This window comes from Burkholderia sp. IDO3 (assembly GCF_003366075.1).
In the GTDB taxonomy this organism is placed as follows: Bacteria; Pseudomonadota; Gammaproteobacteria; order Burkholderiales; family Burkholderiaceae; genus Burkholderia; species Burkholderia anthina.
On record NZ_CP028963.1, the window covers coordinates 1 to 114,582 of the forward strand.

101 protein-coding genes, 1 tRNA gene and 3 rRNA genes (1 of these 105 only partly in view) are annotated in these 114,582 nt (G+C 64.3%); 55 read left to right on the top strand and 50 right to left on the bottom strand.

Features of this window, described 5'->3' with window-relative positions; translation table 11 throughout:
- The 9 genes from dnaA to vsr all read left to right on the top strand — a co-directional run bounded on the left by dnaA (position 1) and on the right by vsr (position 16,545).
- Complete coding sequence (dnaA, locus tag DCN14_RS14430; RefSeq protein WP_115531410.1) at positions 1-1,578, top strand: chromosomal replication initiator protein DnaA; 1,578 nt, start codon at positions 1-3, stop codon at positions 1,576-1,578.
- 169 nt (positions 1,579-1,747) lie between these two features.
- Positions 1,748-2,854 carry a DNA polymerase III subunit beta gene (gene dnaN / locus DCN14_RS14435; RefSeq protein WP_006750113.1) on the top strand — a complete coding sequence of 369 codons (1,107 nt, stop codon included), beginning with the start codon at positions 1,748-1,750 and terminating at the stop codon, positions 2,852-2,854.
- Between the two features lie 190 nt (positions 2,855-3,044).
- Positions 3,045-5,519, top strand: a complete 2,475-nt coding sequence (gyrB, locus tag DCN14_RS14440; RefSeq protein ID WP_096508985.1) for a DNA topoisomerase (ATP-hydrolyzing) subunit B — start codon at positions 3,045-3,047, stop codon at positions 5,517-5,519.
- A 502-nt stretch (positions 5,520-6,021) separates the two neighbouring features.
- Positions 6,022-8,730, top strand: coding sequence for a sigma-70 family RNA polymerase sigma factor (locus DCN14_RS14445; protein ID WP_096508984.1), 2,709 nt, complete (start codon positions 6,022-6,024; stop codon positions 8,728-8,730).
- A 35-nt stretch (positions 8,731-8,765) separates the two neighbouring features.
- Complete coding sequence (locus DCN14_RS14450; protein WP_096508983.1) at positions 8,766-10,217, top strand: ATP-binding protein; 1,452 nt, start codon at positions 8,766-8,768, stop codon at positions 10,215-10,217.
- Positions 10,218-10,243: 26 nt separating this feature from the next.
- Positions 10,244-13,117: a Z1 domain-containing protein gene (locus DCN14_RS14455; RefSeq protein WP_096508982.1), complete on the top strand. Its 2,874-nt coding sequence runs from the start codon at positions 10,244-10,246 to the stop codon at positions 13,115-13,117.
- Entirely contained in the window at positions 13,101-14,105 is a 1,005-nt protein-coding gene (locus DCN14_RS14460) for a PD-(D/E)XK motif protein (RefSeq protein ID WP_096508981.1), read from the top strand. Before DCN14_RS14455 ends, DCN14_RS14460 begins: the two co-directional genes overlap by 17 nt.
- Positions 14,106-15,881, top strand: coding sequence for an AIPR family protein (locus DCN14_RS14465; protein WP_096508980.1), 1,776 nt, complete (start codon positions 14,106-14,108; stop codon positions 15,879-15,881).
- 163 nt (positions 15,882-16,044) lie between these two features.
- Positions 16,045-16,545: a DNA mismatch endonuclease Vsr gene (vsr, locus tag DCN14_RS14470; protein ID WP_096508979.1), complete on the top strand. Its 501-nt coding sequence runs from the start codon at positions 16,045-16,047 to the stop codon at positions 16,543-16,545.
- On the opposite strand, the gene DCN14_RS14475 is transcribed toward vsr, so the two are convergent.
- Complete coding sequence (locus DCN14_RS14475) at positions 16,506-18,071, bottom strand: DNA cytosine methyltransferase (RefSeq protein ID WP_096508978.1); 1,566 nt, start codon at positions 18,069-18,071, stop codon at positions 16,506-16,508. The genes vsr and DCN14_RS14475 overlap by 40 nt on opposite strands.
- Before the next feature lie 306 nt (positions 18,072-18,377).
- Between DCN14_RS14475 and DCN14_RS14480 the strand changes: the two genes are divergently transcribed.
- The gene (locus tag DCN14_RS14480) at positions 18,378-18,710 is read left to right on the top strand and encodes a hypothetical protein (protein ID WP_096508977.1); all 333 of its coding nucleotides are present in this window, start codon (positions 18,378-18,380) and stop codon (positions 18,708-18,710) included.
- Between the two features lie 243 nt (positions 18,711-18,953).
- Here the strand turns inward: DCN14_RS14480 and rrf are convergent.
- The 5 genes from rrf to DCN14_RS14505 all read right to left on the bottom strand — a co-directional run bounded on the left by rrf (position 18,954) and on the right by DCN14_RS14505 (position 26,190).
- Positions 18,954-19,066, bottom strand: a 5S ribosomal RNA gene (gene rrf / locus DCN14_RS14485).
- 151 nt (positions 19,067-19,217) lie between these two features.
- Positions 19,218-22,099, bottom strand: a 23S ribosomal RNA gene (locus tag DCN14_RS14490).
- Positions 22,100-22,478: 379 nt separating this feature from the next.
- Positions 22,479-24,011: ribosomal RNA gene (locus DCN14_RS14495) — 16S ribosomal RNA — on the bottom strand.
- Together the 16S, 23S and 5S rRNA genes form the textbook arrangement of a ribosomal RNA operon.
- 560 nt (positions 24,012-24,571) lie before the next feature.
- Positions 24,572-25,105: a cytochrome b gene (locus tag DCN14_RS14500; RefSeq protein ID WP_096506785.1), complete on the bottom strand. Its 534-nt coding sequence runs from the start codon at positions 25,103-25,105 to the stop codon at positions 24,572-24,574.
- The gene (locus tag DCN14_RS14505) at positions 25,102-26,190 is read right to left on the bottom strand and encodes a catalase family peroxidase (protein WP_096506784.1); all 1,089 of its coding nucleotides are present in this window, start codon (positions 26,188-26,190) and stop codon (positions 25,102-25,104) included. The genes DCN14_RS14500 and DCN14_RS14505 overlap by 4 nt, the downstream gene beginning before the upstream one ends.
- Before the next feature lie 157 nt (positions 26,191-26,347).
- On the opposite strand from DCN14_RS14505, the gene DCN14_RS14510 reads away from it, so the two are divergent.
- Both DCN14_RS14510 and DCN14_RS14515 read left to right on the top strand, forming a co-directional pair.
- On the top strand, positions 26,348-26,866 hold the full coding sequence (locus DCN14_RS14510; protein ID WP_096506783.1) for a sigma-70 family RNA polymerase sigma factor: 519 nt from the start codon (positions 26,348-26,350) through the stop codon (positions 26,864-26,866).
- Entirely contained in the window at positions 26,863-27,624 is a 762-nt protein-coding gene (locus DCN14_RS14515; protein ID WP_096506782.1) for an anti-sigma factor, read from the top strand. The genes DCN14_RS14510 and DCN14_RS14515 overlap by 4 nt, the downstream gene beginning before the upstream one ends.
- Before the next feature lie 472 nt (positions 27,625-28,096).
- Here the strand turns inward: DCN14_RS14515 and DCN14_RS14520 are convergent, their stop codons facing one another.
- Genes DCN14_RS14520 through DCN14_RS14525 form a run of 3 tightly spaced genes read right to left on the bottom strand, consistent with a single transcriptional unit; the run spans position 28,097 to position 28,920 of the window.
- A complete protein-coding gene (locus tag DCN14_RS14520; protein ID WP_096506781.1) occupies positions 28,097-28,387 on the bottom strand; it encodes a hypothetical protein in 291 nt (96 codons plus the stop codon).
- Between the two features lie 16 nt (positions 28,388-28,403).
- The gene (locus DCN14_RS37980; RefSeq protein ID WP_162826213.1) at positions 28,404-28,562 is read right to left on the bottom strand and encodes a hypothetical protein; all 159 of its coding nucleotides are present in this window, start codon (positions 28,560-28,562) and stop codon (positions 28,404-28,406) included.
- Positions 28,563-28,614: 52 nt separating this feature from the next.
- Positions 28,615-28,920, bottom strand: a complete 306-nt coding sequence (locus DCN14_RS14525) for a hypothetical protein (RefSeq protein ID WP_239008083.1) — start codon at positions 28,918-28,920, stop codon at positions 28,615-28,617.
- A gap of 585 nt (positions 28,921-29,505) precedes the next feature.
- Between DCN14_RS14525 and DCN14_RS14530 the strand changes: the two genes are divergently transcribed.
- A tRNA-Val gene (locus DCN14_RS14530) sits at positions 29,506-29,582 on the top strand.
- Between the two features lie 457 nt (positions 29,583-30,039).
- Here DCN14_RS14530 and DCN14_RS14535 read toward each other — a convergent pair.
- On the bottom strand, positions 30,040-30,921 hold the full coding sequence (locus tag DCN14_RS14535; protein ID WP_096506780.1) for a sigma-70 family RNA polymerase sigma factor: 882 nt from the start codon (positions 30,919-30,921) through the stop codon (positions 30,040-30,042).
- Entirely contained in the window at positions 30,921-31,394 is a 474-nt protein-coding gene (locus tag DCN14_RS14540; protein WP_096506779.1) for a carboxymuconolactone decarboxylase family protein, read from the bottom strand. The genes DCN14_RS14535 and DCN14_RS14540 overlap by 1 nt, the downstream gene beginning before the upstream one ends.
- A 550-nt stretch (positions 31,395-31,944) precedes the next feature.
- On the opposite strand from DCN14_RS14540, the gene egtB reads away from it, so the two are divergent.
- The 4 genes from egtB to DCN14_RS14560 all read left to right on the top strand — a co-directional run bounded on the left by egtB (position 31,945) and on the right by DCN14_RS14560 (position 34,925).
- Complete coding sequence (gene egtB / locus DCN14_RS14545; RefSeq protein WP_096506778.1) at positions 31,945-33,165, top strand: ergothioneine biosynthesis protein EgtB; 1,221 nt, start codon at positions 31,945-31,947, stop codon at positions 33,163-33,165.
- On the top strand, positions 33,149-34,162 hold the full coding sequence (gene egtD / locus DCN14_RS14550) for an L-histidine N(alpha)-methyltransferase (RefSeq protein WP_096506777.1): 1,014 nt from the start codon (positions 33,149-33,151) through the stop codon (positions 34,160-34,162). The genes egtB and egtD overlap by 17 nt, the downstream gene beginning before the upstream one ends.
- Before the next feature lie 219 nt (positions 34,163-34,381).
- Complete coding sequence (locus DCN14_RS14555; protein ID WP_096506776.1) at positions 34,382-34,630, top strand: hypothetical protein; 249 nt, start codon at positions 34,382-34,384, stop codon at positions 34,628-34,630.
- 37 nt (positions 34,631-34,667) lie between these two features.
- Complete coding sequence (locus tag DCN14_RS14560; protein ID WP_096506775.1) at positions 34,668-34,925, top strand: hypothetical protein; 258 nt, start codon at positions 34,668-34,670, stop codon at positions 34,923-34,925.
- Positions 34,926-35,027: 102 nt separating this feature from the next.
- On the opposite strand, the gene DCN14_RS14565 is transcribed toward DCN14_RS14560, so the two are convergent.
- From DCN14_RS14565 to DCN14_RS14645, 17 genes are all read right to left on the bottom strand, one after another.
- On the bottom strand, positions 35,028-38,063 hold the full coding sequence (locus DCN14_RS14565; RefSeq protein WP_096506774.1) for a DEAD/DEAH box helicase family protein: 3,036 nt from the start codon (positions 38,061-38,063) through the stop codon (positions 35,028-35,030).
- Positions 38,063-40,081 carry a site-specific DNA-methyltransferase gene (locus DCN14_RS14570; protein ID WP_096506773.1) on the bottom strand — a complete coding sequence of 673 codons (2,019 nt, stop codon included), beginning with the start codon at positions 40,079-40,081 and terminating at the stop codon, positions 38,063-38,065. The genes DCN14_RS14565 and DCN14_RS14570 overlap by 1 nt, the downstream gene beginning before the upstream one ends.
- Before the next feature lie 337 nt (positions 40,082-40,418).
- Positions 40,419-41,549, bottom strand: coding sequence for a porin (locus DCN14_RS14575; protein WP_096506772.1), 1,131 nt, complete (start codon positions 41,547-41,549; stop codon positions 40,419-40,421).
- Between the two features lie 281 nt (positions 41,550-41,830).
- Entirely contained in the window at positions 41,831-42,508 is a 678-nt protein-coding gene (locus tag DCN14_RS14580) for a response regulator (RefSeq protein WP_096506771.1), read from the bottom strand.
- 15 nt (positions 42,509-42,523) lie between these two features.
- Entirely contained in the window at positions 42,524-43,891 is a 1,368-nt protein-coding gene (locus DCN14_RS14585; RefSeq protein ID WP_096506770.1) for a sensor histidine kinase, read from the bottom strand.
- Positions 43,892-43,964: 73 nt separating this feature from the next.
- Positions 43,965-44,813 carry an ABC transporter permease gene (locus tag DCN14_RS14590; RefSeq protein WP_162826214.1) on the bottom strand — a complete coding sequence of 283 codons (849 nt, stop codon included), beginning with the start codon at positions 44,811-44,813 and terminating at the stop codon, positions 43,965-43,967.
- Between the two features lie 59 nt (positions 44,814-44,872).
- Entirely contained in the window at positions 44,873-45,670 is a 798-nt protein-coding gene (locus DCN14_RS14595) for an ABC transporter ATP-binding protein (protein ID WP_096506768.1), read from the bottom strand.
- A gap of 121 nt (positions 45,671-45,791) precedes the next feature.
- Complete coding sequence (locus DCN14_RS14600; protein ID WP_096506795.1) at positions 45,792-46,796, bottom strand: ABC transporter substrate-binding protein; 1,005 nt, start codon at positions 46,794-46,796, stop codon at positions 45,792-45,794.
- A gap of 142 nt (positions 46,797-46,938) precedes the next feature.
- Positions 46,939-47,721: a flagellar biosynthetic protein FliR gene (gene fliR, locus DCN14_RS14605; protein ID WP_096506767.1), complete on the bottom strand. Its 783-nt coding sequence runs from the start codon at positions 47,719-47,721 to the stop codon at positions 46,939-46,941.
- A gap of 28 nt (positions 47,722-47,749) precedes the next feature.
- Positions 47,750-48,022 (bottom strand): flagellar biosynthesis protein FliQ, encoded by a 273-nt coding sequence (gene fliQ / locus DCN14_RS14610; RefSeq protein WP_006750427.1) that lies wholly within the window; start codon positions 48,020-48,022, stop codon positions 47,750-47,752.
- A gap of 19 nt (positions 48,023-48,041) precedes the next feature.
- Positions 48,042-48,803, bottom strand: coding sequence for a flagellar type III secretion system pore protein FliP (gene fliP / locus DCN14_RS14615; RefSeq protein WP_096506794.1), 762 nt, complete (start codon positions 48,801-48,803; stop codon positions 48,042-48,044).
- Between the two features lie 36 nt (positions 48,804-48,839).
- Positions 48,840-49,406 carry a flagellar biosynthetic protein FliO gene (fliO, locus tag DCN14_RS14620; protein ID WP_096506766.1) on the bottom strand — a complete coding sequence of 189 codons (567 nt, stop codon included), beginning with the start codon at positions 49,404-49,406 and terminating at the stop codon, positions 48,840-48,842.
- Positions 49,403-49,873, bottom strand: coding sequence for a flagellar motor switch protein FliN (gene fliN, locus DCN14_RS14625; RefSeq protein ID WP_096506765.1), 471 nt, complete (start codon positions 49,871-49,873; stop codon positions 49,403-49,405). Before fliN ends, fliO begins: the two co-directional genes overlap by 4 nt.
- Positions 49,866-50,864: a flagellar motor switch protein FliM gene (fliM, locus tag DCN14_RS14630; RefSeq protein WP_096506764.1), complete on the bottom strand. Its 999-nt coding sequence runs from the start codon at positions 50,862-50,864 to the stop codon at positions 49,866-49,868. The genes fliN and fliM overlap by 8 nt, the downstream gene beginning before the upstream one ends.
- Before the next feature lie 22 nt (positions 50,865-50,886).
- The gene (gene fliL / locus DCN14_RS14635) at positions 50,887-51,423 is read right to left on the bottom strand and encodes a flagellar basal body-associated protein FliL (protein WP_096506763.1); all 537 of its coding nucleotides are present in this window, start codon (positions 51,421-51,423) and stop codon (positions 50,887-50,889) included.
- Positions 51,424-51,627: 204 nt separating this feature from the next.
- Positions 51,628-52,350 (bottom strand): LrgB family protein, encoded by a 723-nt coding sequence (locus DCN14_RS14640; protein WP_096506762.1) that lies wholly within the window; start codon positions 52,348-52,350, stop codon positions 51,628-51,630.
- Between the two features lie 13 nt (positions 52,351-52,363).
- Positions 52,364-52,840, bottom strand: coding sequence for a CidA/LrgA family protein (locus DCN14_RS14645; protein ID WP_096506761.1), 477 nt, complete (start codon positions 52,838-52,840; stop codon positions 52,364-52,366).
- A 141-nt stretch (positions 52,841-52,981) separates the two neighbouring features.
- On the opposite strand from DCN14_RS14645, the gene DCN14_RS14650 reads away from it, so the two are divergent.
- On the top strand, positions 52,982-53,908 hold the full coding sequence (locus DCN14_RS14650) for a LysR family transcriptional regulator (RefSeq protein WP_096506760.1): 927 nt from the start codon (positions 52,982-52,984) through the stop codon (positions 53,906-53,908).
- Positions 53,909-53,931: 23 nt separating this feature from the next.
- On the opposite strand, the gene DCN14_RS14655 is transcribed toward DCN14_RS14650, so the two are convergent.
- The 4 genes from DCN14_RS14655 to DCN14_RS14670 all read right to left on the bottom strand — a co-directional run bounded on the left by DCN14_RS14655 (position 53,932) and on the right by DCN14_RS14670 (position 56,904).
- Entirely contained in the window at positions 53,932-54,318 is a 387-nt protein-coding gene (locus DCN14_RS14655; protein WP_096506759.1) for a type II toxin-antitoxin system VapC family toxin, read from the bottom strand.
- Entirely contained in the window at positions 54,315-54,563 is a 249-nt protein-coding gene (locus DCN14_RS14660; RefSeq protein WP_096506758.1) for a type II toxin-antitoxin system prevent-host-death family antitoxin, read from the bottom strand. The genes DCN14_RS14655 and DCN14_RS14660 overlap by 4 nt, the downstream gene beginning before the upstream one ends.
- A gap of 110 nt (positions 54,564-54,673) precedes the next feature.
- Positions 54,674-56,236, bottom strand: a complete 1,563-nt coding sequence (locus DCN14_RS14665) for a DHA2 family efflux MFS transporter permease subunit (RefSeq protein WP_096506757.1) — start codon at positions 56,234-56,236, stop codon at positions 54,674-54,676.
- 179 nt (positions 56,237-56,415) lie between these two features.
- Entirely contained in the window at positions 56,416-56,904 is a 489-nt protein-coding gene (locus DCN14_RS14670) for a MarR family transcriptional regulator (RefSeq protein WP_096506756.1), read from the bottom strand.
- A gap of 176 nt (positions 56,905-57,080) precedes the next feature.
- Here DCN14_RS14670 and DCN14_RS14675 point away from each other — a divergent pair, with 176 nt between their 5' ends.
- Together DCN14_RS14675 and DCN14_RS14680 are read left to right on the top strand one after the other, a co-directional pair.
- Entirely contained in the window at positions 57,081-57,365 is a 285-nt protein-coding gene (locus tag DCN14_RS14675; protein ID WP_172441924.1) for a multidrug ABC transporter ATPase, read from the top strand.
- Between the two features lie 280 nt (positions 57,366-57,645).
- Complete coding sequence (locus DCN14_RS14680) at positions 57,646-59,205, top strand: efflux transporter outer membrane subunit (protein WP_096506754.1); 1,560 nt, start codon at positions 57,646-57,648, stop codon at positions 59,203-59,205.
- A gap of 30 nt (positions 59,206-59,235) precedes the next feature.
- On the opposite strand, the gene DCN14_RS14685 is transcribed toward DCN14_RS14680, so the two are convergent.
- From DCN14_RS14685 to gspG, 8 genes are all read right to left on the bottom strand, one after another.
- Complete coding sequence (locus DCN14_RS14685; protein ID WP_096506753.1) at positions 59,236-60,024, bottom strand: type II secretion system protein N; 789 nt, start codon at positions 60,022-60,024, stop codon at positions 59,236-59,238.
- Positions 60,025-60,055: 31 nt separating this feature from the next.
- Entirely contained in the window at positions 60,056-60,562 is a 507-nt protein-coding gene (locus DCN14_RS14690; RefSeq protein ID WP_096506793.1) for a type II secretion system protein M, read from the bottom strand.
- Positions 60,559-61,932: a type II secretion system protein GspL gene (gene gspL, locus DCN14_RS14695; RefSeq protein WP_096506752.1), complete on the bottom strand. Its 1,374-nt coding sequence runs from the start codon at positions 61,930-61,932 to the stop codon at positions 60,559-60,561. The genes DCN14_RS14690 and gspL overlap by 4 nt, the downstream gene beginning before the upstream one ends.
- A 24-nt stretch (positions 61,933-61,956) precedes the next feature.
- Positions 61,957-63,081, bottom strand: a complete 1,125-nt coding sequence (gspK, locus tag DCN14_RS14700; protein WP_096506792.1) for a type II secretion system minor pseudopilin GspK — start codon at positions 63,079-63,081, stop codon at positions 61,957-61,959.
- A gap of 2 nt (positions 63,082-63,083) precedes the next feature.
- The gene (locus DCN14_RS14705; protein WP_096506751.1) at positions 63,084-63,788 is read right to left on the bottom strand and encodes a prepilin-type N-terminal cleavage/methylation domain-containing protein; all 705 of its coding nucleotides are present in this window, start codon (positions 63,786-63,788) and stop codon (positions 63,084-63,086) included.
- Complete coding sequence (gene gspI / locus DCN14_RS14710) at positions 63,766-64,119, bottom strand: type II secretion system minor pseudopilin GspI (RefSeq protein WP_239008082.1); 354 nt, start codon at positions 64,117-64,119, stop codon at positions 63,766-63,768. The genes DCN14_RS14705 and gspI overlap by 23 nt, the downstream gene beginning before the upstream one ends.
- A gap of 104 nt (positions 64,120-64,223) precedes the next feature.
- A complete protein-coding gene (locus DCN14_RS14715) occupies positions 64,224-64,691 on the bottom strand; it encodes a GspH/FimT family pseudopilin (RefSeq protein WP_240327368.1) in 468 nt (155 codons plus the stop codon).
- Positions 64,692-64,816: 125 nt separating this feature from the next.
- Positions 64,817-65,269 carry a type II secretion system major pseudopilin GspG gene (gspG, locus tag DCN14_RS14720; RefSeq protein WP_096506748.1) on the bottom strand — a complete coding sequence of 151 codons (453 nt, stop codon included), beginning with the start codon at positions 65,267-65,269 and terminating at the stop codon, positions 64,817-64,819.
- A 178-nt stretch (positions 65,270-65,447) separates the two neighbouring features.
- Here gspG and DCN14_RS14725 point away from each other — a divergent pair, with 178 nt between their 5' ends.
- Positions 65,448-65,858 carry a type II secretion system protein N gene (locus DCN14_RS14725; protein ID WP_096506747.1) on the top strand — a complete coding sequence of 137 codons (411 nt, stop codon included), beginning with the start codon at positions 65,448-65,450 and terminating at the stop codon, positions 65,856-65,858.
- 22 nt (positions 65,859-65,880) lie between these two features.
- On the opposite strand, the gene gspF is transcribed toward DCN14_RS14725, so the two are convergent.
- The 3 genes from gspF to gspD are packed head-to-tail and all read right to left on the bottom strand — an operon-like array spanning position 65,881 to position 70,947.
- Positions 65,881-67,098, bottom strand: a complete 1,218-nt coding sequence (gene gspF / locus DCN14_RS14730; RefSeq protein WP_096506746.1) for a type II secretion system inner membrane protein GspF — start codon at positions 67,096-67,098, stop codon at positions 65,881-65,883.
- Positions 67,099-67,102: 4 nt separating this feature from the next.
- Positions 67,103-68,602 (bottom strand): type II secretion system ATPase GspE, encoded by a 1,500-nt coding sequence (gene gspE / locus DCN14_RS14735; protein ID WP_096506745.1) that lies wholly within the window; start codon positions 68,600-68,602, stop codon positions 67,103-67,105.
- Entirely contained in the window at positions 68,599-70,947 is a 2,349-nt protein-coding gene (gene gspD, locus DCN14_RS14740) for a type II secretion system secretin GspD (protein ID WP_096506744.1), read from the bottom strand. The genes gspE and gspD overlap by 4 nt, the downstream gene beginning before the upstream one ends.
- A 385-nt stretch (positions 70,948-71,332) precedes the next feature.
- Between gspD and DCN14_RS14745 the strand changes: the two genes are divergently transcribed.
- Positions 71,333-71,782: a lytic transglycosylase domain-containing protein gene (locus DCN14_RS14745; protein ID WP_096506743.1), complete on the top strand. Its 450-nt coding sequence runs from the start codon at positions 71,333-71,335 to the stop codon at positions 71,780-71,782.
- A gap of 161 nt (positions 71,783-71,943) precedes the next feature.
- On the top strand, positions 71,944-73,257 hold the full coding sequence (locus DCN14_RS14750; RefSeq protein WP_096506742.1) for a GTP-binding protein: 1,314 nt from the start codon (positions 71,944-71,946) through the stop codon (positions 73,255-73,257).
- Positions 73,258-73,389: 132 nt separating this feature from the next.
- Here DCN14_RS14750 and DCN14_RS14755 read toward each other — a convergent pair whose 3' ends face one another.
- Positions 73,390-73,668: an HU family DNA-binding protein gene (locus DCN14_RS14755; protein ID WP_006401505.1), complete on the bottom strand. Its 279-nt coding sequence runs from the start codon at positions 73,666-73,668 to the stop codon at positions 73,390-73,392.
- A gap of 388 nt (positions 73,669-74,056) precedes the next feature.
- Here DCN14_RS14755 and mnmC point away from each other — a divergent pair, with 388 nt between their 5' ends.
- The 7 genes from mnmC to DCN14_RS14800 all read left to right on the top strand — a co-directional run bounded on the left by mnmC (position 74,057) and on the right by DCN14_RS14800 (position 82,958).
- A complete protein-coding gene (gene mnmC / locus DCN14_RS14760) occupies positions 74,057-76,027 on the top strand; it encodes a bifunctional tRNA (5-methylaminomethyl-2-thiouridine)(34)-methyltransferase MnmD/FAD-dependent 5-carboxymethylaminomethyl-2-thiouridine(34) oxidoreductase MnmC (protein ID WP_096506741.1) in 1,971 nt (656 codons plus the stop codon).
- Between the two features lie 695 nt (positions 76,028-76,722).
- The gene (locus DCN14_RS14775) at positions 76,723-77,937 is read left to right on the top strand and encodes a cation:proton antiporter (RefSeq protein ID WP_096506739.1); all 1,215 of its coding nucleotides are present in this window, start codon (positions 76,723-76,725) and stop codon (positions 77,935-77,937) included.
- Positions 77,938-77,951: 14 nt separating this feature from the next.
- Positions 77,952-79,067 carry a YbdK family carboxylate-amine ligase gene (locus DCN14_RS14780; RefSeq protein ID WP_096506738.1) on the top strand — a complete coding sequence of 372 codons (1,116 nt, stop codon included), beginning with the start codon at positions 77,952-77,954 and terminating at the stop codon, positions 79,065-79,067.
- A 505-nt stretch (positions 79,068-79,572) separates the two neighbouring features.
- Positions 79,573-80,211: a MarR family winged helix-turn-helix transcriptional regulator gene (locus DCN14_RS14785; RefSeq protein WP_096506737.1), complete on the top strand. Its 639-nt coding sequence runs from the start codon at positions 79,573-79,575 to the stop codon at positions 80,209-80,211.
- Positions 80,212-80,239: 28 nt separating this feature from the next.
- Complete coding sequence (locus DCN14_RS14790) at positions 80,240-80,950, top strand: glutamine amidotransferase (RefSeq protein WP_096506791.1); 711 nt, start codon at positions 80,240-80,242, stop codon at positions 80,948-80,950.
- 194 nt (positions 80,951-81,144) lie between these two features.
- Positions 81,145-82,257, top strand: a complete 1,113-nt coding sequence (locus DCN14_RS14795) for an NADH:flavin oxidoreductase/NADH oxidase (protein WP_096506736.1) — start codon at positions 81,145-81,147, stop codon at positions 82,255-82,257.
- A gap of 179 nt (positions 82,258-82,436) precedes the next feature.
- A complete protein-coding gene (locus DCN14_RS14800; RefSeq protein ID WP_096506735.1) occupies positions 82,437-82,958 on the top strand; it encodes an SET domain-containing protein-lysine N-methyltransferase in 522 nt (173 codons plus the stop codon).
- 112 nt (positions 82,959-83,070) lie between these two features.
- Here DCN14_RS14800 and DCN14_RS14805 read toward each other — a convergent pair whose 3' ends face one another.
- Together DCN14_RS14805 and DCN14_RS14810 are read right to left on the bottom strand one after the other, a co-directional pair.
- On the bottom strand, positions 83,071-84,555 hold the full coding sequence (locus DCN14_RS14805; RefSeq protein WP_096506734.1) for a sensor histidine kinase: 1,485 nt from the start codon (positions 84,553-84,555) through the stop codon (positions 83,071-83,073).
- Between the two features lie 115 nt (positions 84,556-84,670).
- On the bottom strand, positions 84,671-85,363 hold the full coding sequence (locus tag DCN14_RS14810; RefSeq protein ID WP_006401494.1) for a response regulator transcription factor: 693 nt from the start codon (positions 85,361-85,363) through the stop codon (positions 84,671-84,673).
- A gap of 122 nt (positions 85,364-85,485) precedes the next feature.
- Between DCN14_RS14810 and DCN14_RS14815 the strand changes: the two genes are divergently transcribed.
- Positions 85,486-85,716, top strand: coding sequence for a DUF3717 domain-containing protein (locus DCN14_RS14815; RefSeq protein ID WP_069746363.1), 231 nt, complete (start codon positions 85,486-85,488; stop codon positions 85,714-85,716).
- A 92-nt stretch (positions 85,717-85,808) separates the two neighbouring features.
- On the opposite strand, the gene DCN14_RS14820 is transcribed toward DCN14_RS14815, so the two are convergent.
- Entirely contained in the window at positions 85,809-86,117 is a 309-nt protein-coding gene (locus tag DCN14_RS14820; RefSeq protein WP_096506733.1) for a 4a-hydroxytetrahydrobiopterin dehydratase, read from the bottom strand.
- Between the two features lie 119 nt (positions 86,118-86,236).
- The gene (phhA, locus tag DCN14_RS14825; protein WP_096506732.1) at positions 86,237-87,163 is read right to left on the bottom strand and encodes a phenylalanine 4-monooxygenase; all 927 of its coding nucleotides are present in this window, start codon (positions 87,161-87,163) and stop codon (positions 86,237-86,239) included.
- 106 nt (positions 87,164-87,269) lie between these two features.
- Here phhA and DCN14_RS14830 point away from each other — a divergent pair, with 106 nt between their 5' ends.
- Positions 87,270-87,755: an Lrp/AsnC family transcriptional regulator gene (locus DCN14_RS14830; RefSeq protein ID WP_006408082.1), complete on the top strand. Its 486-nt coding sequence runs from the start codon at positions 87,270-87,272 to the stop codon at positions 87,753-87,755.
- Positions 87,756-87,797: 42 nt separating this feature from the next.
- Here the strand turns inward: DCN14_RS14830 and DCN14_RS14835 are convergent, their stop codons facing one another.
- Together DCN14_RS14835 and DCN14_RS14840 are read right to left on the bottom strand one after the other, a co-directional pair.
- Positions 87,798-88,331: a class IV adenylate cyclase gene (locus tag DCN14_RS14835; RefSeq protein WP_096506731.1), complete on the bottom strand. Its 534-nt coding sequence runs from the start codon at positions 88,329-88,331 to the stop codon at positions 87,798-87,800.
- Between the two features lie 174 nt (positions 88,332-88,505).
- Positions 88,506-89,405, bottom strand: coding sequence for a LysR family transcriptional regulator (locus tag DCN14_RS14840; protein ID WP_096506730.1), 900 nt, complete (start codon positions 89,403-89,405; stop codon positions 88,506-88,508).
- A 350-nt stretch (positions 89,406-89,755) separates the two neighbouring features.
- On the opposite strand from DCN14_RS14840, the gene DCN14_RS14845 reads away from it, so the two are divergent.
- The 23 genes from DCN14_RS14845 to atpG all read left to right on the top strand — a co-directional run.
- On the top strand, positions 89,756-91,444 hold the full coding sequence (locus DCN14_RS14845; protein ID WP_096506729.1) for a GMC family oxidoreductase N-terminal domain-containing protein: 1,689 nt from the start codon (positions 89,756-89,758) through the stop codon (positions 91,442-91,444).
- A 469-nt stretch (positions 91,445-91,913) separates the two neighbouring features.
- Entirely contained in the window at positions 91,914-92,693 is a 780-nt protein-coding gene (locus DCN14_RS14850) for an ABC transporter ATP-binding protein (protein WP_096506728.1), read from the top strand.
- Positions 92,690-93,445: an ABC transporter ATP-binding protein gene (locus DCN14_RS14855; protein WP_096506727.1), complete on the top strand. Its 756-nt coding sequence runs from the start codon at positions 92,690-92,692 to the stop codon at positions 93,443-93,445. The genes DCN14_RS14850 and DCN14_RS14855 overlap by 4 nt, the downstream gene beginning before the upstream one ends.
- 77 nt (positions 93,446-93,522) lie before the next feature.
- A complete protein-coding gene (locus DCN14_RS14860) occupies positions 93,523-94,722 on the top strand; it encodes an ABC transporter substrate-binding protein (protein WP_096506726.1) in 1,200 nt (399 codons plus the stop codon).
- A gap of 111 nt (positions 94,723-94,833) precedes the next feature.
- On the top strand, positions 94,834-95,718 hold the full coding sequence (locus DCN14_RS14865; protein ID WP_096506725.1) for a branched-chain amino acid ABC transporter permease: 885 nt from the start codon (positions 94,834-94,836) through the stop codon (positions 95,716-95,718).
- A complete protein-coding gene (locus tag DCN14_RS14870) occupies positions 95,718-96,692 on the top strand; it encodes a branched-chain amino acid ABC transporter permease (protein WP_162826215.1) in 975 nt (324 codons plus the stop codon). Before DCN14_RS14865 ends, DCN14_RS14870 begins: the two co-directional genes overlap by 1 nt.
- A 1,119-nt stretch (positions 96,693-97,811) precedes the next feature.
- Complete coding sequence (locus DCN14_RS14880; RefSeq protein ID WP_096506722.1) at positions 97,812-98,969, top strand: ABC transporter substrate-binding protein; 1,158 nt, start codon at positions 97,812-97,814, stop codon at positions 98,967-98,969.
- 198 nt (positions 98,970-99,167) lie between these two features.
- The gene (locus DCN14_RS14885) at positions 99,168-100,223 is read left to right on the top strand and encodes a branched-chain amino acid ABC transporter permease (protein WP_096506721.1); all 1,056 of its coding nucleotides are present in this window, start codon (positions 99,168-99,170) and stop codon (positions 100,221-100,223) included.
- A gap of 4 nt (positions 100,224-100,227) precedes the next feature.
- Positions 100,228-102,012 (top strand): branched-chain amino acid ABC transporter ATP-binding protein/permease, encoded by a 1,785-nt coding sequence (locus DCN14_RS14890; RefSeq protein WP_096506720.1) that lies wholly within the window; start codon positions 100,228-100,230, stop codon positions 102,010-102,012.
- Positions 102,012-102,767 carry an ABC transporter ATP-binding protein gene (locus DCN14_RS14895; RefSeq protein WP_096506790.1) on the top strand — a complete coding sequence of 252 codons (756 nt, stop codon included), beginning with the start codon at positions 102,012-102,014 and terminating at the stop codon, positions 102,765-102,767. The genes DCN14_RS14890 and DCN14_RS14895 overlap by 1 nt, the downstream gene beginning before the upstream one ends.
- 551 nt (positions 102,768-103,318) lie before the next feature.
- Complete coding sequence (mnmG, locus tag DCN14_RS14900) at positions 103,319-105,289, top strand: tRNA uridine-5-carboxymethylaminomethyl(34) synthesis enzyme MnmG (protein ID WP_096506719.1); 1,971 nt, start codon at positions 103,319-103,321, stop codon at positions 105,287-105,289.
- The gene (gene rsmG, locus DCN14_RS14905) at positions 105,286-105,972 is read left to right on the top strand and encodes a 16S rRNA (guanine(527)-N(7))-methyltransferase RsmG (protein ID WP_096506718.1); all 687 of its coding nucleotides are present in this window, start codon (positions 105,286-105,288) and stop codon (positions 105,970-105,972) included. Before mnmG ends, rsmG begins: the two co-directional genes overlap by 4 nt.
- A gap of 50 nt (positions 105,973-106,022) precedes the next feature.
- Positions 106,023-106,802 (top strand): ParA family protein, encoded by a 780-nt coding sequence (locus DCN14_RS14910; RefSeq protein ID WP_096506717.1) that lies wholly within the window; start codon positions 106,023-106,025, stop codon positions 106,800-106,802.
- 31 nt (positions 106,803-106,833) lie between these two features.
- The gene (locus tag DCN14_RS14915) at positions 106,834-107,727 is read left to right on the top strand and encodes a ParB/RepB/Spo0J family partition protein (protein ID WP_096506789.1); all 894 of its coding nucleotides are present in this window, start codon (positions 106,834-106,836) and stop codon (positions 107,725-107,727) included.
- A gap of 13 nt (positions 107,728-107,740) precedes the next feature.
- Positions 107,741-108,871, top strand: a complete 1,131-nt coding sequence (locus tag DCN14_RS14920) for an SLC13 family permease (RefSeq protein ID WP_096506716.1) — start codon at positions 107,741-107,743, stop codon at positions 108,869-108,871.
- Between the two features lie 118 nt (positions 108,872-108,989).
- A complete protein-coding gene (locus tag DCN14_RS37985; protein ID WP_162826216.1) occupies positions 108,990-109,283 on the top strand; it encodes a hypothetical protein in 294 nt (97 codons plus the stop codon).
- 148 nt (positions 109,284-109,431) lie between these two features.
- A complete protein-coding gene (locus DCN14_RS14925) occupies positions 109,432-109,968 on the top strand; it encodes an ATP synthase subunit I (RefSeq protein ID WP_096506715.1) in 537 nt (178 codons plus the stop codon).
- A 111-nt stretch (positions 109,969-110,079) separates the two neighbouring features.
- Entirely contained in the window at positions 110,080-110,931 is an 852-nt protein-coding gene (gene atpB / locus DCN14_RS14930) for a F0F1 ATP synthase subunit A (RefSeq protein WP_096506714.1), read from the top strand.
- 77 nt (positions 110,932-111,008) lie between these two features.
- Positions 111,009-111,278, top strand: coding sequence for a F0F1 ATP synthase subunit C (gene atpE, locus DCN14_RS14935; RefSeq protein ID WP_025990054.1), 270 nt, complete (start codon positions 111,009-111,011; stop codon positions 111,276-111,278).
- Positions 111,279-111,406: 128 nt separating this feature from the next.
- Positions 111,407-111,877, top strand: a complete 471-nt coding sequence (locus DCN14_RS14940) for a F0F1 ATP synthase subunit B (RefSeq protein ID WP_096506713.1) — start codon at positions 111,407-111,409, stop codon at positions 111,875-111,877.
- A 2-nt stretch (positions 111,878-111,879) separates the two neighbouring features.
- Positions 111,880-112,419, top strand: coding sequence for a F0F1 ATP synthase subunit delta (locus DCN14_RS14945; protein ID WP_096506712.1), 540 nt, complete (start codon positions 111,880-111,882; stop codon positions 112,417-112,419).
- Positions 112,420-112,467: 48 nt separating this feature from the next.
- The gene (atpA, locus tag DCN14_RS14950) at positions 112,468-114,009 is read left to right on the top strand and encodes a F0F1 ATP synthase subunit alpha (RefSeq protein ID WP_096506711.1); all 1,542 of its coding nucleotides are present in this window, start codon (positions 112,468-112,470) and stop codon (positions 114,007-114,009) included.
- Positions 114,010-114,078: 69 nt separating this feature from the next.
- Positions 114,079-114,582 carry the 5' portion of a F0F1 ATP synthase subunit gamma gene (gene atpG / locus DCN14_RS14955; RefSeq protein WP_096506710.1) on the top strand. Its footprint extends 372 nt past the window's final position, so 504 of the gene's 876 nt are visible here — the first part of the coding sequence; it begins with the start codon at positions 114,079-114,081; its stop codon lies off the right edge, out of view.

Genomic DNA, 114,582 nt, shown 5'->3' on the forward strand with positions numbered 1-114,582 from the left:
ATGAACGATTTCTGGCAACACTGTTCCGCACTGCTGGAGCGCGAGCTAACGCCCCAGCAGTACGTGACGTGGATCAAACCCTTGGCCCCGGTGGCCTTCGATGCGTCGGCGAACACGCTGTCCATCGCCGCGCCGAACCGCTTCAAGCTGGACTGGGTCAAGAGCCAGTTTTCGGGCCGCATCTCCGATCTGGCCCGGGATTTCTGGAATGCGCCGGTCGACGTCCAGTTCGTCCTCGATCCGAAGGCCGGCCTGCGCAGCGCCGCCGCAGGCGCCGCGCCGGCTGCCCCGCGCGCGCCGCTCGCACCGAGCGGCCCCGCCGCCACCGTGGCCGCGATCGCCGCCAACCTGAGCGCGAATGCCGCCGCCGCGCCCAGCGCGCCGGCCGACGTGCCGATGACGCCGTCGGCGGCCGCGGCACATCACCTGAACGCCGACGACGCCGACATCGACCTGCCGAGCCTGCCCGCGCACGAAGCGGCCGCCGGCCGCCGGACCTGGCGTCCGGGCCCCGGTGCCGCGCCCGCTAATGGCGGCGAAGCCGATTCGATGTACGAACGTTCGAAGCTGAACCCCGTGCTCACGTTCGACAACTTCGTGACCGGCAAGGCCAACCAGCTCGCGCGCGCCGCCGCGATCCAGGTCGCGGACAACCCCGGCATTTCGTACAACCCGCTGTTCCTGTACGGCGGCGTCGGCCTCGGCAAGACCCACCTGATCCACGCGATCGGCAACCAGCTGCTGCTCGACAAGGCCGGCGCGCGGATCCGCTACATCCACGCCGAGCAATATGTGTCCGACGTGGTGAAGGCGTACCAGCGCAAGGCGTTCGACGACTTCAAGCGCTACTACCACTCGCTCGACCTGCTGCTGATCGACGATATCCAGTTCTTCTCCGGCAAATCGCGCACGCAAGAGGAATTCTTCTACGCGTTCGAGGCGCTGGTCGCGAACAAGGCGCAGGTGATCATCACCAGCGATACCTATCCGAAGGAGATCTCGGGCATCGACGATCGCCTGATCTCGCGCTTCGACTCGGGCCTCACCGTCGCGATCGAGCCGCCCGAGCTCGAGATGCGCGTCGCGATCCTGATGCGCAAGGCGCAGTCGGAATACGTGAACCTGTCGGAGGACGTCGCGTTCTTCGTCGCGAAGCACCTGCGCTCCAACGTGCGCGAGCTCGAAGGCGCGCTGCGCAAGATCCTCGCGTATTCGAAGTTCCACGGCCGCGAGATCTCGATCGAGCTGACCAAGGAAGCGCTGAAGGATCTGCTGACCGTGCAGAACCGGCAGATTTCGGTCGAGAACATCCAGAAGACCGTCGCCGACTTCTACAACATCAAGGTCGCCGACATGTATTCGAAGAAGCGTCCCGCGAACATCGCGCGGCCGCGGCAGATTGCGATGTACCTCGCGAAGGAGCTCACGCAGAAGAGCCTGCCGGAAATCGGCGAGCTGTTCGGCGGGCGCGATCACACCACCGTGCTGCATGCCGTGCGCAAGATCGCCGACGAGCGCAGCAAGGACGCGCAGCTCAACCACGAGCTGCACGTGCTGGAACAAACGCTGAAGGGTTGAGCGCGCGGGCGCGCTTGATAATTCGGCCTCCGCCCCAATTTAAGGGGGGCGGTTCGGTTTTGAGGCACAATACTGGTTTGACCGCCCCGGTGGTGGCGGGCCAAGAGCCCGGCCGGCGGGGCGCTGCGAGGCTGCTGCGCTGCAGGCCGTTACTCAACGAAGGAACTCTATGCAACTGGTCAAGACCGAACGAGACACACTCCTCAGGCCGCTGCAAACGGTCAGCGGCATCGTCGAACGCCGCCATACGTTGCCGATCCTTGCCAACCTGCTGATCACCAAGAACGGCCCGGACGTTTCATTCCTGTCGACCGACCTGGAGCTGCAGATCACCACGCGCGCCGATTTCGGCGTGGGCGGCGACCAGGTGGCCACCACCGTCGCGGCCCGCAAGCTGCTCGACATCCTGCGCGCGATGCCTGACGGCCAGGTCACGCTGTCGCTCGCCGACAAGCGCCTCACCGTTCAGTCCGGCAAGAGCCGCTTCGCACTGCAAACCCTGGCGGCCGACGAGTTCCCGACCGTCGCGCAGGCCAAGGATTTCGGCGCCACCCTGACCGTCCCGCAGAAGTCGTTCCGCCAGTTGCTCGGCATGGTGCACTTCGCGATGGCGCAGCAGGACATCCGCTACTACCTGAACGGCATGCTGCTCGTCGTCGACGGCGACCAGCTGATGGCCGTGGCCACCGACGGCCACCGCCTCGCGTTCTCGTCGATGAAGCTCGAAGGCGGCACGTTCGGCCGCCAGGAAGTGATCGTCCCGCGCAAGACGATTCTCGAGCTGCAGCGCCTGCTCGAAGATATCGACGACACCGTCACCATCGACATCGCGCAAACCCAGGCCAAGTTCACGTTCGGCCAGGTCGAGCTCGTGTCGAAGCTGGTCGAGGGCAAGTTCCCCGACTTCCAGCGCGTGATTCCGAAGGCGCACAAGAACACGTTCGAGATCGGCCGTGAAGAGCTGCAGCGTTCGCTGCAACGTGCGGCCATCCTGACCTCGGACAAGTTCAAGGGCGTGCGCTGCATCATCGCGCCGGGCCAGCTGAAGATCATGTCGACCAACGCCGATCAGGAAGAGGCGCAGGAAGAACTCGAAATCGCTTATCAGGGCGACACCGTCGACATCGGCTTCAACGTCACGTATCTGCTCGACGTGCTCGCGAACCTGAAGGTCGACACCGTGCAGGTGAGCCTTGGCGACGCCAGCTCGAGCGCGCTGATCACGGTGCCCGAGAACGAAGAGTTCAAGTATGTCGTGATGCCGATGCGCATCTGACGCGTTCGACATCGCGACACACACCAGGGGGCGGCAAGCCCCTTTGGCGTTTTTATGGCGAACCGACAACCCGTCCCTTTGGTGCCTTTTGGCGCCCCGGGCGGGCCAGGAAACTGGAGCGGCCCGGCGATTTCTCGCTGAAACGCACCGCGCCGCCACTTGAGTGGCCTCGCAGAACCGGAAGATATCCATGAGTGAACAGCACAATCCGCAACCCGATAACAGCAGCTACGGCGCCTCGTCGATCCAGATCCTCGAAGGTCTGGAAGCGGTGCGCAAGCGCCCCGGGATGTACATCGGCGACACATCGGACGGCACCGGTCTGCACCACCTCGTGTTCGAGGTGCTCGACAACTCGATCGACGAAGCGCTGGCCGGGTACTGCAACGACATCCACGTGACGATTCACGCCGACAATTCGATTTCCGTGACCGACAACGGCCGCGGGATTCCGACCGACGTGAAGATGAACGACAAGCATGAGCCGAAGCGCAGTGCTGCGGAAATCGTGATGACGGAGCTGCATGCTGGGGGGAAGTTCGACCAGAACAGCTATAAGGTTTCCGGTGGTCTGCACGGCGTGGGGGTTTCGTGCGTGAACGCGCTGTCGAGCTGGCTGCGCCTCACGGTGCGCCGTGATGGCAAGAAGCGGTTCATGGAGTTCCATCGTGGCGTCGCGCAGGATCGCGTGCTCGAGACGGTGGATGGCGTGGAAGTGTCGCCGATGCTCGTGACCGGCGATACCGAGAACCGCGGCACCGAAGTGCACTTCATGGCGGATCCGACGATTTTCGGGACGGTCGAGTATCACTACGACATCCTCGCGAAGCGGATGCGTGAGCTTTCGTTCCTGAACAACGGCGTGCGAATTCGCCTCACCGATCTGCGTTCGGGCAAGGAAGACGATTTCGCGTTCGCCGGCGGTGTGAAGGGCTTCGTCGAGTTCATCAACAAGACGAAGACCAACCTGCACCCGACGGTGTTCTTCGCCAACGGCGAGAAGGATGGCGTGGGCGTGGAAGTCGCGATGCAGTGGAACGACAGCTACAACGAAAACGTGCTGTGCTTCACGAACAACATTCCGCAGCGCGACGGCGGCACCCACCTCACCGGCCTGCGGGCCGCGATGACGCGCGTCATCAACAAGTACATCACCGACAACGAAATCGCGAAGAAGGCGAAGGTCGAGACGACCGGCGACGACATGCGCGAAGGGCTGTCGTGCGTGCTCTCCGTGAAGGTGCCGGAGCCGAAGTTCAGCTCGCAGACGAAGGACAAGCTGGTTTCTTCCGAGGTTCGTGCGCCGGTTGAGGAAGTTGTGGCGAAGGCGCTGGAAGAATTCCTTTTGGAAACGCCGATCGACGCGAAGATCATTTGCGGGAAGATCGTTGAGGCTGCTCGGGCGCGTGATGCCGCGCGGAAGGCGCGTGAGATGACGCGTCGGAAGGGTGTGCTCGATGGCGTTGGTCTGCCGGGCAAGCTCGCGGACTGCCAGGAGAAGGATCCGGCGAAGTGCGAAATCTACATCGTCGAGGGTGACTCGGCAGGTGGGTCAGCGAAGCAAGGGCGTGATCGCAAGTTCCAGGCGATCCTGCCGCTGCGCGGCAAGGTGCTGAACGTCGAGAAGGCACGCTACGACAAGCTGCTGTCGTCGGAACAGATCGTCACGCTCGTGACCGCGCTTGGGTGTGGGATCGGCAAAGAGGATTACAACCTCGAGAAGCTCCGCTATCACCGCATCATCATCATGACCGACGCGGACGTCGACGGTGCGCACATCCGGACGCTGCTGCTCACGTTCCTCTATCGCCAGATGCCGGACATGATCGAGCGCGGGTACGTGTATATCGCGCAACCGCCGCTTTACAAGATCAAAGCGGGTAAGGACGAGCGGTATCTGAAGGATGATGTGGAGCTGAACGCGCACATGCTGCGGTTGGCGCTGCAAGGGTCGGAGCTGGTGCCGGGTGAGAATGCGGCGGCGATTTCCGGCGATGCGCTTGGCGAGCTGGCGCGGTCGTATCTGCTGTCGCAGAGCGTGATCGAGCGGCTGAGCCGGTTGTATGACCCTGCTGCGCTGGAAGCCGTTATGGACGGGGTGGTGATCGACCTCTCCACCGCGGCTTCGACCGAGGCTTCGGCGAAGGCGCTGCATGCTGCGTTGCATGACGAAGCGCTGAAGAACGAAGTGCGGGTGGTGCCTGCGTATGACGCGGTTCGCGAACAGCGGTCGCTGCATGTCGAGCGGACGCATCACGGCAATGTGCGGGTTTCGGTCATCGACCAGGAATTCCAGCACACGGCGGATTATCAGCAGCTCGTGACCACCGCGAATACGTTCAAGGGGCTTATCGGGGAAGGTGCGGTCATCAAGCGCGGTGAGCGCAGCATGGCTGTGGCGGACTTCAAGAGCGCGATGAAGTGGCTGCTGGCGGATGCCGAGCGGAACGTGTCGAAGCAGCGCTATAAGGGGCTCGGTGAGATGAACCCCGGGCAGCTGTGGGAAACGACAATGGATCCGACCGTGCGGCGACTGCTGCGCGTGCAGATCGAAGACGCGATTGCTGCGGATGGGATCTTTACTACCCTCATGGGGGATGATGTCGAGCCGCGGCGGGCGTTTATCGAGTCGAATGCGTTGCGGGCGGGGAATATTGATGTTTGATGCAATCGGAAGCGACGCATCGCGACAGATAGAGAAACTGACAAATGGCGCTGTAATTCGTAAGCACGAACCACGCCACTGGTTTCAAGCCTAGCCAGCCAAACCCTTGTAGCTTCGAAAGGAGCTGCAAGGGTTTTTTTATTAGCGCTCTTGTCGTATATGCCGCTAAGGTGTCGTATTCAAAAAAGCTCAAGAGACTCAATTTCCTGCAATTGCAATCAATACGATAGATCATGATGTCACAGAGTGTCTGACGACCATCAGGAACCGCGCTCGTGACCGACACTTCGACAAGCAATTCTTTTGCTTCGCTTACAATGTCGAATTTGGGGGCTGGGCTCGAAAGTGACCGACGTACCAAAGTCGAATCTATGTTCCAGCAGCAGGCCGTCGCAGTAAGCATGATCTCAGATCGTCAGAGAGCGATGAACGAACAAAGCTTGGGGAATTCGCACGGAAAATCGCTCCGATCGCGTGCGCACATATTGGAGCGGAGCGGGTCATGACCAAGCCCGCACAGGACGCCGTACGGCCAATTGGTCGGTTGTTCAAGATTGCCGTATCGGCAGGCATCGAATCGGCCGTGAAATTGCACATCGGTCGAGGCGACAACCTTGAGTGTCGTGACGAGAAAGGCCTCACTCCGCTAATGATCGCCGCGTCGCGCAACCGGGCAGGTGTTTGCAGATTGCTTATCGCCGCCGGTGCCGATGTATTTGCAACCGACCACGCTGGCCGGAATGCACTTGCTATCGCTAGAGAATTTGATGCCTCATCCGCCGCTGAGATCATAGCTGCGACTCTCGACCACTTAGCGTCCAAGGAGAATCAGGCGGCAAAGGTTTCAACTACCGTAGACGACATCGAACCGTCAGCAATCGCCCTTCGAAACTTGACCACTGGTCACGATCCGGAGCCTCACGCGAATGCGGAAGGTGTGGCTACTGGCTCGTCGCCTGAACAGAAACACCACAAATACACTGACAACACGGAAAGTTCAGCTGCAGAGCACTTTGAAGACACCTCACTACAGAGCAATGTAGTCCCAGAGGAGCAGAGCAAAACGCCGAATCCGAGGGCGGAGGATCACCCACCAGCCATCGAACTGACGTTCGGGGATTGGGAAGCCGTTGTAATGACAGAGCCCCCTCAGGAAGATATCAAGGTGGTCACGGCAGAGGCTGAACGACAGCGGCATATCGACAGTCATATGCCAATCGATCACAGCGCTGGCTGGGATGACTTCGAGGCCTTTTTGCCGGAGCTTGCGAGTCCGCAACCTCGGGTCGGCGACCACGAATTTCGTCAATCGTTACGAAAGCTGCTGCTGCGAGCGCTGCGCGAGGGTAGCGTACCTCGAGTGGCCATCGAGGACGCATTATTCATGCGAGAGGACGGCGAAGATCATAGCCACCGCGTCCAAGCAACGCTCGAACTTATCCTTGACGATCTTGGCGCAGATATTGACGAACGCCTCGAATTCTCATCGGAAATCCCTTGCGATAATTTTGAAGTCTTTGTCGACCCCGTGGAAACCGCCGCCGAAGAAGCCGAAGTCGACGGTGTCATCCTGCATTTCGAGGAATTACTGTCTGATGGCAATGATCCGCTTCGCATGTACTATCGCGCGATTGCCAAGCATTCGCTTCTAACAGCCGAGCAAGAAATCGAACTCGCTCGAAAGATGGAAGAGGCTGCCTCCAATTCTCTCGACGCCTTGGCAATCTGGCCGCTTGGCCTGAAGCATTTTTTCAGCGAGATCAGTAAAGCAAATACAAGCGTATCCAGTCTGTCATCCATCGTAGTGTTGGCAAGCAGCAATACTGATGACACCGATTCAAACGCCGATAGCGATGGAAGCTTCGATATCGAATCAGATTTCGACATCGACCAAGGCGACGACGGCGCGCTAACGAGTATTGAAGGAACAACACCTGTTATCGACGACGTACTTGAAGTCTTCTCCAATATCCGGGCGCTCGTTACGGAATCCCCGCACAGAGAGGCTGCCGAGGTAATTCGGTCCGAACTCGGGCGGCTACGATTCAGGCGCCCCTTCCTGATCGGCCTAGACAAAGTGGCGCTGGTCGACTGTCACCCTTCTGCCTCTGCCTATCGAAGTTCCATCGCACAGCTAGTCCACTGTCGCAACCAAATGGCACAAGCCAACGTACGCTTGGTCATGGACTTGGCTCGTCGCAGGCGACATTCCGGGCTCTCGTTAGAAGATCTCATCCAAGAAGGAAACCTTGGCCTGCTCAAGGCAATTGACCGCTTTGATTGGCGCCGAGGATTCCGATTTTCGACAATGGCGACGTGGTGGATCAAGCAACAGCTCGGTCGCGGAATATGCGACACCGCCCTAACAATCCGACTTCCGGTACACGTCCACGAAAAAGTGTCTCGTAGTAGTTGGGAAATCGAAAGGCAAGAGCGCATGCACGGAAAATCTGCCTCGTTGGCCGAAAAAGCGGCCATCTGCAACATGCCACTCGATAAGTACGAGCTGGTTGCGCGCGCACTTTCCGATCCATTGTCGATTGTCGACGCGAAACAGGAAGGCTGGTTCAAGTCCGAAGATATCGATGAACCGTTTACCAGTCTTGCTGCATCCGAAGAGGCACGATTGGTTGATAACTTGTTAGCAAAACTGAAACCGAATGAGGCCGAGGTGCTACGCTTGCGCTTCGGTATTCAAGTCAATGAGCATAGAACTCTCGAGCAGGTCGGGGAGATCTTCGGAGTGACACGCGAGCGTATTCGTCAGATCGAAGCGAAGGCGATGCGCAAGCTTTTGTCCGCCCCCTACTACGATCCGATCGCGAAGGCTCTCGGTCGAGCATCACTACGGCATCAGACGGCACCTTCCGAAGAGGACCTCCCGATCGGAGACGATACCACCCGAAAAAGCACGACATCAGCTCATTCAAGCCTATCTGAAACACAAAAGAGCAGCGATGTATCGTGTCCAGTCGCTGCGACATCCGCACCGATCTCCAATTCAGTCCCCGACACACCACCTAAATCTCTGCGGAGACTGATCGATCTGGCTCACGAGCTTGGCGTATCAGTTTCACGAGATCCGTCCGGATCAGGTACGGATTTCGTATTCGGTGAGATCGAACAACAGAACACCAAGGCCCGCAAGCTAATCCGGGATTTGCTTGGAATGGGCTACACCTGGCAACCTGGGAAAGGCTATCGACAATGACCAGCATACGACACGCGCCGCCACGAGCAGGCGCGATGCTTGAAGCCTTGCGGGGCATGGGATATTCCACCGGCGCTGCAATTGCAGACATCGTCGACAACAGCGTTGCTGCAGGAGCTACCTGCGTGGACATCGAGTTCTTGTGGAACGGTACCGCCAGTCGCGTGGCCATACTCGATGACGGTCGCGGAATGGACGACGCTGAACTTGAGAGCGCAATGACACTTGGGGACAAAAGTCCTCTCGACTCGCGAGATCCTGACGACCTCGGGCGGTTTGGTATGGGACTCAAGACAGCTTCTTTCTCACAGTGCCGCAGGCTGACCGTCGCAAGTGTAAAGAATGGCTCCCACACTTGTCTTAGGTGGGACCTCGATGAACTCGCACTAAAACCCGAAATCGGATGGGCCCTGCTCGAAGGGCCTGCTCCAGGATCCGATGCTTTCATTGCGAAAATACTCGATCGTTCTCACGGTTGCCTAGTCCTCTGGGAGACGATGGACCGGATCGTAACGAAGGCGTTTTCGCCGGATCACTTTCTTGATCTGCTTGACGAAGTCGAGCAGCACTTGGCCATGGTCTTTCACCGACTCATCGAGGGAGTACGCCCAAAGCTACGACTGACGATCAACTCACGCCCAGTCATCGCTTGGGATCCGTTCATGTCCGGGCATCCTGCAAAGCCATGGGAATCGCCAGTCGCAAAAATGCAGACAGACGCGGGCGTGATCACTGTGCAATGCCACGTACTGCCTCACAAGGATAGGCTCGGGCCCGACGAGTTCGAACGCGACGGCGGCCCCGCAGGCTGGAGCGCGCAGCAGGGATTCTATGTGTATAGAAACGAACGACTTCTTGCTGCTGGAGGCTGGCTAGGACTCGGGCAGGGCCGAGCTTGGAATCGAGAGGAAGCCTATCGTTTGGCGCGCATACGACTGGATATACCCAATACTGCTGACGCAGCTTGGAAGATTGATATCCGAAAATCAACAGCGCGGCCACCTGTGTCGTTGCGACCTTGGCTCACCAAGCTCGCAGAGGATACGCGAGAAAGAGCACGACGCGTTTTTGCCTTCCGGGCGGCCCCGCAAACTCGTTCTGGTTCTCCATCGATCGACCTTGCCTGGAGAGCCGAGCACACCAAGGCCGGCGTGAAATACCGCATCGATGAGAAGCACCCCGCGGTCGCTGCCGTACTTGACACATGTGACGAGAATTTGGAACTCGTGCGAGCAATGCTTCGTGTAATCGAAGAGACAGTACCTGTACAACGCATCTGGCTCGACACGGCCGAGGCGAAAGACACCCCTCGCAGCGGCTTTTCCGGTGAACCCAGCACAGAGGTGCTAAGTGTCTTGTCCGTTTTATTCAGAGACATGGTCCTCCGAAAGAACATGAGTGAGGAGCTCGCTCGAGCGGCTCTGGCTACTACCGAACCGTTCCAGGAATACGCATCTCTAGTCGCGACCTTGCAACTTCAAACCTGAAAGAACGTGCCGACAACGAGGAAATGATGAGCACTTCCGAATCCATTCAGACAAAGATAATTTCGATCGCTCAGATCCTGCTGCGCGACGCGCCGGAAGAAACAACGCGATCGCCCAGCGCAATTTCCGAAAACGTGCGAATAGCGTCCACGATGATGAAGGCTTCGCCCAGCGACTATGACGAAGGAGCTGCGGTCGCCGAACTCATCCGCCGGTTCAGCCACTGGGTACCCAACGACTCGGCGTTGACCGATCCGACCGGTCACGAGGACTGGTTCCAGCCATCAATGAAGAAAGACTGGCGTTATTGGCAGCGCCTGCAGCGTTACCTGGAGCGCTCCCTTGCGGTGAATGTCGTCGAGGCACTCGACCGCTCAACTGACGGAATCATGGCGCAACTCGAAGATCCCAAGCGAGACGCACCATGGGATCGCCGAGGGTTGGTCGTGGGTCATGTTCAATCCGGCAAGACCAGTAGCTATTCGGCTCTCATCTGCAAGGCAGCGGATGCAGGTTACAAAATCATCGTTGTCCTCGCCGGCATGCACAACAACCTGCGATCCCAAACCCAGATGCGTCTTGAGGAAGCGTTCTTAGGGTATGAGACTGCGCCGAATCGCGACCCAGGTAACCCCATCGGCGTCTTCTTTGAAGACCGGGATCCGAATATTCATCCAAATTGCGCCACTTCGCGCGATGAGAAGGGGGACTTTAACGGGGCAGCAGCAAAGAAATTTTCCGTCTCCCCGGAACAGCGACCTTGGCTATTCGTTGTCAAGAAGAACAAATCGGTGCTTGAGAAATTGCTCAAATGGATGCGTAGCAACCATGTCGCAAATGCGACCGACCCGAAAACTGGGCGACGAGTTTCGACGAATCTCCCATTGCTCGTAATCGACGACGAAGCTGATAACGCTTCTATCGATACGGGGGAGCAAGAGTTCGACGAGAACGGTACTCCTGATCCAGAGCATGAACCGAAAGCGATCAATAGCCTCATCCGGCAGATACTTGATACTTTCGCGAAATCCGCATACGTCGGATATACGGCTACGCCGTTCGCCAACGTATTCATCCACCGCCGAGGTAAAACGAACGACGAAGGCGAGGATCTCTTTCCTCGCTCGTTCATTCGCAACCTAGCTGCGCCATCGAATTACGTGGGGCCTACCCGCGTCTTCGGCATAACTGGCCCTGATGGCATGCGAACTGGAGGACTTCCATTGGTACATGAGTTCGATGACCATACGAATATCGAAGGTGGTGGATGGATGCCTAGAAAACACAATAAAGACCATATACCAATGCATGGTGGCGAGGACACCTTGCCACCATCACTGCGCGAGGCGATCTACTCATTCCTGCTCGCATGCGCGGCTCGCGCGTGTCGCGGCCAGAAGACGAAGCATTGTTCGATGCTGGTCCACGTTACACGACTCACACTCGTGCAAAATCAGGTACGACGGCAGATTGATGAATTTGTAAAACGAATCTCACAGCGCCTGGCACGCAAAGTCGATGCTGACGAACTTCTTGCCGAGCTTCATGATCTCTGGGAATCCGACTTCGTTTCGACCCATGACACGATCCAAGAAGCACTGACGGATGGTGATCGGCCAGCGGCACTACCCTCGTGGGATGAAATCGCCTCAGCTCTTCCTGATGCCGCTACCGATATTGTCGTTAAAACGATTAATGGCTCTGTCAAGGATGCACTTGACTATGTCGAAAAGGAAACCACCGGCTTAAAGGTAATTGCCATTGGAGGGGACAAACTCGCGCGCGGTCTGACGCTGGAAGGTCTCACGACCAGCTACTTCGTTCGAACCACGAAAATGTACGATACGCTCATGCAGATGGGCCGCTGGTTCGGATACCGGCCGGGCTATCTCGATCTTTGCCGACTATATACAACCAGTGATCTGATTCAGAGCTTTGGCCTGATCGCCGATGCGGCCGAGGAGCTGCGTCAGGAATTTGACGCAATGGTAGCCGTGGGCGCCACTCCGGACAAATATGGCCTCAAGGTAGCATCACACCCCAGCCTGTTAGTGACGTCGCCGATGAAAATGAGAACTGCGCAGACAGTGCGGCTCTCGTATAGTGGGTCTCTCACGCAAACCATCGCGTTCCCAGGAAGCACGGAATCGCTTCAGGGCAACCTCGATGCAGCCGACCGCCTTATCGCGAGTATGGGATCCCCCACTGCATCGAAGCTAGAGCAAGAGCGTCCAGACAAGCTTGATGATTGGCCGAATTCCTTGTTATGGAGAAACGTCTCCTCTGACAAGATCAAGGCATTCCTACGGGCCTATTCGGCGGCGCCTGGCATTGAGCGTGCGAATGGAGCAGTAATGGCGGAATTTGTCGACGAGATGAATAAGAAGTGCGAGCTGGATCTCTGGACGGTAGCGCTCGTTGCTGAGGGTAAAGACAACGAAGGGGTTGGGCCGTCTCACACCTTTGCTAAACGCTTTACAGTGACCGCCATGCCGACTCGCTCGAAAAAAAAGGGGAATGCCAAAGGTTATTCGATTGGCGTTCTGACCGAATCGCACGATGAAGGAATCGACGTTGGAATTGATGAGTGGAACGCTGCTCTCGACGCTACCATCGATGCTTGGAAGAGAGATGGAAGCAAGGGGCGACCCGAACCGTTGCGCCCGAGTGGACGCTCGCTACGTGACCTCCGAGCTGCCGATCGACATGGTGCAAACCATCGCGGGCTGCTGCTGCTTTACCCGCTTTCACCGGTCAACCGCGACAGGCAGAACATAAATGGATGGGACAAACCAATCATCGGATTTGCGGCGAGCTTCCCCTCAAGTGACCAGGAGGTGTCGGTCGAATACAAGGTCGACCACTTGCTGTGGGAGGAGCAATATGGCTCCGCCGAGTAATCAGCTTACGCTCGCATGGAGTTCACTAGCGGTATCTGACGACACTACCGACGGTTGGCGCAGCATCGAGATATCACCACCTGGGACCGCATTGGTTCGAGCAGGTCGTCGCTTCCCGATTGGAACGGAGGCGATCCTTGTGCAGTTTTCCACTTCCTCACTCCCGGTGACTGTCAAGCTGCCGGAAGGCGGTGGCTTCCTCGTCGAACGCACGTCGTTTATCGACGGTGTCACCTGGATTGCTTTGACGCGGCGTGAGGCCGCCAGCCCAGAGTTGTTTGCAGCCATGGCAAGCGATATAGCAACGGCCCTTTCTGCTTGTCCAGCTTCCGACGAAGCCAAGTCACTCGCGACGCTTCTTGGTCGGGTGCGTGCGTGGCAGGAATTCATGCGCAGAGGTGGTGAACCTCTGTGCGCCGAAGCCGAACTTGGCCTCTTTGGCGAACTTTCGCTATTACGCACGATGTTTGATGAGGGCATCGACCCTAGCGTCGCTTGCGAGGCATGGCGCGGCCCGCTTGGTGGTCTGCGTGATTTCGAGCTCGGCACTGGCGCTGTCGAAGTCAAAAGCACGCTGTCGTCAATAGGGTTTCACGCACGTGTGGGGAGCCTTGAGCAACTGGACGATACCGAGCGCCAACCACTGTTCGTCGCAGCCATAAGGCTTCGCCAGACGCAAAGTGGTCGAACTTTGCCAGAGGCAGTAGAGATGGCGCGCGACATCATTGCGGGAGATTCCGTTGCCGAACGGTTGCTGTCGGAGCGGATCATCGCATCCGGTTACCGCGACGAGCACGCCGACAGCTACGTGCGTAAATTCGAAGTTGCAGAAACTCGAGTCCTGCTCGTTGGACCAGGATTTCCGCGCTTGACACCACATTTAATGCCTGACGGCGTGGTGCGCGCTTCATATGAAATCGACATCGACAAAGCGACCGCAGAAGTGTTTGACTTACACCGCGCGCTTGTAGAAATGAAGGGAATCTAAATGGAACTTATCGACTTCTTGCACGAGACACAGTCTGAAGTGCGTGCTCAAATCGAGGGCGACCAGCCATTTCCGGAGAGCGCCTTCACCGAAATCGTGATGCAGCACATGGCCGACATCGGAATGACTGACGAGCCGCAACCGACGCACTTTTCCCGAAAGGTTGGCAACGCGAATGTGCGTCTGAGCGGCTACTCGATTTCCGACGAACAGGAACAGCTCGATCTGTTCGTGAGTCTTTATGAGGGAGTCGATGAACTCACGTCTGTCCCGGACTCGGAAACCAAGACGGCTGTAGAGCAATGCCTCCGATTCCTCCAGCTTTGCGCTGAAGGTAAGCTCGCCAGTAAGCTTGATCAATCCGACGAGATTCGTATTCTGGCCGAGTTGATTCGAGGCCTTTATGATGAGCTGGAGCAGATCCGTATCTACGTCCTGACAGATCGAGTCGCGAAAACTTTGCAGTTCAAGCCTCGAGAAATCGGCGGCAAAACCGTGCATCTAGAAGTCATGGATATTGCACGGTTGCATCGTCACTGGTCCGAAGGCAAACCGCGCGATGAATTGATCGTCGACTTCAACGACGTTTGCGGCAGTCCACTACCATGCGTCTTCGTACCCGGAAACGGCGAGGACTACGATTATGCATTGACCGCTGTACCCGGAGAAGCACTGCGTCTCCTCTATGAAAAGTATGGAGCACGACTTCTTGAGGCCAACGTACGTTCATTCCTCAGCGTAAAGGCAAAAGGTGTCAATGCCGGCATTCAGAATACGCTGAGGACAACACCGAGTCGGTTCATGGCATACAACAATGGGATTGTGGTTGTTGCCGACGAAATGAGAGTTGGCGACGCGGGCGGCGGCGCCGCGGGCATTGCCTGGCTCAAAGGCCTCCAAGTAGTCAACGGCGGTCAGACTACCGCCTCGATCTATTTTGCCAAACGCAAGTACCCTGACACGGATCTTTCCCGTGTGCGAGTCCCGGCAAAGATCATCGTCATGAAAACGCAAGACGCCGTGAAAGAGGAAGCACTGGTCGCGGACATCTCTCGATTCGCGAACAGTCAGAACGCAGTAAAGCAATCCGACCTGTCTGCAAACAAGCCATTCCATGTCCAGGTCGAACGCCTGTCGCTGAGCGTTTATTGCCCTGACGGACGCAGTCGATGGTTCTATGAACGCGCTGCAGGCAGTTACAGCACCATGCTAGTTCGCGAGGGAACAACTGCCGCAAAACTGCGGGATCTCAAAGAGACAATGCCGCCGGCACGGCGCATTACGAAAACCGATTTGGCCAAATACCTCAACGCATGGGAAAAGCGACCGGACATCGTAAGCCGCGGCTCACAGAAGAACTTCGAACAGTTCATGGCCAGTTTGTCTGGGTCAGAAGGGTCCGAAACACCTTTGCCGGATGTACCCGAATACAAACAAATGATTGCAAAGGCGAAGCTGTTCAGGGACACGCAGAAGATGATGCGATCGATGTTTCCTGCATTTCAGGCCAATATTGCAGCTTATACGTTCTCGTTATTGGCCGATCGACTCGGCGACCGCATTGATCTTGATCGCGTTTGGGCGGCACAGGGGGGGTCGAAGCAGTTGATGGATCAGATCGCTCGCTGGGCGCGCGAGGTTGACGAGGTTCTGAACCGGACGGCGAGTGGCAAAATGGTTTCGGAGTGGGCAAAAAGACCTGAGTGCAAAGATGCTGTTTTCTCCGCGACCTACTCGACGCCCGACGAGTCGATTCCGGAACTCAAGCGAAGTTAATCGGTAATTCATGCTAGGCCTGAACAGCGGGACGAGAGAGTCCTGCTGGCCGAAGCAAAATAATGGCCGAACAGGCTGTGAGGCTAATGTTCCAGAAAATCGCCCGAATAGCGCATCAGTCGACAAAGGCTTCTTCGATATGCGCCACTCAAGGAGCAATCGCATGATCGACGTTGTCGATCCGACGAAACGCAGTCAGATGATGTCGGGGATACGAGCGAGAAACACCAAGCCTGAGCTGGTGGTTCGTCAAATGCTGCATGCCGCCGGTTTCCGTTACCGACTTCATCGAAGAGATTTGCCAGGCACCCCCGATCTTGTGCTCCCCAAACATCGTACAGCGATCATGGTTCATGGCTGCTTCTGGCACGTTCACGAGGGATGCAGATTTGCCACCACCCCTGCCTCGAACAGCGAATTCTGGCGCGAGAAGCTCACAAGGAATCGAGAGAGAGATCGTCGACAGCTTGAGGCCTTGCAGGCCCTCGGATGGCGCGTACTGGTTGTTTGGGAATGTTCAACGAGAACTGGTGAACTCCGAGATCATCTTCAACAGGAATTGATCCGATGGCTTAACAGTAACGAGGAGTTCGGAGAACTTCCCGTTGCTCCAACTGATCCCCTTCAAGGCTCGGCAAAGAGATCCCGTGCCAGCCGCTGCTGAACGGCAGCTCGCTTGGGCAGTTGCAAGAAGCTTGCGACTGATTCGCCCAGTTGCTTCGCCAGAAACGGCGGTACCGCATTGCCGACCTGGTGATACTGCTGCGTGCGGGTTCCTTCGAAAAAATAATTGTCCGGGAACGTCTGAAGGCGCGCCGCCTCGCGGACGGTAAGACTGCGACACTGCGACGGATCGTGGTGAATGTAGTAGTGCCCGTCTTTGGAAATATGCGACACGATCGTGGTTGATGGCGCACCGGAAATCTGCACTCTGAATCGATCGTCAAACGGCACATTCTCATCATCCACGTTACGATGATTCGGCAACAGTCCGGGAGGAAACATGTTCAGTTTGGGAGAGTACAGATATTCCTTTGCATAACACGAAGCAAACAGGTATCGATGCAAGTCGGAAACCATGTGGCCACGTGACTCGTGCTGGCAAACACCACCGATGCGGCCATCATGTATCCATGAAGCAAGGTTATCCGCAAGCCCCCGCGGTGCCCGCATGTCCCGTGGGATGAATCGCCCACCAACGCTGCTGAGGCGTTGAGCTTGATTTGCCGCGTCCGTCATCAGACTTTCGATATTTGTACGGACAGGCGATCTCCAGCCTTTGAGACCGGACTTTGCAGTCTTGAGCGCGCGAAGCCAAGCTTCAGCAGAGTCTGCCTCCTTCGAGAGTTTGCTGCGCAACCTAGGGAGACCAGCGAGTGTATCGCGCACACTCACACGATCCTGACGACGGTCGAGCAAGTTGTGAGTCTGACCTGCCCGATCGGCGCGAACACCCAGCAGAATCACGCGATGGCGCATCTGAGGAACGCCAAAATCCTCGGCCCTGATGATGTATTCCTCGGGAGCCAGTCCGCCCGGACGCGACGCAGTCACGAATGAACGAATATCGTAATGAACTCCAGGAGCCGGCTCGGAAAGATCGTCGTAAATACGTTCAAAGATGCGTTGACCATTGTGCGTGGACGTGAGCATTCCTTTCACGTTTTCCATTACGAAAACTGCCGGCTGAAAGTCGCGAATGATCCGCAGATACTCTCTGTAAAGGAAGTGCTTGGGATCGCTTTCGAACTCCGGATCAACGTTGCGACGGCGCGATCTGCCCGCGAGCGAATATGCCTGACAAGGCGGACCACCTATGAGTACCCAGTCGTCGTGTCCATTGATCGCTCTTCTAATAAGCGAGTCAATCTCCGCCTCCGGGGTCACGCCCAGTTCGATACAGTGTGCTTCTTGCGTAGCTAACTCCAGTGCATGCGCAACAGCTCGATCGTTGAAGAGGGTCGCTCGATCGATGTCGCCTCGAACATAGTCGTAGTACACATCCGGAATTTCTTCGCGCGCCAAAGCACGGTACAACGCCCGTAGCATCAGGGTCTGATGAGCTACGGCGTCTTTTTCGATCGATACTTGAATGTCGAACACGCGATTCCCGTCGGCATCACGCACGGCGGAAAAGCCCTCACCCAGACCTCCTGGGCCGGCGAACAGGTCTACAACGGGAATGGTCATTTTGCTTGCTAAAAGTGAATCCTGAAACGTGCCGAAACTTTACCAGGTACGGGTCGAACAGTCTCCTGTTTGTTGGCGCTTGGCGCCAGTCAGGAGAATACGAACAGACGCTCGTCAACACAGAACCATTGTCTGACAACCCCGTCCCATCCGGCTCTATGCCGTTCGGCTATTCCGAGCGCCCCCTACGGTTTCGAAGCATAAGATCCAGTAGACTCAATACGTAGCACCGCAAAAAGCGCGGGCCGCATGGGCTGCCACCCATACGACCCGCTGACCACAACCAACTCATTACCGGAGTCGGAAATGGCTAACGCCTATAGTAAGTCACGTCCCAAGAAGCTCAAACAGTATCCCGAGGTTGAGCTGACCCTCGGCAACAAGCCTGACCTTCCTCAGGATGGCCAACCGTACATGCCATGGATGCGCGCGATCGACGCACATTTCGAGATGTTCGAACTCAAGCCCGGTGATCGCGTCTATCTTCGGTTCAACTTTGATTCCCGAAGGGTCATCATCACGCCCGACTACAACGCGCTGAACTGGCGAGAGCAGCCCTATGGTGCTGCTGCCCAAGAAGAGGAAAAGGATCAGGAATACGCGGCGCAGGCCCCTTTGCGCCGCTCTGTTGCCTGGTGATGGCTCGGCGTGAAGGACTTCGGCACGCGCCTTGATGCAAATGATCCGCAGCGGCGCTGCAAGCAACTTCAACAATCGTCACAACAGACGAAAAGTTGCGCTCCGCTCTCTCGGCATTCGACGGTATCGCAAGCATCAGCGCATGCAGCACGACAAGCATCCATGCCGAGTACTCCACCTGCATTTCCGTCGCGCCAATGCAAAAACCCCCGCCTGTTCGGGCGGGGGTTCTCGGCTTAGGGAGCCTGACGATTACCTACTTTCACACGGGTATCCGCACTATCATCGGCGTAGAGTCGTTTCACGGTCCTGTTCGGGATGGGAAGGGGTGGGACCGACTCGCTATGGTCATCAGGCAAAGAGGGTTGCCGCGCTGCTTCGCAACGCGACCAATCCTGGAAGAAGCAGTAATCTTGGTTGTGTGTATCACACACGAGCATCCAACCTGTCGCCTGGATCCTGCTCAGTGCCTTCGCACCGCGCCGATCTACAAGGCAGACTTGTTATAGGATCAAGCCTTACGGGCAATTAGTATCAGTTAGCTGAACGCATTACTGCGCTTACACACCTGACCTATCAACGTCCTGGTCTCGAACGACCCTTCAAGGGGATCTAGTCCCCAGGGATATCTCATCTTAAGGCGAGTTTCCCGCTTAGATGCTTTCAGCGGTTATCTCTTCCGAACATAGCTACCCGGCGATGCCACTGGCGTGACAACCGGTACACCAGAGGTTCGTCCACTCCGGTCCTCTCGTACTAGGAGCAGCCCCCTTCAAATATCCAACGCCCACGGCAGATAGGGACCAAACTGTCTCACGACGTTTTAAACCCAGCTCACGTACCTCTTTAAATGGCGAACAGCCATACCCTTGGGACCGGCTACAGCCCCAGGATGAGATGAGCCGACATCGAGGTGCCAAACACCGCCGTCGATATGAACTCTTGGGCGGTATCAGCCTGTTATCCCCAGAGTACCTTTTATCCGTTGAGCGATGGCCCTTCCATACAGAACCACCGGATCACTATGACCTGCTTTCGCACCTGCTCGACTTGTCGGTCTCGCAGTTAAGCACGCTTATGCCATTGCACTATCAGCACGATTTCCGACCGTACCTAGCGTACCTTCGTACTCCTCCGTTACGCTTTGGGAGGAGACCGCCCCAGTCAAACTGCCTACCATGCACTGTCCCCGACCCGGATCACGGGCCAAGGTTAGAACCTCAAACAAACCAGGGTGGTATTTCAAGGACGGCTCCACCGAAACTAGCGTTCCGGTTTCATAGCCTCCCACCTATCCTACACAGATCGGTTCAAAGTCCAATGCAAAGCTACAGTAAAGGTTCATGGGGTCTTTCCGTCTAGCCGCGGGTAGATTGCATCATCACAAACACTTCAACTTCGCTGAGTCTCGGGAGGAGACAGTGTGGCCATCGTTACGCCATTCGTGCAGGTCGGAACTTACCCGACAAGGAATTTCGCTACCTTAGGACCGTTATAGTTACGGCCGCCGTTTACCGGGACTTCAATCAAGAGCTTGCACCCCATCATTTAATCTTCCGGCACCGGGCAGGCGTCACACCCTATACGTCCACTTTCGTGTTTGCAGAGTGCTGTGTTTTTATTAAACAGTCGCAGCCACCAGTTTATTGCAACCCCTTCACCCTCTGCGCGCAGGCGCATCAAGCTACAAGGGCGTACCTTATCCCGAAGTTACGGTACCAATTTGCCGAGTTCCTTCTCCCGAGTTCTCTCAAGCGCCTTAGAATACTCATCTCGCCCACCTGTGTCGGTTTGCGGTACGGTCATCGTTAGACTGAAGCTTAGAGGCTTTTCTTGGAACCACTTCCAATTGCTTCGCTCCCTAAGGAGCTCGCGCCACACCCTTGAATCCTGCGCCCGGATTTGCCTAAGCGCCTTCTCCAATGCAGCGACCGGGACTTCCAACACCCGGACAACCTTCCGCGATCCGTCCCCCCATCGCATCTAACAATGGTGCAGGAATATTGACCTGCTTCCCATCAGCTACGCATTTCTGCCTCGCCTTAGGGGCCGACTCACCCTACGCCGATGAACGTTGCGTAGGAAACCTTGGGCTTACGGCGAGGGGGCCTTTCACCCCCTTTATCGCTACTCATGTCAGCATTCGCACTTCTGATACCTCCAGCATCCCTTCCGAGACACCTTCGCAGGCTTACAGAACGCTCTCCTACCATGCGAGACTAGCTCGCATCCGCAGCTTCGGTATATAGCTTAGCCCCGTTACATCTTCCGCGCAGGACGACTCGATCAGTGAGCTATTACGCTTTCTTTAAAGGGTGGCTGCTTCTAAGCCAACCTCCTGACTGTTTTAGCCTTCCCACTTCGTTTCCCACTTAGCTATATTTGGGGACCTTAGCTGGCGGTCTGGGTTGTTTCCCTCTTGACACCGGACGTTAGCACCCGATGTCTGTCTCCCGTGATTGCACTCTTCGGTATTCGGAGTTTGCTATGGCGGGGTAATCTGCAATAGACCCCCCAACCATGACAGTGCTCTACCCCCGAAGGTGAGACACGAGGCACTACCTAAATAGTTTTCGGAGAGAACCAGCTATTTCCAAGTTTGTTTAGCCTTTCACCCCTATCCACAGCTCATCCCCTAACTTTTCAACGTTAGTGGGTTCGGACCTCCAGTACGTGTTACCGCACCTTCATCCTGGCCATGGATAGATCACTTGGTTTCGGGTCTACGCCCAGCAACTGAACGCCCTATTCGGACTCGCTTTCGCTACGCCTGCCCTATACGGTTAAGCTTGCTACTGAACGTAAGTCGCTGACCCATTATACAAAAGGTACGCCGTCACCCCTTGCGAGGCTCCGACTGTTTGTATGCATGCGGTTTCAGGATCTATTTCACTCCCCTCCCGGGGTTCTTTTCGCCTTTCCCTCACGGTACTGGTTCACTATCGGTCGATCACGAGTATTTAGCCTTGGAGGATGGTCCCCCCATCTTCAGACAGGATTTCACGTGTCCCGCCCTACTTGTCGCACACCTAGTTCTTTCATACTGCTTTCGCCTACAGGGCTATCACCTGCTATGGCCGCACTTTCCAGAGCGTTCGGCTAACAATACAAATAAAGAGTGCAAGGCTCATCCCATTTCGCTCGCCACTACTTTGGGAATCTCGGTTGATTTCTTTTCCTGCGGTTACTTAGATGTTTCAGTTCACCGCGTTCGCTTCGCATAGCCTATGTATTCAGCTATGGATACTCCAAAAGGAGTGGGTTTCCCCATTCGGACATCTACGGATCAAAGCTCGTTTGCCAGCTCCCCGTAGCTTTTCGCAGGCTACCGCGTCCTTCATCGCCTGTGATCGCCAAGGCATCCACCACATGCACTTGTTCGCTTGACCCTATAACGAGTCTGTCTCGTTACAGGTTGAGTTCTCGCGTTGTGCCGTATTCCAATTGAGCCGAACATTAAGTTCGAATCATCTTGAGATACATCGATACAATCACAACCCGGATAGTTTCCACGTCCATCTCATGACGCTTCCGCTATCCAAATTACTTGCTTCTTCCAGATTGTTAAAGAACGACAGCCGATACTTTCGTACCGCTCTGACTGGCTCAATCGCCAATGAGAAAAACTCGAACCAAACTTCATTCGAATGTTTGTCATTGAAGATTATTGAAAGCGGCCGGCATCATAACCGGTTTAACCGCAGACAGCTAGTCTGTCTTTATCAACAGCCGATAAGCGTGAGCGCTCAACTTAGCGAGAAGCTCTGGAAAGGAGGTGATCCAGCCGCACCTTCCGATACGGCTACCTTGTTACGACTTCACCCCAGTCATGAATCCTACCGTGGTGACCGTCCTCCTTGCGGTTAGACTAGCCACTTCTGGTAAAACCCACTCCCATGGTGTGACGGGCGGTGTGTACAAGACCCGGGAACGTATTCACCGCGGCATGCTGATCCGCGATTACTAGCGATTCCAGCTTCATGCACTCGAGTTGCAGAGTGCAATCCGGACTACGATCGGTTTTCTGGGATTAGCTCCCCCTCGCGGGTTGGCAACCCTCTGTTCCGACCATTGTATGACGTGTGAAGCCCTACCCATAAGGGCCATGAGGACTTGACGTCATCCCCACCTTCCTCCGGTTTGTCACCGGCAGTCTCCTTAGAGTGCTCTTGCGTAGCAACTAAGGACAAGGGTTGCGCTCGTTGCGGGACTTAACCCAACATCTCACGACACGAGCTGACGACAGCCATGCAGCACCTGTGCGCCGGTTCTCTTTCGAGCACTCCCGCCTCTCAGCAGGATTCCGACCATGTCAAGGGTAGGTAAGGTTTTTCGCGTTGCATCGAATTAATCCACATCATCCACCGCTTGTGCGGGTCCCCGTCAATTCCTTTGAGTTTTAATCTTGCGACCGTACTCCCCAGGCGGTCAACTTCACGCGTTAGCTACGTTACTAAGGAAATGAATCCCCAACAACTAGTTGACATCGTTTAGGGCGTGGACTACCAGGGTATCTAATCCTGTTTGCTCCCCACGCTTTCGTGCATGAGCGTCAGTATTGGCCCAGGGGGCTGCCTTCGCCATCGGTATTCCTCCACATCTCTACGCATTTCACTGCTACACGTGGAATTCTACCCCCCTCTGCCATACTCTAGCCTGCCAGTCACCAATGCAGTTCCCAGGTTGAGCCCGGGGATTTCACATCGGTCTTAGCAAACCGCCTGCGCACGCTTTACGCCCAGTAATTCCGATTAACGCTTGCACCCTACGTATTACCGCGGCTGCTGGCACGTAGTTAGCCGGTGCTTATTCTTCCGGTACCGTCATCCCCCGACCGTATTAGGGCCAAGGATTTCTTTCCGGACAAAAGTGCTTTACAACCCGAAGGCCTTCTTCACACACGCGGCATTGCTGGATCAGGCTTTCGCCCATTGTCCAAAATTCCCCACTGCTGCCTCCCGTAGGAGTCTGGGCCGTGTCTCAGTCCCAGTGTGGCTGGTCGTCCTCTCAGACCAGCTACTGATCGTCGCCTTGGTAGGCCTTTACCCCACCAACTAGCTAATCAGCCATCGGCCAACCCTATAGCGCGAGGCCCGAAGGTCCCCCGCTTTCATCCAAAGATCGTATGCGGTATTAATCCGGCTTTCGCCGGGCTATCCCCCACTACAGGACATGTTCCGATGTATTACTCACCCGTTCGCCACTCGCCACCAGGTGCAAGCACCCGTGCTGCCGTTCGACTTGCATGTGTAAGGCATGCCGCCAGCGTTCAATCTGAGCCAGGATCAAACTCTTCAGTTCAAACCTGTTACTGTTTTCGGTTCTTTCGAACCGGTCGCTCACTCAAAGCTGACAGGAATATGAATTGCTTCATAAACCTGACTTACTTTAGTGTGAGACTCTTGATACTTTCGCTATCTGATCCGAGGATCAGTTCGCGTCCATCAAGCGCCCACACTTATCGGCTGTTAATTTTTAAAGAGCGTGACTGCGAGAAATCTTTCTTTCTCGGCAGCGCTGCGTTTTCAGCAGCAGAGAAGCGAGATTATGAACCGCTTTTTTCAGATCGTCAACAACATTTTTAACTGCTTCGTCGCGACGGCTGGGGGTTCCACTCCGTGTGCGCTAAGGCTCGACAGCAACCTCGACCGCACCGCTTCCCTTCCTTCTTCCCCCGCGCTGTGTTTCCGTTAGCGCGAAAGAGGCGTGATTCTAAGCACCCACCCTCATCTCCGCAAGCCCCTTTGTGAAAATATTTTGACAAGGGGTGCAGGGAGCTCAGCTGAGCCGCCCCTAGTAATAGAAGCGATACGGCAGAAGCGCCCTCGGTAGTCCGCGAGCAGCTCCGCCGCATCCAGCGCTCACCGCCCCACCATCGCCCTCACCACACCATCCCGCCGGATCAACCCGTGATATAGCGCAGCAGCAAAGTGCGCGAGGAACGTCACGAAGAACAGGTAGGCCAGCACCCGATGCGTGACCCGAAGCCAGGCAAACGTCACCGGATCAGCCGAAACCAGCGCCGGCAACTGCACGCCGCCACCCAAGGTCACCGGATACCCGCCCGCCGACAGCATCGCCCATCCGATCAGCGGCATCGCGAGCATCAGCGCATACAAGAGGAGATGCGACCCATGCGCGGCGGCCTTCTGCCACCCCGGCAGATCCGCGGGCAACGCCGGCGGCTTCGACACGAACCGCACCACGATCCGCACACACACCAGCACCAGCACGGCGATCCCCAACGGCTTATGTAAAGCCACCAGGAAATCGTGTCGCTCGGAAACCGACGCCACCATCCCCACCCCGATAAATAGCATCGCGACGATCATCGCGGCCATCACCCAATGCAGCAGCCTCGCCGGCAAGCTAAACGTCGTAGAAGCTCTCATCATCGTCCCTCCGCACTCAATCGCGCCGCGCCAGCCACGCCGGCCTCTTCACTCGTCCTGCGCAGATACGAATCCGCATACGCCGCCGACCGCGCCGCCAGCAACGGATCCCCCGACACCTGAATCCCCTGCGGCAGCACCGTCGGGTCGTAATTCACGTCGCGGCATGGACCACTGTCCTGCGGCTCCACGCGATCGAGCACGAGCGTCCCCGCATCGATCGTCGTCCGCTGCGCGGGCCAGGTCTTCGTCGCGTCGTCCACCGGGTCGCCAGGCTCGGCCAAAGTGACGAGCAGCTTCCACTTCTGCGCACCGTCCCCGATGCGCCGCGTCAGGTCCTGCTGCAACACGTTCGGATCGGCGGCCGTCGCGACGTCCCCGGCACCGGCCGTCTGCTCCGGCACGACACGCCATCTCACCGCCTGGCGCTTGCCCGCCGCGTCGACGAAGTAAAACGCGTTCAGCCCGTAATAGCTTTCGGTGACGTAGCTCGCGCTCGGCTTCGCACCCTTCACCCATTTGAGGAAGGCGGCCGTCTCCGGGTGCGCGCCGAAAAATGCCTTCACCTTTGCCGGATCGGGCTTGCCCGTCGCCGGATCCGGCCGGGTCGCAAGCAGCTGCGCGTAGAACGCCTTCGGCGTCGCCACCGGAAACACCGGCATCGCGTTCATCCCGGTCCGCCACTGCTGGCCATCGGGCGCGGTGAGCTTCAGCGCCAGGCTGCGAATCGGCACGCTGCTGTCGGGCGCATAGGGATTGCCGCCCGGCAGCGCGAAGCGGCCGACTACCGGCGTGCGCACCGCCTTGAAGAACGGCGCGACCGAATACGCGCTCGCGGCGCCGCTGCCTTCGAAGTAACCGGTCACGCACACGCCCTTCGCGTGATTGCGCCGAAAGCCCGGATGCACGCCGCCGGCCGTCTGCAGCGCGTCGACGAGCCGGTGCGGGGTCAGACGCGCCGGCGCGAGCCAGCCGCCGACGTACCCGAACGCGACGGCCACGCCGGCCACCGCGCCGCCGATCACGGCCCAGCGCCACCACTCGCGGCCAGGCTCGCGCGGCGGCGAAGAAGAGGATGATTGCTTCATGGATGCACTCCCGATCGTCAGATCATTGTCGAACGGGCGTAGGACGCCAGCCGCGCCGCTTTATTCCATGAAGAAATTTTTCGTATGCTGACGGAATAAACGGTGCCGACCGGCGTCCTACGCGGCATCTCCACGCTTATCGGCTCGTGCCCCGGCCATGCCCTCAAACGCCCTCGACGACGACGCATTGCGCGAACTCATCCCCAGGCTGCGGCGCTTCGCGCTCTGGCTGGCGCGCGACGTCCATGCGGCCGACGATCTCGTCCAGTCGACGCTCGAGCGCGCGCTGTCGCGCTGGACGAGCCGCCGTGACGACGCGTCGCTGCGCAGCTGGCTCTTCACGATCCTGTACCGGCAGTTTCTCGACGGCAAACGCAGCGCGAAACGCTACGCGTGGCTGCTCGGCAGCATCCGCACCGACGACGAGCCGCAATGGCCATCCGCCGAACGCGAAGCGGCCGCGCGCGCGACGCTCGAAGCGTTCGGCCACCTGTCCGAAGAGCAGCGCAGCCTGCTGCTGCTGGTCGCGGTCGAGGGCTTCACGTATCAGGAAGTCGCCGACCTGCTCGACGTGCCGATCGGCACGGTGATGTCGCGGCTCTCCCGCGCACGCCAAGCGCTGCGCCGGCTCAGCGACGGCGAGCTTCCCGCTCCTTCCCTTCGATTGATGAAATGAACGCCCTCCGCCCAGACGAACACGATCTCCAGGCCTATGTCGACGGCCAGCTCGACGACGATGCGCGCGCCGCGGTCGAGCGATATCTCGCGCTGCATCCGGAGAGCGCGGAACAGGTGAAGCAATGGCAGCAGGATGCGCAGCGGTTGCGGGCCGCGCTGGAAAGCGTGCGGATGCCTGGTGCGAATCCTGCGCTCGATCCGGGCGCAATTCGGGCGCGGCGTGCGGAGCGCACGCGGATGCGGTTCGCGATGGCGGCTTCGTTCGTGCTCTGCATCGGGCTCGGGACGTTCGGCGGGTGGCAGGCGCGCGGATGGAATGCGGCGCCGCCCATCGCGCCGATGAGCGATGCGGTCGAGGCTTACCGGATGATGGTGGTCGATCAGACCGCAAAGGTGGATTACCGTCCGACGGGTGCGGGAGACTTGCAGGGCTGGCTCACCAGGCGCGTCGGCGCGTCGGCGAAGCTGCCGGATTTGAGCACGGCGGGGTTCAGGCCGGTCGGCGGACGGTTGTTTACGACGGACAGTGGCGCCACGGCCGCGATGGTGCTCTATGAGGACGATGCCGGGCGGACGCTGAGCTTCTATCTTCGGCCGGCGGAATCGGAACACCGGCTGTTACCGGCGGGGCAACGCGTGGACGGGACGTTGCTGGCGCGGTATGGGTCCGTGAACGGGATTAACTTCGCGGTGGTCGGGCCGGCGGATAGTCTTGGGGAGAAGGCGGTTGTGCGGGCGCTTGATGCGCAGACGTAAGTGGTACGATCCGCGGCCGCGCCGAACGGCCGCCTGAATGCGTCGTTGTACGGGCTGCTGGTCATCGGCCCGCTCCGCTCACCATTCGAGCACACAGCGTTTCGAGTGAGTTCGCCTGCGGGATATCCACATTTCGAACGTTACTGCGGTCGATGGTCCGTCCGATGATCGTCCCTCCGCTTCAAAACGCTCAAAGTACCGCCATATGGGCCTCACGGCCCGATGAAATCATCCGTCCGCAGAGCACTCACGTTTTTGTTGCACAGCATTTTGATTGGTTCCGCTGCGGGATTATCAACAACCTTCTCAACATGACGCGTGGCGCGAATAACTGAACGCGTCGAGTCTGCGTGTATCGCGAAATACGCAACGCACACGAACCACGAGTGTGCCGCAGCGTTTTCGATCGGGTTTGCGGTGGTTGTCCGCACCCATTGCAGTGCGTTCGCGATCTGCCAGCCCGGCTTCCGCGTCAGCGCTTCGGCGGCTCCGTCCGCCCTGCTACCAGCAAATGCCCGTGCTGCTCGCAGAAACACTCGTCATGCCAGCCGTAATGCGGATCGGCACATACCGAATGCCGCACATGCGCAGACAACGTAAGCGCGTGCAAATGAAGATCGTCACGTAGCGCTGCGAATACCCCTCCTTTCGTCGGCCAGTCCGCGCGGACAGGCTGCTCCGACAGCGCATTGCCGAGCTTCAGCTCCTCGCGAACGATAGCGTCGAGGTCAGCGCACAACGGCGCGGGTTGCATGAAGGTCATGATCGCTTCCCCTGGTTCACGCGGGTACGTCGTTGTTCATCACGCCGCTTCGCTTCAATACGTCTCGAAGACACACCGGACATACCCGCTCGCCGGCATCCCACAGCTTCACGAACGTGGCGCGCTCGTCGATCTGGAATGTCAACTCGACGAGGTCGATTTCAGGCCCGAACACCTTGCACGGGATCGTAGCGAAACGCCGCGACGCCCCATGAGCACGGTTCGAGTCACGCCTCTGTGGGATGCCCGCTCACCACCGTCAATCCCGAAGACTTCACGATCGACCGGACGATCTTCGACTCTGTGATGCTCGCATCGAGGAAGCGAATCGTATCGAACAGGATCGCGACGCGCGTCAGCCGCCCTTCAGCCATGTCGACCAGGCATTCGCCTGTGTGGCCACCGAAGGTGATCTGCTGCGAGACGCGATAACGCACCGTGCCGTTCTTCGACATCTGCACGGGCGAACACAGGCGCGCTCCGTTAGCGCAAACCGCACCGCTTTGCCAGTCAACCCGGATCGCCAATCTCATGTCGGCTGCTCGTTGCATCGTGAATGCCGGCGATTCTACAGACCAAGTCGTTCACTGATTGACCGCAGGCCTCACAGCCTGCCGATTCGGTTGTCCGTCCGTCGCACGCAGTGCATGTTCTGCCGGGATCACAGTCGACGGACTGTGCTTATCCCAAGGTGTTTACAGAGTTCGTATATATACGTAGTGATAGTTAACAAGCCTGCCGCCTCACTGTGGATAACCTCCCTAACGCCCTGAATTTTCAGCGCGAAACGGAATGCATAACCACGTTCGATGCACACGCAAAACTCTGTGGAGCACAGAACAACTTTTCGTCGATTCACGGCCGCGCCGACATATCCTCAATCGTTCCACTGTGAATTCAGAGGCTTTCCGGACGGTTATCCAGAGGAGAATGTGGATAACCTCACAGCGCATCGACACGTTTTGCTGTGACGCGAAGACGTGAAGCCAACGTCCCTGCCAGTGCCACGCGACATCCACGCAACATCGATAGCCAGCCCCCGCACGCATCCGATTCAAAAAATTTTCACGAAGGGGGTTGTGCTCCTCAAAAACCCTCTCTATAATTCGCGGCTTCTTAGGCTCGTAGCTCAGTTGGTTAGAGCACCACCTTGACATGGTGGGGGTCGTTGGTTCGAATCCAATCGAGCCTACCAACGAACAAAATGAAGGGGTCCGGCAGCGCGAATTGCCTACAGGCAATCCGGCTCGCCAAACATACAAACGCCACGCGGCAACATCGCGTGGCGTTTTTCTTTTTGCGGCCGAAACAACGCATGCAGCCCCGATGCGTTGCACATTCTCCGAACGGCATCGCACTTCATCCGATCATCCCGCGCGCACTTCGACGGCCACCGCACGCCGGGCAGAATCGTCTGCGAATCGTCCACGAGAACAAGCGGCACACGTTGCGCACGTCTCGAATGCAATCCATCAAAACGACAAACGCGCGACCGAGAAAGCACACGATCATGTCCGAGGTTACGACCATCGCAACGCCCGTGCTCGGCTACGCAATGCTTGTGATTCGCAACATCGTGGTCGCGATGGGGTAACGAAGCCGCAGAAAGGAGGGCGGCGATGCCGTTTCAGGCATCCGCCGTACCGCGACCCTCAATGCAGGTGTTTCAACTTGTCAGGATTGCGTACGACATAGATCGCGACGATCTTCCCTTCGTCGATCTCGAGCGCCGTGGTCTGCAGTTCGCCGTCGGCTTCCAGCGTGACGAACCCCGGCAACCCGTTGATGAACCCGGCCCGTACGAGCTTCGACGCCTGCGTGGCGAACAGCTCGGCCAGGTATTCGTGCACCTTCATCACACGCTCGAAGCCGAACACCGGCGTGCCGGCGGCCGTGCGCTTGCCGCCGCCGTCCGCATGCAGGCTGACGTCCTCGGCGAGCATCGCGCCGAGCGCGTGCATGTCGCCGCTGCGCGACGCCGCGAAGAACGCCTCGGCCAGCTCGATCCCGCGCTGCTTCTCGACATGAAACCGCGGCCGCGCTTCGCGCACATGCGTGCGCGCCCGCGCGGCGAGCTGCCGGCACGCGGCCGGATCACGCTGGATCGTCGTTGCGATCTCGTCGAACTCGAGGCCGAACACGTCGTGCAGCAGGAACGCCGCGCGTTCGAGCGGCGACAGCCGTTCGAGCGCGAGCATCAGCGGCAGCGTGACGTCCTCCTGTTCGTCTTCCTCGACGACCGGCTCGGGCAGCCACGGGCCGATATACGTCTCGCGCCGGTGTCGCGCGGACTTCAGCTGGTCGAGACACATGCGCATCACCATGCGGCGCAGGAATGCCTCGGGCACGCGCACCTCGGTACGATCGACGTCCATCCAGCGGATGAACGCGTCCTGCACCATGTCCTCGGCATCCGCGACGGAACCGAGCATCCGGTACGCGACGCGGATCAGCGTACGGCGCAGCGGATCGAAGCTCGCCGCCGCGTCGGCCCGGTCTTCGGCGCTGCCCGCAGCCGGATCGAGGATCGTCATCAGGCCACCACCTTGGCGGCGGCCTTCGCCTCGGCCGGATCGATCCACAGCCCGAAACCGACGGCGAGCCGGTTCCAGCCGTTGATCACGTTGATCATCAGCGTGAGTTTCACCTGTTCCTCCTGGCTGAAATGGTCGTTCAGCGCGGCATACGCCGCCTCGTGCGCAGCGTGGCCCTCCGACAGCCGCGTGAGCGCATCGGTCCAGCCGAGCGCCGCGCGTTCGCGGTCGGTGTAGCAGGGCGCTTCGCGCCACGCGGCCAGCAGGTTGATGCGCTGCTCGGTTTCGCCTTGCTCGCGTGCCTCGACGGTGTGCATGTTAAGGCAGTTCGCGCACGCGTTGATCTGCGACGCGCGGATCTTGACCAACTCGATCAGCGTCCGCTCGAGGCTCCTTTCCGCGGCGACCGACACGGTCATCCAGTCCTTCATCAGCGCGGGCGCGGCGGCAAACGGATTGAGTTTCGCAGTCATGGTTCCTTCTCCTTTCGTGTGGGTTCCGGTGATATGACGAGCGAGCACCCCGCGCGCGTGACATCGGCGCAAAAAAATTTTCAAAGCTGCGAGACAAACCTGGCACTGAACGAAGGGCGGAGCAGTCGAGCAGGGCGCGGACGGCTGCGATTGCCATGTGTGGATCGCGGTGGAGCCGCATCGCGCAGCTTTTACGGGCGCGGCGCGAATGTCATCTGCCGTCAGCAGCCCAACGGGCTGCGATCCTCCGCGCAGCCCCGCCGTGCATGAGGTTCCGGCGGTTTGTCACACCGCCACGCCGCGCCGCAGATGCTTTCATTTTTCTTTCTATTTTGGTTTCGCCCGAAATCCGATTCGCGACGTTCACATTTCTGGACCATACTGTTCTGCACGGGCAGACGAAGTGACGCCGCATCAGCGGCCCGGCGCGCGCGCCGGTTGCCCGGCGACGCAGCACCGAAGGTCGCACGTCAGCCGCGCGCATCCGAGCGCAAGGCTTTCCTTTTTCCGGCAACGCAACGCAGCGAATCGCGACGTGGACGGCAAACCGATGAGCCTCCTTGCATCCCAGCTTCAGCACCGTTACCAGGACGTGCGCGCCCATAGCGTCGCATTGACCGCGACGCTGTCCGCCGAAGACCAGGCCGTGCAGTCGATGCCCGACGCGAGTCCGGCGAAATGGCATCTGGCGCATACGACCTGGTTCTTCGAAACCGTCGTGCTGATGCGGCGCGTGCCCGGCTACGCGCCGTTCGACGACGCGTTCCAGTTCCTCTTCAATTCCTATTACGAAGCGCTCGGCCCGCGCCATCCGCGGCCGCAGCGCGGGCTACTCACGCGTCCGTCGCTGGATGAAGTGCATGCTTACCGGCAGCACGTCGACGCAGCGATGCTGCACGCGCTCGCGAGCGCCGACCCGACGTTGCTCGAAGCGATCGCGCCCGAGATCGAGCTTGGCCTGCATCACGAGCAGCAGCACCAGGAACTGCTCGTGACGGACATGCTGCACGCGTTCTCGTGCAACCCGCTGAAGCCGGCGTTCCGGCCGCGCAACGGCGCCGATACGCAGGCCGCGCTGGCTGCGGGCGACGCAGGCCCGTTGCGCTGGCTCCCTCGGCCGGGCGGGCTCGTCGAGATCGGGCACGCCGGCGACGCGTTTTCGTTCGACAACGAACGGCCGCGCCACACGGCGCTCGTACGGCCTTGCGAGATCGCGAATCGTCTCGTGACGAATGCGGAATTCGCCGCCTTCATCGCGGACGGCGGCTACGCGCGTCCCGAATACTGGCTGTCCGACGGCTGGGCGACGGTGCAGCGGGAAGGGTGGCAAGGGCCCGCGTACTGGATCCCGGACGGTGACGGTGCCGCGCATGCATGGCGCATGTTCGGCCTGCACGGCGTGGAATCGTTCGCGCCCGATGCGCCCGTGTGCCACGTGAGCTTCTACGAAGCGGCCGCGTACGCGGAATGGGCGGGTGCACGCCTGCCGACCGAATTCGAATGGGAGGCCGCATTCGGCGCGGACGGCATTCGGCAGATGCTCGGGCACGTATGGCAGTGGACACGTTCGTCCTACGAGCCGTATCCGGGCTTTCGGCCGCTCGCGGGTGTCGCGGCCGAATACAACGGCAAGTTCATGGTCGGCCAGCAGGTCCTGCGCGGCAGCAGCATCGCGACGCCGCCGGGGCACGAACGGCCGACGTACCGCAATTTCTTTCCGCCGGCCGCGCGCTGGCAATTCACGGGAGTGCGACTTGCGCGAGACGTCTGACCTCAGGGCCGCGAGAGCTGGCCTGCAACCCGCCCGCGATTCGCGGCCGAGCGCATTCGAGCGCGACCTGATCGACGGACTGTCGCGCACGCCGCGCAGCATTTCGCCGAAATACTTCTACGATGCGGCCGGCTCCGAGCTGTTCGATCGCATCTGCGAGCTGCCCGAGTACTATCCGACGCGCACCGAGCTCGGCATCCTGCGCGATCGCGCGGCCGAGATCGTGCAGCGTGTCGGCCCGCACGCGGACATCGTCGAATTCGGCGCGGGTTCGCTCGAGAAGATCCGCGTGCTGCTCGACGCGTGCGCGGACAACTACGCGAACGCGCCGGCGCGCTACGTGCCGATCGACATCTCGGCCGACTACCTGCACGGCGCGGCCGCGCGGCTGAGTACCGCGTATCCGTGGCTCGACGTCGCGCCGATCGCGGCCGACTACACGAAGGCCGAGCAACTGGCCGAGCTGACCGCGACGTCGCGGCGGCGTATCGGCTTCTTCCCGGGCTCGACGATCGGCAACTTCTCGCCGGAGGAAGCCGATGCGTTCCTGCGCGACGCGGCGCGCCTGTTGCGCGGTGGCGGACTGCTGGTCGGCGCGGATCTCGTGAAGGACGAGCGCACGCTGCATCACGCGTACAACGACGCGCAGGGCGTGACCGCGCAGTTCAACCTGAACCTGCTCGTTCGCGCGAATGCGGAGCTCGGCGCGGACTTCGATCTCGACGCGTTCTCGCATTGCGCGTTCTACGACGCCGAGCGGCAGCGCATCGAGATGCATCTGGTCAGCGACGTCGCGCAGACCGTGCACGTGCGCGGCCATGCATTCCGCTTCGAGGCCGGCGAGCGCATTCACACGGAGAACTCGCACAAATTCACGATCGACGGCTTCCATGCGATCGCGCGTCGTGCGGGCTTCGAGCCCGATACCGTGTGGACCGACGCGGACAGCCTGTTCAGCGTGCACTGGCTGCGCAGCGTCGACGATATTCGCGCGTAGCGCGCGTCGGCAAAAAATTCCGCCTTCACCGCTTCACCGATTCGATGCGCCGTTGCAACGGCGTGTCGAATCGGTTCTCACCCTTGTGCCGTAAGGCTTTGCGCCCCTCCGTAAACGTCCGTTACCGGTCTCGCAGACCGGTTTCACCTGTGTCTGCGTACGGTGCCTAGACTCCGAACCGTATTCACATGAAGCACGACACGTGCAGGGAGTCGCGAGATGAGCAAGAAATTCCTTCTCGGTGCAGTTCTCGGTGTAGCGGCGCTGGCAGCTTCGGGCGTCGCATCGGCCCACGTCGACCTGTCGGTCGGGATCGGCGTGCCGGGTGTCTACGCGGCGCCGGCACCCGTCTATGTGGCGCCGCCTCCGCCGGTGATGGTCGCGCCGGTCGGCTATCGCTATGACGACTGGCGCGCGCGTCAGTGGCGCGAACACGAGTGGCGCGGACACGGCGGCCGCTGGAACTGACCGCCTCGCATGAACACGACAACAGGAGAGTGAATCCATGAAGCCCATTCGGCACATCAGGCTGTGTGCGACCGCCGCTGTCGTTGCGCTGGCAACGATCGGCAGCGCGCATGCGGCGGGCTGCATGAAAGGCGCGGTAGTGGGCGGCGTCGCCGGCCACTACGCGGGACATCATGCGGTCGTGGGCGCGGTCGGCGGCTGTATCGTCGGTCACCACATGGCGAAGAAGCACGAGCAGGAGCTGGCAGCGCAGCGCAGAGCCGCAGTGACGCACGACATGCAGTCGGCGCAGTAAGCATCGTCGTCAACGGGGTAGTGCTTCGGGGCTGCCCCGTTCGTTTTTGCCGGCCGGCAACGGTCGATAAAAAAGGGCGGCTCAATTCGGCCGCCCTTCGTTTCAGCGTCGCGCGCCCGCACGGGGCGCAACGGACGCGACAGGCTCGAACAACGCATCGGCCTGCCGGACGCGCATGAACCGCGCGGCGTCCTCGCCGTCCACCAGCGCACGGAAATGCGCTTCGCCGCACGCGAGCTTCGCGCGCTCGTGCTCGCTCGACACATCGCCATCCGCATTCGGCGTATCGACGACGAAGTACAACCGCTCGCCGCCGTCCTGCTCCGCGAGCACGGCCCAGTCCGGGTGATAGCTGCCGAGCGGCGTCGGCACGCGGAACCACGCAGGCAGCTTCGCGTAGAGCTTCACGCCGTCGTGCGCTTCCAGCGCGTCGGCGAACGCGCGTTCCGCATCGGTGTCGCACACGACCGCCTCGTGGATCGCCTTCCGCGCATCGGGCCGCAGATTGCGCAGGTAGCCGGTCAGCGCCTCGCTCTCGAACGATTCGAGCGCATGCACGTGGCGCTCGCCGAGCTTGCGATACGCGATGCCCGCCACCAGCGCGAGCCGCTTGCAGCGGTTGATCGCATCGGCCGCGAGCGCGATGAACTGCTGCGGATTCACGCGGAAATCGTCGAGCCGGCCGCTGTCGGCCAGGATCGTCGCGAGCGAACGGCGCGTGAGCTGCGTGCGGTCCTGCAGCTCGGTGAGCAGATCGGGCAGCGGCAGCTCGCCTTCGTCGATCAGCACGGTGCCCGCGCCGCCCACTTCGATCGCCTCGATGCCGGCCTTGCCGATGTCGATCTCGGCCTTGCGCCACTGCAGCCGTGCGCGCGCGATGTCCGGCGCGCTGCGCAGCGCGGCCGTGCAGTCGCGCACGAGCTTGGCGTTGTCGAATTCGACGCTGTACACGGTGCGATGGCGGATGCGGTCCCACAGCGCGCGGAAATCGTCGCCGAACACGACCGCCTTGCCCGATGCGTCGCGCCGCAACGCGATCGCGCGGCGTTCGTCCGCATTGCGCACCGCGAAACGGCCCGACAGCTTGCGCAGCGTCGCGACGATCGGCGCACGCAGCGTCTCGAACGCTTCGGGCAGCACGAGCGCGCTCTGGCGCAGCGCATCCTTCAGCTGGTCGAGCACCTTGCCCTGCGCGTCGACGTAGCCCTGCTCGTGCAGATGCGTCCACAGCACGCGCGACAGCTCGATGCCGAGCGCATGCGCGGGGCCGTCGCCTTCCTGCACCGGCAGCGCCGCGAACTGATGCTCCTCGACGATCCCGAAACGGATCCCGGTGTCGGCCTCGATTTCCTTCTGCAGGTTCTCGGCGAACGACTCGTAGCGCTCGGTCGCGATCACGGTGAGCGTGTTGACGCCCGGGTCGCGCACGCGCTCGCCATCCTGGTCGACGGCGAGGCGCAGCCCGCGGCCGAGCGTCTGGCGGCGCTCGCGTTCGGTCTGGATGTCGCGCAGCGTGCAGATCTGGAACACGTTCGGGTTGTCCCAGCCTTCCTTCAGCGCCGAGTGCGAGAAGATGAATTTCAGCGGCGTGTCGAACGACAGCAGCGCTTCCTTCTCGCGCATGATGAGGCCGTATGCGCGCTCCGCGTTCTCGCGGGCCGCGGCGCTGCTCTCGCTCGTATCGGTCCAGCCGCCCTTGCGGTCGATCGAGAAGTAGCCGTTGTGCGCGCGTTCGACTTCGAGCGCGACGTCGACGCCGTCGAACAGCGCACGGTAGGCCGGCACGCGCGCCGCGCGCGCATATTCCTCTTCGAAGATCAACGCGTAGTCGCCCTTCACGGGCACGCCGTTCTCGTCATAGCGGCGATAGCGCTCGACCGAATCGACGAAGAACAGCGACAGCACCTTCACACCGCGCTCGGCGAGGCGCAATTCCTTGTCGAGATGCTCGCGGATCGTGCGGCGGATCATCTCGCGCTGCACGGCGAGCGTGTCGATGTCGCCGAATGCTTCGCCGAGCGACAGGAACGCCTCGCCTTCCGGATGGCGCAGCTCGACGTATTCGGCGCCTTTCACCGCATGGACTTCGCCGATCCGCAGCCCGGCGTACAGCGCGCGCTTGGTCAGGCGTTCGAGATCGTCGCCGTCGGTGGCCGACACGATCTGGCGCTTCACGCCCGCGGCCGTCGCGACGTCGAGCTCGATGCGCGCGCTGATCGCGCCGCGCCGGTTCGATACGCCGGCGAGCCGCACGTACGGCTTGTTGTGTGCATCCTCGACGATCGCCGACGCGATTTCGATCTGCTTGACGAGCTTGCGCTCGTACGCGTCGACGGCATCGAGCCGGTACACCATGTGGTGGCGGTCGACGTGCGTGGCCGAATAGCGCAGCGTGCAGAGCGGCGCCATCGCGGCGAGCGCTTCGCGCCCGCGCCCCTCGAGCCCGCCGTCGACGCTCTGCGGCTCGTCGACGATCACGATCGGCCGGGTCGCGCGGATCAGGTCGATCGGCTTCTCGCCGCCGGTCTTCTCGCTGTCCTTGTAGAGATTGTTGATCTCTTTCTTGTTGATCGCGGCAACCGTCATCACCATGATCTGGATCGCCGCGCTCGCCGCGAAGTGGCGCACCTGGCCGAGCTTTGCCGAGTCGTACAGGAAGTAGTCGTACGGCACGCCCGCGTACAGCGCGCGGAAATGGTCCTCGGTGATCGACAGCGTCTTGTGCACGCCTTCCTTGATCGCGATCGACGGCACGACGATCACGAACTTCGTGAAGCCGTAGCGGCGGTTCAGCTCGAAGATCGTGCGCAGGTACACGTAGGTCTTGCCGGTGCCGGTCTCCATCTCGACGGTGAAGTCGCGCGAGCCGGGCAGGCCGGACGGCGGCAGCCCGCCGCGCAGCTGCACGTCGGCGAGATTGCGCGCGAGCGCGTCGTCGGTCAGCGACAGCCGGTTGCCGACACCTTGCTCCGATACCGCGAAGCCGAGCGAGCCCTGCGCGGCGGCCGTCGTGCCGGGCGCGGCGTTCGCGAGCACGCTGAAGTCGCCGCGATACGATTCCTGGCCGCGAAACAGGTCGCAGACGGCGTCGATCGCCTCGCGCTGATAGTCGAGATCCGCTTCGAAATGCAGCCGCATCACAGGCTCCGCACGCGCTTCACGCCGTGCTGTTCGAGCAGCGCGGCGAGATTGAGCTTCGCGACGTCGTCGACGAAGCCGCTGTCGCGGAACAGGCACGTGACGTCGCGCGTCGCGTCGGTCGCGTCGAGCAGGTCGACGATGCCGTCGGCGAGCGGGCCCGCGTCGTCGCGCGCGATGCGCGCATCGAAGCACGCGACGATCGAGCGGCCGATCAGGTGCACGGTCTTGCCGGCCACCTGGTGATGCTCGACCGGCGTGCACAGGTCGAGCCCGAGCTTCAGCGTCAGTTCGGCGAGCAGGTCGTCCTCGGTGCGGCCGGTCTTCACGTGCTCGACGGATGCGAAGAGCGCATGGTCGAAGTCGTCGCGACGCGGATCCCACTCGATCACGTTGGTCGTGTCGAGCCGGTATACGCGGAAACCGAGGTCGCCATAGCTTTCCGGATAGTCGCGCGCGACCTGCTGCGCGGCGCGGCGCAGGCGCTCCTTCGTGACTTCGGCGAGCGTCAGCGGCTTTTTCAGCTTCGCGCAGAAATCGGCGGCGGCCAGCTGCGTCTTGTCGCGGCGGTCGAGCGCCTCGGGCAGCTGCACGAGGATGTAGCGGCGCGCGCCGCCGTCGGTCGCGTTCACCTGCATCACCGCGTGGCCGGTCGAACCGGAGCCGGCGAAGCAGTCGAGCACGATGTCGTCGCCGCGCGTGCACCAGCCGATCACGGCCGCCGCGAAATCGACGGGCTTCGGCAGGTCGAACGGGATGCCGAGCGTCTTGAGCAGCGCGTCGTCGGAGCCGGCGAACGGCAGCACCGACGGCACGTTCTCGTACATGTTCTCGTCGAGGTAGTAGATCCGCTGCGGCTGCGTGGTTTCATCCGGGCCGAATTCGATCTGGCCGCGCTCGATCAGCGCCTGCATCGTCGCAGGCGGATTGCGCCAGCCGCGCGCCGGCATCGCGCACGGCTTGCCGGTGACCGGGTGGGTCAGCGGCGTGAAATATTCTTCCGGCGCCTTCTTCTTGTTCGGCCACGCCATCGACACGAGGCGGTACACGCGGCCTTCTTCCGACAGGCGGTCGTACATCACTTCGCCGCCGGACAAGTTGGTCTGCGCCTTCATCCACGCGCGGTATGCCTTCTGCGCGTCCTTCGCGTTGCCGCTGCGGTACATCGCATCGTGCGCGGCGTCGAGCATGCGCTGCGCATTGCGCTTCGGGCGCTTGAGCGGCGCCTGTTCGAGCAGCGTCTCGGCGTTGCGCGCGAACAGCACCAGCGACTCGTGCTGGTACGCGACGCCGCGCGCGTCGCCCTTCGGGTTGCGCTTGTCCCACACGGCGACGCCGAGCTCGTTCTCCTCGCCGAAGATCTCGCGCAGCATCAGCACGAGCGCATGCACTTCGTGCTCGTCGATGTGCACGGCGATCAGCCCTTCGTCGGACAGCAGCGCGTGCGCGAGCTTCAGGCGCGGATACATCATGTTCAGCCAGTCGGTGTGGAACCGGCCGTTCGCCTCGGTATTGGTGCTGCGCTTCACGCCGGCGTCGGTCTGGCCCGTCATCGCCAGGTAGTGGCGGATGCTGTCGCTGAAGTCGTCCGGATAGACGAAATCGCTGCCGGTGTTGTACGGCGGGTCGATGTAGACGAGCTTCACCTTGCCCGCGTAGCTCTTGTGCAGCAGCTTCATCACGTCGAGGTTGTCGCCCTCGATCACGAGATGGCGCGTGTCGTCCCAGGCGACGCTGTCGTCGGGGCACGGGCGCAGCGTGCCCGTCGACGGCGTGAGCGCGGCCTGGCGGGCGCTGCGCTTGCCGTGCCAGTGGAAGCCGTAGCGCTCGTCGGCGTCGCCGACGGTGCGCTCGCCGACCAGCGCCTTCAGCACGTCGACGTCGACCGACGCGCCGTCCGGGCCTTCGGTCACGAGTTCGGGGAACAGCGCCTTCAGGCGCGCGACGTTGTCGGCGGTGAAATCCGTCGACATCGCCTGCGGGCTCGCCGCATCGAGTTTCTGCATCGTTTTTTCCATCGGAACCCGGCCGCGTGCGCCAGGACGTCGGGCGCACTCACGGCTCCGGCGGCAATAGCCGCCCGGGCAAACCCGAAACGCTAGCGAGTCGGTCGGCGCAGGTCAAGCACCGATGCGAGGCGAGCATGCGCGCATCGGCCGCGATCGCCCGCCGGACGGGCCGCAAGCGGCTTCGGGCCGGTTGTCGCGGCGCTCGCCGGCGGACGTTTCCCGAAGCGCCGGCATCCGCCGAAAACGACGAAAAAAAGGGCACGGTCAGCGCAATGCGCCGCCGTGCCCGCATGGAGAAGTCTCGAACGAAGAAAACGGCGGGGCGCGGCGCGCCCCGGCCGCCGGATCAGAAACGCGTGCGGACGCCCGTCGTCAGCTCGAGCTGGTTTTTCGCGCCGAACGTCGACGACACCGTGTAACCGCCGTGCAGCTTCATGTAGTCGCCGGCGAGGTACAGCTCGGTGCGTTTGCTCAGGTGATAGAACACCGACCCGTAGAGCGTTTCCTTGAAGCCGTTGCCGACACCGCTCGTCAGGCTGAACGCGCCGAGGTTCGCGTTCGGGATGAAGCCGTCCGAGGTGTACGCGGCGTTCTTGACCCGCATCTGCTGATAGCCGAGCTCGTAGTCGAGCACGCCCTTCGGCTGGATCTTCATCGACACCGTCCATGCGTCGTCGTGACGCTGGCCGAGCGAGCCCTGGTCGCCGTTGTAGCGGAAGTAGCCGGCGTTCAGGCGCACGATGCTGAACGTATAGTTGCCGCCGACCGAGAACGTCTGGTTGGTGTAGCCGCCGTTGTTCACGTGGTTGTAGAAGCCCGACACGTTGAACGGGCCGCCGTTGTAGCCGAGCGCGAGCTGGTATGCGGAGCCGGTCGCGAACGCGGTCGAGTTGCTGAACTGGTAGCCAGCGCTCGCGAAGATGCCGTTGCTGAACAGCTTCTTCCACGCGAGGCCGTTGTTGTAGCGCGTGCCGGTCGGGCTGGCCGCGTAGAAGATCATCTGCTTGAAGTTGTTCGAGTTGGTCCAGCCGCCTTCCTCGGTGGACAGCTTCGCGGAGCCGTATGCGTCGCCGTAGATCGCCGATGCGTCGCGTGCGATCGTGTTCTGGAAACCGGCCGTCAGCTTGCCGAAGCGCGCGTCCTCGATGCCGACCCATGCGTCGCGATCGAAGATCTGGCCGTTGTCTTCCATCTGGCCGTTCGCGACCACGTATTCGCTTTCGAGGCGGAAGATGACCTTCGTGCCGCCGCCGATGTCCTCGGCGCCTTTCAGGCCCCAGCGGCTGCCGCTGAACCACGGCTCGCCTTCGTTGCCCATCCCGATCACGTGATTGCCGTTCGCGTCGGCGTGGGTCCGGTAGGTCGGAAAGCTGAGGTCCATCAGGCCGTAGAGCTGCACGCTCGACTGCGCGTGCGCCTGGGTGCCGGCACAGAGGCCCGCCGCCGCGATGGAAAGGGCAAGGGTTTTGCGTTTCAAGATCGTCTCCTCCTGGCTGCCGCATTGAAATGTTCGTTGGCACTACGTAATGTATGCCGGCTGTTGCCGGCCACAGCGAGAGGGCCGACGCGTAGCATGGTAGAGGGTGCAATCCTTCATGCCGCTTTCCCGGCAGCAAGAATCGGATCGGTGAAAACACCGAACATGCGGCGATCACGAATCGGGCAGGCGAGCGGCCGCCGCCCCGACGGGCAGCCGCCGGGTTTTCAGAAAAGATTCGTCATGCGAAGGGATGGACGAGGGCGGGGAGCGCGACCGCGTCAGTCCTGCACGCTCTTCGCGCGCAGGATATAGCCGAGCCCGCGCAGCGTGATGATCTCGGCCGTGCTACCGGCCAGATGCTTGCGCAGCCGGTGGATATAGATGTCGATCGCGTCGGCGCTCGGCTCGTCGTCGAGCGCGAACACGCTGTCCATCAGCCGCGCCTTCGACACCGTCTTGTTCTGCTGCAGCATCAGCGTTTCGAGGATCGCATGCTCGCGACGGCGCAGCGCGAGCACCGCGTCGCCGCAGCGGAATTCGCGCGTGCCGAACGCGTAGACGAGATCGCCGCATACGAGCTGGGTCGTGCCGACGCCGGCCTGCCGGCGGATCAGCGCGCGGATCCGCGCGACCAGTTCGCGCGATTCGAACGGCTTGACCACGTAGTCGTCGGCGCCCGCGCCGAAGCAGTCGACCTTGTCGTCGACCGAGCCGTGCGCGGTCAGCATCAGCACCGGCACGTTGTCGTTGCGGCGCCGCAGTCGCGCGAGCACCTCCTTGCCGCTGATGCCGGGCAGCCGCATGTCGAGCAGCACGGCGTCGTAGCGTTCGGTCTTCAGCACCGTGTCCGCGCGCTCGCCGTCGCCGACGCAGTCGACCGCGAAATCCTCGCCGCGCAGCAGGTTCACGATCCAGTGCGCGAGTTCGGCGTTGTCTTCGACCAGTAGAAGTTTCATGACGGCATCACGTTCTCAATCATAGGCGGGCAGCCGCACGGTCACGACGACGCCGCGATTGCCCGGCCCCGGCGCGAGCGACGCGCTGCCGCCGTGCGCCTGCGCAATCTCGCGCACGATCGCGAGGCCCAGGCCCGAGCCTTCGGTGTCGGCCGACACGCGGTAGAACCGCTTGAACACGTGCGGCCGCGCTTCGGCCGGAATGCCCGGGCCGTTGTCGATCACGTCGAGCACGATCGTGTCGCCATGGCGTTGCGCGGCGACCGTCACGCAGCCGCCCGGCTGCGTGTAACGCACCGCGTTGTCGACGAGGTTCATCACCAGCGCGGTCAGCAGGCTGTCGCTGCCCGCGACGTCGAGCCGCTCGCCGAGATCCGCGCCGAGATCGATGTCGCGCCGCTGCGCGAGCACGATCGTCTCCTCCAGCACGCTCGACACCACGGCCGCGAGATCGACGCGATGCGTGAGCAGCGTCGACGGCGTCGCTTCCGCATGCGCGAGCAGCAGCAGCTTGTCGGTCACGTCAGCCATCTTGCGGCTGCTGCGCTGCATGCTGTCGAGCACCGACGCGAGCGCCGGATCGTCGCGCCCGCGCTGCTGCGCGTACTGGATCTGCGTGTCGAGCACCGCGATCGGCGTGCGCAGCTGGTGCGCGGCGTCCGCGATGAAGCGGCGCTGCGTGGCCGTATGCGTATTGAGCCGCGCGATGCACTGGTTGATCGCGTCGACGATCGGCCGCAACTCGTGCTGCAGCCGCTCGGGGCGGATCGGCTCAAGCTCCATCGGTCCGCGATCGGCGACGTCGTCCTTCAGCTTCATCAGCGGTCGCAGCTCGAGCGTGAGGCCCAGATAGACGAGCACCACCGCGAGCACCAGCATCAGCGACAGGCGCACGAGCTGCGGGCGCCAGATCGTCGCCACCATCGCATCGTGCGAACGCGTCGTCTTCGCGACCACCACCGTCACCGTCTCGATCTGCCCTTCGTCGTACAGCTGGCGATCGTAGGCCGCCGCGCGCAGCGGCACGCCGTCGAGCGAGGTGTCGTACAGCGTCGGCTCGACGCCGTGCCGCCCGGACACCTCGAGCGCCGGGTGGCCCGCGAGCAGCCGGCCGTGGCCGTCGATCACCTTGTAGAACACCGAATCGCGCGACGGCGATTCGAAGATCTCGAGCGCGGCCGGCGGCACGTCGGCGACGGGCAGCCCGTTGCGCCATTCGACGTCCTCGCCGATGGTGCGCGCGGATGCGACGAGCGCGCTGTCCTGCACGAGCCCGGCCGTGCGCCGCGCGGTGTCGTACGACATCGCGCCCGCGATCAGCACGAAAGCCGCGAGCGGCAGCAGCAGCCACCACAGAAGCCGCCCGCGCAGGCTGTGCGCCATGCCTTCTCCTCAATGCCGAACCGCGCCGGGGCGGCCGGCGCGGTTCGGGCGTGTCATGTGATGCGGGCGATGCTCAGAACGCGGCGGGACGCCACTTCAGCAAGCGCTTCTCGATCCAGGTCAGCAGGTAGTCGGCGGCCAGCGCGACCACGGCCAGCACGATCATCGCCGCGAACACGCCGCTCGCGTTGAACGCGCCCTGGGCGGTGGAGATTAGCAGGCCGATGCCCTGCTTGGAACCCAGAAATTCGCCGACCACCGCACCGACCAGCGCGAAGCCAAAGCTCACGTGCAGGCTCGCGAGAATCCAGCTCAGCGCGGACGGGATCACGACGGCCGTGGTGATCTGCCGGCGCGACGCGCCGAGAATCTGCGCGTTCGCGATCAGGTAGCGGTCGGCTTCGCGCACGCCCTGGAACGCGTTGCCGAACACGACGAAGAACACCATCACGACGGCCAGCGCGATCTTCGACGCCATCCCGAGGCCGAGCGCGATCACGAACACCGAGCCGAGCACGACGCGCGGAATCGAGTTCGCGATCTGGATGTACAGGCCGAACACGTCGGCCATCAGCTTGTTGCGGCCGAGCACGATCCCGCAGATCACGCCGGCGACCGAGCCGATCAGGAAGCCGATCGCGGTTTCCTCGAGCGTGACCCAGACCTGCGTGAGCAGCGGGCCCTGCGACGTGCCGTTCACGAACCAGTCCTGGATCTGCTCGAAGATCAGCGACGGCATCGAGAAGAAGAACGGATCGATCCACTTCAGCCGTGCGGCGAGTTCCCACCCGCCCAGCACGACGACGAGCACGGCGATCCGCAGCCCGACGATCAGGTTGCGCCGGCGGCGCAGCCGGCGTTGCGCGGCGCGCTCGTCGTCCTCGAGCGTGGTCGCCGGAAGGGCGGTGGTGGGAAGCGTCATGTCGGTCATGCTCCTGTCCTTGCTGTTTGTTGCCATTGCCTGCCGTGCGGCTTATGCGGTCAGCCGATCTGCACTTCTTCGCGCAGGTCGTGCCAGATGTCCTTGGAAATCTCGATGAAGCGCGGGTCGTAGCGCACTTCCGACATGACGCGCGGGCGCGGCAGGTCGATCTCGTACACGCGCTTGAGCGTCGCGGGGCGCGCGGTCAGCACGAACACGCGGTCGGCGAGCGCGATCGCTTCCTCGAGATCGTGCGTGACGAACACGACCGACCCCTTGTTCGCGGACCACAGCTGCAGCAGCTCGTCCTGCATCAGCGTGCGCGTCTGCATGTCGAGCGCGGAGAACGGCTCGTCCATCAGCAGGATTTCCGGCTGGTTGATGAAGGTCTGCGCGAGCGCGACGCGCTTGCGCATCCCGCCGGAGAGCTGATGCGGATAGTGCTTGGTGAACTTGTCGAGGCCGACCTTGCGGATCCATTCCTCGGCCTGCGCATACGCGACGTCCTTCGAGCGGCCGCGAAACAGCGGGCCGGCCGCGACGTTGTCGATCACGTTGCGCCACGGGAACACGGCATCGGCCTGGAACACGAAGCCGATGCGCGGGTCGATCCCGTCGACCGGGCGGCCCATCACGCGCACTTCGCCGGACACCGGCTTGAGCAGCCCGGTGATCAGGTTCAGCGTGGTCGACTTGCCGCAGCCGGTCGGCCCGACGATCGCGATGAACTCGCCGCGCGCGACGCTCATGCTGAAGTCGCGCAGCGCGACGGTGGCCTTGCCTTCCGGCGAAATGAAGCGGCACGACACGTTGCGAAACTCGATCGCCGGTGTGCTCGGGGAGACTGCCTGGTTCATCGCATTCGTCCTGCGGGTGAAGAGGGCGCCGCATCGTGGCGACGCCGGGCCGGTCAGCCGGGCCGGAACGGGGCGCGCACGGCGGCGGGATCGCCGCCGCCGGCGCCGGTACCGAGGTCGGTTACTTTGCGTTCACGAAATCGTTGGTATAGGTGCGCGCCAGGTCGATGTGCTTGCCCTTCACCGACGGGTTGAACGCCGACAGCACCTTCAGCACGGTCGCCGGGCCGTCCGCTGGCATCTTCGCGTCGGCCGTATACATCGGCAGCGACGCCTTCAGCGCGGTCACGTACAGCGCCTTGTCCTTCTGGTAGTCGGCCGGCATCTTCGCGGCGATTTCCTCGGCGCTGTGCGTGTGGATGAACTGCATCGTCTTCGCGAACGCATGCGCGAGCTTGGTCGCCTGCGCCTTGTTCGAATCGGCCCAGGCCGACTGCACGTACAGGCTCGCGGCCGGATAGGTGCCGCCGAGCGCGGCGCGCGTGCCGTCGACGGTGCGCATGTCGATCAGCACCTTCGCGTCGCCCATCTTCTCGAGCGCGGACACCGTCGGCTCGGTCGTCATCCCTGCGTCGATGCGGCCTTGCTTGATCGCGGCGATGAAGCTCGCGTCGGCGCCGACCGGCAGCATCGTGTACTGGGTCGACGGCACGCCGTGCTGCAGCGCGAGGTATTGCGTGAGGAAGCTGGTCGACGAGCCGAGGCCCGTCACGCCGAGCGTCTTGCCTTTCGCATCGGCCATCGACTTGAAGGTCGGCGCGGCCTTGGTCGACACCATCTCGACTTCGCCCGGCACCTGGCCGAACACGGCGATCGCCTTCACGTCCTTGCCCTTGCTCTGCAGGTCGATCGTGTGGTCGTAGAAGCCGACGACGGCCTGCACGGCGCCCGCCAGCAGCTCGTTCTCGGCGTCGACGCCGGCCGGCTGCGACAGCAGTTCGACGTCGAGCCCTTCGGCCTTGAAGTAGCCGAGTTCCTGCGTGAGCCGCGCGGGCAGGTAGATCAGCTTCGCGATTCCGCCGACCATGATTGTGATCTTGCCGCCGTCGTCGGCGAAAGCGGGGTGAGCGGCGAGCGCGCAGCTCAGGCTGGCTGCCACGGCGAGGGTGCGCAGGATGGGTCGCATCGGGTCGTCTCCTTCGTTGTATTCGTATGGCGCGATGCCTTGCTGCATCGTCGTCACCGAGTATAGGTAGACGAAACCTTCCGCTACCTTTCGCGGGGTAGCGATTCCTTTAGGGGTTTTCCAGCAATCGGGGAAGCGCAGCCTAGCGCCAACCCGGCAACACCCGCCCCATCGCGTCGAGCCCCATGTCGAACAGGTGCGACACGAACGGCACGAGGTTCGGGATCATCAGTTGCACGAGCAACAGTCCGACCAGCATCGTGACCGGAAAGCCGATCTGGAAGACGCCGATCTGCGGCGCCGCGCGGTTCAGGATTCCGAGCGCGAGGTTCGCGATCAGGAGCGCCGCGACCACCGGCAGCGCGAGCAGCAGCCCCATCTCGAACACCGTCGCGCCGAAGGCGGCGAGCGTGCGCCAGCCGGGCGCGTGCAGCAGGTCGGCGGACACCGGCAGCGACTGGAACGACGCGGCGAGCTCCGCGAACACCTGCAGATGGCCGTCCACCGCGAGGAACGCGAGCATCGCGATCGCGTTCAGGAACCGGCCCATCACCGGCGTCGCGCCGTTCGAATGCGGATCGAAGAAGGTCGCGAAGCCGAGCCCCATCGACAGCCCGATGAAGTCGCCGGCCGCCTCGACCGCCGCGAACACGATCTGCATCGTGAAGCCCATCGCCGCGCCGATCAGGAACTGCGTGACGATGATCCAGATGCCCTGCGCGGAGAACACGGTGACGCCGGGCATTGCACCGAGCGTCGGCGCGACGACCAGCGCCATGAACGCGGCCACGCCGATCTTCACGCGCACCGGCACCGACGCGTGACCGACGACGGGGGCCGTCGCGACGAGCGCGAGGATCCGCACGAACGGCCACAGGAAGGCGGTCAGCCAGCCGTTGAGCTGCGCGTAGGTAACCGAGAACATCGCCGTGGAAGCGGGCCTGGCGCGCCGGTCAGCCGGCGCCGAGCGTCGCGACGTGCAGCAGCGTCTGCCGCAGGTAGTCGAGCATCGTCGTCAGCATCCACGGGCCCGCGATCACGAGCGTCGCGGCCACCGCGAGCAGCTTCGGAATGAACGACAGCGTCGATTCGTTGATCTGCGTCGCGGCCTGGAACAGGCTCACGACGAGGCCGACCGCGAGCGCGACCAGCAGCAGCGGCGCGGCGAGCAGCAGGCCGACCATCATTGCCTGGTGCGCCAGCGTCATCACTTGTTCGGGGGTCATCGCGCGATTCCTCCGCCGCTCACATGAAACTCTGCGCGAGCGAGCCGATCAGGAGCTGCCAGCCGTCGACCAGCACGAACAGCATCAGCTTGAACGGCAGCGACACGGTGGACGGCGACACCATCATCATCCCCATCGACATCAGCACGCTCGCGACGACCATGTCGATGATCAGGAACGGGATGAAGATCGTGAAGCCGATCTGGAACCCGGTCTTCAGTTCGCTCGTGACGAACGCGGGCACCAGCAGCGACAGCGGCACGTCTTCCGGGCCCTGCATCGGCGCGGCCTTCGAGATCTTCGCGAACAGCGCGAGATCGGTCTCGCGGGTCTGCTTCAGCATGAAGGTCTTGAATGGCGCGACACCGCGCTGCACGGCCTGCTCCATCGGCATCGCGCCGTCGGAGAACGGTTTGTAGCCGTCGGTGTAGGCGCGGTCGAGCACCGGCGACATCACGAAGAAGGTGAGGAACATCGCGAGGCCGACCAGCACCTGGTTCGGCGGCGTCGTCGCGGTGCCGAGCGCCTGGCGCAGCAGCGACAGCACGATGATGATGCGCGTGAAGCTCGTCATCATCAGCAGCATCGCCGGCAGGAACGACAGCATCGTGAGCAGCAGCATCGTCTGCACGCTCAGCGAGTAGGTGGTGCCGCCGTTCGGGCCCGGGCTCGTGTTGAACGCGGGCAGGCCGGCCGCCTGCGCGCACGCGAGCGCGGGGGCGAGGCCGAGGATCAGCACGGGCGCGAAGCGCGCCGCGCGGCACAGGAATGCGTGTTTCATCGACATGCGGGAACGGAGAGAGGGCGCGGCGCCATGTCAGCGGTCCTTGCCGCGCCCGAGACGCTTCGCGGCTTCGCCCGCGAGTGCGTCGCGAAAGCGCGCGCCGAACGTGCCGGGCAGCCCGCGGTCGGCCGGAGCGGCGCCGGCGGGCGCATCGGCCGCGGCGGTCGCCGTCGTCACCGCCGCCGAGCCGGCCGGCAGCGTATGCAGCAGCCGCACGTTGCCCGGCGCGACGCCGAGCACGAGCCAGGTGTCGCCGATCTCGACGATCGTCGCGCTTTCCTTCGCGCCGAGCCCGACGCTCGACACGACCTTCAGCGGGCCGCCGCGCCGCGCGGGCTGGAACCCGAAGCGGCGCGCGAGCCACGCGCAGCCGAACACGAGGCCGATCACGACCGCGAGCCCGACGAGCGTTTGCAGCACCGCGCCGACGCCGAGCGACGGCGCGGCCGAACCGACGATCACGCCCGACGCGATCGCGCCGGCGTGGTTCACCGCGTTCATGTCGGCCGCGCCGGCCGGCGCGCAGGCGAGCGACGCGGCGACGGCCGCCGCCGCTGCAGTCGCGCGGCGCATGCGGCGGCCGAACGGCGCGGCTTTCATCGATTCAGCTTCCGGATGCGTTCGGCCGGCGTGATGATGTCGGTCAGCCGGATGCCGAACTTGTCGTTGACGACGACCACTTCGCCCTGCGCGATGAGGCAGCCGTTCACGAGCACGTCCATCGGCTCGCCGGCGAGGCCGTCGAGCTCGACGACCGACCCCTGCGCGAGCTGCAGCAGGTTGCGGATCGCGATCTTCGTGCGGCCCAGCTCCACGGTCATCTTGACCGGGATGTCGAGAATCATCTCGATGTCGTTGTGCGTCGAGCTCGGCGCGGCCTTCGACAGCGGCTGGAACACGCCGGCGCCCGTCGCGCCCGCCTGCACCGGCTGCTGGTTCTGCTCGGCGAGCGCGGCGGCCCAGTCGTCCATGCCCGGATCGGCCTGCGCGGCGGCTGCCGATTCCGCGAGGGCCGCGTCGGCGAGTGCCTGCGGGTCGAGATCGGGCGTCTGGTTCAGCTCACTCATATCCACCTTCCTTCATCGTGTCGCCCGCGCTGATCATCTTCTGCACGCGCAACGCATATTGACCATTGAAAATGCCGTAACCGCACTCCATCACCGGCACGCCGTCGACCTTCGCGACGATCGTGTCCGCGATTTCCAGCGGCAGCACGTCGCCCGTACGCAGGTTCAGGATCTTCTCGAAGTTCGTCGAGATCTCGGCGAGATCCGCGCTCAGCTCGACCTCGGCGGCCTGCACCTGCTGCGACAGCACGCGCACCCAGCGGCGGTCGACTTCGAGCGCCTCGCCCTGGATCGGCGAGCTCAGCACGTCGCGGATCGGCTCGATCATCGAGTACGGCATGCAGATGTGCAGCGTGCCGCCGGTCGGCCCGAACTCGATCGAGAACTGCGTGACGATCACGATCTCGTTCGGCGTCGCGACGTTCGCGAACTGCGTGTGCATCTCCGAGCGCATGAATTCGAACTGCAGCGGTCGCACGCTCTTCCACGCGCTCGCGTATTGCTCGAACACGAGGTTCAGCAGCTTGCCGATGATCCGCTGTTCGGTCGCCGTGAAATCGCGGCCCTCGACGCGGGTGTGAAAACGCCCGTCGCCGCCGAACAGGTTGTCGACGACGAAGAACACGAGGTTCGGATCGAACACGAACAGCGACGTGCCGCGCAGCGGCTTCACGTGCACCAGGTTCAGGTTCGTCGGAATCGGCAGGTTGCGGGTGAACTCGCTGTACTTCTGCACCTTCACCTGGCTCACGGAAATTTCCGCCGTGCGCCGCATGAAGTTGAAGATGCCGATCCGCAGCAGCCGCGCGAAGCGGTCGTTGATGATCTCGAGGCCGGGCATCCGGCCGCGGACGATCCGCTCCTGCGTCGCGATGTCGTAGGGGCGGACGCCCGACGGGTCGTGCTGCTCGTCGACCGTATCGGTTTCGCCCGTAACGCCCTTGAGGAGGGCGTCGACCTCCTCCTGGGACATGAACTCCTGGTGGCCCATGCGCGCTCCTTTTTCGGCCGCGTTACTGGACGACGAATTCGGTGAACAGCACGTCGTCGACCCTCGCGCGCTCGTTGCCCGGCTGCGTCGGTTGCCCGATCAGCTCCTGCAATTCCTTCGCGAGCGCACGCTTGCCGTCCGGCGTCGCCAGATCCTCGGGATGCTTGTTCGACAGCGCGAGCAGGATCCGGCTGCGGATTTCCGGCATCCGCGCGGTCAGTTGCTCCTGCGCCTTCGGATCGGTGAGCTTCAGCGACAGGCCGACGCGCAGGTAGTGCTGCATGCCGTCGTCCGACTGCAGGTTCACGGTCAGCGGGTCGAGCGGGAAAAACACCGGCGCGGCGAGCGGCGCCGGCTCGGCGTGCGTGCTCGGATGGCTGACGCCTGCCTTGCTCATGAACACGTACATGCCGGCGGCGGCAGCGGCGGCCGCACCCAGCGCGATGACGGCGATGAGCGCGATGCGCTTGAACTTGCCCGACGAAGCCGGCTTGTCGGCAGTCGGGTTTGCGGTCGTGGAGGCCATGTGAATGCGTGCGTGATATCTCGTAGCATGCATTGTTCGGCATCCGGGCCGGACGCGATGGGTGGAAAAGAGGGGGGATTTGCGGCTATCTCAGCCGATTGTCGGCCGGGTGTCGGCTCGATGCAGGGGGGAAACGGCGGGGAAGCGGCCATGCGGAACGGGGCACGGCCTAGTGGGCGCTCGGGCCGCGAATGGCAGCGGCGGGCCGGGCCGGCCGCGGCGCCCGCCCGTGCCTCGTCAGATCGGCAACAACGACAGCAGCGGTGCGATCAGCACCATCGCGACACCCGCGATCATCATCGTGAGGCTCGACACGACGCCTTCCTCGCTGCCGATCTCGCGCGCCTTCGCGGTGCCCACGCCGTGGGCAGCGGCGCCGAACAGTGCACCGCGCGCGAGCCGCGTGCGCATCGGCACCAGCGCGAGCACGATTTCGCCGAGCAGCATCCCGCAGATGCCGGTCGCGATCACGAACAGCGCGGTGAGATCCTTCGGCGCGTGGATCTTGTCGGACACGGCGAGCGCAAACGGGGTCGAGACCGAACGGGTCATCAGCGAGCGCTGCAGCTCCGGCGACAGGTGCAGCAGCTTCGCGAGCAGCAGCGAGCCGCACACGCCCGCGCCGATCCCGACCGCGACGCCGACCGACAGCGACAGCCAGTGGCGGCGGATCAGGTCGCGATACTCGTAGATCGGCACCGCGAACGCGATCGTCGCCGGGCCGAGCAGCCACATGAGCCAGCGCGTGTCGCGGAAGTAGACCGAATACGGGGTGCCGGTCAGCACGACGAGCAGCACCAGCACGCCCGGCACGAACACGAGCGGCGAGAACAGCAGCGTCTTCTTGTACGCGTAGAGCCGCTTCGACACGAAATACAGCACGACCGTCAGCACGAAGCAGCCGACGGAGATCGCGGTATTCACCTGATCGGCGGACAGATTCGACAGCGGCGCAAACATCGCAGGCTCCGGCTCAGTGGGCAGACACGGTGGCGAGGCGCGCGCGGCGGCGTTCGGCGCACACGCGCTGCACGGCGAGCCGGCGTTCGAGCTTCGCGGCGAGGTCGACCGCGACGGCCACCGCGACCATCACGAATGCGGTGCCGGCGAGCATGACCAGCGCGATGCGCCAGCCGTCCTCGCGGAACAGCCCGCCGTACTGGACGGCCGCAACGGCGGCCGGCACGAAGAACAGCAGCATGTCGGACAGCAGCCAGTTCGCGCCGTCCTTCACCCACGCCGGCGCGACGCGGCCCGAGAACAGCAGCACGAGCAGCACCGCGAGGCCGATCACGCCGGACGGCACCGGCAGCCCGACCGCGCGCACGGCCCAGTCGACCGCCATCCACAGCACGCCGAGCGCGGTGGCCTGCAGCACGATCCGGCCCGTGCGCGCAACGTTGCCGGAAGCAGCGGGGCGGGCGGTGGCTATGGCGGTCGGCTTGTTCATGGCGGGCTCCATACAGAGGATGCTGTCAATGGCATCAGTATAGGGTTTCCCCTAACCATAAATAAAATGACTTGTCTCTATCCTTGTCATTCCAATTCGGAATTCAGTTGCGGCTTGCCGCACCAATCTGGGGAGTGATCGATGGAATTGCGCGCGCTGCGGTACTTCGTCGAGGTGGTCCGTCAGCAGAGCTTCACCGCGGCCGCCGACCGCCTGTTCGTCACGCAGCCGACCATCAGCAAGATGGTGAAGGCGCTCGAGGACGAGATCGGTTCGCCGCTGCTGCTGCGCGACGGCCGGCAGATGGTGCTGACCGACGCGGGGCGGATCGTGTTCCAGCGCGGCCAGGACGTGCTCGCCGCGCAGGCGCAGCTGCAGTCGGAGCTGAACGATCTCGGCACGCTCGGGCGCGGCGAGCTGACGATCGGCATTCCGCCGCTCGGCGGGTCGCTGTTCACGCCGATCATCGCCGCATACAAGCAGCGCTATCCGAACATCGAGCTGAAGCTGTTCGAGCAGGGCGCGCGGATGATCGAGGCCGCGCTGACGTCGGGCGAGCTGGAGCTCGGCGGGCTGCTGGAGCCGGTCGATCCCGGCACGTTCGACCGGCTGCCGATGGTGCGCGCGCCGCTGTGGCTCGTCGCGCCGCGCGAGTCGCGCTGGGAGGATCACGCGGCCGTGCCGCTCGCCGACCTCGCCCGCGAGTCGTTCGTGTTCTATGCGGAAAGCCTCGCGCTGCACGACGCGGTGCTCGATGCGTGCCGGCAGGCCGGCTTCACGCCGTCGATCGTGAGCCGCAGCGGCCACTGGGATTTCATGGCGGCGCTCGTGCACGCGGGCGTCGGCATCGCGCTGTTGCCGGAGCCGTACTGCCGGCGGCTCGACACGCGGCAGTTCACGTGCCGGCCGATCGTCGAGCCGGAGATCACGTGGGCGATCGCGCTCGGCTGGTTGAAGAAGGGGTATCTGTCGCACGCGGCGCGGGCCTGGCTCGAGGTTGCGCGGGCGACGCTGCCGATCGCATCGGGCGACGATCTCGCCTTTGGCGGGTTGCGGGCAAGGGAGTGACGCCAGGCCGATGCCCGGCGCAATCAGACGTGTGTGATCGGGCCCGGATAGCGCGCGACCGTTTGGTCGTGCGTGAGCAGCGTGACGCCCTCCGAGATCGCCTGGGCGACCAGGAGACGGTCAAACGGATCGCGGTGGATCGACGGCAGTTGTTCGACCGCTAGTGCATGCGCGCTCGTGATGGGCAATTCTACGTAGCCGACATCGAGAAGATTGCGGCGGAGCACGTTTGGGTCCACCCGGAAATCGTCGCGCTCCAATCCACGCTTGATGACGATCTCCCAGAGGCTCGCAACGCTGAAAAGCGGTGTATGCGCGGGATCGTCGATGAGCGCGCTGGCGCGGGCGGGCAGCTCGGCTGCGCCGGCTGCCGCCCAAAGAAGCAAGTGTGTGTCGAGCAGCAACTTCATGCGTCACCCTCGAACAGCTTGCCGATTTCGTCGCTCCCCATTGCGTCGAAATCGTCCGGGACGCGAATCTGCCCCTTCATGAAACCGATCCGGCTCGGCCGGACCGGGTCCGGCGTATTGATCGGAACCACTTTGACGAGCGGCTTGCCGGCTTTTGCGATCACGAACGATTCGCCGGCACGCACGGCTTCGTCGATCAGCCGCGACAGATTCGTTTTCGCGTCATGCATGTTGTAGGTATGCATCAGCCCTCCGATTGAACTAAGTTCACTATTATGGTTAGCTTAGTTCATCCCCGGTAATCCACGCAAGCGCGCGCGTAGGCCGAAAGTACCCGTCGCCAGTCCTGTCGGGTTCAATGCCCCATCGCCGGGCCTGCCCCCTTCTTCGGCTTCGTGATCCACACGAGCGCCGCGAGCGCGATGAACATGGCCGCCGACAGATAGAAGAAATCGTTGGTGGCCATCATGAAGCCCTGCTGCGTAACGAGTTGGTTGAGCTGCGCGTTGGCCGTCTGCCCGACGATGCCGAGCTGCGCGAGCGCGCCCTGGTAGTCGGTCGTGTTCTGCGCGTAGATGCTCACCGATTCCGACAGCCTCGCGTGGTGGTAGATCGCATCGTTCTCCCAGAACGTCGAACTGGCCGCAGTGCCGATCGCGCCCGACAGCGTGCGCAGGAAGTTCGACAGCCCCGATGCGCTCGCGAGCCGGTCGTCCGAGATGCTCGACAGCGTGATCGTCGTCATCGGCACGAAGAAGCACGCGACGCCGATCCCCTGCACGAGCCGCGGCAGGATCACGTGGTTGAACGGCACATCGAGCGTGAACGTCGAATTCCAGATCGACACGCCCGCGAACACGATGAACGCGAAGCTCGCGACCATCCGCAAGTCGAGCCGGTGCATGTTGCGTCCGATCAGCGGCGACAGCACGAGCGCAAGCAGCCCGACCGGCGCGGTCGCGAGGCCGGCCTTGCCGGCCGTGTAGCCCATCACCGTCTGCAGCCACAGCGGGAAGATCACGACCGAGCCGAAGAACGCCATGAAGCCGAACGAGATGATCAGCGCGCCGAGTGCGAAGTTGCGGTCCTTGAAGAGCGACAGGTCGACCACCGGCTCCTTCTCCGTCGCCTCCCACACGAGCATGAACGCGAGCGACACGACCGCGATCAGCGCGAGCGCGGTGATGAAGGTCGAGTTGAACCAGTCGCGGTCCTTGCCGAGGTCGAGCATCATCTGCAGGCACGACACGCCGATCACGAGCAGCGCGAGGCCGATCGCGTCGATCCGCTGCTTCGACGTCTTCGTCTCGCGGCCGCGCAGCAGGAAGTACGCGCAGGTCGCGGAGAAGATGCCGATCGGCAGGTTGATGTAGAAGATCCACGGCCACGTGTAGTTGTCGCTGATCCAGCCGCCCAGCAGCGGGCCGAAGATCGGCGCGACGATCACCGTCATCGCCCATAGCCCGAGCGCGAGCCCGCGTTTCGCGGGCGGGTAGCTGCGCATCAGGATCGTCTGCGACAGCGGCACCATCGGGCCCGACACGAGACCCTGCAGCAGCCGGAACGCGATCAGCGTCTCGAAGTTGTTCGCGAGACCGCACAGCGCCGACGCGATCGTGAACGCGAGCACCGACAGCGTGAACAGCCGCACCTCGCCGACGCGCCGCGCGAGCCAGCCCGTGAGCGGCACCGCGATCGCGGATGCGACGGAATACGACGAGATCACCCACGTGCCTTCGCTCGTCGCGACGCCGAGGCTGCCCGAGATGGTCGGCACCGCGACGTTCGCGATCGACGTGTCGAGCACTTCCATGAAGGTGCCGAGCGCGAGCCCGACGGTGAGCAGCGCGAGCGCGCCGCCGGTGAGCGGTGCGGGTTCGGCCGCAGGCGGCGCGGCGGATGCCGTGGTGGCGGACATCGGAATCTCCTAGACGCGGCGCGCGCGACGCGCCGGCACGACGCACGGGCGCGCGACACCGCGCGGCCCGTCCGGATGGAACAGGGTGGCAGGGAAGCGAAAGACCACGTGCCGCGTCATCTTCTGCCCAGACAGAGAAATAAGCGAATGCTTAACCTAGACATCGTGTCTCCGTGCGCTCAGCGATCGGGGTCGTCGGGAGTCGGGCAGCCGGCGTCGCCGGGCCCGTTCGCGATGAAGCGTTGCAGCAGGCCGGTGAGCATCGCGAGTTCGTCGGCCGAGAAGCCGGCGAGTTGCGCGTTCAGCGCGGTGGCGATCAGCGACGGCAGCGCGCGGGCCGCGTCGGCGCCGCGCTCGGTGAGCGTCAGCTCGATCATCCGGCGGTCCTGTTCGCTGCGCGAGCGCGCGACCAGGCCCTTGCGCTCGAGACGGTCGAGCATCCGCGTCATCGACCCGCTGTCGTACGACATCTTGCGCGACAGCTCGAACGGCGTGCGCGCATAGCCGCGCGACAACAGCAGGATCACGCCGATCTGCTGCGCGGTGAGGTCGAACGGCTCGAGCGCGCGGTCCATCCGCTCGACGAGCGCCTGCCGGGCCTTGGTCAGGTAATAACCGAGGCTCGTTTCCAGTGCGATGGTGTCGGGATCGTAGAGGCCGCCGTTCATGCGATTTGCGCGCGCAGCAACAGTGCGTTTCAGGTCAAAACGCGCCCAGTATCTTGAAAAATGATTGCTTAGTCAATATTATTTCAGTCAACCAGTTACGACGTGCGTGTTGCACTGCCGGAGACGATGTTCTGACCGCTTCGCCCGCGCTGCCGGGCACCCCGAGGATGTTCGCGATGCTGTCCCTGAAAAATGCCGCCGGCGCGCTGCGCCGCAACCTGACCGATACCACCCATCATGTGTTTTCCGGGCCGCACCGCGGCTGGAAGATCGCGCTGTACGTGACGATGCTGGTGGTGCCGGGAGGATCGCTCGCGGCGCTCGGGTTCGCATGGTTCGATCATCGCCGACAGCGCAATGCGAAGGGCGCCGCCCGCCGCACGGGTCAGCCGTCGGCCACGGAGCCGTCGTCATGGCGGTCCGCCGCCGAATCCGTCCCGCTGCCCGTGCGCTGCCACTGACGCCACCGGCATCGCGCCGCTCTCGCCATCCTGACCGGGCGCCGGCCGCGCGATGCGCGGCCCGTCGCCGTGCCCGCCGCGCGCCTGCCACACTCGCAAGCGATCCGTAATGGCCGGTAAACCGGCCGGTCGCGCCGGTAACACATTCGTGCCGCTGCACACCGTACCCTTAGGGCTGCGCAGCAACCCCGCCGTCAGTTACCATTTGTCCGCCAGCGGCACAACGACCGCATCGCGCGACGCCGCTCGCTGGCCGTCGCGCCCAGACAGGAAAACCACGATGCCGTACGCCCCCCTCCCGCGCGCCCTTCGCCCGCTGAGCGCCGCCGTCGCCGTTGCGACGGCCGTGCTGCTCGCCGGCTGCGCCGTCGGGCCCGACTACCATCGGCCCGACACGTCGATCCCCGCCGCATACAAGGAGGCGCCGGCCGGCTGGAAGGTCGCGCAGCCCGCCGACCGCACCGACCGCGGCCCGTGGTGGGCGGTCTACAACGATCCGCAGCTTGACGCGCTGATCGACAAGCTCAACGCGTCGAACCAGACCATCGCGCAATCGGCCGCCGCGTACCGGCAGGCCCGCGCGCTCGTCACCGAGGCGCGCGCCGCGTATTTCCCGACCGTCGGGCTGACCGCGTCGGGCTCGCGTTCCCGCTCGGGGCGTACGTCGGTGTCGTCGGGCACGTCGTCGAATTTCAGCGGCAGCTCGTCGATCAGCAACAGTTACAGCGTCGGCCTCGATGCGAGCTGGGAACCGGACCTGTGGGGCAAGGTGAGCCGCACCGTCAGCGCGCAGCGCGCGGGCGAAGCGGCCGCCGCGGCCGATCTCGCGAACGCGCGGCTGTCGCAGCAGGCGCTGCTCGCGCAAACCTATTTCCAGCTGCGCACGTCCGATGCGCTGCAGAAGCTGCTCGACGACACCGTGAAGTCGTACGGCGAATCGCTGAAGCTCACGCAGAACCAGTACGCGCAGGGCGTGGCCGCGCGCGCGGACGTGATCCAGGCGCAGACGCAGCTGCAGAGCGCGCAGGCGGCGTCGATCGACAACGGCGTCGCACGCGCGCAGTATGAGCATGCGATCGCGACGCTGATCGGCGAACCGGCGTCCACGTTCTCGCTGCCGCCGGCCCCGCTCACGGCCGAACCGCCGATCACGCCGGTCGACGTGCCGTCCGCGGTGCTCGAGCGCCGGCCCGACATCGCGGCGGCCGAACGCCGCGCGGCCGCCGCGAACGAGCAGATCGGCGTCGCGATTTCCGCGTTCTTCCCGACGCTTACGCTGTCGGCAAGCGGCGGCTTCGAGAGCTCGGTGTGGTCGCAGCTGTTCACGCTGCCCGCGCGCTTCTGGACGGTCGGCCCGCAGCTCGCCGCGACGCTGTTCGACGCGGGCCTGCGCGCCGCGCAGACCGACGCCGCCCGCGCGACCTACGATGAGAACGTCGCCGCGTATCGCCTCGCGGTGCTCACCGCGTTCCAGGACGTCGAGGACAACCTCGCGTCGCAGCGCATCCTCGCGCAGGAAGTGGACGTGCAGCGGCAGGCCGTCGACAGCGCCGAGCACTCGCTCGCGATCGTCACGAACCAGTACAAGGCCGGCACGGTCGCGTACCTGAACGTGCTGACCGCGCAGACCACGGCCTTCACCGCGCAGCAGAAGCTCGCGACGATCGCCGGACAGCGGATGGTGTCGTCGGTCGGGCTCGTGAAGGCGCTCGGCGGCGGCTGGAATACGTCGGAGATGGCGCGCGAAACGGGTGACATGGCCGCGCCGGCACCGGCGTCGGGTGCGGCGGCGCCGGCCGCGACCGCACCGGTGGCCGCCACGCCGCTCGCGCAGAAGTAGAAACGGAAAGGGGCGACGTCGCTGCGCGCGTCAGCGCATCGCGTCGCCGAAGATCAGCGACACCTGGTTGTTGCCGATCGGATGACCGAGCAGGTTCAGCAGCCCGGCGAGGTTCGCCTGCTGCTCCGGTGCCGCGTGCGCGGTGCCGCGAAACGATCCCTGGCCGGGGCCGAAGCTGCCGTGTCCGTCGAGGAACAGCGGCCCCTGCGTCGTCGACAGGTCGAGATCGGCCCCCGTCCCCTTTGCCTGCAGCACCGCACGGTACGACCCGAGCGGCTTCACGCGCGACACGCGCGAACTCATCGAATCGATCGTCACCGTCAGCTGGCCGTACGCGTTGTTGCCGAGCAGGCGCCAGTCGGTCCAGCCGAGCCGCACGTCGCCTTGCAGGTCGAGCGTGTTGAACGGCGTGCCGAGCCCGGCGAGCAGCGACGCGGGCACGGCCATCGTGCCCGCCGACAGCACCGCGCCGCGCCACGTCGCATCGAGCGTGACCGCATCGGGCATCGCCTCGGTCTGCCGCATGTGCATCTGCACGCGGCCGGTGAGGAGCGGCCAGAAGCGCGTCGTCCATTCGACGCGGCCGGGCAGCAGCGTGGCCGCGCTCTGGTCGGCGCCCGGCGCGAGCATCAGCGTGCCCGAGCCATGCCACAGCGATCCGTCCGGATCGACGAGATTCACATGCCCGCCGGTCGCGCGCGCGAACTGCGGCGCGATCCACGCGGCCGGTGCGAGCGCGATGAGCGTCACCGCCGTCGCGAACCCGCCTGCCACCCCCCACGGCAATGCGGCGACGAGCCGCCTGATCCCCGGCCTCATCGGCCGACTGCTGCGTGTTTCATCCACTGCGTCATTTCTGCATCGAGGGTTGCATCACGGCCGTCAGGTCGACCTGGCCGTCTTCCTTCAGCCCGGTCACGTGCGCTTCGCCGACCTGCACCTTGAACTGCCGGCGCGCGTCGTCGAGCCACTGCGTCCACACCGGGAACGGCGCGTTTTTCATCTGGATCTGCACGCCGTTGCCGACGACCTGCGCCTGCGCGCCCTGCAGCCCGTGATCGGACAGCGATGCGGCAAGCGCATCCTTCAGCGCCAGCCCGGTCGGCGCGACGCCTTGCGCGGCGGCCGTCAGCGACTTCGCCTCGTTGGCCTGCGCGGTCATCTCCGCGAGCTCGCGGCGCATCGTCGGCAGCGTGTTGCGGATCCGCGCGCTGCCTTCCTGCGCGGGCGACCACAGCACCGAATACGCAATGGCGACGGCCAGCACGGCGCCGCCCCAGCCGAGCAGCATCTTTTCGCGCTGCGAGCGCTCGCCCCAGAACTGCGCGAGCGTCTGGGTCAGTTGTTCGGTCTTCATGAGCGGCTCCGGATCGTCCATTTGCCGGTGCTGCTGTCGACTTCGCCGGCCAGCCCGTTGCGTGCGAGACGCTGCGGGAAATCGGGGTCCACCTTGACCTCCGGCTTGAAGCCGACGTCGAGCCGCCGGTCGTGATAATCGAGCGATGCGATTCCGTTCAGCGGCAGCGCGCCCATCGAACGCGACAGCCCGCTCGACAGCGCGAGAAAATCGTTCGGCGACAGCTCGCCCGCCGCGAGGCGCAACTGGTCGAGCTGGCGCTGCATCTGCGCGGGCGGATCGAGCACCGTCGTCGTCTTCGGGAATGCGGACAGCAACGTCTCGGTGATCTGCGCGGACAGCGCATCGCGTTCGCGCGACAGCTTCCACCAGTGCAGGTTCATCCCGATCACGGCGACGCCGAGCGTCGCCGCGGCGAGCGCGATCGGCACGCGCAGGCGCTTCAGCGTCGCGCGGTCGAAGCGCCACGGCTGCGATTCGAATTCAAACTGGCACAGATCCAGGCGCTCGCTCAGCGCGCGCCGCGCGAATGCGTCGAACGACAGCGGCTGCGCGCCCGGCAGCAGCGAGCCGTCGCCGGAGCCGACCGATGCGAGCCGCGGCTCCGCGCCCGCCTCGCCGAGTTCGTACAGCTCGACGTCGCCGCCGCCCGAGAGCGCGGCGAGCGTGCCGCTTGCGCGCGCGGCAGGCGCTGCAAAACCTTCGCCGAGCGCGCCGCGCGCAATCGCGAGCTCGAGACGCGGCGCACCGGCCGCGGCCGGCTGCGCGCCGGCTTCGACGAGCACCGGTTCGACCGCGGTCGCGAGGCCGAGCACCGCGGCCACCGCGGTCGGGCGCGCGAGCGGCTCGGCCGCATCCGTGATCGCGGCGGCTTGCGCGGCTTCACCGTCGGCCGGCGTGTCCGACGCAGCTTCCGCCACCGCGGCGCGCGGCGCCGGCAGGCAGCGCGTCGCCGGCACCGCGCTCAGGTGCCGGTGGCCGGCCGCGGTGAACGCGTCGCAGATCGTGCGGAACCACGCGCGGTCGACGACGGCCAGCACACGGCGCCCGTCGGGCAGTGCCGCCGGATCGAGCGCGATGTGGCAGCCGGCCGGATCCTGGATCAGCTGATCCTCGACGATGTTGGGCAACGCCTGGCGCAGCTTCGGCCCCTTGAGCGGCGGCACGGTCGCGGCCAGCAGCAACACGTCGCGCGCGGCGACGATCAGCACCGTCGCGTTCGCGCGCGGCAGCAGCGTGAGCGCGGCGCGGCCCGCGCGCTGCACGTGGCCGGCCTTGTCGACGAGCGCAAACGGCAATTCGGGCCACTGCCATTCCTGTAACGGCACGGCCGGCTCGCGCGGCGGCAAAGAAACAATCAGCGTGCTCAAGAGCTCCTCTCCCGAATGGCGTCGTTATAGCTGGTCGCGGATGCGCACGACCCGCGTCGAGTGCGTGGTCGGATCACGATACACGAGCGAGGTGCGATCGACCTCCGCGCGATCGTGCTGGATCCGGCCATGCACGATGAAGTAACTCGAATTGACGTCGACGAGGCTCGAGTCGATCGTCACGTTCGGCGCGCCGGCACCGCGCAGCGCGAGCTGCACGTCGCCGACGTTGCGGAAAAACACGGTCTCGCGGCGCGACACGAGCGCCTGTGCCGACGACACGCTCATCCCCGGCACGAGCGCGGCGATCACCTCGGCCAGCGCGGTATTCATGTTCACGGGCGTCGTGGTCGGCAGCACGGTGACGAACGGGCGCAGCCGCGCGACCATCTCGGGCGTCACGCCGTCGACGTCGAGCAGGCTGTCGACGCCCGTCATCATCAGCGGAGCGGGCCCGCGGTCGCCGCCGGACATCCCCGGGTCGTCGGTGAAGTTGCCGGCCATGTCGCCGCCGGGCACCGGCGCGGTGGCGGCCGTCCCGGCGCCGGGCAGCGTCGGCGTCTGGAAACGCGTTGCCGAATGCATGAGGCCCGCGCGCATCTGCAGCGCGATCCGCTTCGCGAGCGCGCCGTCGTAGCCGAGCGTCGTCAAGAGCCGCCGGAACGCCTGGAGCTGCGTCACGTTGAGTTGCAGCACGCCGGGCGCCGGCGACGACACGAGGTTGCGCAGGTTGAACTTCGCCTGCGCGTCCTCGATCGATCCGGAAATGTAGGTGTCTTCGCCGCCGCCGTCGTTGGGCGCGCCGATCCGGCCGAGGAAGTCCGACAGCTTGGTCTTCGCGATCGGCACGGCCCAGATCCCGCCGAGATAGGTGATGCCGGGCGCCGTGTCGCCTTCGGAGCGCAGGATCATCCGCGTCCAGTCGAGCGCGCCGCGCGCGACCCACTGCGCCTGCGCGAGCACGCGCTGGTTCTCGATGCGGCGAATCTGCACCTGCTGGCGCCACAGCATGCCCGACACGAGGATCGCCGACAGCGCGACGACCAGCAGCGCGGTGATGATCGCCGCGCCGCGTTCGCGGCGGCCGCGCGCCGGCACGCGCGCGGCGGCGCGGGCGGCGAACCGGGAACGGGGAGGGCGCGTGCGCATCGTCATTCCCCGACGAGGAAGATGCGCGTGACGGGCACGCGCAGCGACGTCGCGCCGATGCTGACCTGCAGCCCCGTCACCGCGCGCGTCGGCGGCGCGTTGCCGATCTGCGGCACCTTCAGCGCATCGTTGTTCTGCGCGAGCGCGTCGTTGGCCGTCTGCAGATTGGTGGTCCAGCCCACGCGCGGCACGTACAGCTTCGCGTCGATCGCGCCGACGCCGCCCATCAATGCGACCCGGCTCCAGCCGTCGATGCTGCTGTCCTTCAGCACGTCGTGCAGCCGGTTCGCATCGTCGATCGGCGGCGACGCATAACGCACGACGCGCCCGCCGGCGATCCGGTAACGGACCACTTGCAGCCGCGGCGCGGCGCCCGGCACGTCGAGCTCGCGAACGATCTGCAGCGTGTTGCCGGCGACGCCGATCGCCGGCTGGCCGGCTTCGTCGTCGGTCGCGGCGAGCCGCGCGTCGATGCGCATCTGGTCGAACATCTGCGCGAACACGCGCTCGTCTTCCATCGCGGACGCGACCTTGTCGCGACCGCGCATGATCTGGTCGAGCCCGCGCCACGCGAGGATCGCGACCACGGCGAGGATCGCGATCGCGATCATCAGTTCGATCAGCGTGAAGCCGCGCACGCGGCGCGAGCCGGCGAAACGCGCGAGCCGGCGCCGCGGCGGCGCGTCAGAGCGGACGGCTGGTTTCATTCGCGACCACCGTCACCATTTGTGCGAGCACGCCGGCGCGCCCCGGCATGCTCACCGAAACCTGCACGCGCCGGAACACGGGGTTCGGCGTCGTGCTCACGCGCTGCGTGCAGACGAGCTGCACGTTGCCTTGCGAACAGTCGAAACTCTGCTCGCCGACCTCCGGCCACGCATGCGTGAGCCGCAATTGCGCAAGTGCATTGTCGGCGCTCCAGCCGGCGAGCAGCCGGCGATGGAGATCGGACGCATTGGTCGCCATCGTGCCGACCGCACGGATCGACGCGGCGAGCGCGACCGCGATGATCGCGAGCGCGACGAGCACCTCGATCATCGTGAAGCCGCGTGCGCGGAAGAACGTACCGTTGGCGCGCCCCGAACGAAGTCCTTGCGAGGGGCGGAGCGAAGCAGGCGGGAAGGGCATACGACGACGCATCGTCACTGCACCTCGTAACGACCGTTGCCGGTGCCGACGATCGTCGCGCTGCCGACGGCCGAATGCAGCGTCACGCGCACCGGCGTGTCGATGCTTTCGGTGCCGAACACGACGCGGCTCGCACGCGTGTCGGACCCCGGATAGTCGATCTCGGCGCTCGTGACGCCGCCGTCCCAGTCGCGCGGGCGCAGCAGGTCGTCGCGCAGCGTGCGCCAGCCGTCGGGCGAGCTCACGTCGAAACGGAAGCCGTGCGCGGTGGGCTGCCACGCGATCGAGTGTGCGCGCACCTGCGCCTCGTCGCCGGCGGTCTCGAACAGCAGCGCGATGCGCTGCGCTTCCTCGCGCAGGTCGGTACGCGGATTGCGCGTGAGCGACAGCGACGCGAGCGACACCAGGAGGCCCGCGATCACGAGCACGACGAGCATCTCGAGCAGCGTGAAGCCGCGTACGCGCGTTGGCGCGGCGGCCATGGCCGCGCCGCGACGCACGTGGCTGTCGCGGCCGGCGCGACTGTCGCGAGCTGAGCGCAACGGCGTGCGAAGGGCGGGCATGGCAATGAAGAACGGGAACGAACGTCGGGCCGGTCAGCGCACGCCTACTGCCACGAACCGATGTCGGTGTCGTTGCCGTCGCCGCCTTCCTTGCCGTCGGCGCCGTAGCTGAACACGTCGATCTCGCCGTGCACGCCCGGGTTCAGGTACTTGTACCCGTTGCCCCACGGATCGTTCGGCAGGCGCTCGAGATAGCCGCCATCCTTCCAGTTGTTCGGGATCGGATCGGTGGCCGGCTTCTGGATCAGCGCGGTCAGGCCCTGCTCCTGGGTCGGATAGCGGCCGTTGTCGAGACGGTACAGCTTGAGCGCCTGCATGATCGTGCCGATGTCCTGCTTCGCGGCGATACGGCGCGCCTCGTCGGGGCGGCTCATGATCTTCGGCACGATCAGTGCCGCCAGGATCCCGAGGATCGCGACCACCACCATGATCTCGATCAGCGTGAAACCGCGCTGACGGCGCACGGCCGCATTACGGCGAGTGATCCACGTTTGCATGACTGACTACCTCTTTCCAAAAAATGTCGTCGATTGAGTGACGCACCCGGATGCATTCCGGACGCCTGCCTGACGACAGGCTTCCGATACCCCGGGCGCGGAGCACGCATTGTAAGGCGCGCATTGCCGAGGGCTTTCACCCAACGCAAATTTCATATACATCCGTACAATAGCGCGCATGAACGCGCTCTCGATCCGGATCCTATCCCTCGCCCTCTTCGCGGGTTTGTGCGCGACGGCCACCTACTGGGTCGTCACGCTGTCCGCCCGTGAAGCGCCGCTGCCTGCCGCCGCCGCGCGGCTGCCGATCCGCACCGAGGACGCCGCCGCGCTCTTCGGCGGACAGCTCGACAAGAATCCCGTGCAGGACATTCACCTGTTCGGCATTCTCGCGCTCGCTCACGGCGCCGCCGCGATCGTCGGTGTCGGCGGCGAACCGCCGCGCGCGGTGTCGCTCGGCGCGGAAGTCACACCCGGCGCGAAGCTCGCCGAAGTCCGTCCCCGCTCGATCATCGTCGACCGCAACGGCGCCCGCGCCGAAATCCAGCTCCCCGCGAACACGCCGTCCCCCGCGATCTACATGCGCTGAACGGCGCCGGCCCGACCGGCCGTCACTGCACCATGTTGTTCAGCTCGATGATCGGCAGCATCACGGCCAGCACGATCACGAGCACGATGCCGCCCATCGCCAGGATCAGGAGCGGCTCGAGCAGGCTCGTCAGGAACATCGTGCGGCGCTCGAGCTCGCGCGCTTCGCCTTCCGCCGCGCGGTCGAGCATCGTCGTCACGTCGCCCGTCGCCTCGCCGGAGCGAATCAGGTGCACCAGCACCGGCGGAAACGTCTTCACGTTGTTCAGCGCGCGCGACAGCGCGGAGCCTTCGCGCACGCGCACGATCGCATCGTCGATGTTCGCGCGCATCGCGCGGTTCGACAGCGTCTCGCCGGCCGCCTGCAACGCGCGCAGGATCGGCACGCCGGCCGCAGTGAGAATGCCGAGCGTGCTCGCGAAGCGCACCGTGTTGTAGCCGCGCACGAGCTTGCCCGCGAGCGGCGCGGTCAGCACCCAGCGGTCGAACGCGAGCCTCGGCCCGTCGCGCGACAGCGTCGCCTTCACGAACCACACGACCAGCGCGACCGCGATCAGGATCGCCCACCACCAGTGCCGCACGAAATCCGACAGCGCCATCATCACGATCGTCAGCACCGGCAGCTGCTGCTTCGTGCTCGCGAACACGTTGACGACCTGCGGCACGACGTAGCTCAGCAGAAAGGTGACGATGCCGAACGCGATCAGCGTGACGATGCCCGGATACGTGAACGCCAGCAGAATCTTCTGCTTGAGCGCATTGCTCTGCTCGATGTAGTCGGCCAGGCGCGACAGCACGATGCCGAGCTTGCCGGTGTGCTCGCCCGCGGCGACGAGCGCCCGGTAGATTTCGGGGAAATCGCGCGGATGCTGGCCCAGCGCATTCGCGAGCGAATGGCCGCCGAGCACCTCGGCGCGGATCGCGGCCATCAGTTCGCGGATGTAGTCGCGCTCGGCCTGCTCGGTCAGCACGCCGAGCGCCTCGTCGAGCGGCAGCCCCGCGATCAGCAGGCTCGCGAGCTGGCGCGTGAGGATCGCCTGCTCGCGCTGCGACAGCTTGCGGCCGAACGCGAGCCGCTGCGAACGCGCGCCGCGGCTTGCGCTGGCGGCTGGTTCGACGACGAGTGGCGTGAGCCCCTGCGTGCGCAGCTGACCGCGCGCGTTGCGCGCGCTGTCGGCATCGATCACGCCTTTCTGCGGGCGCCCCGCCGAATCGATTGCTTCGAAACGGAATGCCGGCATCGCGCTATGCGCCTCCCGTCACGCGCAACACTTCCTCGAGCGACGTCGCGCCGGCCGCAAGCCAGCGTTCGGCGTCGTCGCGCAGCGTGCGCATGCCTTCCGCGCGGCCCGCGGCGAGAATCTCCGCGTCGGCCGCGTTGCGGTGGATCAGCGAGCGGATCGCGTCGTCGATCACCAGCAGTTCGTACACGCCGCGCCGGCCCGCATAGCCCGAATGCCCGCACTTCGCGCAGCCGACCGGATGCCACACGGTACGGCCGTCTTCCTGCCGTTCTTCCTTGCACACCGGGCAAAGCTGGCGCACCAGACGCTGCGCGAGCACGCCGAGCAGCGACGACGCGAGCAGGTACGGCTCGACGCCCATGTCGGTCAGACGCGTGACCGCCGATGCGGCGTCGTTGGTGTGCAGCGTCGCGAGCACGAGGTGGCCCGTCAGCGACGCCTGCACCGCGATCTGCGCGGTTTCGAGGTCGCGGATTTCGCCGATCATGATCACGTCCGGGTCCTGACGCAGGATCGAACGCAGCGCACGCGCGAAGGTCATCCCGATCCGCTCGTTCACCTGCGTCTGGCCGATGCCGGACAGGTCGTATTCGATCGGATCCTCGACGGTCATGATGTTGGTCGTCGCCGTTTCGAGCCGCGACATCGACGCATACAGCGTCGTCGTCTTGCCCGAGCCGGTCGGCCCCGTCACCAGCACGATCCCGTGCGGGCGGCCGATCAGCTTGTCGAACTGGCCGAGCGTATCGCGGCCCATCCCGAGCGCTTCGAGGTTCAGCCGCTGCGCATCCTTTTCCAGCAGACGCAGCACCGCGCGCTCGCCGTGCCCGGTCGGCAGCGTCGACACGCGCACGTCGACCGGCCGGCCGCCCACGCGCAGCGTGATGCGGCCGTCCTGCGGCAGGCGCTTCTCGGCGATGTCGAGCTGCGCCATGATCTTGATCCGCGAGATCAGCGCGCCGTGCAGCGCCTTCTTCGGGCGCACGACGTCGCGCAGCGTGCCGTCGACGCGAAAGCGCACGACCGACGCGTTCTCGAACGGCTCGATGTGAATGTCCGACGCCTGTTCGCGCGCCGCTTGCGTGAGCAGCGCGTTGATCATCCGGATGATCGGCGCGTCGTCCTCCGATTCGAGCAGATCCTCGACTTCGGGGATGTCCTGCATCAATCGCGACAGGTCGACTTCGCCTTCGACCTCGCCGACGATCTGCGCGGCGCTGCCGTCCTGGCGCGCGTACGCCTGGTTGATCGCCTGCGCGAGCTCGTCGGCCGGCACGCGGTGTACGGAAATCGAGCCGAAGTTGCGGGCGATTTCCGCGAGCGCCGCGTCGCTCGTGCGTTCGCTGATCCACACCTCGAGCGTGTCGTCGAGCTGGTGCGCGATCAGCACCTGGCCGTTCTTCGCGAAGCCGTACGGCAACAGGCGCGCGGCGAGCGGCGACGGCGGCTGCCGTTCGCCCGGCGCGCCGTCTGGGGCGGAGGACGCGAGCACGTCGCTCACTGCGAGGCTCCGGGCGAAGCGGTCAGCGGTTGTTGCGGCACCGACTGCTGCGGCACGCTCTGCGGCTGCACGGGCGTCTGCTCCGGCATCGGCTGGGCCGGGACCGGCGCCACCTGCCGCTGCACCTGCTGACGGCGCATCTTGTCGAGATCGAACAGGTTGCCGGCCGGCGTCCCGCCCTGGCTCGGGCCGAGCGGCATCGGCGGGACGACCGGATCGTCCTTGTCGCGCATCACGTTGTTGTCCGACTTGTACGCGCCCGTCATGCCCTGGACGTAGTCGTAGCGGTTGGCCGTGACTTCCTGCGCGGTACTGCGATCGCTGATGATCACCGGGCGCAGGAACACCATCAGGTTGGTTTTCTGGCGTTGCTTCGATTCCGAACGGAACAGCTGGCCGATCCACGGAATGTCGCCGAGCAGCGGTACCTTGCTGTTCGATACCTGATAGTTGTCCTGCATCAGGCCGCCGAGCACGATGATCTCGCCGTTGTCGGCCAGGATCGTCGACTGGATCGAGCGCTTCGTGAAGGTCGGGCCGGTCTGCGCGCTCGTCGTGCCGGCGACGACCGCCGAATCCTCGGTATAGAGCTGCAGCTTGAGGATCCCGCCGTCGGTAATCTGCGGCTTCACGTGCAGCGTCAGGCCGACGTCGCGCCGGTCATAGGTGTTGAACGCGTTGCTCGTCGTGCCGCTCGTCAGGTTCGAATACGAACCGGTCGCGATCGGCACGTTCTCGCCAACCACGATCTTCGCTTCCTCGTTGTCGAGCGTGACGAGGTTCGGCGTCGACAGCACGTTCGCGTCGCTCACGCCCGAGAAGTACTGCAGCAGCGCACCGAGCCCCTGCACGCCGAACATGTTGTGCAGCCAGCCGATGTTGAGGCCCTGGTTGAGCGACGAGAGATTGGAGGCCAGCCCGCCGCCGGTGATCGTGCCGGCGCTGGTGGTCGTGCCGCCGGCGGTCAGGTTGATGATGCTGTTGCCCGCCACGTTGCCGGCCACGGCCGCCAGGTTCGTGCCGCCGAGGAACTGGCCGCTCGCCACCTGCCACTGGATCCCGAGGTTGCCTTGCGTCGTCGAGTTCAGCTCGACGATCAGCGCTTCGATGTAGACCTGCGCACGCCGCGCGTCGAGCTGGTCGATCACCGAGCGCAGGTTCCGGTAGACCGGATCGGATGCCGTGATGATCAGCGAGTTGGTGGCGGCGTCGGCCTGGATCATCCCGCCCGGCTGGTTGTCGTCGCCCTTGTCCTTGTCGCCGCCGAGCAGGCCGGCCGTGCCCAGGCCGCCGCTGCCCGACGAGCCGCTGCCGTAGGACGACGACGAAGACGAGCTGCCGAGGCCGCCGGACGGCAGCGGCGGAGTGCCGGACGTGCCGGTCGAGAAGTTGCCGCTCGACGACGAGCCGCCGCTCTGGTTGAAGCTGTTCGCGTCGTTGGACGACGCCGACGAGCCGCTGTCGTTGCCGCCCTTGCCGAGCATCCCGCGCAGCGTCTTCGCGAGCTTCACCGCGTCCGCGTTGCGCAGCGGGACGACGTGCATGTTGCCGGGCACCGCGCTCGGCGCGTCGAGCTGCTGCGCGAGGCGCTTGGCGGCAGCCAGACGCGCGGCGCTCGATGCGCGCAGCATCAGCGAATTGGTACGCGGGTCGGCCGTGACCGACACCTTCAGCGTCGCATCGCTGTTGCCGATCGCGCCCGGGTCGAGCATCTTCTGCATCTGCGCGGCGAGGTCGATCGCGTTCGCGTTGTGCAGCGGCACGACCTGGACCTGCGCGCCCGCGGCGTTGTCGACACCCGCGATGATCCGCGCAATGCGGCGCACGTTGTCCGCGTAATCGGTGACGACGATCGTGTTGTTCGCCGGGTACGCGGTGACCGTGTTGTTCGGCGAGATCAGCGGCCGCAGCACCGGCAGCAGGTTGTTCGCCGATTCGTTGTGCAGTTCGAACACCTGCGTGATGACCTGGTCGCCGTGCGCCTGCGGCGCGTTGCCGACGTAGGTCGGCACGCCTTGCAGCTTCGCATCGGCCTCGGGCACGACCTTCAGCACCCCGTGATCCTGCACGAGCGCGAAGCCCTGCATGCGCAGCGCCGACTGCAGCGTCTTCAGCGCCTGGTCTTCCGGCACCGACCGTTCGGCAACGAGATTGAGCTGCCCCTTCACGCGGGGGTCGACGATGATGGTCTTGCCGGTTGCGGCGCCAATCGCCTTGGCGACCTGGTCGATGTCCGCATTCACGAAATTGAGCGTGACCTGAGCGTAGGCGGCCTGCGAGACGATGATGCCGGCGGCGATCAGGGTCGTGGCAACGCGCCGCATAACGAAGCGATTTCTTGTCATGGATGAATGGGTCGATGCCGGCTCAGGCCACTTCCGGCGGTAGTGCTGGGATCCAAGTCCTAAAGGCGCGACATTAGCAGTTTTTCATGTCCGAAATATCACATTGATCCGAGGACTGTCTCACATACGACATGTACCCGGCGCGCTGTATGTGATTTGTAAGGTATGTGCCATGTCAGATTTCGGTGCCGGACGGGCATTCCGGTCATCGCCGTCGATTTACGATGAATCGACACGGAAATGCGCTATAACCGGGCTGCCGTCTTCCCGTATGTCGCAACGTGACGGACTGCCGGTATGATACGGGCGGCACGTTTCTCGTCGCACGAATAAAGAACACGGGTTTTCCCGACCCTCGCGCAATTTCCTTTTTCGTTTCCGCACCATGAACAGACGATTCGCTTCGATCGCGCTGATCGCCGCCGGCGTGTGGTTTGCCTGCGGAAACGCGCGCGCGGATTGTTTCGACGAGGCCGCCCGATACCAGAAGGTCAATCCGCTGATCCTGCGTGCGATCGCGTGGCAGGAGTCGCGCAACCGGCCCGATGCGCTGAACAAGAACAACAACGGCTCGGTCGACTACGGCCTGATGCAGATCAACTCGATTCACCTGTCGACGCTGTCGCGCTACGGCATCGGCCGCGACACGCTGATGGAGCCGTGCAAGAACGTCTACATCGCCGCGTGGCACCTGCGCCAGAAGATGAACCGCTACGGCAACACCTGGCAGGCCGTCGGCGCCTATCATTCGGAGACGCCGTCGCTGCGCGACAAGTACGCGCGGCAGATCGCCGGGATCCTGACGCAGTGGAAGCTGCTGCCGCCCACCCAGTGACGCCGCGCCGCATCGCGCACCGGCGCGATGCCGCTCGGCCGGCGCGCGTTTGATGCACAATGCGGGCTCACGCCGCAGTTTCGCCCGGCCCCTGGCCGATCGCGCCCCCCTGAAGAGGCGCCGCGGCCGCTATTTCATTTTTTCCGTTGGTGCATATCGCTATGAATCCGGCAATGAACCAGCCGTTGCCCGTCACCGTGCTGTCCGGTTTTCTCGGCGCCGGCAAGACCACGCTGCTCAAACACATCCTCGCGAACCGCGCGGGCCTGAAGGTCGCCGTGATCGTCAACGATCTCGCGGCGGTCAACATCGACGCATCGCTCGTGCGCGATGCGCAGGCGCTGTCGCAGGTGGAAGAGCGTCTCGTCGAAATGTCGAACGGCTGCATCTGCTGCACGCTGCGCGACGACCTGCTCGTCGAGATCCGCAATCTCGCGGCCGACGGCCGCTTCGATGCGATCGTGATCGAGTCGACCGGCATCGCCGAGCCGATGCCGATCGCCGAAACCTTCACGTTCGTCGACGACGACGGCGCATCGCTGGCGAGCGTCGCGCGGCTCGACACGCTCGTCACGGTCGTCGACGCGTTCAATTTCCTGCGCGACTACGGTTCGGACGATGCGCTCGCGACGCGCGGCATCGCCGCGTCGGACGAAGACGATCGCACGCTCGTCGAGCTGCTGATCGAGCAGATCGAATTCTGCGACGTGCTGGTGATCAACAAGGCCGATCTCGTCGGCGCGGACGAACTCGCGCGCCTGCAGCACATCCTCGCGCGGCTCAATCCGCGCGCGCACCAGGTCGTCTCGACGTTCGGCACCGTGCCGCTCGCCGACGTGCTGAACACCGGCCGCTTCGATTTCGACGAAGCCGCGAACGCGCCGGGCTGGCTCGCGTCGCTCGATCACGATCACACCGATTGCGACGATCCCGAATGCCACGATGCGCATCATGCGCACGTACACGGCGAAGCCGACGAATTCGGCATCGGTAATTTCGTCTACCGGGCGCGCCGGCCGTTTCATCCGGCGCGACTCTGGGCGCTCTTGCATCAGGAGTGGCCGGGCGTGCTGCGCAGCAAGGGATTCTTCTGGCTCGCGACGCGCAACGACATCGCGGGTTCGCTGTCGCAGGCGGGCGGCGTATGCCGGCACGGCCCCGCGGGCCTCTGGTGGGCCGCGCAGGATCGTGCGGAATGGCCGGACGATGACGAGCTGCTCGGCGAAATTCGCGCGGAATGGCAGGGTGATCTCGACGACCGCTCGGTCGGCGATCGTCGTCAGGAACTCGTGCTGATCGGCATCGGTCTCGACGCCGACGCATGGCGCGCGAAGCTCGACGCGTGCCTGCTCACCGATGCCGAATTCGCGCTGGGCGCCGAGCAATGGCGCGCATTCGACGATCCGTTTCCGGCGTGGGATGTCGACGCGCACGACGACGAGGATCCCGGCGACGCGCAGATCGTGCACGCGTAACGGCCGGTAAAAACAGCTCGCGAAAAGCAACCGTCAATTCTTGCAAAACGGGCGCGGACTGTGGCAAAAATACCGCGCGCGCCCAACAAAAAACCCGCCGAATGGCGGGTTTTTCTTTGAACAGGCGCTGGTTTAACGCTTGTTGACGGCGTCCTTGAACGCCTTGCCAGCCGTGAACTTGACCGTCTTGGCTGCCGGGATCTTGATGGTTTCGCCGGTCTTCGGGTTGCGGCCCGTACGTGCTGCGCGCTTGCCCGAACCGAAGCTGCCGAAGCCGATCAGCTGAACCGCATCACCCTTCGACACGGCCTTCTTGATGACTTCGAGCAGCGTGTCCAGCGTTTCGCCGGTTTGAGCCTTGCTGGCGCCCGTTTGGGCGGCGACGGCGTCGATCAGTTCCTGTTTGTTCATTAAGGTTCCTTTTTCAGGTTAGGTTGACACGAACAGCGCGAACGCGCCGATTATACGTGCGCGAACCGTGCCGTCGAGAGTCTGACTCCAACGGCACAGCGCCGAATCCTGGCCCGCGCGACGTGCCGTCCGGCTTGCCGGAGGCCACCCCGCGGTACGGCGTTGCTATGATAGCGCAGCGCAAACCCAATAACGACAAGGGTTTCAAAGATTTTCATCGGTATTTCGCCGAATGAATCGTCGATTGCCCGTTTTTTGACCTGCGCCAACCGAACAGGATACGCAGACGGGTCCGCCCGCGCGCGACGCCGTTGGTTTTTGCCAACGGCGTCGCGGACGCCTCCGCGCAATCCCTTGCCAGGCTTGGCTGCCACGTTTTTTGTTTCGCATGCCCGACCGACTCGTTCCCGCCACGCTCGCCGTTCGCGACGACGGCACACTCGTCTCGCCGCAGTACGGCGACCTCCATCGCGACGCGTCGCGCGCGCTCGCGCACGCCAACCGCATGCTCGCCGGCAACGGGCTGCCGGCCCGCTGGCGCGGCCGCCGCACGTTCACGATTGTCGAGACCGGATTCGGCGCGGGCGGCCACTTCCTCGCGACCTGGGCCGCATGGCGCGACGATCCGCGGCGCTGCGAGCGGCTGCATTTCGTCGCGGTCGAGCCGCATCCGTTCTCGCGCGACGACCTGCGGCGCGCCGTTTCAAACATGGCCGAGCGCGCGACCATTTCGGAGAACGTATCGATGAGCGCCGCGGCGCTCGTCGACGCGTGGCCGATGCTCGTGCCCGGCCTGCACCGGCTCGAATTCGACGCCGGGCGCGTGGTGCTCACGCTCGCATTCGGCAACGCGCAGGACCTGCTGCGACGGCTTGTCGCGCGCGCCGATGCGTTCTATCTCGGCCATCGCGCATCGGCCGGGCATGACGATGCGTTGTCGGCCGACATGATTCGCGCGCTCGCGCACATCGCCGCGGAAGGCGCGACCTACGCAACGCATTCGCACGACGACGCCGTGAAACATGCGCTCGATGCGACGGGCTTCACACATCGCGACGTCGACGATTGCGCGGGCGAACCGGCGTTGCGGGTCGGCGAATATGCCCCGCGCTGGCGGATGCGCCGGCACGAACCGCCGCGCGCGTTGCCGGTTTCTGCCCGCCGCGCGATCGTGATAGGCGCGGGCCTCGCAGGTTGCGCGGTGGTCGAACGGCTCGCCGCGCGCGGCTGGGACGTCACGCTGATCGAGCGGCACGCGCGGATCGCAAGCGACGCGTCGGGCAATCCGGCCGGCGTGTTCCATCCGTTGATGACGCGCGACGACAACATCGCGAGCCGGCTCACGCGCACCGGTTTCCTGCATGCGCTCGCACGCTGGCGCGCACTCGAAGAGGCCGGTCATGCATTCGCGCGCAGCACGCACGGGATGATCCATCTCGCGGAATCGGCCGACGATTTCATGCGGATGCGCGACGCATTCGATGCACTCGGCACGCCATCCGACTACGCATCGCTGCTCGATACCGACGCCGCACGCACGCATTTGAACCTGCCGGTCGCGCACGGCGGCCTGCTGTTTCCGCACGGCGGCGCCGTGTGGCCGGCCGGGCTCTGCGCAGCGCAATTCGCGGCCGCCGGCGAACGCGTGACACTCGTCGCCGGCACCGAAGTCGCACGGCTCGAACGACACGGCGATGCATGGCGCGCACTCGACGCGGCGGGCGGCACGCTGGCCGAAGCGCCGGTCGTCGTGCTGGCGAACGCGGGCGATGCCGTGCGGCTCGCGGGCCTGCGGCATGTCGCGGTGCAGCCGGTACGCGGCCAGCTCACGCTGCTGCCGCCCGGCAGCACGGCGCCGCTGCCATGCCCGACGATCGGCGACGGTTACGCGGTGCCGCTCGACGACGGCACGCTGCTGATCGGCGCGACCTTCGAGCCCGACGACGTCGATCCGGCGATGCGCACCGCCGGACATATCGAAAACCTCGAGCGCGTCCGGCATCTGCTGCCCGGCCTGATCGGCGATCTGCCGGACCCGGATGCGCTGCGCGGCCGCGTCGCGTTCCGCTGGGTCGTCGCCGACCGGGTGCCGCTGATCGGTCCGCTCGCCGACGAAGCGCAGGCCGTCGCGAACGCACGCGCGCTGAGCGGTGCGAAGGCGCGCGACCTGCCGCGCACCGCCGGTCTCTACGGCGCATTCGGCTACGGCTCGCGCGGCCTCGTGTGGGCCGCACTCGGCGCCGAGCTCATCGCATCCCAGCTCGAGGGCGAGCCGCTGCCGCTCGAGCGTGAACTCGCCGATGCCGTCGACCCGGCACGGTTTCTGATCCGCGCCTTGCGCGGTCGCCACATCGGCTGACACCGGCTGGTCGATTGGTCGATTGGTCGGTCGAATCCTCACAGTTTTCCGATTTTCCCGCGCAAGGTTATCCACGCAATGCTGTGGATAACCGCGCGAAATCCGCACGCACTTCGTGTGCAATCACAGTGGACGTAAACTGGGCAACTCGGCACAGCCGTGAAGCGGCCCAAAAGTTGCTCAACTCAAACCTCTGTGAGCAAACAGCCTGTGCAACGGGTTATGGCCGAGCCAACACCTTGATCTTGCTACGTAAACCGAAGTTATCCACAGAACTGTGCGGGCCTTGTTAACTTCTACTACGTATATATACAAATAAACCTTTGAAACCAAAGGCCTGTGGTGCCTCACAGCGCCGCGAGCCGATTCAATCGGTTCCAGAACGAAAAAGCTGTGGCACAATCGGTTTCCTTCGCGTCCGTTCGGCCAAGCGCCGGACATGCTTCAATGGAACGGTCGGCTCGATTTCGAATCTGAATCTTCGAGGCTGCGCAGTCCGTTCACACACCAGGCCGACAATCCAGATCGGCAACCTGAACGACATTTCCGCCGGATGGCGGAATAGGCGAATCCCATGTCTCGCCGTCGTCGACCACAACAATCACATTCGGGGCGATACCCAGCCGGCGCGCATCTCATTTCTGACGCTTGACCCCGCGTCGCTGGCGGTTGCTTCCAAAGGAGAAGTCACCACGATGAAGTCGGCGTTCTCATTCCTGCCCAACTGGCCGCTGTCGCCGGATGCCGTGTTCTGGGCCGGGCTCGCGTTGTTTGCGGCCGGTCTCTGCGGCGAGCTGTGCTATCGTGCGTGGCGGTTACCGCGCATTACCGGTTATGCGGTGATCGGTCTCATCGCCGGATCGTTCGGATTCGGCGTGATCGACGCGAGTACCGACGAAACGTCGCGGCTGCTGATGAATGTCGCGCTCGGCCTGCTGCTGTTCGAGCTCGGCAGTCGTCTCGACCTGAAATGGATTCGTCGCAATCCGTGGCTCATCGCGTCGAGCCTCGCGGAGGCGACGCTCACGTTCGTGCTCGTGCTGTTCGTGATGCTCGCGCTCGGCGTGTCGGGCATGGTCGCGCTCGTGCTGTCGGCGATCGCGATCGCGACGTCGCCGTCGATGGTGATCCAGCTGAAGACGGAGCTGCGCGCGGAAGGGCAGGTGTCGCAGCGTCTCATCACGCTGACCGCGCTCAACAGCGTATATGCGATCGTGCTGACCAAGCTCGTGACGAGCTGGCTCCACCAGGAAGCGTACGGGAACGTTTTCGCGACGATCCTGCAGCCGCTCTACCTGATCGTCGGCTCGTTCATCGTCGCGTATCTGGTCGCGCGCTCGTGCAACTACCTGTTCCGCCACATGACCTCGACGATGCGCGACGAGCATTCGTTCGTCGCGCTGTTCGGCCTCGTGATGCTCGCGATCGCGGTTGCCCAGGCACTGAAGCTGTCGACGCTGCTCACGCTGTTGCTCGCCGGCATCATCGTGAAGAACCTGGAAGCGCGTCCGCAGCTGTGGCCCGAGCATTTCGGCACGGCCGGCTGGCTGCTGACGGTGATCCTGTTCGTGCTGACGCTCACGTCGTTCACGTGGGGCGACATCGCGCTCGGCGGGCTGTTCGCGATCGCGCTGATCGTCACGCGGCTCGCCGCGAAGCTGGCCGGCGTCGTCGTGTTCGCGAAGCCGAGCGGGCTCGGGATGAAGCAGGGCGTCGCGCTCGGCATCGCGCTCACGCCGATGTCCGCGCTGTCGTACCTGCTCGTCGACGACACCTACCAGCTCTATCCGAATTTCGACCCGCACCTGCGCGCGATCGTGATGTGCTCGATCGTGATCCTGCAGCTCGTCAGCCCGTTCGTCATCTACCGATGCCTGTCGGCGGTCAGCGAACGTAGCGACAGAAACTGATTCCGGAACCTGCCATGGCACTCGAAACCTTCGTCAATTCCGAACCGTTCACGTTCGGCGTCGAACTGGAGATCCAGGTCGTCAACACGCACAACTACGATCTGACCAAGGCCGCATCCGACCTGATGCGCCTGATCCAGGGCGAAACCTTCCCCGGCAACATCACGCCGGAAATCACCGAGAGCATGATCGAGCTGTCGACCGGCATCTGCCATTCGCACGAGCAGGCGGTCAGCGAGCTGCATGCGATTCGCGACGTGCTCGTGAAGGCGGCCGACCAGCTCAACGTCGGGCTCGGCGGCGGCGGCACGCATGCGTTCCAGCAATGGAGCGACCGGCAGATCTACGACGCGCCGCGCTTCCAGTACATCTCCGAGCTGTACGGCTATCTCGCGAAGCAGTTCACGGTGTTCGGCCAGCACGTGCACATCGGCTGTCCGGATCCGGACAGCGCGCTGTTCCTGCTGCACTCGATGTCGCGCTTCATTCCGCACTTCATCGCGCTGTCGGCGTCGTCGCCGTTCGTGCAGAACGTCGACACCGGCTTCCATTCGGCGCGCCTGAACTCGGTGTTCGCGTTCCCGCTGTCGGGCCGCGCGCCGTTCGTGCTGACCTGGGACAGCTTCGAGGAGTACTTCACGAAGATGGTCAACACGGGCGTCGTCAACTCGATGAAGGACTTTTACTGGGACATCCGCCCGAAGCCCGGCTACGGAACGATCGAGGTGCGCGTGATGGACACGCCGCTGTCGGTCGACCGCGCGGCGGCGATTGCGTGCTACATCCAGACGCTTGCGCGCTACCTGCTGACCGATCGGCCGCTGAAGCTGTCGGAGGACGACTACCTCGTCTACACGTTCAACCGTTTCGAAGCGTGCCGCTTCGGGCTCGAGGGCACCTGCGTCAATCCTCAGACGGGTGAGCGCCGCACGATCGCCGAGGACATCCTCGACACGCTCGACCGGATCGCGCCGCATGCGGCCGCGCTCGGCTCGCGCGCGGCGCTCGACGAGATCGGCGCGCTCGCGAAGGCGCGCGTCAACGATGCGTCGTGGTTGAGAACCGTTTTCAAGCAGGAAAAATCGCTGAACGAGACGGTTCGCCAGCAGTGCCTGCGCTGGCGCGAATGAAAATATGTTTTGCAGATTACAGGCTCGACCGCGTGGCGATTCGCTGAACGGCGGTCGACGCCGATTCGGCCGGGTCGGGTCGCCAGTCATCCTGAAAATCTGTGGATAACTTGATATTCCGCTTCAAAGTCAACGCTCTGCGAGCTGGATAACCCGGTGGACTCGTGCCGCCGGCACGGTGGCCGATCCGAACAGGAAAATGTTTTCGTGTCCCGCCGCGCGGCCCGCGGACATTGCAGGCACAACGAAAAAAAGCGGTTATCCAGCGATTTTCCACAAAATGAAGGGGATAACTTAGCTGTGCGATTTTCCGCTCTCGCTTAGAATGTCGGCTTTGCGGACACCGGAACGACGCGTGTCTCACCGGTCGCCGCGAACGCGACCGCCGCGTGTGCCTCGCGACGGCCGTGTTGACGCTCTTCAACGAGCGTCTGTTTTGAGATAGACATTCGATCTCCACACTACGGCTGCTCGGCAATCCGGGCGGCGGCAAAGCGAAAAGACTATGAGCGAAGGCGTTTACGGGAATCAGGCTTCGGGACGTGTGACGCACAGCCTGCTGCGATTGAGTACGGCCATGCGAAGCCAGGCATGGGATTGGGCGGAAGGGGCAGGCCTCACGCCGACGCAGGGCGAGATCCTCGTGCTGCTGCTGCAGCGCAAGGGCCCGATGCGGCTCGGCGAGATCGCGCGCGAGACGCAACTCACCGCCGCGACCACCAGCGATGCGGTCAGCACGCTGGAGACGAAGGGGCTCGTCGAGAAGCGTCGTGCACTGGACGACGGCCGCGCACTCGCGGTGCGCCTGTCGGCCCGCGGCCGCACGGCGGCGAAGAAGGCGCTGCAATGGCCGGAATTCCTGACGAAGGCGGTCGGCAAGCTGGGCGCGGACGAGCAGGGCACGTTGTATCGCGCGCTGCTGAAGACGCTGCGCGAGCTGCAGGTGGCCGGCGTGACGCCGCCGCAACGCATGTGCCTGACGTGCTCGTCGTTCCAGCCGGGCAAGCCGTCGAAGAAGACGCTGCACCACTGCGCAACGCTCGACATCTCGATGGCCGACAGCGATCTGCGTCTCGACTGTTCGGTGCACGAAGAAGCCGACGCGGCGACGCAAAAGAAGACCTGGAAGATTTTCGCCGGCTGACGTCCGTCGATCGACCGGGAGGCCGATGATGAACGCTGAAGTCGTGGCGATCCGCCATGTGCATTTCGAGGACCTCGGCAGCTTCGAGCAGGTGCTCGGGGAGCGCGGCCGTCGGGTGCGTTACGTCGACGTCGGATCGTCGCGCTTCGAGGTGCTCGACGCGCTGCAGCCGTCGCTGTTCGTCGTGCTCGGCGGCCCGCTCAGCGTGTACGACGATGCGCAGTACCCGTCGATCGCGCCGCTCGCGGCGCTCGTGCGCCGGCGTATCGACGCGGGCCTGCCGATCCTCGGCATCTGTCTGGGCGCGCAGTTCATCGCCCGTGCGCTCGGTGCGCGCGTCTATCCGGCGGCGCAGGCGGAACTCGGCTGGGCGCCGCTGACGCTCACCGACGCGGGCCGCGCGTCGCCGATGCGCCATCTCGATGGCGCGGCGACGTCGATGCTGCACTGGCACGGCGATACGTTCGACCTGCCGGGCGGCGCGATCCATCTCGCGTCGACGCCCGTGTGCCGCCACCAGGCGTTCGCGTGGGGGCAGCACGTGCTGGCGCTGCAATGCCATCCCGAAATCCGCGCCGACCGCTTCGAACCCTGGCTGATCGGGAACGCGGGCGAAATCGCGTCGACGCCGGGCATCGACGCGCGCCAGCTGCGCGCCGATACCGCGCAGCATGGTCCCGCGCTCGAGACGGCCGCGCGGCGCATGTTCGCGGAGTGGCTCGACAGCGTCGGGCTTTGATCCGGCGCATTCCGCGCCAAGCGTGACCGGCTCGCAGTCGAGCCGGCTTCACCACGCATCCTGCATCGCCAGCGGCCGCGCGCCAGCTCCGACTCCGACCTGACCATCCGCTTACTGCCGATCCGGCCGCCAGCACGCTTGCAGGCTGCGTGCTACGCTCGTCCGCTCTTTCCCTTTCCTGGCGAGCGGCATCCATGACTGCGCTGTTTTCCCCGTTCACGCTGCGCGGCGTGACCCTTCCGAACCGGATCGTGATCTCCCCGATGTGCCAGTACTCCGCCGAGCGCGGCGAGGCGACCGACTGGCACATGATCCACCTCGGCCATCTCGCGCTGTCGGGCGCGGGCCTGCTCTGCATCGAGGCGACCGCCGTCGAACCCGACGGACGCATCACGGCCGGCGACCTTGGTTTGTGGGACGACGTGACCGAAGCGGCGCTCAAGCCCGTGCTGGCGTCGATCCGCAAGTACTCGCCGGTGCGCGTCGCGATGCAGTTGTCGCATGCCGGGCGCAAGGCGTCGAGCGAGGTGCCGTGGAAGGGCGGCCAGCTCGTATCCGTCGCCGATGGCGGCTGGCTCCCGCATGCGCCGTCGGCCGTCCCGCACAAGGATGGCGAGACGCCGCCGCTCGCGCTCGATGCGGCCGGCCTGAACCGGATTCGCGAAGCGTTCGCGGCCGCCGCGAAGCGCGCGGCGCGCCTCGGCATCGATGCAATCGAAGTGCACGCGGCGCACGGCTATCTGCTGCATCAGTTCCTGTCGCCGATCTCGAACCGGCGCACCGACGAATACGGCGGCTCGCGCGAGAACCGGATGCGCTTCCCGCTCGAAATCTTCGACATCGTGCGCGCGGCGTTTCCCGAGGACCGGCCGGTCGGCGTGCGCGTGTCGGCGACCGACTGGGTCGAGGGCGGCTGGGAGCTCGACGACACGATCGCGTTCGCGCACGAGCTGAAGCAGCGCGGCTGCGACTGGATCGACGTGTCGTCCGGCGGCGTGTCGCCGCTGCAGAAGATTCCGCTGTCGCCGGGTTACCAGGTGCCGTTCGCGCAGGCGGTGAAGCGCGCGGTCGGGATGCCGACGATCGCGGTCGGCCTCATCAACGAGCCCGCACATGCGAACCGCCTGATCGAGGCCGGCGATGCCGACTTCGTCGCAATGGCGCGTGCGATGCTGTACGACCCGCGCTGGCCGTGGCATGCGGCCGCGGAGCTCGGCGCGCAGGTGACGGCGCCGCCGCAGTACTGGCGCTCGCAGCCGCGTGAGCACAAGGCGTTGTTCGGCGACATCGAATTCGGTCAACGCTGAGCGCCATGCGCGCAACATTGCGCGCGATGTTGAACGAAGCAATCGTGAACGTGTAGGATGCGGGTGATTCGCCGCATGCCCCGACGCGGCACCGAGCGGTGCCGCGTTTTCGTTTGCGCGGCGCAGGGCCGCGGTCGCGGCCGTTTTCCATTCAAGTCGTCTTCACAAGGATTCGTTCGATGAGTTCACGCAGGATCGCGGTGCGCCGCTCGGGAGTACACGGCAAGGGCGTGTTCGCGGTGGAACCGATCAAGGCCGGCGAGCGCGTAGTGGAATACAAGGGCGAGCGGATTTCGTGGAAGGAAGCGCTGCGCCGCCATCCGCACGACCCGAACGAGCCGAACCATACGTTCTACTTCGCACTGGAAGAGGGCGGCGTGATCGACGGCAAGATCGACGGCAACAGCGCGCGCTGGATCAACCATTCGTGCGCGCCGAACTGCGAGGCCGAGGAGATCAAGGGCCGCGTGTTCATCCACGCGCTGCGCGACATCGGCCCGGAAGAGGAGCTGTTCTACGACTACGGCCTCGTGATCGACGAGAAGCTCACGAAGAAGCTCAAGCGCGAATACGCGTGCCATTGCGGCACGGCGACGTGCCGCGGCACGCTGCTTGCGACGCCGGACGACGACGGCAAGAAGAAAAAGAAGAAGGACGGCAAGTCCGAGTCCGGCGCGAAGGACAAGAAAAAGAAGAAGTGAACGACGCGGCCGCGCATCGCGCGCGGCTGCTTTGCCGGATGGCCGCCGCGCGCCGTATCGCCGCGCGGTCTGGCCATCCCGATGCGGGCCTGCCGTGCCTGCCGTTCCCGGCTCAGTGCGCCGGTGTGGCGGCCGGGGTTTCGCTGGTCGGCGTCTCGGCCCGTTCGGCGAGCGGCACGCGCACCACGAAGCGCGAACCGCCTTCCGACGCATCCTCATACGACACCGTGCCGCCGTGCATTGCGATGATGTCGTGCACGATCGCGAGGCCGAGCCCGGCCCCCGTCTCGACGCCGTTGCCGCTTTGCGCATCGCCGCGGAAGAACCGCTTGAACAGGTCCGCCTGCTGGTTCGCCGGCACGCCCGGGCCGTTGTCCTCGACGACGATCTCGGCGGCCGGCTGGCCGCTCTCGAGCGCGCCGCGTGCGACGTTCACCGTGATTCGCGCGCCGTCCGGCCGCGCGAGCGGCACGTACTTCAGCGCATTGTCGAGCAGGTTCGCGATCACCTCGCGCAGCAGCACCGGGTTGCCGCGCACGTTCAGCTTTTCGTCGTCGCCGGGTTCGTCGCTGCGCTGGAAGCCGAGGTCGACATGCGACGCGAGCGCGCGCGGCACCCATTCGGCGCCCGTCTCGAACGCCATCGCCGCAAGGTCGACGTCGACGAAACGCGCGGCCTGCTCGCCCGGCTCCGCGCGAGCGAGCGACAGCAGCTGGTTCGACAGCCGCACCGCGCGGTCGGCGGCGGCCCGCAGCTCGCGCACCGCGGTATAGGTTTGCTGCGGGTCGCGCGCGACGGCCGCCTGCTCGGCATGCAGCTTCACGGCCGTGAGCGGCGTGCGCAGCTGGTGCGCGGCATCGGCGATGAACTTGCGCTGCGCGTCGAGCGCCGTCTTCAGGCGGCCGAGCAGTGCATTCATCGCGCTCGTCAGCGGCCGGATCTCGAGCGGCACGTCGGTTTCGTCGACCGGCTCCAGCGACGTGTGGGTCTGCCGGTTCAGCGAATCGGCGAGATGGGTGAGCGGGCCGAGCTGCTGGTTCACGACGCGCCACACGATGCCCCAGCCCGCGAGCAGCAGCAGCAGCAGCGGCATCATGATCGCGACGAGGAATTCGGCGGCGATCCGGTAGCGGTGCCGGACCGGCTGCGCGACTTCGACCACCATCGGCCGGCCGCCCTCGACATCGTCGACGCGCACCTGTGCGACCCGCACCGCACGGTTGTCGTACTCGGCTTCGAACACGTACGCGTGATGCATGCGGCGCACGTTGATGCCCTGCAGCGGCAGCTTCGGATCGCCGGCGAGTTCCTGTTCGCCGTCGCTGATCCGGTAGATCAGCGCCTCGGCGGGATCGGAGAACATCGCCTGCGCGAGCGGCGGCACCGTGAACGGCGCGTCGGGGCCGGCGATCTGGATCTGTTTGGAGATGGCGGTCGCGAGATCGGCGAGCGAGCGGTCGATCACGTGTTGCGTGTATTGCCACGCGAGCCAGTAGGCAATCAGGCCGCTCATCAGCGCGAGCATCGACAGCGGCGCGGCGAGGCGCCTGAGCAGCGAGCGGCGCAGGCTGGTGGTCACAGCCGGATCAGAAGACATTTCGACGGGCAAATGGATAAGCGCCGCTCATGGGGAGCGGCGCGGTCGTGCGTCGGACGGCGACGCGGGCAGGGCGCTCGCCGGCGGCACGCGGCCGGCCGGCGTGCGGCACCGCTCAGACGCTCGCCGTCTGGCGGATTTCCTGCAGCAGATAGCCGAAGCCGCGCACCGTGACGATTTCGACACGGCACTGCTCGAGTTTCTTGCGCACACGGTGCACGTAGACTTCGATCGCGGTGTCGCCGAGATCGCCGCCGAAGTGCGTGAGGTGATCCTGCAACTGGGCCTTGCTGACGACGCGGCCGTGACGCAGCAGCAGCATCTCGAGCACCGCGAACTCGCGCGGCGACAGTTCGAGCGGCTTGTCGTCGTTGAAGATGCGGCGATCGACGCCCGACAGGCGGACACCGCCGAGCGACACTTCCGGACGCGGCATGTCGCTGTGCGGGCCGCTGCGGCGCATCACCGCGCGGATGCGCGCTTCGAGCTCGGCCGGTTCGAACGGCTTGAGCATGTAGTCGTCGGCGCCGGAGTTCAGGCCCTGAATCCGGTCGTTCAGTTCGTCGCGCGCGGTCAGCACGATGACGGGCGTGTGGCGGTTCGTCTGGCGGAAACGCGTGAGCAGCGTCATCCCGTCGATGCCCGGCAGGCCGAGGTCGAGGATCACGAGTTCGTGGCGGTTCTGTGCCAGCGCCTGTTCGGCAAAAATGCCGTCATGCACCATGTCGACGGTGAAGCCAGCCTGCTCGAGGCTGCTTTGGATACCGCGTGCGATGGGGCGGTCGTCTTCGATCAGAAGGAGTCGCATGAAGTTCGCTCAAGTACAATGGGTTGGCGGTTCAGGCACGCGGACAGCACGACGCCGTTTCCACAGGGGCGCCGCATCGCCTGACATCAAGCATGGCGGCCAGCGAACGATTAAATCCAATCATGTCCGATATTTCGATCCACGACCTCGAAGCCGCGATCAATTTCTGGCGCGCCCGCTCGCCGTCGAGCGGCGACGAACTCAAACTCTGCGAAGAGGCCAACGCGCTCTCCAAGCCGTATGCGCTGCTGATTGTACAGCGCGAAAGCGCGCTGCAACTGGAAGGTTTGGACCCCAAGGCGCGGAAAGCGTACGAGACTTACGTGCGCCTTAAGGATGGCTTGGAAAGCTGAAGGCTTCCGCTGAGTACATCCTAGAAAACGTTCATCGAAATGAAAAGTTGACGCGCCGCGCGTCGAAAGAGGCGCGGCGGTAGAGGAAACGCTCAGGCGGCGGGTTGGGTGTGCGCGCAGGCCTGATCGATGAATTGCGCGAGCTGGATATCGCGTTCGGTCAGGCCGTCCGCGTCGTGGGTCGACAGCGTCACGTCGACGCGGTTGTACACGTTGAACCATTCCGGGTGGTGATTCATTTCCTGCGCCTTGATCGCGACGCGCGTCATGAAGCCGAAGGCCTCGTTGAAATCGGCGAAGCGCAGGCTGCGCTGGATCGCGTCGCGGCCCGGCACGGCCGTCCAGTGCGGCAGGCCTTCGAGCCGGGTCTTGCGTTCTTCGGATGTGAGCTTGTGGATCATGGTGCACCTCGTTCGGTAACGGCGCCCGCGCGCGGGCAGAGGCCACGCGGCAAAGCCGGTACCGGCCATTGTTTCATAGTTGGCGAACGGGCATCCGGAGGCGGGCGCCCGTGCTTGCGTCACGCATCCGCGTCGTCCGGCCAGCCTTCGCCCGTGCCGCGATGCAGCACGCGGTCGCCGTCGATCACCGCGCCGGCCGGAAATTCGGGCAGTTCGGCGAGCCGCTCGGCCAGCGCACGGCCGTCGACGTCGGCGAGCGCGAACAACTGCGCGAAATCGTCGATCACGAAGTAGGTCTTCTGGAACGTGTCGATCCGGTACTGCGTGCGCATCACGCGCTCCAGTTCGAAGCCGAGCCGGTTCGGCGCCGCGCTTTCGAGGCTGTACAGGCTCTCGCCCTTGCTCGACACGATCCCCGCGCCGTAGATCGACAGCCCGTTCGTGCCGTTCGGGTCGCGGATCAGGCCGAACTCCACCGTATACCAGTACAGCCGCGCCAGCCGCGCGAGCGCTGCTTCGTCGTCCGCGACCGCGAGCGCGGTGCGGCCGTACGCCTGCATGTAATCCGCGAATACCGGGTCGATCAGCAGCGGCACGTGGCCGAACAGGTCGTGGAAGCAGTCGGGTTCCTGCAGGTAGTCGAGCTGGTCCGGGCGGCGCATCCACCAGGTGACCGGAAAACGCCGGTTCGCGAGGTGTTCGAAGAACACGCGATCGGGCACGAGGCCCGGCACCGCGACGATCTCCCAGCCCGTGGCCGGCTTCAGCTGGCGGTTCACGTCGGCGAACGACGGCACGCGGTCGGCCGGCAGGTCGATCTTCCCGAGTCCGGCGACGAACGCGTCGCACGCGCGTCCGCGCAGCAGCGCCGACTGGCGCGCGTAGAGCTGCTGCCACACCGCGTGGTCGACCTGGCCGTAGCGTTCGAGCGGCTGGTCGATGGTGAAATCGGCGCGGGTTTCGAGGCCCGCGTCGAACTGCTCCTGCAGTTTCGCGGTGACGACGGTAGACATGATCGGGCTCTGCATGCTGTGGTTGGGAATCATGCAAGTGTAGAGCGGCAGTCGTGCGGAATGGGCGTAAAGATGGCGTGTATTTGCCTGTTAATGCGATAATCGCGCATCAAAACAGGAATGGATGCGGAGAATGCTCATGCTGGAATTAGATCACTTCGATCTCGCGCTGCTGGACGTGCTGCAGCGCTTCGGCCGCGCGACGCACCAGCAGCTCGGCGAGGAAGTGCCGCTGTCGCCGTCGCAGATCGGCCGGCGGCTGCAGCGGCTGGAAGCGGCGGGCGTGATCGAAGGCTACCGTGTGATGCTGCGCCCGGAAAAGCTCGGGCTCGGCGTCACCGCGTTCACGAGCCTGAAGCTCAAGCACCACGGCGATTCGATCATCGAGCAGTTCCAGCAGCAGATCGACGTGCTGCCCGAAGTGCTCGAATGCCATGCGGTGGTCGGCGATGCCGACTATCTGTTGCGGATCGTCGCGCCGGACCTGAACGCGCTGTCGCAGTTCGTGATGAAGAAGCTGATGCGCGTGCCGGGTGTCGACAGCGTGCGCTCGAACATCGTGCTGACGACCTTCAAGCGCAACGGCGCGCTGCCGCTCGCGCATCTGGCGCCCGGCGCGGCATGATGCGGCGGCCGGGCGCAAGGCCGCGCCGCGGGTAGGGCCGGATCAGGCCGCTTCGGACTGCGCGTCGGCGTTCAGCAGGTCGACGTACGCGACCGCGACGAGATCGTCCGCCGGCACGCCGAGCTTCGCGAACACATCGTGCGCTTCGGCTTCGCCGCCGGCTTCATCGTCATCCGGGCCGAGCACGACTTCCAGTTCGATGAAGTCGCCGAGGCCGTCGACGCGGTCGAGGTGGATGCGCGTGCGGCCGGCCAGGTACACGTGCCGTTCCTTCGTCACGATTCCGCGCGTGGTCAGCGCGGTCGCGAGCAGCGAATGCATCGCGTCCGGGTTCGTGACCGGGCTGCGCGTGTAGTACGACGCCTTCGGGCCGTCGCGGTCGTCGCGCTGGTAGAAGATCAGCTCGGCCGGCGTGCCGTCCTCGAAGCGGCGCAGCTTCAGCCGGCCGCGCGGCACGTCGTAGAAGAAATCCTGCTGGCGGTAGAAGAGCGGCGCCTCGGTGGCGAGCGCCGCCGCGCGTTCGCGCAGTTGCTCGAATTCGCGGGCGCGGGCTTTGATCTCGATGTTGCGGGCCATGCGGGTCTCCTTCAATCCGGGTCTCGCGGTGTGCGAACGCACAATCTAGCAAAAAGCTTGCGATGGTGGCGTGACGACGCGGTGACGCGAGGCGGCTCGTCCGTGTCGCAACCGCGGTTGCCCCCCATGCGTCGACGTCCACCGCCCGTCGGCCCGCGGCGCCATCAGCCGCGCTCATGTCGCCCACTGAGTCTCGATCAGCCGCAGCGCCGCCGTGATCGCAGGCTCGTCGCGCCGCTCGGCGAGCGCCACGAACGTCAGTTGGGTCGGCACCGTCACGCGTTCGACGATCGTCAGCGCATGTGCGTGCGCTTCGGCCAGCGCGGTCGAATCGCGCGCGAGCGTCAGCCCGATGCCCGATTTGACGAGATCGAGCATCGATTGCTCCTGGTCGACCTCGGCAACCTTGACCGGCTGCGCGCCGGCCGCCGCGAACACGCGCGACAGCAGCCGGTGATGCGCGGATGCCGGCGGCGTCCAGATCCACGGCAGCGCGGCGAGCGCGCGCCAGTCGTGCGCGCGCTGCACGCGCTCGCGCCAGCCAGCCGGTGCGAGCACGCGATACTGGAAATGCGTGAGCGTGACGGTGTGAAAGAGCGCATCGTCGCGCGGATCGTCCTCGCCGGGCCGGCCGATGTAGTAGCCGACGTCGAGCGCGCGCGCCCGCACCTGTTCGAGCACCCATCCCGACATGCCGTGCCGCAGCGCGGTTTCGACCTGCGGGTAGGTTTCGACCAGCGCGCGCAGGAAGCCGCCGAGCCGCAGGAAGCCCGGATCCAGAATCGTGCCGATCCGGAGCCGGCCGCGCACCTCGTGCCGCAGCGCAGCCGCGGCGCGCGCGACGTCGGCGGCCGCGGCCAGTGCGCGCTCCGCGTGCGGCAGCAGCGTCTGGCCGTCGCGGGTAAGCGCGAGCCCGCGCGACGTGCGCGTGAACAGCGCGACGCCGAGCGTTTCCTGCAGATGCTTGATCTGCAGACTCACGGCCGGCTGCGTTACGTGCAGCTGGGCGGCGGCGCGCGTCAGGTTGCCTTCGCGGGCGACCGTCGCGAACGCGCGGAGCAGGGTGAGATCCATCGTCGTGATATGAGCGCAGCTTATGACGCAGTTCAGCATAACTCATTGGATCGGCGGCCGGCTGCGGGAGTACGCTTCATCGATCGCGTCGCCGGCGACGCACTATGCTGGGAATGAGAGCGGCGCCGCGCCGCGCGTTGGACAACAAGAAGATTGGGGTGGGATACGAGTGAGTGTTGAAGCGCTGACTTCGTCCAGCCACGCCGTGGGATTCGAGTAGGCGTTGAAGCGCTGACTCGGGCCGACCGCCGTGGGGATGGAGTACGCGCTGAAGCGCCGACTCCATCCAGCCACGCCATGGGACCCGAGTAAGCGCTGAAGCGCTAACTCGGATCGACAGGAGACATACCGTGACTACTCAACGCACGCTCGAGGGCGAATTCGATTACGTGATCGTCGGCGCAGGCACCGCAGGCTGCGTGCTCGCGAACCGCCTGACCGAGGACCCCGACATCCACGTGCTGCTGCTCGAGGCGGGCGGCAAGGACGACTACCACTGGATTCACATCCCGGTCGGCTATCTGTACTGCATCGGCAATCCGCGCACCGACTGGCTGTACAAGACGCAGCCCGAAGCAGCGCTGAACGGCCGCGCGCTGTCGTATCCGCGCGGCCGCGTGCTCGGCGGCTGCTCGTCGATCAACGGGATGATCTACATGCGCGGCCAGCGCGAGGATTACGACAGCTGGGCGGAGGAAACCGGCGACGCCGGCTGGTCGTGGGACAGCGTGCTGCCGGTCTTCAAGCGCAGCGAGGATCACCATGCGGGCGCAAGCGACGCGCACGGCGCGGGCGGCTACTGGCGCGTCGAGAAGCAGCGGCTGCGCTGGGAGATCCTCGAATCGTTCGCGCAAGCCGCGCAGCAGACGGGCATCCCGGCAACCGACGATTTCAACCGCGGCGACAATTCCGGGGTCGGCTATTTCGAGGTGAACCAGAAACGCGGCGTGCGCTGGAATACGTCGAAGGCGTTCCTGCGGCCCGCGATGACGCGCCCGAACCTGACCGTGATCACCGGCGCGCAGGCGCAGCGGGTGGTGTTCGACGGGCGGCGCGCGGTGGGTGTCGAATATCGTGGCGGCGGCACCGATTACGTCGCGCGCGCCCGCGCCGAAGTGCTGCTGACCTCCGGCGCGGTGAATTCGCCGCAACTGCTCGAACTGTCGGGTATCGGCGCGGGCCATCGGCTGCAGGCGCTCGGCATCGACGTCGTGCAGGATCTCCCGGGCGTCGGTGAAAACCTGCAGGATCACCTGCAGCTGCGGATGGCGTATCGCGTCGAAGGCGTGCGCACGCTCAACACGCTGTCCGCGCACTGGTGGGGCAAGCTGATGATCGGCGCCGAATATGCGCTGCTGCAACGCGGGCCGATGTCGATGGCGCCGTCGCAGCTCGGCGCGTTCGCAAAATCCGATCCCGACGATCCGGCGCTCACGCGTCCGGATCTCGAATACCACGTGCAGCCGCTGTCGCTCGAGCGCTTCGGCGAGCCGCTGCACCGTTTCAACGCCTTTACCGCATCCGTGTGCCATCTGCGGCCGAGCTCGCGCGGCAGCGTGCATATCGCCAGCCCCGATTCGGCTGTCGCACCCACGATCGCGCCGAACTACCTGTCGACCGATCACGATCGCCATGTCGCCACGAACGCGCTGCGACTCACGCGCCGGATCGCGTCCGCGCCGGCGCTCGCGTGCTACCGTCCGCAGGAGATCCTGCCGGGCACGCAGTATCAGACCGAAGCGGAACTGATCGAAGCGGCGGGCGCCGTGGGCACCACGATCTTCCATCCGGTCGGCACTTGCCGGATGGGCCGCGCGGACGACGATCGCGCGGTAGTCGACAGCCGGCTGCGTGTGCGCGGCGTCGCCGGGCTGCGGATCGTCGATGCATCGGTGATGCCGTTCATCACGTCCGGCAACACGAATTCGCCGACGCTGATGATCGCGGAGCGCGCGAGCGACATGATCCGCGCCGATCGTCGCGCATTGCGCGAAGAAGCGACGCAGGTGCGAACGGAAGCGGTGGCGACGGCGGCGTGACGCCGCGCCGACCGATGCTGACAGGCGCTGACATGCACGACAGCGGGCGGTCATCCCGGCGCCTGCTGATTCGCTATGCGAAGCAACTTGCGCGCCGCGCCCGGTTGCCGTGCTCGACGGAATGAATCGTGCGAGCCGCGCATCGAGCGCGGCTTTTTTCGTGCGGTGTGGACGCACGGGCGCAGCGCGATGCGCGCCATCGCCGATGATGCACCAGCCAAAAAAAACGCGTCGTGAACCGTGCACAGCGGCGCCCCGTATGGCGGCCAGCCCTATAAGTGCAAATCCCGATGATTGCACTGCACCAACGGGGCGACAATGTTGCGCAGCATGCATACGCATCGGCGCGGGAGACCACCCTCGACGCGTAGCACGGCGCCCGGGGGCAGTCCGCTCATCCGCTGACCCGTTCGCGGTCGCTTGCGCGAATCTTCCCCGGTGCTTCGCCCGACTTCGTACGGAAGGGAACATGATTCTCGGCGACACGATTCTGGAAACACGTGGACTAACGAAGGAATTCAGGGGCTTCACCGCCGTGAATGGCGTCAACCTGCGTGTGCGACGCGGTGCGATTCATGCGCTGATCGGACCGAACGGCGCAGGCAAGACCACCTGCTTCAACCTGCTGACCAAGTTCCTGACGCCGACGGCCGGTCAGATCGTCTTCAACGGGATCGACATCACCGACGAGCGGCCCGCACAGGTTGCACGCCGCGGCATCATCCGTTCATTCCAGATCTCGGCGGTATTCCCGCACCTGACCGCGTTGCAGAACGTGCGCATCGGCCTGCAGCGCGCGCTGGGCACCGAATTCCATTTCTGGCGCAGCGAGCGCACGCTGCGGCGCCTCGACGATCGCGCGATGGACCTGCTCACGCAGGTCGGTCTCACCGATTTCGCGCATGTGCCGACCGTCGAGCTCGCCTACGGCCGCAAGCGCGCGCTCGAGATCGCGACGACGCTCGCGATGGAACCCGAACTGATGCTGCTCGACGAGCCCACGCAGGGGATGGGCCACGAGGACGTCGACCGCGTGACCGCGCTGATCAAGAAGGTCGCGAACGGCCGCACCATCCTGATGGTCGAGCACAACATGAACGTGATCGCGGGCATCTCCGACACGATCACCGTCCTGCAGCGCGGCGAAGTGCTGGCCGAAGGCTCGTATGCGGAAGTATCGAAGAATCCGCTCGTGATCGAGGCATACATGGGCAGCGCCGACGCGGCGCTCGCGGGGGCGCACGCATGAAGCGCAGCGAACGGGAGGAACGCGAATTGAGCGGTGTCGAAAGCGGCACGCCCGCGCTGGAGATCACGGGCCTCGAAGCCTGGTACGGGGAATCCCACATATTGCACGGTGTCGACCTGAGCGTTCACCGCGGCGAGGTCGTCACGCTGCTCGGCCGCAACGGCGCGGGCCGCACGACGACGCTCCGCGCGATCATGGGCCTCACGGGCCGCCGCAGCGGCTCGATCAAGGTCGCGGGCAACGAGACGATCGGCCTTGCGACACATCGCATCGCGCATTTCGGTGTCGGCTACTGCCCGGAGGAGCGCGGGATCTTCTCGAGCCTGTCGTGCGAGGAGAACCTGATGCTGCCGCCGCCGATCGGGCCGAGCGACCATGCGATGTCGCTCGACGAGATCTACGCGATGTTTCCGAACCTCGCCTCGCGCCGGCAGAGCCAGGGCACGCGGCTGTCAGGCGGCGAACAGCAGATGCTGGCGGTCGCGCGGATCCTGCGCACCGGCGCGAACCTGCTGTTGCTCGACGAGATTTCCGAAGGCCTGGCGCCGGTGATCGTGCAGGCGCTCGCGCGGATGATCGTCGCGCTGAAGGCGCGCGGCTACACGGTGGTGATGGTCGAACAGAATTTCCGCTTCGCCGCGCCGCTCGCCGATCGCTTCTACGTGATGGAGCATGGCCGCATCGTCGAGCATTTCCGCGCGGCCGAACTGGAAGGCAAGATGCCGATCCTTCACGACCTGCTTGGGGTGTGACGCCGCCCCGTTTCCCTTGCCGCTAGCCGTGGCGGCCCTCGAACAACCACAACGCATCAGAACAACAGGAGACGTCAATGAAAATGAAGACCCTTGCGCACGCGTGTCTCGCACTCGCCACTGCAACGCTGACCGCCGGCGCCGCACACGCCGCGGACAGCGTGAAGATCGGCTTCATCACCGACATGTCGGGGTTGTACGCGGACATCGACGGGCAGGGCGGCCTCGAGGCGATCCGGATGGCGGTCGCCGACTTCGGCGGCAAGGTGCTCGGCAAGCCGATCGAGGTCGTCTATGCGGATCACCAGAACAAGGCGGACATCGCCGCGTCGAAGGCGCGCGAGTGGATGGACCGCGGCGGGCTCGACCTGCTGGTCGGCGGCACGAACTCCGCGACCGCGCTGTCGATGAACCAGGTCGCGACCGAGAAGAAGAAGGTCTACATCAACATCGGCGCGGGCGCCGACACGCTGACCAACGAGCAGTGCACGCCGTACACGGTCCACTACGCATACGACACGATGGCGCTCGCGAAGGGCACGGGGTCGGCGGTGGTGAAGCAGGGCGGCAAGACGTGGTTCTTCCTGACCGCCGACTATGCATTCGGCAAGGCGCTCGAGAAAAACACGTCGGACGTCGTGAAGGCGAACGGCGGCCAGGTGCTCGGCTCGGTGCGGCATCCGTTGTCGGCGTCGGACTTCTCGTCGTTCCTGCTGCAGGCGCAGTCGTCGAAGGCGCAGATCCTCGGCCTCGCGAACGCGGGCGGCGACACGATCAACGCGATCAAGGCCGCGAAGGAATTCGGCATCACGAAGACGATGAAGATCGCCGCGCTGCTGATGTTCATCGACGACGTGCACAGCCTCGGCCTCGAGACGACGCAGGGCCTCGTGCTGACCGACAGCTGGTACTGGAACCGCGACGCGGCGTCGCGCCAGTGGGCGCAGCGCTACTTCGGCAAGATGAAGAAGATGCCGTCGAGCCTGCAGGCGGCCGACTATTCATCGGTGACGACCTACCTGAAGGCGGTGCAGGCCGCCGGCACGACCGACTCCGACAAGGTGATGGCCGAGCTGAAGAAGATGAAGATCAACGACTTCTACGCGAAGGGCACCATCCGCCAGGACGGCAGCATGATCCACGACATGTACCTGATGGAAGTGAAGAAGCCGTCGGAATCGAAGGAGCCGTGGGACTACTACAAGGTGCTCGCGACGATTCCGGGCGACCAGGCGTTCGGCACCAAGCAGGAATCGCGCTGCGCGCTGTGGAAGTAAGCGCGACGTAGCGGCGCGCGGCGGCCGCAGCGATGCGCCCGCTGCGCCGCCCGCGTGCGCGACGGCTTGAACGTTGCGCACGCAACGAAACTCATTCTGACGGCTAAGTCGATGGAAATCTTTGGCATTCCGTTGCCGGCGATGCTCAGCCAGTTGCTGCTCGGGCTCGTCAACGGCTCGTTCTACGCGATCCTGAGTCTCGGGCTCGCGGTGATCTTCGGGCTGCTCAACGTGATCAACTTCGCGCACGGCGCGCTGTTCATGCTGGGCGCGATGCTCGCGTGGATGGGGTTGTCGTACTTCGGGTTGCCGTACTGGGCGATGCTCGTGCTCGCGCCGCTGATCGTCGGCGCGTTCGGGATCGTGATCGAGCGGACGATGCTGCGCTGGCTGTACAAGCTCGATCATCTGTACGGACTGTTGCTCACGTTCGGCCTCACGCTCGTCGTCGAAGGCGTGTTCCGGTCGATCTACGGCTCGTCCGGGCAGCCGTACGACGTGCCGTCGCAGCTGTCCGGCGCGACCAATCTGGGCTTCATGTTCCTCCCGAACTACCGCGCCTGGGTGGTCGTCGCGTCGCTCGCGGTGTGCCTCGCAACGTGGTTCGTGATCGAGAAGACGCGGCTGGGCGCCTATCTGCGCGCGGGCACCGAGAACCCGAAGCTCGTCGAGGCGTTCGGCGTGAACGTGCCGATGATGATCACGCTCACCTACGGGTTCGGCGTCGCGCTCGCGGCGTTCGCGGGCGTGCTGGCCGCGCCGGTGATCCAGGTGTCGCCGCTGATGGGCCAGCCGATGATCATCACCGTGTTCGCGGTGGTCGTGATCGGCGGGATGGGCTCGATTCTCGGCTCGATCATCACCGGCTTGCTGCTCGGCGTGATCGAGGGCTTCACGCGGGTGTTCTATCCGGAAGCGTCGGCCACCGTCGTGTTCGTGATCATGGCGATCGTGCTGCTGATCCGCCCGGCGGGCCTGTTCGGCAAGGAAAAATGATGCAGAGAAAAGTGCTCTACGGCGTGCTGCTCGCCGCACTGCTCGCCGCGCCGTTCATCGGCGCGTATCCGGTCTTCGTGATGAAGGTGCTCACGTTCGCGCTGTTCGCGGCCGCGTTCAACCTGCTGATCGGCTATACGGGGCTGCTGTCGTTCGGCCATGCGATGTTCCTCGCGACCGCCGGCTACGCGACCGGCTATGCGATCCAGACGCTCGGCTTCACGCCGGAGCTCGGCGTGCTCGTCGGCACGTTCGCCGCGACGCTGCTCGGGCTCGTCGTCGGCCTGTTCGCGATCCGCCGGCAGGGCATCTATTTCGCGATGATCACGCTCGCGTTCGCGCAGATGGTCTACTTCATCTACCTGCAGGCGCCGTTCACCGGCGGCGAGGACGGCCTGCAGGGCGTGCCGCGCGGGCGTCTGTTCGGCTTGCTCGACCTGTCCAGCGACATGACGCTGTACTACATCGTGCTCGCGGTGATCGTCGCCGCGTGCGCGTTCATCGTGCGGATCGTGCACTCGCCGTTCGGCCAGGTGCTCGTCGCGATCAAGGAGAACGAGGCGCGCGCGATCTCGCTCGGCTACGATACCGACCGCTTCAAGCTGCTCGCGTTCATCCTGTCGGCCGGGCTCGCGGGGCTGGCCGGTTCGCTGAAGGTGCTCGTGCTCGGCTTCGAGACGCTGTCCGACGCATACTGGACGATGTCGGGGCTCGTCGTGCTGATGACGCTCGTCGGCGGGATGGGCACGCTGTTCGGGCCGCTGCTCGGCGCGGCGCTGATCGTCGCGCTGGAGGATCGCCTCGGCGACATCGGCGAATGGCTCGCGTCGACCACCGGCATCGGCTGGTTCCACTCGCTGGGCGAGTCGGCGACGATCGTCACGGGGCTCATCTTCATCGCATGCGTGCTGGCGTTCCGGCGTGGGATCGTCGGCGAGATGGTCGCGCGGATCAAGCCGCTCAGGCCGTCCTGAAAGCGGGGGGGCCGGGCGTTGCGGCGCGTTGATGCGAAGCACCATCCGGCGCGCCCGGAAAGGGCATCGCGGCCGGCTCGGGCCGGCGTCGCGCGGCAAGGCTGGTGCCCCAATTTCGTGCGGCGATGCACCATAGGGGTAAATGCTAAGTTGTCGCGGGATGAAAGCTCCTTTAATCTTCGTTTCAGTTCTGATGCACCGCGAAACGAATTTGCAGGTGGAGAACGAGGAGACAATCGAGGCACAAAGTGCCCGGACCCCAAAGCGCTGTTGGACGGAATCCAACAGCGCTTTTTCATTTGTGTGCGCGAATTACCTTCAATGGTGCAGCGGCCGGCGTCGCAGGTTCGCGACCGCGTCGGTATCCCGCATCTCTCCGGGTTCTCGCCCGTCCCCCCGTTCTTCCCCTTTCCCGCAAGCACGTCGCGGATGGCGCGCGGCCACGCGCATGCCGTTCGGGCTTACCCGGTTGGCGTGCGCAAAAAGCGTCCGTTACACTCGGCTTTCGCCGACCGAGCGGTCGGGAAAATCGGTCGGCAGTTCTCCTACAAGCAGAATGCAGAAGAGGGAGCACGGTTGGATGAGAAGCGCAGGACGAATGGTCGGGGCAGCAGGGGCGGCTGGAGCCGCTTGTTCGTGTTCGGGGGTGCCTGGGTATATCCCGGCTGTCGCGAACCGTCCTGCGGCGGGTATGCGCGTTCTGGCGCGATTTGCCCGCACGACCGTCGCGCCGCTCGTTGTATCCGCATCCGAATGCGCGATCGCCCGCGCATGAGCGGCCGCTTTTCCTGTCTTGTGCCGTCGGCGAGCGTGGTCGAGCCGTGCCAGGTCTGCGCATCTTTCCCTGATCGTTGCGTCCGCAACGTCATCTTTTCCGGCTTTCTTCATCCTGACGACATTGCGGCCACGCATCGTGGCGGTTGCACGACTGTTGCGGCCGCGAAGCGGCACGTGCGTGCGCGGTGCCGATGCCGGCAGAGGTTCGTCGCGGCGGCGTTTCACGGGAAAACGAGCGTAGGCAGCGGCACAGCGAGATACTTAAAATATTAACTTGTTTGATGACCGGGAGCCGCCCGAGCGACCCGCGGATTTTTCGAGCAGCGTTTGGAGACAACATAAATGAAGATGAATCGATGGATGGAGGCCGTGCTTGCCGTGGGCCTCGTGTGTGCGTCGGCAACGGCGTCGGCACAGGTGAAGATCGGCGTCACGCTGTCGGCCACCGGCCCGGCCGCGTCGCTCGGGATTCCGGAAAAGAACACGATCGCGCTGCTGCCGAAGGAAATCGCCGGCAAGAGCGTGCAGTACATCGTGCTCGACGATGCGTCCGACACGAGCCGCGCGGTGCAGAACGTGCGCAAGCTGATCGACGAGGATCACGTCGACGCGATCATCGGTTCGTCCGTCACGCCGAACTCGCTTGCGATGCTCGATCCGGTGTCGCAGGGCAAGACGCCGACGATCTCGCTCGCGGCGAGCGCGCAGATCATCGCGCCGATGGACGCGAAGCGCGCGTGGATGTTCAAGGTGCCGCAGAACGACCAGCTGATGGCCGACGCGATCGCCGGCTACATGGCCAAGCACGGCGTGAAGACGATCGGCTTCATCGGCTTCGCCGACGCGTACGGCGACAGCTGGTACAACACGTTCAACGCGGCGGCCGCGAAGAACGGCCTGAAGGTCGTGTCGAACGAGCGCTACAACCGCACCGACGCATCGGTGATGGGGCAGGTGCTGAAGCTGATGAGCTCGAATCCGGACGCGGTGCTGATCGCCGGTTCCGGCACGCCGGCCGCGCTGCCGGCCAAGACGCTGAAGGAGCGCGGCTACAAGGGCAAGATCTACCAGACGCACGGCGTGGCGAACAACGACTTCCTGCGTGTATGCGGCAAGGATTGCGAAGGCGAGATCCTGCCGGCCGGCCCGGTGCTCGTAACCGACCAGCTGCCCGATTCGAACCCGGTGAAGAAGCCGGCGCTCGCGTACAAGGCCGCGTACGAGAAGGCGTATGGCGCGGGTTCGCTGTCGACGTTCGGCGGGCATGCGTGGGATGCGGGGCTGCTGCTGCAGCGCGCGATTCCCGACGCGCTGAAGAAGGGCCAGCCGGGCACCGAAGCGTTCCGCGAGGCGCTGCGCGCGTCGCTCGAGAGCGTGAAGGATCTGCCCGTGTCGCATGGCGTGATCAACATGACGCCGACCGATCACAACGGCTTCGACACGCGTGCGCGCGTGATGGTGCAGATCGTCGACGGCAAGTGGAAACTGCAGGCCGAGTAAGCATCACGTGAAACCGGCGTGCACGGCGCGAACGGCGCCGCGCACGCCGTCGGCGGCGCAGGGCCTCGCGGCCCGCATTCGCGCCGCATGGAACTTCCGGGAAGCCCCCGCTCGGCGCCTGTACTCCGGTCCTGCCGTCCACGCGCCCGGGCCGCTCCCGTCGCCGTTTCTCCGCAGCATTCTCGATACACGAAACGTATGGATCTCTCGATTGCGGCGATCCTCGCGCAAGACGGCATCACGACCGGCGCCATTTATGCATTGTTGTCGCTGGCGCTCGTGCTGGTGTTTTCCGTCACGCGGGTGATCTTCATTCCCCAGGGCGAATTCGTCGCCTACGGTGCGCTGACGCTCGCTGCGTTGCAGGCGCAAAAATTTCCCGCCACCTGCTGGCTGTTGTTCGTGATGGGCATCGCGTGCTTCCTGCTGGAAGTCGGCGGGCTGGTCCGCCATCGCGAGCGCCGCCATCAACTCGGCCGCACGCTCGCGACGCTCGCCAGCCGCTACGTCCTGCTGCCGCTGGCGGTGTTCGCGATCACGCGCGGCGTCGCCGCGCAGCCGTTGCCGATGCTCGCGCAGATCGCGCTCACGCTCGCGATCGTCGTGCCGATGGGGCCCTTCATCTATCGGCTCGTCTATCAGCCGATCGCGGAAGGCACGACCTTGCTGCTGCTGATCGTATCGGTCGCCGTCCATTTCGCGATGGTCGGCCTCGGGCTCGTGATGTTCGGTGCGGAAGGTTCGCGCACCAACGGATTCGCCGATGCGTCGCTGTCGATCGGCAGCATGACGGTGTCGGTGCAGAGCATTCTCGTGGTCGTGACCGCGCTGGTGCTGATCGGCGCGCTCTATGTGTACTTCGGCCGCACGATCGCCGGCAAGGCGCTGCGCGCGACGTCGGTGAACCGGCTCGGCGCGCAGCTGGTCGGCATCGGCACGACCGCGGCGGGGCGGCTCGCGTTCACGCTGGCGGCGGGGCTCGGCGTGCTGTCCGGCATCCTCGTCGGCCCGCTGACGACGATCTATTACGACTCCGGTTTCCTGATCGGCCTGAAGGGCTTCGTCGGCGCGATCATCGGCGGCCTCGTCAGCTATCCACTCGCGGCCGCCGGCTCGCTGCTCGTCGGCGTGCTCGAATCGTATTCGTCGTTCTGGGCGAGTTCGTACAAGGAAGTGATCGTGTTCACGCTGATCATCCCGGTGCTCCTGTGGCGCAGCTTCGCGACGCCGCATGCGGAAGAGGAAGAGGAGTGACGCGATGAAGACGATCGTACGCAACAAGACCTTCTGGGTGTTTCTCGTGGTGCTGTTCGCGCTGCCGGTGCTGCCCGGCGCGGTGCAGGTGCCCGAATACTGGATCACGCTGCTGAACTACATCGGCCTGTACGCGATCGTCGCGATCGGGCTCGTGCTGCTGACGGGCGTCGGCGGGATGACGAGCTTCGGGCAGGCCGCGTTCGTCGGCATCGGTGCCTATGCGACCGCGTTCCTGACGACGCAATACGGCGTGTCGCCGTGGCTCGCGCTGATCGTCGGCGTCGTATTGACGGCGCTCGTCGCGCTCGTGCTCGGCGCGGTCACGATGCGGCTGTCCGGACACTTCCTGCCGCTCGGCACGATCGCGTGGGGCCTCGCGCTGTTCTATCTGTTCGGCAACCTCGAACTGCTCGGCAAGTACGACGGGATCAACGGGATTCCGGCGCTGAACCTGTTCGGCATCGAGCTCGACAGCGGCCGCAGCCTGTACTTCCTGATCTGGGCCGTCGTGCTGGCCGCGATCGTGTCGGTGCAGAACCTGCTCAACAGCCGGCCCGGCCGCGCGATCCGCGCGCTGCGCGGCGGCGGCGTGATGGCCGAGGCGATGGGCGTGAACACGGCATGGATGCGCGTCGTGATCTTCGTCTACGCGGCCGTGCTCGCGGCGGTGTCGGGCTTCCTGTACGCGCACCTGCAGCGCGCCGTGAACCCGACCCCGTTCGGCCTGAACCACGGGATCGAGTTCCTGTTCATGGCCGTGGTCGGCGGCGTGTCGCATGTGTGGGGCGCGGTGCTCGGCGCGGCGATCCTCACCGTGCTGCAGGACTACCTGCAGACGCTGCTGCCGAAGCTGCTCGGCTCGGAAGGCAACTTCGAGATCATCGTGTTCGGCGTGCTGATGGTGCTGCTGCTCCAGTACGCGCGCCAGGGCGTATGGCCGTTCGTCGCGAGGCTGTTTCCGCGCGGGCCGCGTGCGCACGTGCCCGAACATGCCGATCCGTTGCCGCAGCGCGGCAAGCCTGTGGCGGGCGAGCCGCTGCTCGTGGTCGACAACGCGCGCAAGCAGTTCGGCGGGCTGGTGGCGGTCAACGACGTCAGCTTCGACGTAAAAGCGGGGCAGATCATCGGGTTGATCGGGCCGAACGGTGCCGGCAAGTCGACCACGTTCAACCTCGTGACCGGTGTACTGCAGCCGACCGGCGGCACGATCACGTTCCGCGGAGAACGGATCGATGGGCTCACGTCCCGCCAGATCGTGCGGCGCGGCATCGGTCGGACGTTCCAGCACGTGAAGCTGCTGCCGACGATGACGGTGCTCGAGAACGTCGCGATCGGCGCGCACCTGCGCGGCCGGACGGGCGTGTGGCGCAGCATCGCGCGGCTCAATACGCATGAGGAAGCGCAACTGCTCGCCGAAGCCGCGCGGCAGATCCGCCGGGTCGGGCTGGAAAAGCACATGTACGACGAAGCAGGCAGCCTCGCGCTCGGCCAGCAGCGCATCCTCGAAATCGCACGCGCGCTGTGCTGCGACCCGACGCTGCTGCTGCTCGACGAGCCGGCCGCCGGGCTGCGTTACCAGGAGAAGCAACAGCTCGCCGACCTGCTGCGGCGCCTGAAGGCCGAGGGGATGAGCGTGTTGCTCGTGGAACATGACATGGATTTCGTGATGAATCTCACCGACCGGCTGGTGGTGATGGAATTCGGCACGCGCATCGCGGAAGGGCTGCCGCAGGACGTGCAGCAGGATCCGGCGGTGCTCGAAGCGTATCTGGGCGGGGTGGAATGATGACGGACACGACGATGCCGATTCTCGAAGTACGCGGGCTGGCGGTCCGGTATGGCAAGGTCGAGGCGCTGCACGGTGCAGCGATCAAGGTCGAAGCAGGGCAGATCGTCAGCGTGATCGGCCCGAACGGCGCCGGCAAATCGACGCTGCTGAACGCGATCATGGGTGCGCTGCCGGTGACCGGGCATGCGTCGGGCGCGGTCGTGTATCGCGGCAACGACGTCGGCGCGTTGCCGGTCGAGCAGCGCGTTGCACGCGGGATGTGCCTCGTGCCGGAGAAGCGCGAGCTGTTCAGCACGATGACGGTCGAAGACAACCTCGTGCTGGGTGCGTACCGCCGCAAGCTGGCGGGCGAATCCGGCTTTCTGGATCAGCTTGATCCTGTATTTGCGTTGTTTCCGCGGCTCAAGGAGCGGCGCAAGCAGGCCGCCGGCACGCTGTCGGGCGGCGAACGGCAGATGCTCGCAGTTGGCCGTGCGCTGATGGGCAAGCCGGATCTGCTGATGCTCGACGAGCCGAGCCTCGGGTTGGCACCGCTGATCGTGAAGGAGATCTTTCATATCATCAGCGCGTTGCGCGGCACGGGCGTCGCGACGCTGCTGATCGAACAGAATGCACGGGCCGCGCTGCAGATCTCCGACTATGGCTATGTGCTGGAGACGGGCGAGTTTGCGCTCGAAGGGCCGGCGGCCGAGTTGGCGCAGAATCCGCGTGTGATCGAGACATACCTAGGGTTGGCGAAGAAAACGGCTTGATGATCAGGGCGGTTGGCGGGAAACGGGCGGCGTGTTTCACGTGAAACACGCCGTTTTTGTTTTTGGGCAAGGGGCGATTGGGTTGCGTTGGGGCTGCTCGGGGCAGGGGATAAGTGCCGAAGGAATAGTCGGAAGCGCTGTGATAAACGGGAAAGGGATGGTTCGTGGTGCAGTGTGTGTCGCACAGAATCGCAAGAGTCAGGTGCCCGGGAGGGCTACGCCGCCGCGTGTTGCGCGGCACAGTGGATAAGTATCGGGCGACGAATCGGAAATACTGTGAGGAGAGTGCGGAGGGTGGCGTTCGCTCCATTCCGCCTTACCCGGTTGCTGATTTCGCACAGCGTGACGATGTGCAGTGAGATGGCGGATGCGCGGCCGGAGCAGGGCTCAGCCTCACAGTTCGGCCACTTGGCAGGCAAAAAGACAAAAAAACAGCGAAACGAACCGACCCTACCATTCGGACGGTCTTCGGGAGAAAAGCGAACCCGCTATAATTCGGCCCATACATTTCTCAGATAGGTTCGTGCGCAGCTCTGCGTACGGAATCCACCATGCTTTTTCCCACAGAATTTGACGTCATCGTCGTCGGTGGCGGTCACGCCGGCACGGAGGCTGCGTTGGCATCCGCGCGTATGGGCGCGAAGACGCTGCTGCTGACCCATAACATCGAAACGCTCGGGCAGATGAGCTGCAATCCGTCGATCGGCGGCATTGGCAAGGGCCATCTGGTCAAGGAAGTCGACGCGCTTGGCGGCGCGATGGCGGCCGCGACGGACGAGAGCGGTATTCAGTTCCGGATCCTCAATTCGTCGAAGGGGCCGGCTGTGCGTGCGACGCGCGCACAGGCCGACCGTATCCTGTACAAGGCCGCGATTCGCCACCGGCTCGAGAACCAGCCGAACCTGTGGCTGTTCCAGCAGGCCGTCGACGACTTGATGGTCGAAGGCGACCGCGTGGTCGGCGCCGTTACGCAGATCGGCATCCGCTTCCGCGCACGCGCGGTGGTGCTGACGGCCGGCACGTTCCTCGACGGCAAGATCCACGTCGGCCTGAACAACTACACGGGCGGGCGCGCGGGCGATCCGGCAGCCGTGTCGCTGTCGGCGCGGCTGAAGGAGCTGAAGCTGCCGCAGGGCCGCCTGAAGACCGGTACGCCGCCGCGTATCGATGGCCGCTCGATCGACTTTTCGAAGCTCGACGAGCAGCCAGGCGACCTCGATCCGATCCCCGTATTCTCGTTCCTCGGCCGGGCAGAGCAGCATCCGCAGCAGTTGCCGTGCTGGGTCACGCACACGAACGAGCGCACGCACGACATCATTCGCGGCGGCCTCGACCGTTCGCCGATGTATACAGGCGTGATCGAAGGCGTCGGCCCGCGTTATTGCCCGTCTATCGAGGACAAGATCCACCGGTTCGCGTCGAAGGAATCGCACCAGATCTTCCTGGAGCCGGAAGGGCTGACGACCAACGAGTTCTATCCGAATGGGATTTCGACGAGCCTGCCGTTCGACGTGCAGCTTGAGCTTGTGCACTCGATGCGCGGCCTCGAGAACGCGCACATCCTGCGCCCTGGCTATGCGATCGAGTACGACTACTTCGATCCGCGTGCGCTGAAGGCGTCGCTCGAGACGAAGGCGATCAACGGGTTGTTCTTTGCGGGCCAGATCAACGGCACGACCGGCTATGAAGAGGCTGCGGCGCAAGGCCTGCTGGCCGGCCTGAACGCCGGTCGTTACGTGCAGGAGAAGGACGCATGGTGCCCGCGTCGCGACCAGGCTTACCTGGGCGTGCTGGTCGACGATCTCGTCACGCGCGGCGTGGCCGAGCCGTACCGGATGTTCACGAGCCGCGCCGAATACCGCCTGAGCCTGCGTGAAGACAACGCCGACATGCGCCTGACCGAACTGGGCCGCGAACTGGGCCTCGTTGACGACGTGCGTTGGGATGCGTTCAGCCGGAAGCGTGACGCTGTTTCACGTGAAACCGAACGACTGAAGTCCACGTGGGTCACGCCAAAGACGCTGCCGCCGGAAGAGGCGGCAGCGTTGCTCGGCAAGGCGATCGACCACGAATACAGCCTTGCCGAACTGCTGCGCCGTCCGGGCATCAGCTACGACGGTGTGTGCGGGCTGAAGGGCGGCGAGTGCGGCCCCGCGGAGCCGCTCACGGACGATCCGGTGCTGCTCGAGCAGATCAAGGAGCAGGTCGAGATCGGCATCAAATACCAGGGCTATATCGAGCGTCAGGCGAGCGAGATCGAACGCAACGATGCGAACGAGAACACGCGCCTGCCAGACGGAATCGACTATCGCGAGGTGCGAGGCCTGTCGTTCGAGGTGAGCCAGAAGCTCAACGAGTTCCGGCCGGAAACGATCGGCCAGGCATCGCGTATCTCGGGCGTCACGCCGGCTGCGATCTCGCTGCTGATGGTGCACCTGAAGCGCCGTGGTCTTGGCCGTCGTAACGGTACCGCTGCAGAGGCGACCGAGCAGGGGGACGGCACCGTCCCGACGCAACAATGACGGCGCGTCGCGCGCCGGCGGTTAATCGGGACGTACTTGAAGGGATGCTCGTCGACGGCACGGCTGCGCTCGACATCGCATTGACGGATGCGCAACGCAACCAGTTGCTCGACTACGTGGCGCTGCTCGGCAAGTGGAACGCGGTCTACAACCTGACCGCGATCCGCGACCCGAAGCAGATGCTGATCCAGCACATCCTGGATTCGCTCTCGATCGTCCCGCATCTGCGCGGCCGGGCGTCGGCGCGTGTGCTCGACGTCGGTTCGGGCGGCGGGTTGCCCGGTATCGTGCTGGCAATCGTGCAGCCGGAATGGCACGTGACGCTGAACGATATCGTGCAGAAGAAGTCTGCATTCCAGACCCAGATGCGTGCGGAGTTGAAGCTTTCGAACCTGTCGGTCGTCACTGGCCGGGTCGAATCGCTGCAGCCGGGCGTCGAAGTGCCGGAAAAATTCGACATGATCGTATCCCGCGCTTTCGCGGATCTGTCCGACTTCGTTAAACTTGCTCGACATCTCGTCGCGCCCGGCGGCTCGATCTGGGCAATGAAGGGCGTGCACCCGGACGACGAGATCGCCCGGCTGCCGGAGGGGAGTCGTGTGAAGCGGACGATGCGGCTGGCGGTGCCGATGCTCGATGCCGAACGGCATCTGATCGAAGTCACGGTCGCCGAAGCGAATTGAAGGCGCGCGGCAGCGCGCCATTTGTTTGAAGTAAGAGGAACACACCAACGATGGCAAAGATCTTCTGCGTTGCGAACCAGAAGGGGGGCGTCGGCAAGACGACGACATCGGTCAATCTCGCCGCAAGCCTTGCAGCGCAGGAGCAACGAGTCCTGCTGATCGATCTCGACCCGCAGGGTAACGCGACGATGGGCAGCGGGATCGACAAAGCCTCCTGCGAGTCGACCGTGTACGAAGTGCTGGTCGACGGCGTATCGGTGGCCGATGCGCGCGTGCGTCCGGAAGGCGTCACGTACGACGTGCTGCCGGCCAATCGCGAGCTGTCCGGTGCCGAGATCGAACTGATCAACATCGACAACCGCGAGCGCCGGCTGAAGGCCGCGCTCGAGCGCGTGGCCGATGATTACGACTTCGTGCTGATCGATTGCCCGCCGACGCTGTCGTTGCTGACGCTGAACGGGCTGTGCGCGGCGCATGGCGTCGTGATCCCGATGCAGTGCGAGTACTTCGCACTGGAAGGTCTGTCCGACCTCGTCAACACGATCAAGCAGGTTCACGCGAACATGAACCGCGACCTGAAGATCATCGGCTTGCTGCGCGTGATGTTCGATCCGCGCATCACGCTGCAGCAGCAGGTCTCCGATCAACTGAAAGCGCACTTCGGCGACAAGGTGTTTGACGCGGTGATTCCGCGTAACGTGCGCCTGGCGGAAGCGCCGAGTTACGGGTTGCCGGGCGTCGTGTTCGACCGCAACTCGCGCGGTGCGCAGGCGTATCTCCAGTTCGGTGCCGAGATGATCGATCGCGTGCGCGCGTTCGAGGTGTCGTGATCCGGACATGAGCGAAGCGAGGAAGAAAGACATGAACGCGGTACCAAAGAAGAAGGGCTTGGGACGTGGCCTCGAAGCGCTGCTGGGCGGCAGCGCGGACATCACCGAAGCGGTGAAGATCGAAGGGGCGCCGAACACGCTCGCGCTCGGCAAGCTGCAGGCCGGCAAGTACCAGCCGCGCACGCGGATGGACGAGGGCAGCCTGCAGGAGCTGGCGGCCAGCATTCGCGCGCAAGGCGTGATGCAACCGATCCTGGTACGGCCCATTTCATCAGACAAATACGAGATCATCGCGGGCGAGCGGCGTTTCCGCGCGGCACGCCTGGCCGGTCTCGATGAAGTGCCGGTACTCGTGAAGGACGTGTCCGATCAGGCCGCCGCCGCGATGGCGCTGATCGAGAACATTCAGCGCGAGGATCTGAACCCGCTGGAAGAGGCGCACGGCATTCAGCGCCTGCTCGACGAGTTCGGTTTCACACACGAGCAGGCGGCCGAATCGGTCGGCCGTTCGCGCAGCGCGGTGTCGAACCTGCTGCGTCTGCTGAACCTCGCGTCGCCGGTGCAGACGATGCTGCTGGCCGGCGATCTCGACATGGGGCATGCGCGCGCGCTGCTCGCGGTCGACGCGGCGACGCAGATCACGCTTGCGCATCAGGTCGTCAACAAGCGCATGTCGGTGCGCGAGACCGAGAAGCTCGTTGCGCACACGACGAAGGAAGCGCCGGCCGTGAAGGCACGCACGAAGGATGATGGCGGCCGCGACACGCGCCGTCTCGAGGAGGAGTTGTCCGACCTGCTCGCATCGACGGTGAAGATCAAGCTCGGCCGCCGCGGGCGAGGGCAGGTGCTGATCGACTTCGGCAACCTCGATGCGCTCGAGGGCATTCTCGCGCGTCTGCGCGGCAACGTCGCGACCGAAGAGTAACGAGGCTCGATCGATGGAAAGCACGGGCGCGGCCGCGCCGCGCCGGTGGCTCGGATGGCTGTTGCAGGAGCCGGTACTGACGGTGCTGGCGCTTGCGTTGATTATTCTTCAATGGTTGCGTCCGCAACCAATTGCCGCACTGACCGGCCTCGTCGACTGGCAAACCGTGGTGACGCTGGCTGGCCTGCTGATGCTGACCAAGGCGCTCGAGTTGTCCGGGTGCCTGATGTGGCTTGCGCATCGCATCGTGCATCACGTGCACTCCGAGCGCGGGCTCGCGATGCTGCTCGTCATATTCGCGGCCGCGCTTGCGATGTGGCTCACCAACGACGTCGCGCTGTTCGTCGTCGTCCCGCTGATGGTGTCGCTGCGCGCGCTGACGCCGCTGCCGTTCCGGCGGCTCGTGATCGTGGTCGCGCTGGCCGTCAATGCGGGATCCGTCGCGACGCCGCTCGGCAATCCCCAGAACCTTTTCCTGTGGCAATTGAGCGGTGTGTCGTTCGGCCGTTTCGTCGTCACGCTCGGGCCGCTCGCGCTTGCATTGATGGTGCTGCTGCTCGTGCTGACGGCGTGCGCGTTTCGCGCGAAGCCGCTCGACCTGTCCGGAGACGTCGATCCGGTCCCCGTGCAGCGTATGCACGCGCTGCTCGCGGTGGTGCTGTTCGGTGCGTTCGTGTTGCTCGCCGATGCGCACCACCCGGTGCCGGGCCTCGTCGCCGTCGTGATCGCGCTGCTCGTCGCGAAACGTGATGCAGTCCTGAAGATCGACTGGTTGCTGCTGCTGATTTTCGTGCTGATGTTCGTCGTGCTGCGCAGCGCGGCCGCGCTGCCCGTCGTTCACGATGCGATCGCGCGTGCACAGCTCGATTCGCCGTTGCGCGTGTTTGCTGCGGGCGCGGTGCTGTCGCAGGGCATCAGCAACGTGCCGGCCGCGATCCTGTTGTCGGAATTCACGCACGACTGGCGTGCGCTCGCGTTCGGCGTATCGGTCGGCGGCTTCGGGTTCGCGATCGGCTCGCTCGCGAACCTGATCGCCGTGCGTCTCGCGAAGGAGCCGCGCATGTGGCTGCCGTTTCACCTGGTGTCGATTCCATTTGCACTCGCGAGCGCCGCGCTCGGTGCGTGGCTGCTCGTGCACGGCTGAACCCGCGGTAGCGCGTGGCACAGGCGCTCGATCCGGCGGGCGAGGAGGGTGCACAGCATTCCCGGTGGTTGCCGGGTTGTGGATAAGTCCGGCGATCCACAGTCGATCGCCTGTGGTGATGTTGCAACTGATTGCAGGGGTGGGCGGGTTCGCGGCCGGCTCGTCTCGTGCGATGAGTGCGGCCTGTCATCACAGCGTTCCGCTTGTTCCCGATCCTTGTGTTGCAGTGTTTTCTGCGGTCGTTCCGCAGGGAATTTTTTGCCTGTGCGCCTGCCGGATGGCCGAGGCGCTCGCCGAACGCCGGTTCTGCGCCATTCGTTGCGGCCACACTTTTCCAGCAAGAAGTACCGACGCGAAAATCCCACCTTACAACTGTCATCGTACGTCGCTCGTTCGCGCGTTTTTCACATGATGAGGACGCGTTTTACGCAGATTTTTGTCGCGTCTAAAGCCTTGAATCACCTGCAACTATCGCTTACAATCGCCCGGATTTGTTAGCTAGGCACCCCCGAAAGCTTTCGGAAAGTTTGGGGCGGATTGGGAATTTGCGGAAGGTAGCGATGGCGAGTCAGGAGCAGCCGGTCAATGGGCACGACGAGCGCAGCGCACGCCGCAACACCGAACCGGCTGTCGGGCAGCGGCATGCAGCCGCCGACGACTGGGATGCCGAGCAGCAAGACGACACAACAATCGTTCCGCTTACGCGGGCCGAAGCGGAAACGCTGTTCGGGCCGGACGTAAGCCGACCCTCGCGGATTACGCCCTACCGGGTCGTGATCGCGCAAGTGGTCCTGTCCTTGGTTGCAACGCTGGCGTGGTGGCTGTTTTCCTCGAAGCCGCCGGGCGCCGCTGCGCAATCCGCATTTTTGGGCGGAGCGATTGGCTGGGTGCCGAGCGCATTGTTCGCGGCGCGTTTGAGGCGAGGCGGTGCCGACACCGTGATGGGCTGGGTGGTCGGCGAAGTACTCAAGATGGGAGCGACGATCGCGTTGTTCGTAGCGATTGCCGTGTGGTACCCCGGCGTGCACTGGGTGCCCTTGCTCATTACGTACTTGCTCGTGCTGAAAACGTACTGGATTGCGTTGGCCTGGCGATAGGCTGTGAGACCTTGCGCAGTTCGACCGGAACATGCGCAGGCGCGTTCCCGCAATAGAGTGTTGCGGTGAAGCGAAAGACCGATTTTCGACAATTTGGGTGGCACTAACGATATGGCAACCAGCGAAGGCTCGCGTGCTCTGGATCCGTCCGAGTACATTGCGCACCACTTGCAGAACTTCTCCACCGCGCATCAGACGTCGATTTTCGATATCCACGTCTGGAATCTCGACACGTTGTTCTGGTCGATCGTCTGCGGTGTCGTCACGATCCTGATCCTGTACATGGCTGCCCGCAAGGCGACGCCGGGCGTCCCGGGCCGTTTCCAGTGCATGATCGAAATGATCGTCGAGATGGTCGAAGACCAGTCGAAGGCTGTCGTGCATGGCAATCGTACCTTCATTGCTCCGCTCGCGCTGACCGTGTTCGTCTGGGTCGCGCTGATGAACTCCCTCGACTTCCTCCCCGTCGACCTGCCGGGCCGCGTGATCGGCTGGCTGGGCCTGTCGGAAGTCATCCCGCATCACCGCATCGTTCCGACGGCCGACCTGAACGGCACGATCGGCATCGCGCTCGGCGTCTTCGTGCTGATGATCTACTACAGCATCAAGATCAAGGGCCCGGGCGGCTTCCTGCATGAACTCGTGTCGGCTCCGTTCGGCGCGCACCCGCTGCTGTGGATCCCGAACCTCGGCCTGAACATCGTTGAATACGTCGCCAAGACCGTTTCGCTCGGCATGCGACTGTTCGGCAACATGTACGCAGGCGAACTGCTGTTCCTGCTGATCGCGTTGCTCGGCAGCATGTGGGGCTTCGGTGCGGATGCGTCGGTGCTTGGCTTCATCGGCCACATCCTCGCCGGTAGCGTCTGGGCGATCTTCCACATCCTGATTGTTTTGCTGCAAGCGTTCATTTTCATGATGCTCACGCTGGTGTACCTCGGCCAGGCTCACGAATCGCACTAAGCAGCCGGACAATCAAGCAGGTTTGTTTTTAGTTTTCTTTTAATTCCAGTTCCAAGTCTTTTCACAAAGGAGTGATCATGCAAGCTTTCATCGCCAACATCCAGGGTCTGACCGCTATCGGTATCGGTATCATCATCGGCCTGGGTGCGATCGGCGCCTGTATCGGTATCGGTCTGATGGGTGGCAAGTACATCGAAGCATGCGCACGTCAGCCTGAGCTGATCAACCCGCTGCAAACGAAGATGTTCCTGCTGGCTGGTCTGATCGACGCGGCGTTCCTGATCGGCGTTGGTGTGGCAATGCTGTTTGCATTCGCGAACCCGCTCCTGTCGAAGCTCGCAGGCTAAGGTTCCTCGGAAGATTTGCGCCAGCGACAAGCCGGCGCAGGGTGGAACGGATGACGAGCGCCAATCGAATTCATTTTCGACGCGCTCCTCCTCGTTTCAATTTCCGGAATAGCAGATAAGGAAACACCGTGAATCTCAACGCAACCCTGTTTGCGCAAATGGTCGTGTTCCTGATCCTCGCGTGGTTCACGATGAAATTCGTGTGGCCGCCGTTGGTCAACGCCCTCGACGAGCGCTCGAAGAAAATTGCCGACGGCCTGTCAGCCGCGGAAAAGGGTCAGGCGGAACTCGCAGCGGCGCACAAGCGCGTCGATCAGGAGCTCGCGCAAGCCCGTAACGACGGTCAACAACGCATTGCCGACGCTGAAAAGCGCGCGCAGGCCGTGGCCGAAGAAATCAAGGCTCAAGCCCATGCCGAAGCCGCCCGCATCATCGCTCAGGCGAAGGCGGACGCGGATCAGCAAATCGTGAAGGCGCGTGAAACGCTGCGCGGCGAAGTCGCCACGCTGGCGGTCAAGGGCGCCGAGCAGATCCTGAAGCGCGAAGTCGATCAAACGGCCCACGCCGAACTGCTGAATCAACTGAAAGCCGAGCTCTGATCATGGCCGAACTTGCAACCATCGCCCGCCCTTACGCAGAAGCGCTGTTCCGCGTGGCCGAGGGTGGTGATATCGCCGCCTGGTCCACGCTCGTGCAAGAGCTGGCTCAGGTTGCGCAACTGCCCGAAGTGCTGTCCGTCGCGTCGAGCCCGAAAGTGGGCCGTGCGCAGGTCAACGAGCTGTTGCTCGCCGCGGTGAAGTCGCCGCTCGCGACCAGCGCGGAAGCGAAGAACTTCGTGCAGATGCTGGTCGAAAATCACCGTATCGCGCTGCTGCCGGAAATCTCCGTACAGTTCGAAGAACTGAAGAATGCGCGCGAAGGCGCGGCCGACGTGCAGATCGTCAGCGCGTTTCCGCTCGAAGGCGCACAGCTCACCGAACTCCTCGCCAGCCTCGAACGCAAGTTCAAGCGCAAGCTGAAGCCGACGGTCCAGACCGATGCGTCGCTGATCGGCGGCGTGCGCGTGACGGTCGGCGACGAAGTGCTCGATACATCGGTCCGCGCGCGGCTCGCCAGCATGCAGACAGCCTTGTGCGCTTGAGCGCCCAGGCAGCCGGCACGCAACAGAATTGACTATCAGGAGCGAATAATGCAACTCAATCCCTCTGAGATCAGCGAGCTGATCAAGAGCCGGATCCAGGGCCTTGAAGCGAGCGCAGACGTTCGCAACCAGGGCACCGTGATCTCCGTGACCGACGGTATCGTGCGTATCCACGGCCTGTCGGACGTGATGCAGGGCGAAATGCTCGAGTTCCCGGGCAACACGTTCGGCCTCGCGCTGAACCTCGAGCGCGACTCGGTCGGCGCGGTGATTCTCGGCGAATACGAACACATCTCGGAAGGCGACATCGTCAAGACGACGGGCCGCATTCTCGAAGTGCCGGTGGGCCCGGAACTCGTCGGCCGCGTGGTCGATGCGCTCGGCAACCCGATCGACGGCAAGGGCCCGGTCAACGCGAAGCTGACCGACGCGATCGAAAAGATCGCCCCGGGCGTGATCTGGCGTAAGTCGGTGTCGCAGCCGGTGCAAACTGGCATCAAGTCGATCGACGCGATGGTGCCGATCGGCCGTGGCCAGCGTGAGCTGATCATCGGCGACCGTCAGTGCGGCAAGACCGCGGTGGCGCTCGACGCGATCATCAACCAGAAGGGCAAGGACCTGATCTGTATCTACGTCGCGATCGGCCAGAAGGCTTCGTCGATCATGAACGTGGTTCGCAAGCTCGAAGAAACGGGCGCGATGGAATACACGATCGTCGTCGCCGCTTCTGCATCGGATTCCGCCGCAATGCAGTACCTGGCGCCGTACGCCGGCTGCACGATGGGCGAATACTTCCGCGACCGCGGCCAAGACGCGCTGATCATTTACGACGACTTGACCAAGCAAGCTTGGGCGTATCGTCAGATCTCGCTGTTGCTGCGCCGCCCGCCGGGCCGTGAAGCTTACCCGGGCGACGTGTTCTATCTCCACTCGCGTCTGCTCGAGCGTGCTGCTCGCGTGTCGGAAGAGTACGTCGAGAAGTTCACGAACGGCGAAGTGAAGGGCAAGAGCGGCTCGTTGACGGCACTGCCGGTCATCGAAACGCAGGCTGGCGACGTGACCGCGTTCGTTCCGACGAACGTGATCTCGATTACCGACGGCCAGATCTTCCTGGAAACCGACCTGTTCAACGCAGGCATCCGCCCGGCAATCAACGCCGGCGTGTCGGTGTCGCGAGTCGGCGGCGCCGCTCAGACGAAGGTCGTGAAGAAGCTGTCGGGCGGTATCCGTACCGACTTGGCACAGTACCGTGAACTCGCAGCATTCGCGCAGTTCGCATCGGACCTCGACGAAGCGACCCGCAAGCAGCTCGAGCGCGGCCGCCGCGTGACGGAACTGCTGAAGCAGCCGCAGTACCAGCCGCTGCAGGTCTGGGAACTGGCCGTGTCGCTGTACGCCGCGAACAACGGCTACCTCGACGACCTCGACGTGAAGCAAGTGCTCGCGTTCGAGAAGGGCCTGCGCGACAACCTGAAGACCAGCCACGCTGACCTCATCAAGCGCATCGAAGACACCAAGGATCTCTCGAAGGACGACGAAGGCGCACTGCGCGCGGCAATCGAGTCCTTCAAGAAGTCGGGTGCCTATTGATCCGCGAGTGACACACTGAGGCCGCGCGGGTGCTGATGCGCCCGCGCCGCTTCGGTCAAGGAGCAAGCTATGGCTGGAATGAAGGAAATTCGCGGCAAGATCAAGAGCGTGCAAAACACGCGCAAGATCACGAAAGCGATGGAGATGGTGGCCGCATCGAAGATGCGCCGCGCGCAGGAACGCATGCGTGCAGCTCGTCCGTACGCGGACAAGGTCCGTGCCATCGCCGCGCACATGAGCCGCGCGAACCCGGAATACCGCCACCCGTTCATGGTGGCGAACGACGGCGTGAACACGGCCGGCATCATCCTCGTCACGACCGACAAGGGTCTGTGCGGTGGTCTGAACACCAACGTGCTGCGTGCGACGATTCAGAAGTTCAAGGAGCTGGAAGAGAAGGGCCAGAAGGTCGAAGCTACCGCAATCGGTAGCAAGGGCCTCGGGTTCCTGAATCGCTTCGGCGCGAAGGTGATGTCGCAGGTCGTGCACCTCGGCGATACCCCGCACCTGGACAAGCTGATCGGCGCGGTCAAGACGCAGCTCGACATGTACTCGGAAGGCAAGCTGTCGGCG

What these genes read in the sequence shown, in the direction of transcription:
- dnaA (WP_115531410.1), top strand. Translation starts at nt 1, where the DNA reads ATGAACGATTTCTGGCAACACTGTTCCGCACTGCTGGAGCGCGAGCTA.
- dnaN (WP_006750113.1), top strand. Translation starts at nt 1,748, where the DNA reads ATGCAACTGGTCAAGACCGAACGAGACACACTCCTCAGGCCGCTGCAA.
- gyrB (WP_096508985.1), top strand. Translation starts at nt 3,045, where the DNA reads ATGAGTGAACAGCACAATCCGCAACCCGATAACAGCAGCTACGGCGCC.
- DCN14_RS14445 (WP_096508984.1), top strand. Translation starts at nt 6,022, where the DNA reads ATGACCAAGCCCGCACAGGACGCCGTACGGCCAATTGGTCGGTTGTTC.
- DCN14_RS14450 (WP_096508983.1), top strand. Translation starts at nt 8,766, where the DNA reads ATGCTTGAAGCCTTGCGGGGCATGGGATATTCCACCGGCGCTGCAATT.
- DCN14_RS14455 (WP_096508982.1), top strand. Translation starts at nt 10,244, where the DNA reads ATGAGCACTTCCGAATCCATTCAGACAAAGATAATTTCGATCGCTCAG.
- DCN14_RS14460 (WP_096508981.1), top strand. Translation starts at nt 13,101, where the DNA reads ATGGCTCCGCCGAGTAATCAGCTTACGCTCGCATGGAGTTCACTAGCG.
- DCN14_RS14465 (WP_096508980.1), top strand. Translation starts at nt 14,106, where the DNA reads ATGGAACTTATCGACTTCTTGCACGAGACACAGTCTGAAGTGCGTGCT.
- vsr (WP_096508979.1), top strand. Translation starts at nt 16,045, where the DNA reads ATGATCGACGTTGTCGATCCGACGAAACGCAGTCAGATGATGTCGGGG.
- DCN14_RS14475 (WP_096508978.1), bottom strand. Translation starts at nt 18,071, where the DNA reads ATGACCATTCCCGTTGTAGACCTGTTCGCCGGCCCAGGAGGTCTGGGT.
- DCN14_RS14480 (WP_096508977.1), top strand. Translation starts at nt 18,378, where the DNA reads ATGGCTAACGCCTATAGTAAGTCACGTCCCAAGAAGCTCAAACAGTAT.
- DCN14_RS14500 (WP_096506785.1), bottom strand. Translation starts at nt 25,105, where the DNA reads ATGATGAGAGCTTCTACGACGTTTAGCTTGCCGGCGAGGCTGCTGCAT.
- DCN14_RS14505 (WP_096506784.1), bottom strand. Translation starts at nt 26,190, where the DNA reads ATGAAGCAATCATCCTCTTCTTCGCCGCCGCGCGAGCCTGGCCGCGAG.
- DCN14_RS14510 (WP_096506783.1), top strand. Translation starts at nt 26,348, where the DNA reads ATGCCCTCAAACGCCCTCGACGACGACGCATTGCGCGAACTCATCCCC.
- DCN14_RS14515 (WP_096506782.1), top strand. Translation starts at nt 26,863, where the DNA reads ATGAACGCCCTCCGCCCAGACGAACACGATCTCCAGGCCTATGTCGAC.
- DCN14_RS14520 (WP_096506781.1), bottom strand. Translation starts at nt 28,387, where the DNA reads ATGACCTTCATGCAACCCGCGCCGTTGTGCGCTGACCTCGACGCTATC.
- DCN14_RS14525 (WP_239008083.1), bottom strand. Translation starts at nt 28,920, where the DNA reads ATGAGATTGGCGATCCGGGTTGACTGGCAAAGCGGTGCGGTTTGCGCT.
- DCN14_RS14535 (WP_096506780.1), bottom strand. Translation starts at nt 30,921, where the DNA reads ATGACGATCCTCGATCCGGCTGCGGGCAGCGCCGAAGACCGGGCCGAC.
- DCN14_RS14540 (WP_096506779.1), bottom strand. Translation starts at nt 31,394, where the DNA reads ATGACTGCGAAACTCAATCCGTTTGCCGCCGCGCCCGCGCTGATGAAG.
- egtB (WP_096506778.1), top strand. Translation starts at nt 31,945, where the DNA reads ATGAGCCTCCTTGCATCCCAGCTTCAGCACCGTTACCAGGACGTGCGC.
- DCN14_RS14555 (WP_096506776.1), top strand. Translation starts at nt 34,382, where the DNA reads ATGAGCAAGAAATTCCTTCTCGGTGCAGTTCTCGGTGTAGCGGCGCTG.
- DCN14_RS14560 (WP_096506775.1), top strand. Translation starts at nt 34,668, where the DNA reads ATGAAGCCCATTCGGCACATCAGGCTGTGTGCGACCGCCGCTGTCGTT.
- DCN14_RS14565 (WP_096506774.1), bottom strand. Translation starts at nt 38,063, where the DNA reads ATGCGGCTGCATTTCGAAGCGGATCTCGACTATCAGCGCGAGGCGATC.
- DCN14_RS14570 (WP_096506773.1), bottom strand. Translation starts at nt 40,081, where the DNA reads ATGGAAAAAACGATGCAGAAACTCGATGCGGCGAGCCCGCAGGCGATG.
- DCN14_RS14580 (WP_096506771.1), bottom strand. Translation starts at nt 42,508, where the DNA reads ATGAAACTTCTACTGGTCGAAGACAACGCCGAACTCGCGCACTGGATC.
- DCN14_RS14585 (WP_096506770.1), bottom strand. Translation starts at nt 43,891, where the DNA reads ATGGCGCACAGCCTGCGCGGGCGGCTTCTGTGGTGGCTGCTGCTGCCG.
- DCN14_RS14590 (WP_162826214.1), bottom strand. Translation starts at nt 44,813, where the DNA reads ATGACGCTTCCCACCACCGCCCTTCCGGCGACCACGCTCGAGGACGAC.
- DCN14_RS14595 (WP_096506768.1), bottom strand. Translation starts at nt 45,670, where the DNA reads ATGAACCAGGCAGTCTCCCCGAGCACACCGGCGATCGAGTTTCGCAAC.
- DCN14_RS14600 (WP_096506795.1), bottom strand. Translation starts at nt 46,796, where the DNA reads ATGCGACCCATCCTGCGCACCCTCGCCGTGGCAGCCAGCCTGAGCTGC.
- fliR (WP_096506767.1), bottom strand. Translation starts at nt 47,721, where the DNA reads ATGTTCTCGGTTACCTACGCGCAGCTCAACGGCTGGCTGACCGCCTTC.
- fliQ (WP_006750427.1), bottom strand. Translation starts at nt 48,022, where the DNA reads ATGACCCCCGAACAAGTGATGACGCTGGCGCACCAGGCAATGATGGTC.
- fliP (WP_096506794.1), bottom strand. Translation starts at nt 48,803, where the DNA reads ATGAAACACGCATTCCTGTGCCGCGCGGCGCGCTTCGCGCCCGTGCTG.
- fliO (WP_096506766.1), bottom strand. Translation starts at nt 49,406, where the DNA reads ATGAAAGCCGCGCCGTTCGGCCGCCGCATGCGCCGCGCGACTGCAGCG.
- fliN (WP_096506765.1), bottom strand. Translation starts at nt 49,873, where the DNA reads ATGAGTGAGCTGAACCAGACGCCCGATCTCGACCCGCAGGCACTCGCC.
- fliM (WP_096506764.1), bottom strand. Translation starts at nt 50,864, where the DNA reads ATGGGCCACCAGGAGTTCATGTCCCAGGAGGAGGTCGACGCCCTCCTC.
- fliL (WP_096506763.1), bottom strand. Translation starts at nt 51,423, where the DNA reads ATGCATGCTACGAGATATCACGCACGCATTCACATGGCCTCCACGACC.
- DCN14_RS14640 (WP_096506762.1), bottom strand. Translation starts at nt 52,350, where the DNA reads ATGTTTGCGCCGCTGTCGAATCTGTCCGCCGATCAGGTGAATACCGCG.
- DCN14_RS14645 (WP_096506761.1), bottom strand. Translation starts at nt 52,840, where the DNA reads ATGAACAAGCCGACCGCCATAGCCACCGCCCGCCCCGCTGCTTCCGGC.
- DCN14_RS14650 (WP_096506760.1), top strand. Translation starts at nt 52,982, where the DNA reads ATGGAATTGCGCGCGCTGCGGTACTTCGTCGAGGTGGTCCGTCAGCAG.
- DCN14_RS14655 (WP_096506759.1), bottom strand. Translation starts at nt 54,318, where the DNA reads ATGAAGTTGCTGCTCGACACACACTTGCTTCTTTGGGCGGCAGCCGGC.
- DCN14_RS14660 (WP_096506758.1), bottom strand. Translation starts at nt 54,563, where the DNA reads ATGCATACCTACAACATGCATGACGCGAAAACGAATCTGTCGCGGCTG.
- DCN14_RS14665 (WP_096506757.1), bottom strand. Translation starts at nt 56,236, where the DNA reads ATGTCCGCCACCACGGCATCCGCCGCGCCGCCTGCGGCCGAACCCGCA.
- DCN14_RS14670 (WP_096506756.1), bottom strand. Translation starts at nt 56,904, where the DNA reads ATGAACGGCGGCCTCTACGATCCCGACACCATCGCACTGGAAACGAGC.
- DCN14_RS14675 (WP_172441924.1), top strand. Translation starts at nt 57,081, where the DNA reads ATGCTGTCCCTGAAAAATGCCGCCGGCGCGCTGCGCCGCAACCTGACC.
- DCN14_RS14680 (WP_096506754.1), top strand. Translation starts at nt 57,646, where the DNA reads ATGCCGTACGCCCCCCTCCCGCGCGCCCTTCGCCCGCTGAGCGCCGCC.
- DCN14_RS14685 (WP_096506753.1), bottom strand. Translation starts at nt 60,024, where the DNA reads ATGAGGCCGGGGATCAGGCGGCTCGTCGCCGCATTGCCGTGGGGGGTG.
- DCN14_RS14690 (WP_096506793.1), bottom strand. Translation starts at nt 60,562, where the DNA reads ATGAAGACCGAACAACTGACCCAGACGCTCGCGCAGTTCTGGGGCGAG.
- gspK (WP_096506792.1), bottom strand. Translation starts at nt 63,081, where the DNA reads ATGCGCACGCGCCCTCCCCGTTCCCGGTTCGCCGCCCGCGCCGCCGCG.
- DCN14_RS14705 (WP_096506751.1), bottom strand. Translation starts at nt 63,788, where the DNA reads ATGAAACCAGCCGTCCGCTCTGACGCGCCGCCGCGGCGCCGGCTCGCG.
- gspI (WP_239008082.1), bottom strand. Translation starts at nt 64,119, where the DNA reads ATGATCGAGGTGCTCGTCGCGCTCGCGATCATCGCGGTCGCGCTCGCC.
- DCN14_RS14715 (WP_240327368.1), bottom strand. Translation starts at nt 64,691, where the DNA reads ATGGCCGCCGCGCCAACGCGCGTACGCGGCTTCACGCTGCTCGAGATG.
- gspG (WP_096506748.1), bottom strand. Translation starts at nt 65,269, where the DNA reads ATGCAAACGTGGATCACTCGCCGTAATGCGGCCGTGCGCCGTCAGCGC.
- DCN14_RS14725 (WP_096506747.1), top strand. Translation starts at nt 65,448, where the DNA reads ATGAACGCGCTCTCGATCCGGATCCTATCCCTCGCCCTCTTCGCGGGT.
- gspF (WP_096506746.1), bottom strand. Translation starts at nt 67,098, where the DNA reads ATGCCGGCATTCCGTTTCGAAGCAATCGATTCGGCGGGGCGCCCGCAG.
- gspD (WP_096506744.1), bottom strand. Translation starts at nt 70,947, where the DNA reads ATGACAAGAAATCGCTTCGTTATGCGGCGCGTTGCCACGACCCTGATC.
- DCN14_RS14745 (WP_096506743.1), top strand. Translation starts at nt 71,333, where the DNA reads ATGAACAGACGATTCGCTTCGATCGCGCTGATCGCCGCCGGCGTGTGG.
- DCN14_RS14750 (WP_096506742.1), top strand. Translation starts at nt 71,944, where the DNA reads ATGAATCCGGCAATGAACCAGCCGTTGCCCGTCACCGTGCTGTCCGGT.
- DCN14_RS14755 (WP_006401505.1), bottom strand. Translation starts at nt 73,668, where the DNA reads ATGAACAAACAGGAACTGATCGACGCCGTCGCCGCCCAAACGGGCGCC.
- mnmC (WP_096506741.1), top strand. Translation starts at nt 74,057, where the DNA reads ATGCCCGACCGACTCGTTCCCGCCACGCTCGCCGTTCGCGACGACGGC.
- DCN14_RS14775 (WP_096506739.1), top strand. Translation starts at nt 76,723, where the DNA reads ATGAAGTCGGCGTTCTCATTCCTGCCCAACTGGCCGCTGTCGCCGGAT.
- DCN14_RS14780 (WP_096506738.1), top strand. Translation starts at nt 77,952, where the DNA reads ATGGCACTCGAAACCTTCGTCAATTCCGAACCGTTCACGTTCGGCGTC.
- DCN14_RS14785 (WP_096506737.1), top strand. Translation starts at nt 79,573, where the DNA reads ATGAGCGAAGGCGTTTACGGGAATCAGGCTTCGGGACGTGTGACGCAC.
- DCN14_RS14790 (WP_096506791.1), top strand. Translation starts at nt 80,240, where the DNA reads ATGAACGCTGAAGTCGTGGCGATCCGCCATGTGCATTTCGAGGACCTC.
- DCN14_RS14795 (WP_096506736.1), top strand. Translation starts at nt 81,145, where the DNA reads ATGACTGCGCTGTTTTCCCCGTTCACGCTGCGCGGCGTGACCCTTCCG.
- DCN14_RS14800 (WP_096506735.1), top strand. Translation starts at nt 82,437, where the DNA reads ATGAGTTCACGCAGGATCGCGGTGCGCCGCTCGGGAGTACACGGCAAG.
- DCN14_RS14805 (WP_096506734.1), bottom strand. Translation starts at nt 84,555, where the DNA reads ATGTCTTCTGATCCGGCTGTGACCACCAGCCTGCGCCGCTCGCTGCTC.
- DCN14_RS14810 (WP_006401494.1), bottom strand. Translation starts at nt 85,363, where the DNA reads ATGCGACTCCTTCTGATCGAAGACGACCGCCCCATCGCACGCGGTATC.
- DCN14_RS14815 (WP_069746363.1), top strand. Translation starts at nt 85,486, where the DNA reads ATGTCCGATATTTCGATCCACGACCTCGAAGCCGCGATCAATTTCTGG.
- DCN14_RS14820 (WP_096506733.1), bottom strand. Translation starts at nt 86,117, where the DNA reads ATGATCCACAAGCTCACATCCGAAGAACGCAAGACCCGGCTCGAAGGC.
- phhA (WP_096506732.1), bottom strand. Translation starts at nt 87,163, where the DNA reads ATGATTCCCAACCACAGCATGCAGAGCCCGATCATGTCTACCGTCGTC.
- DCN14_RS14830 (WP_006408082.1), top strand. Translation starts at nt 87,270, where the DNA reads ATGCTGGAATTAGATCACTTCGATCTCGCGCTGCTGGACGTGCTGCAG.
- DCN14_RS14835 (WP_096506731.1), bottom strand. Translation starts at nt 88,331, where the DNA reads ATGGCCCGCAACATCGAGATCAAAGCCCGCGCCCGCGAATTCGAGCAA.
- DCN14_RS14840 (WP_096506730.1), bottom strand. Translation starts at nt 89,405, where the DNA reads ATGGATCTCACCCTGCTCCGCGCGTTCGCGACGGTCGCCCGCGAAGGC.
- DCN14_RS14850 (WP_096506728.1), top strand. Translation starts at nt 91,914, where the DNA reads ATGATTCTCGGCGACACGATTCTGGAAACACGTGGACTAACGAAGGAA.
- DCN14_RS14855 (WP_096506727.1), top strand. Translation starts at nt 92,690, where the DNA reads ATGAAGCGCAGCGAACGGGAGGAACGCGAATTGAGCGGTGTCGAAAGC.
- DCN14_RS14860 (WP_096506726.1), top strand. Translation starts at nt 93,523, where the DNA reads ATGAAAATGAAGACCCTTGCGCACGCGTGTCTCGCACTCGCCACTGCA.
- DCN14_RS14865 (WP_096506725.1), top strand. Translation starts at nt 94,834, where the DNA reads ATGGAAATCTTTGGCATTCCGTTGCCGGCGATGCTCAGCCAGTTGCTG.
- DCN14_RS14870 (WP_162826215.1), top strand. Translation starts at nt 95,718, where the DNA reads ATGCAGAGAAAAGTGCTCTACGGCGTGCTGCTCGCCGCACTGCTCGCC.
- DCN14_RS14880 (WP_096506722.1), top strand. Translation starts at nt 97,812, where the DNA reads ATGAAGATGAATCGATGGATGGAGGCCGTGCTTGCCGTGGGCCTCGTG.
- DCN14_RS14885 (WP_096506721.1), top strand. Translation starts at nt 99,168, where the DNA reads ATGGATCTCTCGATTGCGGCGATCCTCGCGCAAGACGGCATCACGACC.
- DCN14_RS14890 (WP_096506720.1), top strand. Translation starts at nt 100,228, where the DNA reads ATGAAGACGATCGTACGCAACAAGACCTTCTGGGTGTTTCTCGTGGTG.
- DCN14_RS14895 (WP_096506790.1), top strand. Translation starts at nt 102,012, where the DNA reads ATGACGGACACGACGATGCCGATTCTCGAAGTACGCGGGCTGGCGGTC.
- mnmG (WP_096506719.1), top strand. Translation starts at nt 103,319, where the DNA reads ATGCTTTTTCCCACAGAATTTGACGTCATCGTCGTCGGTGGCGGTCAC.
- rsmG (WP_096506718.1), top strand. Translation starts at nt 105,286, where the DNA reads ATGACGGCGCGTCGCGCGCCGGCGGTTAATCGGGACGTACTTGAAGGG.
- DCN14_RS14910 (WP_096506717.1), top strand. Translation starts at nt 106,023, where the DNA reads ATGGCAAAGATCTTCTGCGTTGCGAACCAGAAGGGGGGCGTCGGCAAG.
- DCN14_RS14915 (WP_096506789.1), top strand. Translation starts at nt 106,834, where the DNA reads ATGAACGCGGTACCAAAGAAGAAGGGCTTGGGACGTGGCCTCGAAGCG.
- DCN14_RS14920 (WP_096506716.1), top strand. Translation starts at nt 107,741, where the DNA reads ATGGAAAGCACGGGCGCGGCCGCGCCGCGCCGGTGGCTCGGATGGCTG.
- DCN14_RS37985 (WP_162826216.1), top strand. Translation starts at nt 108,990, where the DNA reads ATGTTGCAACTGATTGCAGGGGTGGGCGGGTTCGCGGCCGGCTCGTCT.
- DCN14_RS14925 (WP_096506715.1), top strand. Translation starts at nt 109,432, where the DNA reads ATGGCGAGTCAGGAGCAGCCGGTCAATGGGCACGACGAGCGCAGCGCA.
- atpB (WP_096506714.1), top strand. Translation starts at nt 110,080, where the DNA reads ATGGCAACCAGCGAAGGCTCGCGTGCTCTGGATCCGTCCGAGTACATT.
- atpE (WP_025990054.1), top strand. Translation starts at nt 111,009, where the DNA reads ATGCAAGCTTTCATCGCCAACATCCAGGGTCTGACCGCTATCGGTATC.
- DCN14_RS14945 (WP_096506712.1), top strand. Translation starts at nt 111,880, where the DNA reads ATGGCCGAACTTGCAACCATCGCCCGCCCTTACGCAGAAGCGCTGTTC.
- atpA (WP_096506711.1), top strand. Translation starts at nt 112,468, where the DNA reads ATGCAACTCAATCCCTCTGAGATCAGCGAGCTGATCAAGAGCCGGATC.